The sequence below is a fragment of the Bacillus pumilus genome (assembly GCF_038738535.1).
Lineage (GTDB): Bacteria > Bacillota > Bacilli > Bacillales > Bacillaceae > Bacillus.
Map to the genome: position 1 here is coordinate 1,837,092 of NZ_CP046128.1, position 113,176 is coordinate 1,950,267.

Below are 113,176 nucleotides of genomic sequence, written 5' to 3' on the forward strand. Positions count from 1 at the left end.
GCATTCAATACGCCGCCATAGCCAGTATCCATATCGACCAAAAGCGGCAGCTGAGAAGCTCGAATGATTTCCTTCGCTTTTTCAGCCATTTCCGTTGAATGGATCATGCCGAGATCAGGCAGTCCTTTGCTGGCACAAAAAGCGGCGCCAGATAAATAGAGCCCTTGGAAGCCCATTTTTTTTGCATAAAGCGCAGACATTCCATCGTGAACGCCTGGGATTTGAAATAAAGCTGATTTGTGCATTTGTTCTTTAAAGGCTGCGGCTAAATCTGCTTGACTTGATTCATCATTCACGATCCACACACTAGTTCCCCCTTATATGACGAATAGGTCCATAAATGCTGGTACGGTTGTTGTTTTTAATTGATTTGGATTTTGACAGAGTGACACAATTTGATCCACTTGTTTTTGTGGAAATCTTGTCTTCAAATGATAGACCCATTTCTTTTCAAGCAGCGGAATGCCTTCCTGTCTTCTTCTGCGATGACCAAGCGGGTATTCAATTTCGATTCGGTCTGTCATCGTCCCGTCTTTAAAGAAGATCTGCACACAGTTTGCTATTGATCTCTTTTTCGGATCTAAATAATCTGCTGTATAACGTTTATCTTCTTTGACAACCATTTGATCCCGGAGACGATCAATGGCCGGATTTCGCGCCGTTTCTTCTTCATAATGGTCAGCTGTCAGCTCACCATAGATCAATCCAATCGCGGTAATATACTGCAAGCAATGATCGCGGTCTGCTGGGTTATACAGCGGCCCCTTCTTATCAATAATCCGAATCGCTGATTCATGTGTTGTAATCTCTACCCGGTCTATTTCATCTAATCGATCTTTTACAGCGTCATGCAGCATCATAGCGGCCTCTGCAGCCGTCTGGGCATGAAACTCAGCAGGATAAGCAATTTTGAAAAGCACATTTTCTATGACGTATGATCCTAGCGGCTGAGCGAGTGTGAGAGATTTTCCTTGCATAAGAACATCTTCAAAGCCCCACTTCTCAGCACTAAGCGGTGTTTGATAGCCCATTTCCCCTTTTAGTGTCATCATTGCCAGTCTTACCCCGCGGCTTGTTGCATCACCCGCTGCCCACGATTTCCTTGATCCTGTGTTTGGGGCGTGGCGATACGTCCTAAGCGGAGAATTATCAACAAACGCTTGCGATAAAACATGCTGCACGTCTTCCTTTGTTCCGCCAAGCAATGCACACACAACAGCACTTGTTGCCACTTTGACAAATAACACATGGTCCAAACCATTTCGATTCAGACAATTTTCTAAAGCGAGCACACCTTGAATTTCATGTGCCTTGACGATCGCATGCAGTACGTCATTCATCGAAAGCGGCTCTTCACCGTTTGCAAGCCGCGTTCTGCTGATGTAATCACTTACAGCTAATATTCCGCCTAAGTTATCTGACGGATGTCCCCACTCCTCTGCAAGCCACGTGTCATTATAATCTAACCAGCGAATCATACAGCCTATATCAAAAGCCGCTTGAACAGGATCTAGCACAAACGAAGTGCCTGGAACTCTTGCTCCGTTAGGCACAACGGTACCAGGTACGATGGGGCCAAGATGCTTCGTACATTCCGGAAAATTGAGCGCCAGCATTCCGCAGCCGAGTGTGTCTATCAGTACATACCGCGCTGTTTCAATGGCTTCTTTGCTCGTAATCTCCCCGTCTACTGCATAGGCTGCGATTTCTTCCAATAGCTGATCCGTTTGATTGGCGACTGCTGTTTTATTCATGTTCATTCCCCCGTTTTTCTATCATCATCTGAGACTTTTAATCCTCTTGGCCCTAAATACCGGACTCTCGGTCTAAAAATGCGATTATGCAAATGCTGTTCAATAACATGGGCTGCTAATCCACTAGCTCTAGCAGCAAAGAAAATCGGTGTATAAAGTGAAATTGGAATCCCGAGCACGTAATAAATAGGTGCGGCGTAATAATCAAGATTCGGATAGAGGTTTTTCTTCTCTTTCATGTATGCCTCGCCTGCTGCACACATGTCATAAAGCGTTGTATCTCCCTTTGATTCCGTAAGCGTTTTCAATGATCGTTTTAAAAGAGCGGCTCTTGGGTCCATTTTTCTCATGTATACCCTGTGGCCAAAGCCCATCATTTTTTCTTTTGCGGCTAATTTTCGTTCAATCAGCGCAAGGAATCCTTCCGTTGTTTTTCCTTCGAGAAGCATGTGCATGACAGCTTCATTCGCTCCCCCGTGCAAGTCACCTTTTAATGAAGAAATCGCTCCAGTAAAAGCACCATACATGTCAGAATGTGTGGATGCGATGACTCTGGCGGCAAACGTTGAATTAGGCAGTTCATGTTCACTATATAATGTGAGTGTTTGGTCAAAAGCGGTGATTTCGTCTTGTGTTGGAGTACGTCCTGTGAGCATGGCTAAAAAGGTTTCAGTGTAGGATTTGGTCTGATCTGGAGAAATAGCGGCGTCTTTTGTGAGAATATGATAGCTTCCAGCAACAATGGCCGGCAGCTGGCCGAGTAATCGAACAGCACGCCTTTGCTGGCACGCTTCTGATCGATCATGTAATGCATCATCGTACCCACTAAGAGCAGATATGCACGTTCTCATGGCATCCATAGGATGAGTGGTTTTTGGCAGCTTTGTTAAAATGGTTTGAATGGTTGGATGTAAGTTGGTTTGTGAGGAAATGTCTTGCTGAAATTGGTGATATTCCATGGTATCTGGTAATCTTCCATAAATAAGCAGATAGGCTGTTTCTAAATAGGTCTTTTTTTGTGCCAACTCGATGAGGTCATACCCGCGAATTACAATTTCTTCTTGCTGCACATCTAAGTATGAGATAGACGTTTCGCTTGCCACAATGTCTTCAAGCCCCGGTTTATAATGCAGTTGTTCAGTCATCATATAACCCCCGTTTCGTTCAATTGTTGTTCTCCAAACGAGCAAACGGCCAGAAATGATGTGAGTCTATAGATGGGAAGATACCGTGCAAGTCGGATACCCAATTCCCATTTTATCCAAAGCACTGCCTCTTGTAAATAAAAGAACGTATGTCCAGTTGGGCATACGTTAGCTGTAATATGGAGAAATCATCATATACACAATGACGCCAGTGAGACTGACATAAAGCCATAGCGGCATTGTCCAGCGGGCAATTTTACGGTGACGCTCGACTTGCATCTGTGCGCCTCTAAACAGAGTAATCAGGGCAAGCGGTACAATTACAGCTGATAAGACGATATGTGTGATTAAAATAAAGAAGTAAATTGGACGGATGATCCCTTCTCCTCCGAAATGGGTATCAGCTGCCATTGAATGATATGTCACATACGAAATTAAAAAGACAAGTGTCGTTGAAAATGCAGCAAAGATAAATCGTCTATGCGCTTTAATGTTCTTTTGTTTAATCATGATGAGTGCTGAAAGTAAAAAGATAAACGTAAAGCTGTTCATCACGGCATTAAGTAACGGCAAAAATGTAATATCCAGATGACTAAATTTATCTGATTTTGGCATTAAAAATAATAAAGCGATTAATCCGTTTATGGCAATTGTTAAAATGATCACAATACCAGTGAAATTTTTCGGTTTTTGATTCTGTTCGTTCATGTTTGAAAACCTCTCTTTATTAGTTCCGACTAAGAGTATGTTATTTAACTTTCTCTATAAAGTCAATGAATTCGCTGTCTTCGTCGAATTTTAGACAAACTTAAGGGTTGCAGGCGTTCTAACGGCTTGAAAGATCCATCCACTTCCTTTAGAATTGGAATTTATGTGATTTTTATCATTTCTGATATGAAAGGAGTAATGGACTTGTCAATCTTACAGGAAACAGCCAAAGATGTGAAGACGTTAGAGCAAGAATTACAGCAATTGCAGTTCCAAATGTATCGAATGCAAGAAAATATGAAAGATATTTCGAAAAAAGCAAAAATCATTGGCATCGATCAAGCGAAAGAAGATGAGTGGATGATCGTCTCTGCCATTGAAAGTGCAGATACATGTAAAATTATGTTGAGCGATTGTGAAAAAGCTTATCGCGGACAATCTGATTTTTCCTTAATTGCGGAATATCCTGAAGAAGGAAAGATTCATATTGCCGATATTAAAGGCCCGCCAGATAATGGGTACGGCTCCATCTGTATGAAGCATTTAAAAGAAATCGCAAGAGAGCAGAACATACCAGTGATTACTGGCGACCTCGTCAAAAGGGACTGGAATCACGTGGACCGCTTGATTCATTTTTATGAAAAACATCAATTTGATGTCCAAATCAATTGGAAAGAACAAAGCGGAGAAATTTATTGGGTGGACAGCTAACGACAAAAACCAGCGTGTATCATAAGATATGCGCTGGTTTTTGTCGAAAATGCAAACTTTTCAGAAAAATATGTGTATTTTTGACCAAAAAAAGGGTATAATAAAAGCATCAGGCCGCCACCTGATGCTTTCTTCCAAAAAACAATTGTTTACTAGTTAAGTACTTTTACTTTGACTGATTTTACGCCCCAATTTTGCGCTTGGGATTTGCTTGGTACATGTACATCAATTTTGTTACCTTTAATTGCGCCGCCAGTATCTGCTGCGATGGCTTCACCGTAGCCTTCAACATAAACCTTACTTCCTAGTGGAATGACATTAGGATCTACTGCAATGACTTTTGCGTTTGGGTTTTTGTTTAAGTTTACCCCTGTTGCAGTGATACCTGAAATGCCACCATCATTTGCTGTATAAGCCGTAGCCGTAACAGTCATTTCTTTTTGTACACTTTGACTAGCAGAAGATGATTCTACTTTAGCTGTTTCCTTTTTAGGAGCAGCTTTTTTCGTTGTTTGCTCTTTTTGGACAGGTTCCTGTTTTTGAACAGGTTCTGAGCTTACCGGAGCCGAGCTTTGACCAGCAACACTTAGTGTTGAACCAACCATAATTATATCTGAGTTTAAGTTATTCCAAGACTTAATATCGCTAATTGACACATTGAATTTTTGAGCGATTTTCCAGAGGCTGTCCCCCTTCTGGACTTTATACTGCTCCTGAGTTTTCTCTTTTGAAGAGATTGTCAATTTATCACCTACATAGATCATATCAGTAGATAAATTGTTCCAACCCTTTAGGTCTTTTAGAGACACATCATTTTTTTGAGAGATTCCCCAAAGTGTATCACCTTTCTTCACAGTGATTTCCTTTGCAGAAGCTTGCTGCGCTCCAAATGCTGTTGTTGAGATTGCTGCAACAGCAACCAAGGACATAATAGTCTTCTTCATAAAGTAAATCCTCCCTTGTTAGCTTTTTATGGCGGCTAACGAGTGCTATCGTAACATATGTAAATGTCATTTCAATAACAAAACGATATGTTTTAGATTACAGTTCCTTTACATGAAACATCTCTCTCCATTGGTAAATCAGCCCACAAAACGGCTTGATTCCCCGCCATATCAAGGTTTTAAAAGGATCGAAAACGACCTGATGAAAACGTGTCCAAGTGCAGCGAAAAAAATTTATTTTTCTTCTTTAAACACTTTATTTTTTCTCTTTTTCTATAAATAAACGAATTTCTTCTAAAAAAACATCTCCGTATTTCTCTCTTTTTTGAGCGCCAATCCCCTTAATTTGGAGTAATTCTTCATCTGTTTGAGGCTCTACAGCTGACATTTCCTTCAATGTTTGATCAGAAAAAACAACAAACGGCGGGACACCTTGCTCTCTGGCTAGCTTCATTCTCAGCGATCTCAATCGCTCAAATAATGCATCATTTTCTTGAATGGCCTCTGCTTTGATCGCCTGCTTTTTATACACTGTCTCTTGTCCAACTAACACTTTCTTCCCTTTATGGGTCACCTTAAGTGTTGGGTAAGCACCTTCAGACATGTGCAAATACTCTTCTGTAATTAAAAATTCAATGAAGTCACTGATTTGCTGAGCCGAATGTTGTTTCATTAAAGCATATGTAGGGAGACGGTCGAAACCTAGCTCAAGCACTTTTTTGTTTTTAGAGCCTGCCAGTACTTGGGCTATCATCATTTTACCGAATCGCTCATTCATCCTCACTGTACAAGATAACACCATCTGTGCTTCTCTTGTGACCTCTTCACGCTCTCTCTCATCAAGGCAGTTGCTGCATTTACCGCAAGGCGAACTAGCTGTTTGATCAAAATAGTCCATCACAAATTGCTGCAGACATTGCTCGGTATGACAGTAGTCCACCATTTGCCTTAATTTAAGCAGTTCATGCTGATAGCGCACCTCATCTTCTGTTGACTGCTCAATGAGAAAGCGCTGCACTCTTACGCCTTGTGGTGAAAACAGTAAAATGCACTCACTTTCAAGCCCGTCTCTGCCGGCACGCCCAGCTTCTTGATAGTAGCTTTCAATATCCCTTGGAATTTGATGATGGATCACAAAACGTACATTCGACTTATTGATTCCCATGCCAAATGCTGATGTAGCGACCATAACCTGGATGTCATCATTTAAAAACAGGTTTTGCTGCTCTTCTCTCGTATGGTCATCCAATCCGCCATGATAAACGCCAGCTTTGATCTTTTGTTTTTTTAGTCGATTATAAATGTTATCCGCTTCTTTACGAGTTGCTGTATAAATAATGCCAGACTCAAGACTGTTTTTCTTCATATATTGTGTGATAAAACGGTCACTATTTTCCCCTTTGATCACTTGAAAGGACAAATTTTCTCTAGCAAACCCAGTAAAGATGGTTTCTTCTCCGTTCATGCCAAGCTGTTCACATATATCTTGGTGAACCTTTTTCGTCGCTGTAGCTGTTAATGCGACAATCACCGGCCTTTTTGACATCTTGTTCAAGCATTCTTGAATGAAGCGATAACTTGGCCTAAAATCATGCCCCCACTCAGATATACAGTGCGCTTCATCAATCGCGATTAAAGGGATCGTTAACCGATCCAGCAGCTGAAAAAAACGTTCATTTTGTAAGCGTTCAGGTGTGATATAAAGCAGCTCATATTCCCCATTTTCGCATTTTTTCAGCCTTTCATTCATTTCAGCTGCGGAAAGTGTGCTGTTTAAAAAGGAAGAACGTATTCCCATCTCATTTAACGCATCGACCTGATCCTTCATTAAAGAAATAAGCGGAGATACAACGATCGTTGTACCTTCCATCATGAGGGCAGGGATCTGATAGCAAACTGACTTCCCACCGCCTGTCGGCATAATGCAGACAGTATCCTTTTGTTTATTTACAATCGCTTCAATGGCTTGTTTCTGTCCTTTTCTAAAGACATCAAAGCCATAGTATTGTTTCAGGAGTGCTTCTGCTTGTTCTAACATCCAATTCCCTCTCCGTCATTAGTTTTGTCCATTTTAACATATATTCTTGCCTCTACAGGCGATCTGTCCAATTTCGCATTTTCACAAAATAAAAAGCCATTTTCCGAAATGGAAAATGGCTTGAATCATCCTAGGAAAAGCTGCGGATGCCGTAATCTAAGTAAGAAAGTTTTAAACCACCACTCCTCAAAGTGGGTGTTTGCAGAAACGTTCCTGTCTTCCTCTCTAAGGAGGCATGACATTCCGGCTTCAATATAAAACTCCCTATTACAGCTTAAAGGTTAAAACTTAATTAACATTACGCGCATCGCAGCCTTTAAACTATATTACACGAAAGTTTATTAAATTTCAAGAGATCTTTTTTCTAAGAAATACTTATATATACAAGATATTTGTCCTTGCACACATAAGAAAACATTATTCTGAAAAAATGTAACTTCAACTTATTATCCTATTTTTCTTCGTCTATATCAACATCCTGCTCTTCCTCTAATCGTTCATACGTATCTGAATGCATCTGATCCATTGTTTCCCTATTTGTTAAATCACGCATTTGATCAGAGAAATTACGGTCAAACTCGTTTGGGTCTTGAGTCGTTTCTTCGTTTTTCTTCGCATCGATTGAATAACGTGTATAGGGGACTGCTTTTAAACGTTCATATGGAATGTCTTTCCCTGTTTTCTCACATATCCCATATGTTCCGTCTTCCATTCGTTTCAGTGCTGCATCAATTTCGTCTTCAAGCTCGCCATCAACTTGATCCAGCGTTTGTTCTGTCATGCGGTCTAAATAGATGCTCCCATGATCAGCGATATGGTTCCCAACACCATTTGAAATCTCGCTGGATTCACTTAGCATAGATTCTTCTTTCTTTTTTGATCCTTTTACATCTCCCTTTAATTGATTCAATCTTTCGTATAAATCAGCTTTTTGTTCTTTCGTTAAGCCCACGGTCAATCACTCCTTTCTCATTACCTTCCCGCTGCAAGGGAATTGAAAACATCAAAAAAGCCGCCGCCTTTTTGGCAGCAGCTTTCTTCTCTTACATGGTGCGAAGTGCTTCTTCTACTGGTTTATCCCCTTTAATCAAGTCAAAGGATTTATTTTTCACATTGGATTCCGTTAAGCTTTCCACAAGTACAGCGGCTACGTCCTCTCTTGAAATCTCAATGTTTTGATCATCTGGAATATGCTCCGCAGCTTCAATCTTTCCTGTCTTTTCCTCATGCAGCAAGGCACCTGGGCGGACGATGGTATAGGAAAGCCCAGACTGTTTTAAGTGTTCATCTGCTTTTCTTTTCGCCTCATAATAAATTTCCATACTTCCTTGCCCTTTTCCCTGGTTTGGATCATCGGCATTATAGGAACTCAGCATAACAAAATGCTGAATGTTTTCTTTTTTCGCTGTGTCGACAAGGCGTTTTGCACCTTCTTGATCCACTGCAATCGTCTTATCTGCACCTGTTTTTGAGCCTGAACCAGCTGCAAAGATGACAGCATCTGCTTGTTTCACAGCATCTGTCACATCCTTTTCAAGATCACCGATGACAGGCGCTGCACCAAGTTCCTTTAGCGCATCCGCTTGTTTTTCATCTCGAATGAGAGCAAGCGGCTCATGTCCTTTTTCTTTTAAATAACGAATGACGAGCCTGCCTGTATGTCCATTTGCTCCAGCAACTAATACTTTCATTGTTCATTCTCCTTTCTGTATCTGTTTCATCTTTATCCTTTTTTGCTATCATTCAAACACCTAAACAAAAAAAGCCCTTCCCAGAAAATATGGGTAAGGGCTCAGGCAATGTGCGATCTATTAAAATAAGTAGAATGAGAAAAGTGCATGATCTATGTAATCGCAAGGTTGATCAGCAAAGATGTTTTGTCAAAATGGCTTGCACATCACTCAAATCCGTCTCTTTCGAAAAATCGAGTTCAAATACTTTTGAGCTTGTGACAAGCAGCATACCTGTGTCCTGATCAAACACGCCAGCTTCTTGAATGGCAAAACTTTCAATTGATCGATACGGCAAGGAGACCCTGACTTTCTTCTTAGAAAATACGCGGTTATCGCCAAAGATCAGTCGTTTATTGGTGAAACAAATTTGGTCGTGACGCAGTCTGTAAACAGCCTCAATTCTTTCCCCTTCAATTAGTAAGGATTCGAATTTCTTATCATTTTGTTTACTGACAGAAAAAATACCCACGTAAACCCCCTCTTCCTCCATCAAATTCCTTTATGAAAAAACGGACGCACGCTCTGTGGGTACGTTTTATTCTCACTTATAGAATACGCTATAAATGGTCGTTATTCCATTACGAATAGATTAAATTTCATTTAACTTTTTCTTTTTGATTCGATGCTCTTTCCTCTACTTATTTAGACAGTTAAAGCAGGAAAAAAGTTTCAGTTCTTTTTGAGAAAAATTGCTGAATGTTACCAATAAAAAAACAGTGATTTTTTCAAATCACTGTCAGCGTGTAGACAAACCCTCGCATTCTTTGTCAGTCCTGCGCGCCGGTGCTCACGAATGTCAAATTCGCTCCGCTCCGGTACTCGTCCTTCCTAGACTGCAAAGGTTTTCATCACGCTGAAAAAGAAGACAAAGTGCTAAAATAAAGATCATGTTAGCACTTTGTCAACAATCTGGACTATTCGTCTTTTGGTGTATCAATGGTTCCCTCGGCATATACATCGGAAATCTGCTCAAGCGTAATCGCCATATCAGCATCTTCGTGATCATGCCAAGCATTTTGATTATTCTGCTCGTCTGTTTGCTTCTTTTTCATCATCATCACCCTTTACTGTTTTTCTTAGTATGAGTGATGATCACTAAAATCATTCAGCAGAAATGTCTTCGAAATACTCTTTATAATACCCGCCTACTTTACCTGTATTATCAACGACAAACAGGAATTCTTCTGTCTCATTTTTCACTTCATATGTGCTTCCAACCGTTAGTGCTCGATCGACCATATATTTTTTCGCATTCGTATGTATACATTTTACTTGCTTTAACGTTTGAGCCGTTTGCCAGTTTTGATGGATCATAATTTAAAAACTCCTTTTTTCATCTATACATTTATTGTAGCCAATTTTTCGTGAAATGCAATGAGTGTTATGGATTGCTTTCAAACATGTCGTGTAATATGATAAATGTATACGTTTACATATGTGTGCGTATACTGGTTCATTTGCTTCAGGTCCGCTTTTCCACCTAGAACTCGCAGAACAATCCATATCTTTAAGGAGGTTTGTTTATTTATGAGCTCTACAACACTTCAAATTAGTTCAAAACTCGAATCTTTTCTCCAAGGGACGAAAAAACTCTACATTAACGGTCAGTTTGTCACAAGTCACGATAACAAAACCTTTTCGACTCCTAACCCGGCCACAGGTGAAACCCTTATTGATGTATATGAAGCAGGTGCAAAAGACATTGATGAGGCAGTAAAAGCTGCAAAAAAAGCTTTTCATGGTCCTTGGCGCTCCATATCTGCCGCTGAACGCGCCCGCTTCATGTTCAAGCTTGCCGATCTAATGGAAGAAAACCAAGAAGAACTCGCACAGCTTGAAACATTAGATAACGGAAAACCAATTAATGAAACAACAAATGCAGATATCCCTCTCGCCATTGAGCATATGCGCTATTATGCGGGCTGGACGACCAAAATAAGCGGACAAACCATTCCTGTCAGTCAAGGGTACTTTAATTATACCCGTCATGAGCCTGTTGGCGTTGTAGGACAAATCATTCCTTGGAACTTCCCGCTGCTCATGGCCATGTGGAAAATGGGTGCTGCACTTGCAACTGGCTGCACCATCGTTTTAAAACCAGCAGAACAAACACCCCTCTCTGCTCTTTATTTAGCTGAATTAGTGGATAAAGCCGGCTTCCCAGAAGGTGTGATTAACATCGTTCCTGGATTTGGTGAAACTGCTGGGAACGCATTAACCGATCACCCTGATGTAAACAAGCTTGCCTTCACGGGGTCAACAAGTGTTGGGAAACTCATTATGGAGAAAGCAGCCAAATCCATTAAGAGGGTCACATTAGAACTTGGCGGAAAATCACCTAATATTATTTTGCCAGATGCCGATTTAAAGAAAGCCATTCCAGGTGCTCTAAATGGTGTCATGTTTAACCAAGGCCAGGTGTGCTCTGCAGGTTCTAGGGTCTTTGTTCACCGAAGCCAATATGATGAGGTTGTCGATCAAATGGCCAAATATGCGACATCACTCAAGCAAGGCGCCGGTCTTCATCAAGATACGCAAATCGGACCTCTTGTAAGTAAAGAACAGCACGAGCGCGTGTTAGGCTATATTGAAAAAGGTAAATCTGAAGGTGCAACAGCCGTTGTCGGTGGCGATTGCCCTTATGAGGCTGGCTATTTTGTCTCCCCTACTGTTTTTAAAGATGTAGAAGATGACATGACCATCGCAAAAGAAGAAATCTTCGGCCCTGTCTTATCTGCCATTCCATACGATTCCATTGATGAAGTGGTCGAAAGAGCCAACCAGTCTGATTATGGATTAGCCGCAGGACTTTGGACAGAAAACTTAAAGCATGCCCATGATATTGCTGCACGTCTTGAAGCAGGCACGATTTGGGTCAACTGCTATAATGTCTTTGATGCTGCATCCCCATTTGGAGGATACAAGCAATCAGGTCTTGGCAGAGAAATGGGATCATACGCCCTTAACAACTATACAGAAGTCAAAAGTGTGTGGATTAATCTCCAAGACTAATGACGCCTATAAAGCCGGTGACCATGTCATCGGCTTTTTTGTGATTGCATGTGACAGGCAGGCTCCTGAATATAGTAATAAAGGTAAGGAGCAAGGCCGAATATGCAAGATTTCAAAACGAAAGTAAACGAATTTATTGATGAATTACACATGCAAATGCAGCGCAGACAACGAGAAGATGGCGCTTTTGTCTTCTGCTTTGAAGGCCCAATGATGACAAATGCTTTTTTGATTATGCTGTTAAAGGCTGTTGGCGATTCGGATCAGGCGTTGGTTCATCAATTGGCAGAAGCGATTCGCGAAAAGCAAAATGAGGATGGTTCTTTTTCTTTGTATCATGATCAATCGGGACATGTAACAGCGACTGTGCAAGGCTATTGTGGAATGCTTGTTTCAGGCAGGTTTCAACAAGATGAGCCGCATATGGAAAAAGCAGCACACTTTATTCGATCAAAAGGCGGATTAAAAGACGTTCATATTATGACAAAGTGGATGCTTGCCGTCAATGGCATGCACCCTTGGCCATACTTCTATGCGCCACTTTCATTTTTACTCATCCCTACATACTTTCCGCTGCACTTCTATCATCTTAGTGCATATGCAAGAATTCATTTTGTCCCAATGATGATTGCACTCAACAAACGATATACCTCTCATGAAAAGTTTCCAAGCTTAGCACATCTTGATGCGAACATGTCTAAAAGTCCTTTTGACTGGTTTATGGCAAGAGAAGAACGTTCCACTCACCACTTTCTAGCGTACATGCGGTCGTATACAGCACTCGACAGCCGCCTCGACTTTTTCGGGTATGAGGCAGCGAAGCGGTATATGTTTGACCGACTTGAAAAAGATGGCACGCTGTACAGCTATTTAAGTGCCAGTATTTTTATGGTCTATGCACTCATGAGTCTTGGATACTCTCCTGGGCATCATCTCATTTTAAAAGCAGTTAAAGGGATGAAAAAGATAGTCACTGACTGTGGGGGCAGGAAATATGCTGAGAATTCTACATCCACAGTTTGGGATACAGCGCTTGTCAGTTATGCTTCTCAGCGAGCAGGCAGAACACAAGAAGATCCAGTTATCGAAAAGTCTTTTACGTACTTATTGAACCGGCAGCAAATGAAGAAAGCAGATTGGGCGGTTCATAACCGGCATGCGGCTCCGGGAGGCTTTGGTTTTTCAGATTTGAACACAAATAACCCTGATTGTGATGATACGCAAATTGTGTTAAAAGCCATTCCTCACATCTACGCACCCGTTCAGTGGAAACGAGGGTTTGATTGGCTTCTTTCCATGCAAAACCGTGATGGCGGCTTTTCTGCTTTTGAAAAAAATCAAGATCACTTCTTGCTTCGTCATCTTCCGCTCGAATCTGCTGAGGATGTGGCCATTGACCCATCTACTCCTGATATTACAGGTCGTGTGCTTCATCTCATCGGTCTTGAAGAGAACAACATGTCACCACTCATGCAAAGGCAAAAAGATCATTGCGTAAAATGGCTTCTTGATCATCAAGAGAACAACGGATCATGGTTTGGCAGATGGGGTGTTTGCTATATTTATGGAACCTGGGCTGCATTAACAGGACTAAAGGCTGCTGGCATCCCCTCATCGCATCCTGCTGTTCAAAAAGCGTGTCGATTTTTAAAAACAATTCAATTGGAAGATGGCAGCTTCGGAGAATCGTGTAAAAGTGCAGAGGTAAAAAGATATGTCCCGCTCCCATTTGGAACAGTGGTTCAAACGGCTTGGGCTGCTGAGGCACTTTTACAATATGAGAAGCCGGATCACACAACAATTTTAAAAGCCATCTCATTTTTGATTCATCATCAGCACTCGAGTGAAGCCTTGCACTATCCAGTAGGCATTGGTCTTCCAAAGCAATTTTACATCACCTATCATAGCTATCCATTTGTCTTTCCAATGATGGCTTGTTCCACATTTTTAGAAGAAATGAGGCGTAAAAATGAATAAGGAAGAATATCGCATGCAGCTTAAAGATTGGCTTAGCTCCATTCAAGGTGCAGTTCAAGATGACAACATCCGTCAGAAAACAGAACATTTATCGTTCATCATGAATGATGAATATTCCAGTGAAGAAGAGTGGTACGAATTGGCTGAAAGTATTGCAGAGGATATGAAATTACTAGAAGCAATGCGGGATGTGGCAGCTGGCGACCATAAATTACCTCCGCTCCCTTACCGGTATGATGCACTAGAACCGTTTATTTCAAAAGAGATTATGTATTTGCATCACCAGAAACATCATCAATCATATGTTGATGGTCTGAATCAAGCTGAGCTTGCCTTAAAAAGAGCGAGAAGAACCAATGATTTTAAAATGATCAAGCATTGGGAACGGGAGCTTGCCTTCAATGGTGCGGGACACTATTTACATTGCATTTTTTGGTTTTCTATGAGTCCTTCAGGAAAACGAAAGCCCACTGGACAAATGCTGCGTCTCATTGAACAATCATTTGAAAGCTATGATGCATTCAAATCCCAATTTTCAGCTGCAGCCAAACAAGTAGAAGGTGTTGGCTGGGCCATTCTTGTATGGGCACCAAGATCTCAACGATTAGAGATTTTACAAGCCGAACGCCATCAATTTCTATCACAATGGGATGTGATCCCTCTTCTAGCTCTTGACGTATGGGAACATGCCTACTATCTGCAATATCTGAATGAAAAAGCACAATATGTAGACCGTTGGTGGAATGTCGTTGACTGGCGTGAGCCAGAAGCACGACTAAAGCAAGCTCAGCAAGTGAAATGGACCCCTTTTTAAGACGATACTCCATATAGGCAAATGCTTATATGGGGGTTTTTAATTCAATTTAGTTTACATAATTTTATTATGATCGCCTTTATAAAGAATGGGTTGTTTTTTCAGAAAATTCGTTTAAAATAAAAAAGATATGTAAGGAAAGAGAGTTGAAACAATAAATGAAGATTCTTTTAACTATTAGTCACTTTGCAGGAAGGACCTTTGCGATTTGGGTCATTGTCTTTGCACTTCTTGGATTTGCCTTTCCTGCCGAATTCTCTAAGATTGGACCGTATATTCCTTTTTTACTCGGTATTATTATGTTTGGAATGGGGCTTACCTTGTCCGCTGAAGATTTTAAAGAACTGTTTCGAAAACCTCTTTATGTTCTGATCGGGGTGCTGACGCAGTACACACTCATGCCGCTTCTTGCCTTTTTGTTAGCTTACGGACTGCGGCTTCCGTCTGAAATCGCAGTAGGAGTTGTTCTCGTAGGCTGCTGCCCAGGTGGTACAGCATCGAACGTCATGACCTTTTTGGCGAAAGGAAATACAGCTTTATCTGTAGCTGTAACCACCATATCAACATTGCTTGCGCCGTTTTTAACCCCTGTTTTCATTTTAATTTTTGCAAGATCTTGGTTACCTGTATCACCAGAGGCTCTGTTTTTATCCATTGTACAAGTTGTCTTAATCCCTATTATTTTAGGTATTCTTGTGAAATTGTTTTTTAAAAAACAAGTATCGTATGCGGTTCAAGCACTGCCGCTTGTATCTGTTGCCGGAATTGTGGTGATCATTGCTGCGGTTGTCAGTGCAAATAAAGAGCAGATTCTTCAATCTGGACTGCTGATATTGGCCGTTGTTATATTACATAATGGACTTGGTCTTTTATTTGGTTACCTGATCGCAAAGTGGTGCAAAATGGATATCCCTTCTCGTAGAGCGATCTCGATCGAAGTTGGCATGCAAAACTCTGGACTCGGTGCAGCTCTAGCAACAGCGCACTTCTCGCCACTTGCAGCCGTTCCAAGTGCCATTTTTAGTGTGTGGCATAATTTATCTGGTTCCTGGCTTGCAACATATTGGTCAAAAAAAGGAAATCCTGAAAATGAAAAAGAAAAAAAGCTAGCACCTTAACGGGTGCTAGCTTTTCAAATTGGAGATTATCCTTCAAGCAATAGCTGCTCCGGATCTTCAAGCAAGTTTTTAATCGTGACAAGGAATCCAACTGCTTCTTTACCATCGACAATTCGGTGGTCGTAAGAAAGAGCTAAATACATCATCGGACGGTTTTCAAAACGTTCTTCATCAATTGCCACAGGACGAAGCTGAATTTTATGCATACCTAAAATTCCAACTTGAGGGCTGTTTAAAATTGGTGTTGAAAGCAGTGAACCGAATGTTCCACCGTTAGTGATCGTGAATGATCCACCTTGTAGCTCATTCAGAGACAATTTGTTATCTCTTGCTTTTTTCGCAAGATGACCAATTTCCTTTTCAATCCCTGCAAACGACAATCTGTCTGCATCACGGACAACCGGTACGACAAGTCCTTCGTTAGCAGCAACGGCGATGCCGATGTCATAGAATTTCTTCAAGACGAGCTCATCACCTTGAATTTCTGCGTTAAGCAGCGGATATTTCTTCAGTGCTGCTACAACTGCTTTTGTGAAGAAGGACATGAAGCCAAGCTTTACATCATTTTGTTCAAGGAAGGCATCTTTACGGCGCTTTCTTAAGTCCATCACGGCCGTCATATCCACTTCATTAAATGTCGTCAGCATCGCAGCCGTTTGCTGAACCTCAACTAAACGTTTTGCAATCGTTTGTCTGCGGCGTGACATTCTCTCACGTTCAACTGGCTTTCCTGGTTGCTCATTTTGCACCGCAGCATTTGCTTTTGGCGCGGCTTTCGGTGCACTTGCAGGTGCTTCATTCTTTTGATAAGAAGCGACATCCTGCTTTCGTACCCTGCCCAGCGGATCTACGGTTGGAATCTCAGATAAGTCTAGTCCCTTCTCTCTCGCCAGTTTTCTAGCTGCAGGAGAAGCGATGGTTCTGCCATTACCAGATTTCGGCTCTTCTTTCACTGCTTCTTCTTTTTGGGCAGCTGCCGGTTCTTCTTTCGAAGCTGGTGCAGACTCTTGCTCAGGTGCTGGAGCTGCGGACTCGCTTCCGCCAGCTTCACCTGCTGCAATTGTTCCAATGACTTCTCCAACTTGTACAGTGTCACCAGAATCTTTCAGCACTTCTTTCAGTACACCAGATTCTTCGGCTGTCAGTTCGACATTGACTTTATCTGTTTCAAGTTCTAACAGGTACTCTCCCTGCTCCACATAATCGCCCGGCTGCTTTAGCCATTGAGCAATCGTTCCTTCCGAGATCGATTCCGCTAATTCAGGTACTTTAATTTCCGCCATTTTTCATTTCCCCCTTAGTTTTTGCGAGTCAAGCTATCAGATACAATTCGTTCTTGTTCTTTTTTATGCACAGTTGGGTCACCCTCAGCCGTACTTGAACGTCTTCTTCGGCCGATGTAACGTACTTTTACTTTTTCAGGCGCAATCTCACGTAAATATGGCTCAATGTATCCCCAAGCCCCCATATTTTGTGGCTCTTCTTGCACCCATACGATTTCTTCTAAGTTTGTTAGTTTCGATAAAATCGCTTTAATATCTTTGGCTGGGAATGGATATAGTTGTTCCACTCTCGCAATGTGAAGCCAATTTTTCGTCTCTTCCATTTGAGTAAAACGATCACTAATATCGATTGATACCTTTCCGCTAGATAGCACGAGGCGCGATACTTTTTCGTGTTCATGCACAAGGCCTGGCTGTTCAAGAACTGGACGGAACTGTCCATCCGTTAATTCCTGGACTTCAGACAATGTGTTCGGATTACGAAGCAGACTCTTCGGTGTCATGATGACAAGCGGACGAATCTCTTCACGAAGCAGCATTTTCGCCTGTCTTCTAAGGATATGGAAGTATTGCGCTGCACTTGTCAGGTTCGCCACTGTCCAGTTATTCTCAGCAGCTGATTGCAGGAAACGCTCTGTTCTACCACTTGAATGTTCAGGTCCTTGTCCCTCATATCCATGCGGCAAGAGCATCACTAGACCTGATTTTTGTCCCCATTTTGCGCGGCCAGCTGAAATAAATTGATCGAAATACACTTGAGCCGCATTTGCGAAGTCTCCAAATTGAGCCTCCCAAATGACTAACGTTTCAGGAGAATAGACATTATAACCATATTCAAATCCGATCACTGAGCCCTCTGACAGTGGACTATTATGAACAGTAAATGATGCGTTTGCATCACTCAGCTCATGAAGAGCAATAAATTCATCTCCAGTTTGACTGTCGTGAAGAACAAGGTTTCTTTGAGCAAAAGTACCGCGCTCTGAATCCTGTCCGGTCATTCGAATTGGCGTACCGTCTTTTAATATAGATGCAAATGCAAGTGCTTCCCCAAGCGACCATTCTACTTTACGGTCATCTGTAAACACTTTTGCACGTTTTTCAAGGATCCGCTTGAGCTTACCAAATACTTGGAAATCCTCAGGCCAGCTGATCAATTCTTCATTCAGCTTTCGTAATACATCAAATTCTACTGATGTATCCACTGCTGGGAAGCCATTTGATACTGGTTCTGGCAGTTCAATTTCTTGAATCGTATGCTCTTTCTTTGAAGGCACCTTTTGATAGGCTTCTTCTATTTTCGTCGCTACAGCCTGCTCGATTTCTTCACGCTGCTCTTTCGTTAGAAGACCTTCTGTAACAAGTTTATCTGCAAAGATATTCTTGACCGTTTTGTGCTTTCTGACTGCATCGTACAGCATCGGCTGAGTCGTAGAAGGCTCATCCATTTCGTTATGACCGAATCTGCGATAACCGATCAAGTCAATTAAGAAATCCTTCTTAAAGCGTTTGCGGTATTCTACAGCTAGCTGAACAGCCGCTAAACATGCTTCTGGATCATCTGCATTGACGTGAACAATTGGAATCTCAAACCCTTTTGCAAGGTCACTTGCATATTTTGTTGAGCGAGATTCATTGCTTTCTGTTGTAAATCCGATCATATTGTTTGCAATGATATGGATTGTTCCGCCCACCTGATAGCCTACAAGTTGACTTAAATTTAATGTTTCTGCCACAATTCCTTCTCCAGGAAATGCCGCATCACCATGAATTAAGATGGCTAATGCCTTTTCAACGTCTAGAGCTGGATAACCTTTTTGAGTACGTGTTTCCTGAGCGGCACGTGTGCTTCCTTCAATGATTGGATCAATGAATTCCAAGTGACTTGGGTTATTGGCAAGCGTGACTCTCGCACTCTTTGTATCTTCGTCTTTAATTTGGCGATCTGCTCCAAGATGGTACTTTACATCACCTGTCCACCCGTAGCTGATGCCGATAGAGCCTTCTGATGGAACAAGCTCTTTATTTGGCGCATGCTGGAATTCTGAGAAAATAATCTCGTATGGTTTTCCTAACACATGTGCTAATACATTTAAACGGCCTCTGTGTGCCATTCCAATGTTAATATTTGAAGTCCCTTGTGTAACAGACTCTGAAATAATTTCATCAAGTACTGGGACAAGTGCGTCTAATCCTTCTATTGAGAAGCGCTTTTGCCCAACAAATGTTTTATGAAGAAACTGTTCGAACTGCTCAACTTCTGTTAATCTCTTGAAAACAGAAACTAGTTTATCCGCTGGTTTTTTCTTAAATAGTTCACCAGACTCAATCGATTTTGAGAGCCAGTTTCGTTCTTCGAAATCATGCACGTGATCAAACTCAAATGAAATGGTACGCTTATACGTATTTCTCAAATGGTTAATGGCTTCTATGCCGTTTGAAATGTGTTTTGGTGCGTCAGGACTAATAATAGATATTGGAATATTCTTGACGTCTTCTTCTGTTAAACCGTACTCCTTTAAAGGAAACAGCTCTTGTAATTCCTTTTCTTTGCGAAGAGGATTGACGGAAGCATTTAAATGGCCATACGTTCTGATGTCTTCTGCCAGTTTAACGACTGATGCTATCTTTTGGATTTGTTCAGAAGTAACTACGCTATTTTCTTTTTTCCCAATTTCCTCCTTCATTTCACTCGGTGGTGCACCAAGTTCATCAAATATGCCTCTTAGATCTTCATCAACACTAGTAGGATCCTGGACATACTGATCGTAGAGCTCGAGCACATAGCCGAGGTTCGGACCATGAAATTCTTCCCAACTCAACGGTTGTTTCACATCATTTTGAAACATTTTGAACACTACCCCCAACTTTGATCATCAAGTGATTGAACACTATCTCGATATAACTTCCAGAACACAATGACCAAATTTATGTAATAAAACGCTTCCAATAATATTCTACCACTGTTTCGGATTACTTTCTACATTCTTTGTTCAATTAAAGATAAAAAATTCACAGAAAAACAAAAAATTTAAATCATTCCGAAAAATATTTTGAAGAAAGGGGCAAAACCTTATGCCCCAATGCTTTTATGCAGTAATTTCTTCAGTAATGGATATAAGACATCCGGCAATGTATCGACATCTGGTACAAAAATGCTGAACTTGCCATACATATCTTGAATGGTTTTTATCTGTGCTTCTTCTATCGGCGAATTGGATAAAAACACATTGATCACCTCAATACCCTTTTTCCTCGCCTCAAGAACTGCTTCATGTGTATCGACGATCCCATTTTGTTCGTAGCTGAAGGCAGCTGGCTCTCCGTCTGAAAAGACAATGAGAAACTTTTGCTCTTCTCTTCGTTTTAAAATCATTTTTGTCATTTGGCGAATCGCATAGCCATCCCGGTTATCCTCTTCTGGTTCAAGGGACATAATGGAAGGACCTGCATCAAATAAAGAATCTTTGAACGACACGACCGTGTTGAAATAGTTCGGCTGACTTGTTTCGGTTGCGTCGTTTGTATCTTCCCAAAATCCTACAATTTGATGTGGGACTTGAACGGATTTTAACGCTTCATGAAATAGAACAATTCCTTTTTTCGTCTCGTCCATCTTGTCAAACATGCTGGCAGAACAGTCTACTAATAAAGTGAAAACAGCATCAATCTCCGAAGAAGGTGCCTGTTTTTTATAGAAAAGACGCGGGTTAGAATCTGTAAAATACCGAATCAGCTTTTTACTGAGGCGTCCTGCATGAAGGTCCGTTTTTGGCCATGATTTTTTGTGTTCGAGCGTTTTTTGAATCATCTGTTTTAAGCGTTTCTGATAAGGCTCAATCTCCTTAGCGTGCTGCTTGTATACATCGATTTGTTCTGGCGCGGGAGGATCAGGTGAAATCATGACTGGAAACGCATATTTGTTCTCTTTTCCATTCTCATGAGCATCCGCCCCGCTTTCTTCCCCTTCAGCCTCTTCCAGCGCCTCAAGCTTTGAATAATCTTTTCGGTATGTTTGCTTGGCAGAGCCTTGGACAGTGCCGAGTGCTTGATCTCCGTCATCGCCTTCTCTTGCTGCATCCTTCCCGAGATCACTTTTACCGCCGTGCTCTAAATCAAATTGAAGGAAGCTTTTTGACGGCGCTTCTGTTTCTCGATGCCACACTTCCATATACTCCTGGTGGATATCTTCATCGCCCTCTTTTTCGCGGTCGACTTTGATGTCCTCACTTAATTTAGGTTTTCTTTTCAAGTCATGAAACAGCGGTTCTTTTGCCGCTTTTTCATAGTCCAATTCCGGGAAGAAAAAGTACGTATTCAGCATATCCTTATCAAGAAGCTCATCAAAGCCTTCCATTAATTCTTTGACAATGACTGCGATATCTCCGGTTGAACCCGCTTCATATACACGCTCAAGACTTGATTCAACAAACGGAATCATTGGGTTGATCCGCTCGTGAAGAGGCGGAATCTCTTCCAGCGGCGAATCAGCTGTCAGCTTCACATACATTGCACAATAGAGTGCATCCGTTAGAATGCTTCGCTCTTGGTTAATTGTTAATTGAGTCTTAAAGTGTCGCCGGTACAGCTCTCTTCTTCGTTTAAATACCTTTTTTGTTCCTGGGCGATCGCGTTTAATCCGCTCTTCAATCCGGATATCTTCAAACAGCATAAACAATTGTTTACATAGATCAGGAATGGAAATTGTATGGGCATAGCGAATAATTTCCTGAAAGACAGTCAGATCACTATAAACAGTTCCTACTGCACGGAGGAACACATCACTTTTTAGCCCGGCTGTCATGTCTTCTTGTTTACGATCATCCCAAAAATGGCTGATGAAAATTTTCTTTTCAAAAGGCTCATAGTAAGAATGCACTCCGTATTCAAGCTCGACATCATCACTTTTTGCTAACGTTTTAGCTAAATCCGTTAATTCCATAAATAAAAATGAATCGATTCTGCTGTCATTAAATTTGATGAATTTCAAAAGTCAGAACCTCACTCGAATAATGTTTGGGCAATATTTCTTACCGCTGCTTTTTCCCGGTCATCTTCTAGCTTTTCAACAATCCCTCGTTCAACTGCACGAAGCGGCGGGATGTATTGCGCAAGATCACATGTGTCTAGGAGTGCGCGGATGGATGCCGCTTCTTCACTTACCTGCCCGTTGTGCGCCTGTGTAATGAGGTCTGATGAGAGCTGCACGAATTGATCGATTAACCGTTCATCCTTTAATACAGATTGAGATTGCAGTACATCCTTTAGGATACCGCCGCCGATATATGGAACGTCAATCACAACAAAACGGTTTTTTAACGCTTCATTTAGAGGCACTGTGCCGACATAGCCTTCATTGATTGCCGCAATCACGCCAAAGCCTTCATCTGCTCGAACGACCTCGCCTGTAAATGGGTTTGTCATCATTTTTCTGTAGTCGAGTACACCGTTTAAAATAGGCAGTGTTTCCGGCTTCGCCATGTTGATTTCATCAATATATAAAAGATGGCCTTTTTTCATCGCTTTCGTTACGGGTCCTTCAATAAATTCAATAGAAGCAACTTGACCATCATTGTGAATGGTTTTATAGCCAATCAAGCTTTCTGCATCAAGATCAACCGAGCAGTTCACACTATGCATCGGCTGCTGAAAGAAAGCAGATAAAGTTTCTGCTAGTTTTGTTTTACCTGAGCCGGTCGGCCCTTTTAAAAGAACATTTTTGCCGAGTGCTAGTGCAATCATCGCATCTTGTATGATAGACGTATCCTGTGATTCATAGCCGCCTGTTCCAATAAGCGGACGGAATTCTTCTTCTAGTCCTTTTGCTTTTGCTTCAATCATTGCTTGAATTTCTTCTGGGAGTGATTGTTCGTTAAACATATATGATTAATTCCTCTCTTCGATCATTTTCCTCACCAAGTATACTAAAAAAACCTTTATGCACTCAATACATAAAGGCTAGACATCTGTTATTTTACCATTTCTTTTGTAATCGCTCCGCAAGCGATGCGTTTCCCTGAGTTTCCAGAAGGGTTGCTTAAGTAATCATCTGCTTCTGCATGAATGATAAAGCTCCGTCCATTTTGATCGATTAATTGGTTTGGACCTCCCTTTAACGTCACATCTGGTACATTCACGACAACATCAATTTGTCCATCTGCCCCAACTTCTAAATTAGGCATATCTCCAGCGTGGTGGCCTTTTGGGTTATCAAATCCATGCTCCCGGTGTGTTGGATTAAAGTGAGCCCCTGCCGTTTCAAAATCTGGCGCTTCACATATTCCTGTTTCGTGAATATGGAAGCCATGAGGACCAGGAGGCAGATCTTTCGCTTTCACATGTAAATCCAGCCCATTTTCCGAGGAATCTCTTACTTCGATGCTGCCTATTTTTTGCCCGTTTTCATTGATGAGTGTCGTGGTAACTGGTGCTTGTTTAGGTGCTGCAACCTCGCTGATTTCTTCTGTCGTTTCTTTTTTCGGCGGTGCATGACATGCTGTTGCGACAAAGACCAGACACATCATGATCACCCACACTGACTTTTTCATATGACTGCCCCCTTTTGATATCAGTATGGACAATCTGAACAATAGGCAAACAAAAAAAGCCGAAAATCGGCTTTTTTTAGAAGAAACGTTTTGCACCTAAATAGGCTTTTTTCCAATATGGGTTGCTTAAGTTCGATATCCCAACTCCGCTGTCACTTGCATGAAGGAAATCTCCTCCGCCAAGGTATAGTCCCATATGAGATGGACCCGCTTTGTATGTTGTGAAATAAACAAAATCGCCAACCTGTGGTGTGCTCACAGGTTTCATCATACTCCAGTAGCCTGCTGTGCTTAATCTGGATACAGAGGAAACTTTATTAATGAGGTAATAAACAAAGCCGCTACAGTCAAAACCAGATGGTGTATTGCCGCCCCATCTGTAAGGAATGCCTGTCAGCTTTTTCCCTTCTTGGATCATCGTCGTGATTTTTGCATTCATCGGCACATCATTTTTGTTATTATTGACCGGAGTTGTCGAACCGTTAGACGTAGAACCATTCGACCCAGTTGAGCCTGAAGCTGCACCATTAATTTTTAGAACTTGTCCAATTCTAAGCACATCGCTTTTTAAGCTGTTTGCTGTGCGGATGGATTGAACCTGCACTTTAAATTGATTCGCAATTTTCCATAAGGAATCGCCTGATTTTACAGTATAAGATGTCGCTTTCCCGCTTGAAGGCGGGTTGCTTGGTTTAGCAGGTGCTTTCGGCTGACTTGGTTTTGATGCAGCCGTCCCTTTTACTTTCAATACTTGATTCGGATAAATCATATCAGATTTTATCCCATTCAATGTTTTGATTTCACCAATCGACATATTGAGCGAATTCGCAATTTTCCAGAGAGAATCCCCTAATTTAACCTTGTATGTACTTGATGAGGATGAACTATTTGAGTTCGTTGTCTTATTGTTTGAGCTGGAATTTGAAGAGGAGTTTGATGACTGGCCCCCGCTTGTCTTCGTACTTCCAGATACCTTTAGCTTTTGTCCAGGACGAATTAAGTCACTGTTTAAGCTGTTTAGACTTTTTAAGCTTGCGACTGACATTTTATGATTTTTTGCAATGAGCCATAAAGAATCTCCAAGCTTTACAGTGTAGCTTGATGTCGTTGAAGCATTTGATTTCGTTGCTTTTGATCCAGTTGACGAGCTGGATTTTTTGTTTTTTGCGCCAGGAATTTTCAAGCTTTGTCCTGCAAAAATCATCGTCGTTTTTAGTTGATTAAGAGATTGAAGTTCCGAAATACTTGTATTGTACTGTTCGGCAATCTTCCAAAGTGAGTCACCGCTTTTCACTTTGATCGTCTGTGCTTCTGCCGGTGCAGCAAACACAGCTGAGCCAGCGATCGCTGAAACTGTGAGGCCGGTTACTACTTTTTTCTTCATAGATGAATCTCCGCCTTTCATATTTCATTCAATAAGACTTATGTACTAGTTTTGAGTTTAGCATTTAATGGTTCTGCTTCTCTTGCACTATTTTATCTTTATTTCTATTATATTACTCGACATGTAGACGTTGGGCAATAACAAATAGGCTAAAGCAGCCAACTCAAAATGCTAAAACAAAGCCATATCGTTTCTATCGGCAGTTTGCTGTATTTATAAACATTTTTTAAGGAATTTTTAAGTTGACGTTTAGAAATTTGTCAAAACAAGCACGGTGCTAGTTTCATAGTTCTATTCTACATGACAAATTTTTCTGTATCAAATGACTTTTTACTCAATTGGCTGTTTTTTCTCCTCAAATGAAAAAAAGCATCCTTCCGAATGAAGAATGCAGCGATTCATTTTTATTTCCTTATTTCAGGTTCTTTTACAGTGAGCGGATAAAGGACTCCTTCTTTCGCAAACGACATTTTCCCCGTTTCTTCTGATACGACGAGAACAAGTGCATCGGTCATACCGGAGAGTCCGATCGCAGCCCTGTGTCTTGTCCCGAGAGAAGGACTAACTTTTTTTGAAGTAAGCGGGAGCACATTTGCAGCAGATACGAGTGTATTCTCTTTGACTAAAAGAGCACCATCATGAAGTGGATTTCCTGGGTAGAAAATGCTTTCTATTAATGAAGCACTAATTTTCGCATGAAGATTTGTCCCTTTTTGAATAAAATCCTCAACCTCATCACGCCTTTGAATCACAATAAGTGCCCCGTGTTTTTGTTTTGATAAGTTCTCAATGGCTAACGAAAATTGAGCAAATCCAGGTGTGAATTCTTCCATATACGATTGCAAATAAAACGAGGAAGCCTCTGCGTGCATTTCATTAAACTCATCATGTAATGACTCGAGATCACAAAGTAGACATTGCTCGATCTCATCAAGGGAATCAATAATGTCACTTGCATCCTTCATGATTTTCATCAAGTGTGTTCTCATGTCCACTTTAAATAGCGCTTCTTCATTCGTACGATTGATCATTTGACCTTTTCCCTCCTCCTTTTTGTTGTCATAAAATAACAAATTATGCGCATTCTATTGATATGGAGGTGACTTAATATGACCATTCAGAAAGTGATTCAATATGCTTGCAGCATTTTAGGTGTTGTCAGTCTTTCCTTTATTTATGCCCAAATGTTTAAAAAAACGAAGCCATCTAAGAAAAATAATCCGACGGGGAATTGATTTTTTTACATAGCATGATATAATCCTCTCGTTATTTCTGTTCAGAGAGGAACTTATGATGAGAGAAACAAATAGCATTCGAGCTAAGGTGACACTATTTTTAACCATTTTGATTCCGATTTTAATCACTCAAGCGGGTCTTTCGCTGATTACGTTTTTAGATACCGTAATGTCTGGAAAAGTGAGTGCAGAAGACCTTGCGGGTGTTGCGATCGGTTCTAGTATTTGGACACCCGTTTATACAGGACTTGCTGGTATATTAATGGCCGTTACGCCGATTGTCGCTCAGCTGATGGGCGCTGGGCATAAAAAAGATGTTCCCAAGGCTGTCTTTCAGGCGATTTATTTATCCTTTCTTTTAAGTATCGGTGTGATTGCGATTGGTACAATCAGCATCCCTTACGTATTAGGTGGACTTGGACTTGAGCAATCCGTAGAGGATATTGCGCGGCATTTTCTCAGTTTTCTTGCTTTTGGTATCATCCCGCTGTTTGGTTATTCGGTACTCAGGTCATTTATTGATGCATTAGGGAAAACACGTGTGACGATGTTCATCACGTTAACAGCACTTCCTATTAACTTTGCTTTAAACTATGTATTTATTTTTGGGAATTTTGGCTTTCCAAAGCTTGGCGGTGCGGGAGCTGGCCTTGCATCTGCGATGACGTATTGGGCCATTTTCATCATGAGTATTTGTATTGTCATGAAAGCAGAACCATTTGCCTCATTTCGTTTGTTTCAAAAACTGCCTCGAATCAATATCTCCCGTATGGGGCAAATACTGAAAATCGGTCTTCCTATTGGGTTTGCGATCTTTTTTGAAACGAGTATCTTTGCAGCTGTCACGCTGTTAATGGGTCACTTTGATACTGTGACGATTGCAAGTCACCAGGCTGCGATGAACTTTGCTTCTATCTTATATATTTTACCGCTCAGTATCTCAATGGCTTTAACAATTGTCGTTGGGTTTGAATCCGGTGCCAAGCGGTATAAAGACGCGCAAAACTACAGCTATATCGGAATTGGAACGGCGGTATTATTCTCATTGTGTACGGCGGCACTCATTTTGTTATTTAGACCAGAGATTGCTGGTTTATACACAGCTGAATCGGCTGTTTTACAGTTGACACAGCACTTTTTGATTTATGCGATCTTTTTCCAGCTGTCAGATGCAATTGCTGCACCCATTCAAGGGGCTCTGCGCGGCTATAAAGATGTGAACTATACGCTCATTGCCGCATTTGTTTCTTACTGGGTGATCGGTCTTCCTTCCGGCTATTTGATTGGCACCTATACCTCATTTGGGGCATTTGGCTATTGGATTGGTCTCATTGCAGGACTTGCCGCTGGTGCCGTCGTCCTCTTTATCCGCCTCAGATTGATTGAAAAACGCTTGCTTCAGCAAGCGCTCAATCACTAAATACGACACAAAAAAAAGCAGCTGATCGATGTCAGCTGCTTTTTTATTTAGTCATTCCATTGGTACGTCCAGAAAATTTCTTCATCGAACCATTTTTGGACGACAGGTTCTTTGTTTTTCAGCTTCTGTTCAAGCTCTCTCAGCATGCCTTCTGTTTGCGTTCTATGCGCTCTCAGTGCATTTAATTTGATATCTGCTACATCTGTAATGTCGATCATAATATCTGCATTTCCCAGCACTTCTTCTCTATTTCTTGTAATGGCCATGCAGTATGTGACAGGACGGTCTTCTTTTTTCTTACGGTAAAGAGCGCGAATAACCGCTTCTCCTGTCGCATCATGATCAGGATGTACACCGTGTCCTGGATAAAACGTGACAATCAGTGTAGGTTTGACTTCATCAATGATGTTTTCCATCACATCAGCTAAATACTCGTCGTCTTCAAATTCCAATGTTTTATCACGAAGTCCAAGCATACGTAAGTCTGTGATATTCATTTCTTTGCAGGCATTGATTAATTCCTGTTTTCTTAATTCAGGAAGTGTTTCGCGATTGGCATATGTTGGGCTGCCCATATTTCTGCCCATTTCCCCAAGTGTCCCGCATGCATACGTGACTGGGATTCCGCGTTTTCTGCTTTGTGCAATGAGACCTGCAACCCCAAAGGATTCATCATCTGGGTGAGGCAACATCACTAGTACATGTTCGTTCATGACTCGTCACCCTTTCTTCTACACCTGAAATGGTGTTTCACTAATTTGTAATGAGATCGCTAGTTTTCCGTCTGGCAAGTGCCCTGCTAACAGCAGGCGGCCATGGTCATCAAACACATAATCCGTTAATCCTTCTGCGTAAATCCAGCCATCTTCTGTTTTCATTCCAACACGGTACGGACCTTGTCCTTTTATTTTCGCCTGTGAATAGACGACTTTCGCATTTCGGATATAAGCCACGACCGTCATATTTTGTTCATTTACATGAGCTGAATAAGAACCAGTTGTCGTTTCAAGATGAACGAAAACTGGACGATTTAAAAACGATTCAAGATGTGTTGTGACATCTTCCGTTTGAATTGGTTTCATGAGTGGTTCCTTCCTTCATTTTGAATTAATTCTCGCAGCTTTTTTGTATGTAAGCTGATCAGCTGCAGCTGATGATCATGCTCAAGCTCACTTTCTAATATTCTCTCTACAGCGAGCACATATTTTTGATGGAATGATTTTCTCGCCCGCGGATGAGTGCGCGCATCGCTTAAATCATCACATATCGCCTCGAGTAAAGAAGACATATCATCGACATCAAGCTGACGATTTTTCCATAAAGATTGATAAGCGGCTGCAAGCTCATTGGCAGATGACATGTAATCACCTCTACAGTTTTGGTAACAACTTATTATGACATGATCCGCATTCAAAAAAAAGCAAACTGCTTGTTCCACTTAATGAGAATTCGCTGTTTTTTTCATGCGTAATTGAGAGGTAGTAAATAATAAAATCGCCACCCAGATACAAAGAAACGTCACGATTTTAGCTGAAGATAAATGCTCGTGATACACAAATAACCCCAAAAACAGCGTAATCGTCGGTGCAATGTATTGTAAAATGCCCACTTGATAAAGAGGAATTCTTTTTGCGCCTTCAGAGAATAAAAGAAGTGGCACCGCTGTAAAAACCCCTGCAAAGAATAAGAGACCAAGCGATCCGAAGCTGTTAGGATTCATTGTCACCACAGGTTCTTTTAAGAAGAACAATAAGTACACAAGGGCCGCCGGGGCTAAAAGCAGCGTTTCAATTGTCAATCCAATTGCACTCGTGAAGCTCATTCTTTTTTTAATCAATCCATAAAAACCGAAGCTAAAGGCAAGTAATATCGCAACGACAGGAAATGAACCGTACTGAATCGTGGAAAGAATCACCCCAGTGGCGGCAATTAGTATCGCAATGGTTTGTAATTTATTGAGCCGCTCTTTCAAGAAAATGATGCCTAGTAAAACAGAGACAAGCGGATTAATATAATACCCTAAACTAGCTTCTAGCATGAGATGGTGATTGACTGCCCAAATGTACACATACCAGTTAACCGAAATTAAAATAGCAGATAAAAGTAGTGAAAAAAGTGCTTTACCATCCAGCATGAGCCCCTTCACTGTCTGCATCGCCGGCCGGACTTGTTTTAAATACAGTAGAATACCGCACATAAAAACAAATGACCATAAAATTCTGTGCGCTAAAATTTCGCCTGACGAAATATGCTCCATCAGTTTCCAATATAAAGGGAATAGTCCCCATAATGTAAAAGATGCTGCCGTATAGAGAACACCTTTTGATTGTTGCTGATCGTTCAATCTAACCATTCCTTTCTAAACCTATCGTATATTATAGCACGCACTCAGGTGAATGGGCATATACTAATTCAGGGCATTTAGAAAGGATGATTTGCATGTTTGACTGGAACCGATTATTCCCTTTTCAAAAGCAATTTTCAAAAGAAGCCTTAAAGAATTCAGACCCTAAAGACGTTGAGCAGTATGTCAATCAAGTGATGGAAAGTGTATTCGGCTCCAATTATCCTGCTCAGTTCCCTTTTCAGGATCCACTCTCTCAACATCAAAAAACGAGAGAAACAGACGTCAAAAAAGAAAAAGAACCCGAAGTGGAAGTGTTCGAAACCACTGATCACGTGTTCGTTAAAATTGAGCTTGCTCGGCCGAACACAGAAAAAGTAAAAATCAAACATACAGCCAACCTGCTGTTTATTGATCATTTTCCTGAGGAAGGCACGCAGAAGAAAGTTGTCCTTCCTGCTGCTGTAAAAAGAAAAGGAACGAAGGCTTCGTATCAGGATGGTATTTTGGAGATTATGTTTTTAAAGCATGATGATCCGGGGATCTCTGAAATCGATATTCCATTATAAAAAGCCTGCTTTCATATAGAAGCAGGCTTACTCTTTTTTCTTAATAGTATGGTGGATATCCGCCGCCATAAGGTGGTGGAGCAGGCGGTGGTGGTGGGTAATATGGACGGGGATAATTAAAAATCGCACTTCCTAAAAATCCGCCAAGCAGTCCGCCGACTAAAGGAGCGCCAAAACCAAAAAACAAAGGGACTCTGGATTCATATGGCGGAATGCCAGGGGCGCCGCCTCGGAAATACGGAGTATGAGGGTACATGCATTTCTCCTCCTTTGTCATGTGCCTAACATCAGCATATTCATCAGGAGTCAAAACGTTTGGGCAAACCTGAAACTAGGCTTGCTCCTTTTTTTCATGAGATTCTGTATACTCCCCTGCCCACCTAGATACCTCATGAAACACATTATTTAGCGCATTTCCTTTTTCAGTTAAACAATAAATGACTTTAACAGGCGTCTCAGGCAGAACAGTTCGCTCTATAATCCTTTCTTGCTCAAGTTCTTTTAAACGCTCTGCGAGCATTTTTTGACTGATAGATGGGATAATGTCCGTCATGTCTTTAAAGCGCTTTGGACCATCAAGCAATACATGAATAATGAGACCATTCCACCTTTTGCCTAGCAGTAAAAAAGCTTGCTGAATGTGTGGACATAATTGAAATTCCATAAATTTCAGCCTTTCTTTTCATGATTGTTTGACAAACTAACGGTATACAATTTAAAATAGCTCTAGTTACAATAAGTAAGTTTCTCACTTTTTTAGTTATTGTACCATACTATTTGCAAAAACGGGAGGAAATATCCATATGGCGACTGATCAAAAAACAATTGACATTTTAAAACAAAGAGCTTCAGTAAAAGAGTATGATACAACTCATGAAATGACAAAAGAAGAGTTAACAGAGCTTCTTGATATCACAACTAAAGCACCATCTGCGTGGAACCTTCAGCATTGGCATTTCACTGTTTTCCATAGTGCTGAATCTAAAGCGAAGTTACTTCCAATCGCTTACAACCAAAAGCAAATCTCACAAGCATCAGCTGTTATTGCTGTACTAGGTGATCTTGAAGCCAATCAAAATGGTGAAAAAATCTACAGTGAGCTGGCAGAACAAGGCTTCATTACTGAAGACATCAAAGAAACATTGATGACTCAAATCAATGGCGCATACCAAAGCGAGCAGTATGCACGTGAAGCTGCGTATTCAAATGCTTCATTAGCTGCTATGCAATTAATGATTGCTGCAAAAGCAATGGGCTATGATACATGCGCAATGGGTGGTTTCAGTAAAGACGCCTTCATCAAAGAATTCAATGTAAGCGGCCGTTATGAGCCAGTCATGTTGATTTCAGTTGGTAAAGCAGCGAAAGAAGCTCATAAAAGCAATCGTTTCGACATCGAACAAGTATCTGATTTCCTTTAAAATTGGCAAGGCCTCAGCTTTCATGCTGAGGCTTTTTTTATTTGGTTTAAATATTATTCCTACATACTTTCTTTTCACTTTACCCCTTTTCACCTTCACCCTTTCTCCTTTTTAAGAATGAAAGCGTTATATTAGTATGATATTCGCCAAAATGATTGTTTTTTCTGAAAATGGTCTTGTGATCTAATCTGACAACTGCTATTATTATGAAATTACAAAAAATTCAGGAGGGAATCATGAATAAAAAATTGATACTGGCACTACTTATAGCGATTCCATTCATCGGACAGCTCGCACTGCTGCCCTTTGCAAATCGTATTCATCCATTTGTGATAGGGCTTCCTTTTTTCCACTTCTGGCTCTTACTATGGATTGTTCTCACACCAATCTGCACATTCATCATTTACCGGATGCAACATTCAAATGGAGGAACTGACTAATGCAAGGAAATTTAACAGCTTTATTGATTACTGCAAGTATTATTTTCATCGTCGTGGTCATCGGATTTGCCGCTGGCCGGGATAAATCATCGAGACAGTCAGTAGAGGAATGGTCTGTCGGCGGGAGAAAATTTGGCGGTCTGCTCGTCTGGTTCCTCGTAGGCGCAGATTTATATACCGCTTATACCTTTTTAGGGCTCACTAGTACAGCCTATACAGCTGGAAGTGTCGCTTTTTTCGCTATCCCCTATTCAGTTCTAGCGTATTTTATTGCTTATTTCTTCTTACCAAAGCTATGGACGGTTGCGAAAAATCACAACCTCACAACGCTCGCTGATTATGCACGTGAGCGGTTTGACAGCAAGCTGTTATCCAGTTTGATTGCGATTATTGGAGTACTTATGCTGATTCCTTATATTTGTCTTCAGCTGAGCGGGATTCAAGATACGTTAACTGTCGCTGGTACTAGTTATATTAATGTGAATGCAGTTGTTATTATTTCATTTATTTTAGTCGCACTTTATACATTTTTCAGTGGTATTAAAGGTCCTACATATACAGCCATTATTAAGGATATTCTCGTTTGGGTCATCATGCTGTTTATGGTGGTTTCACTGCCAATCATTCATTTTAACGGCTGGACCCCGATGATGAATACGTTAGCTAAGGAAGCGCCACAGCTTCTGACGATCCCTGACGGCGGTCCTAAAGGCATTTTATGGTTCATTACCGCTTCAGGCGTTTCTGCCCTTGCTTTGTTTATGTGGGCGCATGCGGCAACAGGGGTTTTTACAGCCAAAAGTGCAGATGCCATCCGTAAAAACAGTATGTTTTTGCCTCTTTATAACATCGTATTGATTTTGGTCATCTTCCTTGGATTTATTGCCTTTTTAGTCTTACCTGAAGATACAAATCCAAGATTTGCTCTTCTTCATTTAATTCAAACGTCATATGGTGGTGTGATGCAGGGCCTCGCTTATTCAACAATTGCACTGGCTTCCCTCATTCCATGCTCGATCATGGCCATTGGCGCATCGAATTTATTTGCCAATAATTTATACCGTGACTTAATTCATCCGAATGTATCACCAAAAAGATTGACCATCATTACACGTTCAATGGTGTTTATCGTCATCGGACTGGCCCTTTTATTTGGGATGCTCTTCCCAACAGCACTTGTAACGCTTCAGCTCATTGGCGTTTCAGGAATGGTTCAAATTTTCCCAGCCATTGCGATCAGCTTGTTCTGGAAAAAACAATCGAGAGAAGCAACGATTGCGGGGTTAGTTGTTGGCATCATCGTCACCTTTACAGCCAATATCTCACAAGTCACGTTCGGTCTTTATGAAGGTTTTCTCGGTTTACTAGCAAACGTTGTGGTCATCTTGATCTTGAATCCATTCTTCCAAAAGCATGTCACAGACAATTCTGTCATAAATGATCTTTTTGAAAAAGATAACGAAAAAACAGAAGCGACTGTAAACAACGCGTAAACATAAAAAGAGCAGTCCCCCTTATGAGGACTGCTCTTTCTTTATTTCATTTCTTTTTTCAAAACTTCAATGGCTTTTTTCATTTGTGTATCATTGTTCTTTAGCTTATCTTGGATCTTTGTCATCAGTAATGTCGTTGTATCTCCTGTCAGAATACCGTCTGTTTTCAGATCGTTGTCTGTTTGGAAGCGTTTGACGATAGACTGGAAAGCTTGATCGTACTCACCATTTGCTTTTGCTTTGTAGCCAAGCGCTTGGAACATTTTTTGAGCCGCTTTGACTTCATCTCCATTGTCATTCAGCTGATACGATTTTTTCGGACTTAAGTATGGCAGCTTTGCATAACTTGGGAGCGATGCTTTGACCTGTGGTTCAATTCCTTTTTTGTGAATCCAAGAACCATCCGGCGTCAGCCACTTGGCAATGGTTAACTTGACGCTAGAACCATCATTATAGCTTTGTGCATTTTGAACAGTTCCTTTACCAAATGTCTTTTCACCAATAATTTTGATACCTGAAGATTGGTGCAGAGCCGCCGCCATGATTTCAGCAGCGCTGGCTGAGCCGCCATTTACAAGAACAACTGCCGGCTGATGAACTTTACGTTCTTTTTCAGCCTTGTACTCTTCTTTCTTCCCTTTTTCTTCAACTTGCATGATGACTTTCCCTTTATCGATAAAGTCATTACTCATTTCAATCGCTTCTGTCATAATGCCGCCTGGATTATCTCTCAGGTCGATGACAAAGCCTTTTGCCCCTTTTTTCTCGAGGTCATCAATGGCTTTATCTAGCTCTTTCGTTGTTGTTTCAGCAAAGGACGTAATTTGGATTTCTCCTATTTTGTCTTTTGTGAGTTTTGCATACACCGTTTCAAGCGGAATGGTGTCTCTTGTGATCGTCACATCAACATTGCCCACTCCTTGGCGGTTAAGGTGCAGCTTGACATCCGTTCCTTTTTTCCCTCTAATAAGAGAAACTGCTTTATTGACCGACATGCCTTTTGTGCTTTTCCCATCCACCTTTAAAATACGATCATGAGGTTTCAAACCAGCTTTTTCAGCAGGAGAGCCTTTAATCGGCGCGACAATTAAAATTTGCCCATCCTTCTCTTCTACTTGTGCACCAATTCCTTCAAATGATGATGAAATGGTGTTGTTAAATCCTTCGGCTTCCTCCTGATCCATATATGTAGAGTATGGATCATCAAGTGATGCAATCATTCCTTGAATCGCACCATCTACTAGTTTTTGATCATCCGTTTTTTCGTAATACTCATCTTTTACCTTCGTATACGCCGCCATGAGTTTACTAAACTTCTCGTCTCCTGAGACACTGACAGCCCCTTGTTTTGTGATCACAAATGTAATCGCAGAGGACAGGGCCGCTGTCACCAGAATGGCGATCACGAACTTAAATTGTTTTTTCAAAAAAACACCACCTTTATCTCCTTTCATTATTATCAAGGACGATGCTTCATCCGTCAACCAAAGGATCGAAGTTCTCTTTGAAAAGATAAGCCATTTGACCTTGCATTGCATAATCTTTAAAGAGGAACTTGATAAGGAAAGAAGGGATTTTATGAGTGATTATGTAGAAATGCTTGCCTATTTTGGCGTATCCAGTGCCCATCCTGGCGGAATTGAGTTAACAAAAACGATGCTTGAGCATATAAAATTGACGCCGGATGCACGTATACTGGATGCGGGATGCGGGACAGGACAAACGGCGGCATATTTAGGAAATATCGGTTATCAGGTAGAGGCGATTGATACACACCCTTTGATGATTGAAAAGGCCAACTTGCGATTTGAGCGAGGAGAACTGCCGATCCGCGCATTGCAAGCATCGATTGAACAGCTGCCATTTCCAGATGAAGCGTTCACTCTTCTCATCAGTGAATCTGTTTTAAGCTTCACAAACCTTCCTGCTGCACTTGCTGAGATCAAACGAGTGCTTGCCCCTGGAAGTCAAATGATCGCAAATGAAGCTGTGTTAAAAGCACCACTTACACCAGAGGAGCTCGCCACCGTAAGAGATTTTTACGGGTTCCACTCACTCTTTTCACTTGAAGAATGGAAGGAGCAGCTAAAAGCAGCAGGATTCCATGACTTTCGCATTCTCTCATTTGATGAACACATGGTACAGGAGGAGCCGACAGAAATGGAATTATCTGAACACATCCCCCCTTCTCTTTACGAAACGCTGCAAACACACTACGATCTGATTCAAGCGCACCGGAAGCAGCTAAGCCACATTCTATTTGAATGTACCGTATAAAATGAGCGAATCTCCTATATGTTTTGTCCAAACTCTATGAGGTCTCTCGCATAGGATAAGAGTGAACAGAGTTTGTCATAAGGAGGAAAAATATGGAGCGCTATCAAAAGCTTTGTCAGCAGCACATGGGAAAAGTCGCTAGAATCACAGATCGTAATGGCAGAGTACATGTCGGACGCATTGAGCGGGTGACAAACCGTAAAGTGTATATTCGTCCAGTCGGCGGTTCTCGCGGCGGCTTTGGCTTTGGTTATTACGGAGGGTATTACGGCTGGGGTGCCGCTTATGGCATCGGGCTTGGTTTCATTACAGGTTTCGCATTAGCAGGATTGTTCTTTTTTTAAAAGAAGAATAAAGAAGGCCCCCCGAATAGCTGGGAGGCCTTTTTATTTGATTAGATTTTCTTCACTTTGTTCATGTACTCTTCAAATGTTAAATCGTGATCATGCATCGCTTTTGCTGCTTCTTTTCCAACATAGCGCAGATGCCACGGCTCATATTCATATTTTGTAATATCTTCTTTTCCTTTTGGATAACGAATGATAAAACCATATTTATAGGCGTTTTTAGCCACCCATTTGCCATCAGGTGTTTCACCAAACTTTTCAGAGATGTCAAAGCCGGCACTTTTTGAGGAAATGTCCATGGCAAGGCCTGTTTGATGTTCACTTTCGCCTGGTAAAGCTACTGCTTCCTGCGCTTTGTCTTTGCCTTTTAATTTGACTTCACTATCAAAAATGACTTTTTGACGGTCATAGGAGCGATAGCCAGATACTGCAGCCAGCTCGAAGTTTTTCTTTTTCGCATCTTTGAATAACTTCTCAAGTGCTTCCGCTGCTTCTTTACGAATATATCGTTTTTCAATATCCTCTGAAAAAGAGAATTCTACTTTTGGTACAACGAGATCAGAAGGTTTATAGGTTCCTGGTAATGCGTATTCTTTGTTGACAAGAGCTAGCACGTTTGCAGGATTTTGAATGGTTTTCAACCCACTTACCACCTTGATGTCATTGAAATATTCACTCTTTAATGTCAGCTCTTGATCCGATGAATCTGCTGTATTGTTTGAGTTTTGCTGGGTAGATGAATTTGTTGCGCTCTTTTGTTCGTTTGTTTTGTTCGATTCAGATGTACCGCTTTTTTGATCCAGCAACTGGCAGCCCGATAGTGCGGCTGTCAAACCAAGAATCGATGCGATTGAGAGTATTTTATAGCTTTTCTTCATGACATACCTTCCTTTTGCTCTTCTAAAAAAAATAAAGATGCGCTACATCGTAGCACACCCTTTATACTATTATAAAACGGAGTCTAGTGCAATTAAGATCATTTCGTCAAATGTCGTTTGACGCTCTTCAGCCGTTGTTTCTTCTCCTGTGAGAACATGATCACTCACTGTCAGAATGGATAACGCTTTTCGATCAAATTTTGCTGCAAGCGAATAAAGAGCTGTTGTCTCCATTTCAATCGCTAGGATACCGTATTGAGCCATGAGTTCAAGTGGTTTTTCATTGTAAAATTGGTCTGCGGTAAATACATTACCGACACGTACAGCGACATTTTTTGCTTCTGCTGTATCGTAGGCTTTCTTAAGCAGTCCAAAATCAGCGCAAGGTGCGTAATCAATCGGTCCAAACGCCACACGATTCATTTGTGAGTCTGTTGAAGATGTTTGAGCTAAAATGACATCACGCACGTTGACATCCCTTTTGATAGCCCCGCAAGATCCGACGCGGATTAAGTTTTGAACATCATAGCTTTGAATGAGTTCATTCACATAAATCGAAATAGAAGGTACGCCCATTCCGGTACCTTGTACAGAAACGCGCTTTCCTTTGTAGGTTCCAGTATAACCATACATTCCGCGCACTTCGTTATAGCATTCGACATCTTCTAAATATGTATCTGCAATATATTTCGCACGAAGCGGGTCGCCTGGCAGCAATACCGTTTCTGCAATTTGTCCTTTTTCTGCTCCAATATGTACACTCATTTTTTAGCCTCCACTTACGTTTACTATGTGATTTATCCTATTTAGTATAAACGATTGAGCCTAAAAAAGAAAATACCAGCTGAAGCTCAAGCTGGCATCGTCAATCATCTATTTAACTCATCGTCATCAGTCGTTCACTGCGTTTCCATCCTGCCGGAAAAAGCTGATAATAGCACTTTCCCTTCTTCTTATCATCAATCACAACAATATCACCTGTTGTCATAAACCGTGCATTGTAATCATTAGGGACTGTATCATGTACATTAAATGTCGAGAATGCTTTTTCCAGAACATCCAGGTGTGTTCTGCCGCCAATCTTTGTCCGGTACACAGGCTGATGCCCGCTTGCAGCGCCATATTCAGGTGTCTGATAAATGGTTAAGTGAAATGCTGAAGGTTTCTTTTGAAAAAATCTCAACGTCAATTGCATTCAAATCCCTCCCCTTTTATATAAAATTGGCTGGGGTCTGTCAATTTCCTTCTTCTATTTTTGTCGAATGACAGACAATTTTTCGTCAATCTTTTTACAAATGAGAAATAAAGCAAGTCCTATCGCAAAACCGCCTGCAACATCTGTCAAATAATGAACACCGATATACATTCGGCTGATCCCAATCAAAAGAACACAGAACCCCGTGATCAAGTAGACGATTTTTTGTCTTTCTTTCAGCCACGGAATCATTTCAACTAATAGATAAGCTATAAAAGGATAGATTGTGGCTGCATTCATCGAATGTCCGCTCGGAAAGCTGTAATACGTTTCATTGACAAGATGATCAAAGGCCGGTCGCTCTCTAGCAAACAGCCCCTTTAGTTCATGATTGATGGTTTTTTCTGTGAGATATAATAGAAAAAGCATCATGATAGAGTAATAGCGCTTATACATGAATAGTACGACACTAAAAATGAGCATGATTGGGACGAGCAGCGCACTAATGCCAAAGTCCGTCAAAGTCAGCATGACATTATTTAAAAAAGGGAGTCTGATGCTCTCAAACCATAAGATGATCTGGTTGTCCAATTCTTGACCCGCACCAGATACCATGAGCGCAGCAATGGCGCCAAATAAAATCAAAAGAAATAGGATATACACGCGAAAGATTCTCCTCCCTCTCTCTTCAGAATCTCTTCAAAGTATAGTGCCTACCACGCCTCTTCTTCAACTATCATTGCTTTTTTCAGCATATATTCAAACGTAATGTCAGCCAGCTCAAACGTTTCCAGCTCAGCAGGTATGTACCCTCTTTTGACCAGCTCCATGTAGAAGAATTCCGCAATTTCCTCTGTATCAATCACCAAATCTGCTTCTTTCATTACATTCCGCCTCCTTTTTTATGATGTATGAACGACGCCTGTTTTTTATTACAGTTTGTCATAATGGCTCATTCCATACATATAAATGCAGTAAACAAAAAGAAAAGGGGTTTGAGGCAATGAAATGGTTAAGCATATTAGATGGAGAAACGTTTGATCAGGTGATGGGCCGTATCTTGAGGGGATGGTTTTATGTGATTGTTTTTTTCTGTGTGCCTTATTTTTTATTCGTGTTAGGACAAGTCTTTCTTTAACCAAAATGTTCGTGTAAACTTTCCAATATAAAATCCATCATATCCTTGTATTCTGGATCTTCGAAAAATTCGTAGAGAATTTTATAGTCATTATATATATCAAGAAGCTCATCCACTATAGATACAGCGAGGAATTCTAGTGATGCTTCGCTTTCTTGTTTCTCTTCTAGTTGTAATAGAGCCGTTTGAACCATATCTTCTTCCATTTCTTTTGAGGTTTCACCGACGTAATGCACAAAAAGAAGCTGATGAACGAACTGGTCCATCTCATACTTCCTCAGGACAAGCGTTAAGTCTTCCTCTTCTGTTTCCAGCCACTCTCCGTCCTTTAGCCTCGTGAGTTCGTAAATGACATCTTCCCAGCCGTCATCAAGGTATCGCCATATTTCAGTCCGATGGCCAATAATTTTAAATAGCTCTTTTCCGTAATCTTTTACATATACAACATCGCCAATGAGGAACTCATATTCAATGTCCAGCTTTTCTGTATCCACAATCACCCCGTCGTACTCATCGTAAAGCTGAAGTGATGTTTCAAAATAAAGCACCTCATTATGATTGACCTCATACAAATAGTGCTGGTCAATTTGATGGACTTTTGTAATCGTTCCGACTGTGCCGTACATGACAACGACGACAATATCCCCTACTTGATATTTTGGTGCTTTCGCCTTCATTCTGTCTCCCCCTTGCCCGACTTTTGGTCTTAACGTATCGTATGCCGGCGCAAGGAATTCTGCATGGGCAACCACACCATGCAAAACGCCATTTTATTTCTCATAAAAAAACCGCTTCTCCCATCTGGAACAAGCGGTTGTTTGTTATTTTTTTTTGACTTCTACTTCATATTGCTCAAACGCTTCGTCAAATGTTGTCATTGAGCTCAAATAATCGCCATTTAATTCTAAATAGGCACACAGCTCATGATAATCAATGGACGCTTTCGGGAAGCTGTGATCCTCATAAGCAGCATTTGCAAAATGGCTGATTTCATCTTTCGGTTTTGGATGTCTGTACTTCATTAAATAATGGTAAAACGACTTCACCTGTTTTTCCCTCCGCGACACTCTATTTTGTTGTTATATTATACAGCAATTTGATGACTTGTATAGGCGGAGGTACAACTTATGATGAAAAGTCAAAGTAATTTCGCTTTAATAACCGCTCCATGCTCATTAATTCTTCGTATGAAATTTTTTCTGGAAGTTTTGTCTGATCCACTAAAATTAATTGATCTTCTATCTCTTTGACCGTCTCATCCTTTTGATATAACATGCCGCAGTGCGTGCAGGAAATGGACGGTGTTTCGATGATTTCAATTGATTGTGTGCCAGTGATCAGTTCCCAATAGACTGTTGTCTGCTCTGCGTTTGCTTTGTTTTCCTCACACCAATCACATGTCAGCAAGGTCATTTCTCCTCCTTTACAGTTTGATCTTTTTTGAGCTGTGCTTGATATTTTTTCTCTTTTAATTCATCTCGTTTTTCACGTTTGTTTTTGAGTGTGTCATGCTCAGGATTTGTCTCATATGCTTCTCTTCGTTTCATCCGGCTTAAATTCTCAGGCGTAAACGATTTCGCTTCATCCTGAAATAGTGCGGTAACACCAATTGCCGGTTCTTGTTTCTCTTCATAAATTTCATTAAAATACGCATCTGCCTGCCCTGCGACGTAATGCTCTGGTTCAGGGTAAGAGGTGATCACACCTTCAAAGTTACGAAGGACGACTTTGTCAGGGCTTTGCGATAATAAATAATTTGGCTGTAAGGCGATCTTTCCTCCGCCTCCTGGTGCATCTACAACAAAGCTTGGCACGGCATACCCGCTCGTATGCCCTCTTAAGCCTTCAATGATTTCAAGACCTTTTGATACTGGTGTTCTAAAGTGGCCAATCCCCTCAGATAAATCACATTGATAGATATAATAAGGTCTGACCCGTATCTTCACGAGATCGTGCATCAGCTTCTTCATAATCGGCACACTGTCGTTAATACCTGCAAGGATGACAGCCTGATTACCAACAGGGACGCCGGCATTCACAAGACGTTCGCACGCTTCTTTGGCTTCTTTCGTAATTTCAATGCTTGTATTGAAATGGGTATTCAGCCAAACCGGATGATATTTTTTCAAAATCTCGCACAGCTCATCTGTAATGCGCTGCGGAAAGACGACCGGCGCGCGGGTTCCTATCCGAATGATCTCAACGTGCGGAATGTCTCGTAAGTTTTTCAAAATGTATTCAAGCACTTGATCATTGATTAAGAGCCCATCTCCGCCGGAAATTAACACATCCCGCACCTCAGGTGTTTCTCTAATATATCCAATGGCAGCATCTAACTGCTTTTTTGGCACGCCCATACCGATCTGGCCGGAAAAACGTCTTCTCGTACAATAGCGGCAGTACATGGAGCACTGATTTGTTACAAGAAAGAGCACACGATCTGGGTACCGATGCGTTAACCCCGGGACAGGTGAGTCCTCATCTTCATGCAGCGGGTCTTCCAAGTCATATTTTGTTTTATGCAGCTCCTCAGCGATTGGCACAGATTGCATACGTACTGGGCATCTTGGATCGTCTGGATTCATCAGTGAGGCATAGTAGGGTGTAATGTTGAGTGGAATGGTTTTGGTGGAAATCTTCACCCCTTCTCTTTCCTCTTCTGTTAAGTTCACGATTTTCTCTAAATCTTCAAGCGTTTTCACGGTATGCGTCAGCTGCCAAATCCAGTCGTTCCACTTTTCCTCAGGTACATCCTTCCAAAGCTCAATGTCCTTCCAATGACGCGCCGGTTCATACAGTTTCTGATTCATATCCATTCCCCCTATCAGCATTCACCTTATACTATGCAAGTTATGTGCCAACATGGGAAAATGCCCCTATTCTTTACAAAAGGAGCTTTACCCGTGATATTCAATGGATGTTGGTGCCTATTTTTCGGCATCTGCATATTTCTTCAGTTTATACTGCAGCGTTTGTCGAGGGATTTTTAAGGCTGCGGCGGTTTTTTTAATATTGCCATGATGCTGATTTAAAGCTTCTTGAATCAATGTTTGTTCAAATGAAGAAACCTGACTTTTTAAGGAGGCGTCGGGTGTTTCTTCCTCGATCTTCTGCGTACGTAAATGAGCAGGAAGGTATGAAGGAGTGATGTCTTCCGCTTCCTTTGGCATCATCAATACGGCATGCTCAATGGTATGTTTTAATTCTCTGACGTTTCCCGGCCAGTGGTGAGCCATAAACAATTGTTCCGTTTCTTCAGAAAGGCGTTTGACGTTTTTTGAAAACTGCTGATGATAGGTTTGAATGAAATGGCGGGAAAGCAGCGGGATGTCTTGCTTTCTCTCACGAAGCGGCGGGATATGAAAAGATGACACATGCAGTCTATAAAATAAGTCTTCTCTTAAAATTTGCTTTTTCACCGCTTCAAATGGGTCCATATTGAGTGCAGTAATGAGTCTTACATCCACTTGAATCGCTTTTGCATCCCCAATACGGCGCACAACACCATCCTCTAACACACGTAATAATTTCGTCTGCAGCGTGAGCGGCATCGCTTGCAGTTCATCAAGAAAAAGCGTGCCTCCATCAGCCAATTCAAAGAGCCCCTTGCGATCAATTGCGCCCGTATAGCTCCCTTTGACAGATCCGAATAATAGGCTCTCAAGTAGCGATTCTGGAAGTGCTGCACAGTTTTGCGGAATGAACACTTGGTTTTTCCGGTCAGATTCATGAACAATGGCTTGAACGAGCACTTCTTTCCCTGTCCCTGTTTCCCCGTAGACAACAACTGATGACGGATAAGCAGCTGCTTTTTTTGCCTTTTCAAGCATTTCTTTTAAGAACGGATCATTTGTTAAAAATGAAGCAAAATCATGCATTTGTTCTGCCCCAGCCACATCGTGTATCCGTTTTTTTTGATCTAAACGATTTGAAAGGGCTGACAGCTTCGATACATCTTTTGCGACTTCGACCGCGCCTATTAACTTGCTTTCTTCAATAATGGGCAATGTCGTGTTGACGGTTTCAATTCTTTCTCCGTTTTTATTCAAATAGGTTTGCAGCGAATGATAAATGGGCTTCCCAGTTCTCAAAACATGCATAAGCGTACTTGTTTTTTCTGTTAAAGAGGGATACACCTCAAGGATGTACTTGCCAATCACCTCTTCTTTTTGTAAACAGTCAAACTTAGCGGCATTATGATTGTAAAAGATCGTCATGCCTTGATCATCTACAACATGAATGGCTTCATCAATGGCTTCTAAAATTAATTCAAACCAATCCGCTCTTTCGACAACTTTCCCCATTCTTTCCCCCTCACTTTCAGTGCCAAAAAACCGGCGTCTATTGCCGGATTTTCAGCGGCTTGATCATCTTCATCACACCTTCTCCTGTCCTTTCATGTTTCGCTTTTTCCTTGCAACTTCCTGCTTTTTTTGTCTATAGCGTCAAAAAAGCACCCCTCTTATGAGGAGTGCTTTCGCCCTGATGTTTGATAAAGAGACATATCGAATTCTTGCAGCGATTCCATATACAGCGGCACTATCGGCTTTCCTTCTTGAAATAACGTAAATTGGGAAGGGTATAAATTAATTGGCTGATGATAAAAAGCAAATCGCTTCACGACATCAGGATCAATACGGTAAAAGGTATGGTGCATCAGTAAATAGACATCTTGTTTCCATTTAAACAGCCGCCTGTTTGGCGGACTAAATACTGGAGAAACTTGAATCATGCCGCCATCTTCAAACATCTGAAGCCGTTCATTTGAAATCGTATAGATCTCCTTAGGGTGAAACTGAAAATATTGCACGTCACGTTTTGCAGCAAATCGCCTTTTTTTCTGTTCTTCAATATAATAGAACGTTTTTCCATGATCTGCCGTGACAACTGTATAATTTGGTACTGCCAGCATGTCTTTCATCTCATATTTCATCGCACATAACGATGGCACCCGAATCGCGCGCCTGTTTTTTTCGTTCACCCAGCACCTTTCAATTTCATGAAGATTGCCGCCTGCGATTTGGTAGTAATCCCCTTCCTTTTCAATCACCGTTCCGTCAATGAGATCATACGGCATACTCGAAAACAGATGATGAAAGGAATGAGGGGTTTTATACGTTGTATCAAGTACATCTCTTAATGGAAAAAACGCGGCAAATTGATTCAGCCTCATCCAAAAAACAGAATCTGCATGATGCCAGTGTTTCGGCCCATCATCCCAATATTGCCCGTATTTTTCATGAATTAGCGGAAGCAAACGCCTTCTGTGCATGACCGAACAATGATCCACTTGAAAGGACGCATGCTCCAAGATTTGGTCTGCTTCACGGACAAAGCTCATGGTCTCAACTAAATGCTTATCAACATGCACGACCCGCTGCGAGGAATACACGATATCGATATGAGGCTTCGACTGAAAAATATCCACCATTTTCTGCAAACGATCTTGATGATACACAGTATCATCTGTTAAATAACAAATGAGCTGACCTGTTATACGGGTTAGCGCTTCATTAATAAGCGTCGCATACCGAACGGTTAACAGCCGTTTTGCAGGATGAACCGTGCGTGAATACAGATGAATGCGTTCATCGTCTAAATAGGGCTGGATCTTTTGGAGGGTGCCTTGTTCTGAGCCATCATCCATAATCAGAAGCTCCCAATTTGAATACGTTTGTTCCACCATACTCTTTAGCACACGATCAATGAAATCAGGTTTATTGTAGCTTGTTAAAATTACCGATACTTTCATGATCATTATCCTTTTTAATTAGATTAAAAAGCCCCCCAGCTGACAATGTTCACGTAAGGAACATTCACTCTTAGCTGATTTGTCACGTTTTTAAAGACCGCTACTGTATCAAAGAGCTGCACAACAACTACGTTTTGAAGGACCTCTCCATTGACTAAATGAACACGTGGCAGCGGAATGCCAAGCTCAAGCCATGGACGAAGTAATTCTTTGATGTCTGACACACTCTCTTCCTCACTTTCTTCTAAAAGACGAAGAAGAAGTAAAATCAAGATGACTTCAAGTACTCCTTCTGCTTCTAGTAATTCTTCGTTCCAACCATTTAATAATTGTTCAAATTCCATTCATAATCCCTCTCTCTTCACATTTAATCTTTACTAGAGTATGAGAATCACTTCATTTAGCCTCAGCATTTGAAAACATTTTTAAAAATGTGTGAAGTAATTAAATGAAAAAAAGAACAAGGAATCAGCGTTCTGCTTATACCAAAAAAAGTGAACGGCATATACATAGGGGTGAGTTTGAATTGATGAAGAAAGGATGGGGAAAAAATGAGCGACAAGCGTGCCGAATTAAAAAAAGAACTATTGAAAGTGTTTTTCAAACCACTTACTCGTGCATTAACAGTTAATCTTGAAGAAGGAGGAGTTCAAATGGAAGAAAAATTGAACGATTTATTAAGTGAAGTGGCAGCTGAGGCATCACCTTCAGATTCTGCTACAACACTCGATGTATCTCAGCCAGCAAGATGGATTTTTGCAAGACTTGCACCAGGAACCGTCATCAGCATTGTCACTGACTCAGGAGACTTAATCGGGCCAGTTCAATTCGTAGCATTCAATGCTTTAACGGGTGTTGTATTTGTTACACAAGAAAGCTCAGTCACACCAACAGGCTCTGCAACGACTTTATTAGATGTAGATAAAGTTGAAAGTGTTACGTTCACATCTTAATGTGAGAGGGTCATGATGAAGCTTCTTTATATCAGCTCTGGCTACGGCGGAATCTATCACATGTTTGATCAATGGGTAGAAGAGAGCTTCATTGATTCCCCCTTTTCATGTGTAAAAATTGATCGAGAATCTCTACCCGCTCACATGCACAAAATCCGGACATTTTCTCCGGATTTTGTTTTGATGATGATCGGTGATCATGTTCCGAGCGAAGTGCTTCATCAATTCAAACAAGAAAAGATCCCGATCGTTTTGTGGATGACAGAAGATCCCTTTTATACAGATGTGTCAGCTGCTTGCACACGTGATGCGCGGCTCATATTAACGATTGATGAAGGAGCTTTGCCATTTTACAAACAATTGGGCATAGGTCACACCCACTACTTTCCCATTCCGGCAAATACACGTGTTTTTCAAAAAAACGAATCGCCTGAAGAGATGTGCAACTATGACATTGCACTCGCCGGCTACCCTTATCCCAACCGCATCATCGCCATTGATACACTCTTACAACAGAACAAATGGCGGATTCTCGTTGCAGGTAAGGAATGGCATCGTCATTTAAATAAGTCACGAAGACATTATCGAAATCTCACACTAGTGACCAATTGGCTGAGCCCTCAGCAAATGGCGGACATCTATCAGCAATCAGCGATTGTTCTTAACCCGCACAGGCCGGCTCAGTTTGCCTATAATAAAAACAAAGCCATGATTCAAAATGTAAGCCTGAACAACAGAGCGTTTGATATCGCTGCAGCTGGAAGCTTTCAATTGACGGATCTACAACCGCCGCAAGCTTTTTCAAGCTTCGTTTTTTATAAAGATGAGGACGATTTGCTGGAACAGGTTGAATATTATGGATCAAATGCCGAGAAAAGAAAAGCGATCGCACGAAACAATTACGAACAAGTCGTTTCCTGGAATACATTTGAGACATTTCCACACAGGCTTTATGAGATCGTAAAAAGCGCCCTATGACCGGGCGCTTTTCTCGTTGAAATTCATCTTATGCATAACCCTCCGCATCTCGGCGAGCCAATAAGACTTTCTCCGCTTTCTCAAGGTCTTCCTCCTGTTTCACCACGAGTGATTTTTGGCGATCCATGATATACGCTCCAACAGATCCTTCTAAAAAGGAATGAATGCATTCTTTTGCATATGGAACATAAAAAGCATACACTGCTCCATTTAAACGGCCATACGTATATGGCTGCTCATGCTTTGGTATGAAAAAGTAATGATTGTCCTTATATAAAGTTGCTTCATTATTCTCATGCAGTGTCCATGTTTCATTTGGGTTTTCTAGCGCCTCTGTAAAAGATGCCATGCAGTCATAATTCCCTTCTACTAGAAGCTGCAAGCACTTCTCAATATCTTCCGGCTCTCTTAAAGGAGACGATGGATGCAAATATAGAACAATATCAAAGGTCTTCCCCTCACGTTCTAAATAAGCAAGCGCATGCTTCACAGCTATGAGTGACGGTGTTTGTTCCGTTACATGCGTGTCTGGCAGTTCAATCACATGGGCTCCGTAGTGAGATGAAATGATTTGAGTATTGACATCCTCTGTAGAGACGATGACTTCATCTAACTCAATCATTTGCAGTAACGGCTGAATGGTCCAATAGATGAGCGGCCGCTCCGCCAATACGCGAATGTGTTCATCGTGCTGATCGCGCCTACTTCTAAAAGCTGGTATCAAGGCTAAAATACGATTTCCCCTATACATGTATTCCCTTCTCCCCTCGCGCAAAGCTCTCTTCATTTTTATCCGAGCTGATCGCAGTACTGAAGTGTTCAGGTCTCTCGTTTTTCTACTTGTTCTCTTATCTCTCCATATTCTATTAAGACGTCAAGCAGATGGTTATAATTTGTTCACCTAATTTATATAGAAAGTGGTTCTTTTCCTCAAACGGATACCGCTCTTTCACATATGATGCAAAGTAGAGAAATGAGAGTTGGGGGATTAGATATGTCCAAAAAGATAGAAACGAGTTTGAAGGCTTTTTTTCGTGACAAAACGATATTAGTCACAGGCGGTACGGGTTCGATCGGCCGTCAAATTGTGAAAAAATTAACATCATGCTCTCCAAAGAAGATTATCGTCTTCAGCAAAGATGACAGCAAACAATACATGATGAAAAATGAGTATGCAGATCATCCAGAAGTTGCATTCGCTTTAGGAGATGTACGAGATGCAAGCCGCGTGAGACAGCTCGTCAAAGGCGTTGATATCATCTTTCATGCAGCCGCCTTAAAACAAGTACCCACTTGTGAAGACAATCCGTTTGAAGCCGTGCAAACGAATATTATCGGAGGGCAGCACGTCATTGAAGCCGCAATCGAACATGAAGTCAGTCATGTTGTCAACATATCAACTGACAAAGCGGTTTCTCCGACAAATGCCATGGGTGCAACAAAATTAATTTCAGAAAAACTATTTTTCCAAGCAAACGAAAGTATTCCGAATCAAAAAACGATGTTTTGCTCTGTGCGTTTTGGCAATGTGCTTGGATCAAGAGGTTCAGTCATTCCCATCATGCTCCAGCAGCTGTTAAATGAAAAACCTTTGACCGTAACTGACCCTAATATGACACGTTTTTTTATGTCCATCGAAGAGGCTGTCTCCCTCACACTTCAAGCAGCAATCATGATGAAAGGCGGCGAAACGTTCATTCTCAAGATGGAGTCATTACAGCTTGCTGATCTCTTAAAAGCGTTTCATGAATATGCCACTCAAATCAATGTCGCACCCCCGGATATTCTCGTTGTTGGGAAAAGACCTGGAGAAAAGCTTCACGAAGAGCTCACATTTCAGCACGAAGCAGATGCACTATTTGAGCATGAACAATTTTATGCCATTTTACCAAGACCACAACTGCACGCTGACTTTCAAAAAGTCGACTTAACCAATTACACATCAAATGAAGCGCCTCTCATTACAAAAGAAAAGCTATTCCACATCATTGAACAATTACATCACACGCATCATAAAAAATAAAAAATCGTCACACGGAAGCAGATGCCTTCCATGTGACGATTTTTAAATAGATCAATCAAATAGATGTATCAAATCCCCATAGCCTTCTTTTTCAAGATCATCTTTTGGGATAAACTTCAAAGCGGCTGAGTTAATACAATACCGAAGACCATTTGGTCCTGGACCATCAGGAAAGACATGACCTAGATGAGAATCAGCTGTTTTGCTGCGCACCTCTGTCCGCACCATCCCATGGCTCGTATCCACCTTCTCCGCTACTTCCTCATCTTCAAGCGGCTTTGTGAAACTCGGCCAGCCGCAATGGGCATCAAACTTATCTAAAGATGAAAAAAGCGGCTTGCCTGAAATGATATCCACATAAATGCCTTCTTCTTTGTGATCCCAGAATTCATTTTGAAATGGCGGCTCAGTGCCATTATTTTGCGTGACTTCGAACTGCATTCGGTTTAATTCTTTCAGACGCTTTTCTTTTTCGTTTGTCATGATTTATCACTCCAATGGGACTCAATAAAACCCGCTCTGCCCGAACCGACATGATATCGTTCGTAGTGCATTTTGTTCTTTTTATAATAATGCTGATGATATTCCTCTGCGGGATAAAAAGGACCAGCATCTAAAATTTCTGTCACAATTGGCTTTTGGAAAGTGCCGCTTTCGTTCAGCTTCTCTTTCGATGCTTCTGCAAGCTTTCTCTGCTCGTCATGATGAACATAAATACCTGTGCGGTAGGACTCTCCTCTATCACCAAATTGCCCTCCATCATCTGTTGGGTCTATTTGCTGCCAATACAGTTCTAATAGCTTTTCATACGGGAAAACGTCTGGATCAAACGTGATTTGAACCGCTTCTCTATGTCCCGTTGTATTTGTACATACTTCCTCATAGGTCGGATTCACTGTATGTCCGCCAGTATACCCTGATTCAACTTTGATAATGCCCGGCTGTTCATCAAAAGGTTTAACCATACACCAGAAGCAGCCTCCTGCAAATGTGGCTAATTCTTGTTTTTCAGACATATTAGTGCCCCCTTCATTTAAAAAATGGTATCATCATATTATAACATGATGAAAAATAATGAAAATGATACGACTTGTATACCTAAAATAAAAGAAAGCATTCTGTCGTATCTTAAAATATAATGGGGGTTTAATGATTGGAACAAAGAAAACAAATGATGTATGAAATGGATTCTTTACTGAGAACCGTATTTAAGCAGATCCGTTATGAGATTAACAGCCTGCTCGAAAACGAATTATCTCGGAATGAATTTCTCATTTTAAATCTGCTTCGTGAGCAAGGTGCAAAAAAAGTAACGGAATTTGCGTCCATTCTAGGGGTGTCAGCAAGCCATATCACAGCTGTGACCGACACACTCGTAGAAAAGGGCTGGATTACCCGTATCCGTTCTAAAGAGGATCGCCGCATCATCAAAATCCACTTAACCGATAAGGGTAAGGAAATTACTGAGCATTTTGAGAAAAAGAAAACAGAATACTTTATGGAGCGATTTGAGTCATTCGACGACGAAGAACTGAAAACAATGATCAAATTATTTAAAAAGCTGGATAAAAGTCAAAAGGATTAAGCATAGATTTTAGCGCTCTGGACATGCTACGGATAAAAAGAGGTGGAATGAACCATGACAAGCCCTTATCTTTGTCCAAACTGTAAAACAAACAGAACTCGCTTTAATCTGATTGAGCAGCTTTCAGAACCTGTGAAGCTGGATCCTGCGACCGGAGCAGTTGTCGAAAGATACGAAGGAGAGCAGCTTTCTCCTTTTCACGTGAGCTATCAAGGTCCTCAAATAAAAGTCCAGTGCGGCGTTTGTGGTTTAATTGAGGATGAAAAAACGTTCATTAAGCTAGCCGAATATCATCAATATTCTTCTCCTTCTTAACTTGCGGGCCTGACGGAAAACGTCAGGCTTTTTTCTATGCTTCTTTTGCCTATACAGATCGCCTTTTTCATGCATACGCTACAAAAAACACCATCGCATAAGAAAGTAGGGATTGATGACATGCAGCAGCTCTCTTATCATGACTTTCCATACCGTCCACTCGCTGCGGGCTTCGAGCACCCTCAAAGCAGCCTTTCATCCAAAGCCTTTATTCGGCTCTTTCACGCTGCACCAGATCTTAGTGAGCTCGCTGTATATGTGAATCGGAATGAGGTCTTGAAAAAAATGCCTTACAGTCATTTGACAGCTTATATGGAGTGGGATGAGGGAATTTATGAGATAGAAGTGTTCAAGCTGGCTACAAAAGAAAGAGTTCTTCATTCTTGCATGATGATTAAACGTAGCGAGATTTACACCCTATGTATCACAGGTGCTCATGCAGGTTTTGCGCTGCTGACAGAGCGGCAAGACCCTGTGATTCAACACGAGGACCTGTCAGCCCTTACATTTGTCCATCTGTCTCCAGACCTTCCTTCCATTGATATATATGAACGTGATCAAGGGGTGTTATCAAAGGAGCTTCATTATGTAAACGGCACTCACATTCATCATTTCTCCCCGAATAAATATCATTTTGAATTGAAAGCTGCTGGCACTCAAAGTATACTGCTTGATATCCCCAAAGTTCATCTGCAAGCAAATCGCGCATACCTTATTCTGCTTCATGGCTTTGCTAACGGAGAGCCAGAGCTTATGGCGAAGGTGGTCTTGTCTCAGCAAATATAAAAAAGAGCCTTTCCTCAATGGAAAAGGCTCTTTACGAGACATCTTCAGCTTTTTCTTGCTTTTGAAAATCAAAAGCAAGAATCATGATACCTAGAAATAATGCACAATAGGCAATATTTAAGTAAAACTGATCGATATTTTCTGCTCTTAAATCAGTGGCAGCTGTAATGCCAAAGTACGCAGCAAATAAAAGCGACAGTAAACTAAAATATTGATAGACTCGCTTCATGATTTCACTCCTGACTCACTTTCTATTGCTTTGGATGATAATATGAGAACTCAATTTCATCGTTCTCTAGATCAATTTTGTTTGCTTTCACATACATATCATTCGTCAGTGGCATTTCTGAAAGGCGTACTTCAACCGTTTTTTGATCCGGTTTCACATGAACGAATTCTGGCAGTTCATAGAACTGGCCCATGTAGCTTAAAACAAAACTAATCGGAATGCTCAATTGTCCAATTGAAAGGCCATCCACTTTCAACAGCACATCACCATTATCTTCGACAGTTGGCGTAAAAGAGACGTTTGCATCAATAGTCGAAGAGAAAGCTTTAATTGCGCCTGTTACTTTCACATCTTGATCGATCGCCACATGAAAATCTGGCATATCACTTGATCCTTGATTTTTCAAGTAATCATTGATAAAGCTGGTGAGCGATTCCTTTGAGCTAGATATATTAAAAGAATACTCGCTTTTTAATTCTTTAGTTGAAGCGGATTGACCGCCTGGCAGCATCATCAAAATACCGCAGGCAAGAACAATCAATAGATTGATTGCAAGTAAAATAAAAAATAAGCTTTTCCACTTTTTCATACGTTCACCCTATTCCTTCGGCAGTCCTTCTTTTTTCACTTTGGAGAATAAACGATTTGCCATAAGAGAGTACCCCTTTTGGTTTGGGTGGAAATCATCATCTGCCAGTAATTTTTCATCAGAATCTTCCTCAAATAAATCTGCTACATTGATCATATCAGCGTTGCCGTCTTTTTTCAGTTCCTTTTTGGCAGCGGCATTCCAATCTTTGACGACTTCATCAATATCTCGCAGCTCAGACAAACTGAACTTAAAGGGATTGTACATGCTGACATACATGATCTTCGCATGATCATTGTGCTGTCTCAATTGAGCAAGAATGGTTTTAAAGCGCTCCTCAAAAGGACCCTGCTCTTTTTGAAAAGGAGCAAACGTCAAATTGAGCACATTTTGATGGACAACATGCATTAAGTCATTGCCGCCGATCGTAAAGAAAATATAGTCAGCGTCTTTCAGTCCGTCTTGCACCTTTTTTTCTTTTAATCTTTTTAATAAATCTACCGTTCTACTGCCTTTAATGGCATAATTTTTTAATGTGACAGATTGCACGCCGTCCACCGCTTCTAACTTGTCACGGGTCATGCCTGCATATCCTTTTTTATGTTGATCTCCGATTCCTTCTGTTAAGGAATCTCCAACCGCTGCGATCGTAATATGTTCTTTTACGTCTTGTGTGTCTTCTAGTTTATCCTTTATGCCAGCCTCTTGCGCGGAACATGCAGAAAGAACAAAAGCTAGAGACATCACAATCAAAATCAAACGAGCCTTCAAACGATGATGTCCCTCCTTTTTCTGATTAAAAAAGTGTATCATGTTTTCGCTCATTTGAACATCCTTATGCTAGCTTCGATTCAGCGTTTTGATGTCCTTGATAATTTCATCATAAGGTGTATTTTGTACGCCATCATAATTTTTCATCACTTTCCCTTCTTGATCAACTAGGAAAAACAATGACTGATGAATCACTTGGTCTTCATCTTCAGGTTTCTTCACAATGGTTTTAAAGCTCTTCATTGCGAATTTTTCGATTGCGGACTGTGAATAGCCAGTGAGAAAATCCCAATTTTTAAAGGACAATGGATATGCTTTTGCAAATTCTTTTAGCTTATTCGGTGAGTCTACCTCCGGGTCCACGCTAAAGGAAATGATATGCGCATCCAATTTTTCTTCTTTTAACCGTTTTTGCAGCTCTGTCATATGAGCAGTCATCGGCGGACAGATCGTTTCACAGCTTGTGAAAATAAAATCTGCAACCCATACTTTCCCCTTCAAATCATCCAATGACACCTTTTGACCATCCTGATTTTCATACTCAAACGGCTGTATTTGATAATTTAACGCATCTTTGATTTGTCCATTTGAACATGAGACTAAAAGAAGCACGCTTATGATAATAAGCGCACCAAGTGAGGCTCCCCTTTTTTTAAGCATGGTACGTCCATCCCCTTTTTCAATCAATCGGTATAAAAAGTAAAGCCTATTGCGCCTTTTCCAGTGTGACACGAAATAATCGGTGTTGTGTAGGCGATGTCAACAAGTGCTTCAGGTGTGTGATCAAGCAGCGCTGATTTGAGCTTTTCAGCGAGTTCTAATGCATCTGCATGCGCTATCCCAATGGCTTGAACTGTTTTTCCTTTCACGGCCTGTACATACTGTTTGGTCAAATAGCGGACAAGAGCAGAATAGCTTCTCACATTCGCTTCCGGCGTGTATACCCCATCCGTTAAGCTGGCAATTGGTTTGATATGAAGAAGTGAGCCGATCAGCGCCTTTCCTCTTCCAATTCTTCCACCTTTCACGAGATTTTCTAATGTATCGATTGTGACAAATAGCTTTGTTTTAAGACGGATTTTATCCATTTCTTTGATGATGTCTTCACGGCTTGCACCATTTTTTGCAAGCTCTGCTGCTTTGCTGACTTGAAAACCTAACCCATAGGAAATAAAATTTGAATCAATCACCGTGATGTTTCCGTCTACCATTTTCGAAGCGCTTTCAGCAGTTTGAACAGTACCACTCATCCCACCCGTTAAATGGATACTAATGACTTCGCTTCCATCTGCTGTGAGCTTTTCATATAATTCGACGAATTGACCGATCGCAGGTTGAGACGTTTTCGGCAATTCCTCAGCGGCCTCCATTTTTTCAATAAATTCATCTGGCTGTATATTCACTCGGTCAATATAATCAACCCCAGAAATGGAGATATTGAGCGGAATCACGTGAATGGATAGATCATTGATTTTTTCTTGCGGAAGGTCCACAGTTGAATCTGTTACAATTTTAATTTGTTTCACTATCGTCTCATCCTTGCTGTCTTAGTCTTTACTTATGATATTACCTTATTTCGTGCATACTTGAAAACAACTGTCATGACGTTTTTAAAATTGTCACATTTTCTTCTTTTTATGAAAAAAATCTTTGCCAAGCTGAGCAGCTGTCATTTCAAAACGGCCGCTCACTCCACTTGACAAAGATTTCTATTTACGCATTGTGTTTCAGTGTAGGCTCCTGATAGATCTGCTCATATGTGCTCCACTTGACGTTACGTTTCACATCCTCTCTGAAAGAGTATACAGCTCTCTTTCCTTTAGATACATAGACTTTTTTCAAGAAAGCTTCAAGTCTAAAGGTGAGCATGAAACCATACGTCTCATCTCCCTTTAGTACAGGGACTTCTGTTACCTTGATCTGAGCTCCATCCATCCGTCTAAAACATATTGTTTTGAGCAGCACAAACGATCAATCCTCTTTTCCAATGTTCTGTTAGGCCTAAATAAATAGGTGGAATAAATCTTGATCTTTATTCACTTCAACATAATGGAAGCCTTTTTTATTCATCCGTTCAATCAGTGCCGCATAGTCATCTCTTTCATTCAATTCGATGCCAACAAGCGCGGGGCCTTTGCTTCGGTTATTCTTTTTCGTATATTCAAAGCGTGAGATATCATCATTTGGACCTAATACTTCATCTAAAAATTCCCGAAGCGCTCCTGCTCTTTGCGGAAAATTGACAATGAAATAATGTTGAAGCCCTTCATAGATCATCGACCGTTCTTTGATTTCCTGCATTCTGCCAATGTCATTATTTCCTCCACTGACAATACAGACAACATTTTTCCCTTTAATCTCCTCGCGATGGGCATCCAGCGCTGCGATCGGCAGTGCGCCTGCCGGCTCTGCTACAATCGCACATTGATTATACAGCTCTAAAATGGTTGTACATACTTTTCCTTCAGGTACAAGACTGATTTTATCGACAACGGACTGAAGCGATGTAAACGTCTTTTCGCCAATCCGCTGAACCGCTGCTCCGTCTACAAACTTATCAATTGAATCAAGTGTCACAACCTTGCCCTTTTCATGGGAAGCATGGAGTGAAGCTGCGCCAAGTGGTTCGACTGCAATGATTTCGGTTTCTGGGGCGATATTTTTGATATATGTACCAACTCCAGATAACAGACCTCCACCTCCAACACTTGCAAATAAAAAGTGAGGCTCCACTTCGATATCATTTAATATTTCTACAGCAGTCGTTCCTTGTCCTGCCATCACATCCAAATCATCAAACGGATGGATAAACTCGCGCTTCTCTTCATCTCCGCATTTTACTGCTTCATGATATGAATCATCAAACGTATCTCCGGTTAAGATAATTTCAACATATTCTTTTCCGAAAAGCTCCACTTGAGATACTTTTTGCCTTGGTGTCGTGGCAGGCATAAAGATTTTCCCGTGGATCCCTAAATATTTACAAGAATAGGCAACACCCTGTGCGTGATTTCCTGCACTTGCACAGACAATGCCGTTTTCTAGTTTATCTTTTGGAAGCTGGCTCATTTTATTAAAAGCGCCTCTTAATTTAAAGGAACGAACTACTTGAAGATCCTCTCTTTTTAAGTAGACATTACATTCATATCGTTCAGAAAGTCGCTCATTTTTTTGAAGAGGTGTATGAATCACTACATCCTTCAAATTTTGATGGGCCTTTAAAATGTCTTTCACTTGAATTAGCGTGTTTTCTTTGAGCAACGGTTTCATGTACAAGATCCTTTCTCTTTAACCTTATTTAATTTGTCATTATAACATGAATATTCAAAAAATAAACCAATAGATCATGGATCAAGCATAAATTTCATAAACTTTTTCGTTTTTCTGTACATTTGGTTTTATTGGGTGTTACAATTGAACCAATTAGAACCACAAAGAAAGGAATCACCCGATGACCACACATTCGTTTACGTCTATATATGGAGAGCATCAATATATCAAGCGTGCCATTCATCTGGCAAAGCAATTCACAAAACACGAGCAGCCGGTCTTGATAACAGGAGAAATTGGCACAGGCAAAACACTATTTGCCCAGGAAATTGCAAATGCAGCTGCTCCAAACGCTTCACTGACACATCTATATTGCCCCGTCTTAGATGAAGATACCTTACAGAAAGCCTTCACGGAAAAGACCCGTCAAATTCTTTATTTAGACGAAATCGCCGCATTAAGTATTCCTATGCAGCATCAGGTCATTCGTTTTCTAGAAACATCTTTTGCAACAAAAATCATTGCCACTTCGTCTTTATCAATAGAGGCATTGAGGGTGTCATCTACCTTTTTACCTGAGCTGTTTTATCGTTTAAATGTTTTTCATTTGCCCCTGCCGTCATTAGCAGATCGAAAAACAGACATTCCTGTGTTAACAACTGCTTTCTTTCAGGAGCTGAGCATGACGCCTGATATTGATCCAAGTGTTTGGGAAACCTTGCAGGAGTATCCGTTTGAAGGAAACGTACAGGAACTCAAAAATATCGTTCATTATGCTGCAGTCATTCTCGAGGGGCAAACGGTATTTTTACACCACCTGCCGCCTTTTGTGTTAACACCTCTTTCGCCGGACGTAAAAGGAAAAAAGGAAGAACACCAGCTCACACTAATGGAAAAACAAGAGTTTGTTTTCCTGCTGGAAGCCATTAAGTCTCTCAATGAGAAAGGTGAAGCAGCCAGCAGACGCATCTTGTCTGAATTAAGCAAACAAGGCGACATTCCGCTGACCCCTCAGCAGGTGAGGAGCCGATTAGATGATCTTGAGAAAAAAGCTTACGTGACGAAAGGAAAAGGCAGGGCTGGCACGAAGATTACACTTGAAGGTCTTTCATTCCTGAAATCACTTGATGGTTATATACCGGTTCAATAAAAGGAGGCTATCCATTGTTTACTGTAAAAGAAGAAATTGCAAACGCCATTACACATGGCATTGGCGTTATTTTATCCATACCAGCCATTGTTTTTCTCGTTTTATTCGCTGTTCAATACGGCACTGTCACAGACATCATCAGCTTTTCGATATTTGGCGCATCCATGCTGCTGCTCTATTTAAGCTCAACCTTGCTTCATAGCATACGGCACAAAAAAACAAAAGATGTATTTGAAATCCTCGACCACTCGGCTATTTATGTATTGATTGCTGGTACATATACGCCCTTTTTACTAGGACCATTAAAAGGCGCACTAGGCTATACTCTTCTTGCGATTGTATGGGCTCTTGCTGCTGGCGGGATTGTCTTTAAAATCTTTTTCGTTAAACGGTTTATCATTGTGTCCACGCTCGTTTATTTATTAATGGGCTGGATGATTATCATTGCCATCAAACCACTTTACATTGGGTTAACGGGCGCAGGATTTGGCCTCTTACTGTTAGGCGGTCTATTGTATTCAGTCGGAACCATCTTTTATATTTGGCGGAAAATCCCCTATCATCATGCCATTTGGCACAGCTTTGTACTCGGCGGCAGTGCATCGATGTTCTTCTGCATTCTCTTCTATTGTGTGAACATTCCTGCTGCATGAAAAAAACCAGCATCCACTTTCGGATGCTGGTTTTTCTATGCGCGCTTTTGGGCGTAATCACTCATCATGACAGGTGCTTTAATATGAATATCAACATTAACAGGGCGCAGCCTTTTCACGACTTTCCCAGTTAATAGACGATCCGTTCCACTTGTTTCAATCGGTACAAGCGGACAATCACAATCTTCAGCAAGTGCCTCTGCCATGTGACGCTGTGCTTCTGAAAGCAATACGCTCTGCCCAGATAAGATTCTTTCCTTTGCTTCTTCTAATAAGGCATCATCAGATTGATTCTGATGAATAACCGCCATCTTCTTCAGCCATTGTTTTAAAATGGGATATCGAAAAAGATTCGGCTTTGCCATGAAAGCAAATGGCTTCTCAAGGTGACCAATCAATAATGTCGTCGTGACTGGATTCAGTGCCTGTGTGATATAAATAACGGGTCCATCTGGCAGCTTCTTTTGCTGGTGAATGGTCATGACTGATCCTGACTGATCAATACAGCCCCGGGCAAACCTTTTTGCATGCTCATGAATGAGATGCATTCGTTTCGTATAGGAAATGCGCGGATCAGTTAATTCATGAGCATGCAAATGCCTCATACTTTTAAAAATGGATAGGGCAACATAAATCGTTAAAAACCAATAACGAAACAACCGTACTCCTCCTACTCATTTATCCTTTTTTGTCATAAACGACAAATTCATAATTGTAGGGGTTCTTTTCGTCACGATGGCCTTTTTCGCGTGATACAACCGTCCATTCGTTTTCATTGTAATCAGGAAAGTAGCGGTCTCCTTCAAACGCATGGTGAATATGCGTGATATATAGACGATTCGCATATGGCATCATTTCTTCATACAGCTTAGACCCGCCGATGATAAATAACTCTGTCTCGTTCTCCCCGATTGCCAAAATATCAGCAATGGAATGGACAACCTCGCATCCTTCTGTTTCAAAAGAAGAACTTGTCGTCAAAACGATATTACGGCGGTTAGGAAGCGCTCGTCCGATTGATTCAAACGTTTTTCTGCCCATGACAATCGTATGGCCGCCTGTGACCTTCTTAAAATACGCTAAATCAGCTGGTAAATGCCAAGGCATTTGATTATCTTGACCAATGACTCTGTCTTTTCCTGTCGCCACAATCATTGAAATCATACACTGACTTCTCCTTTGATATGCGGATGTGGATCATAGTTCTCAAGTACAAAATCATCGAACGTGAAATCAAAAATGCTTTTCACATCTCTTGTGATGCGAAGCTGCGGAAGCGTGCGTTCCTCGCGCTCTAGCTGCATTTTCACCTGCGGAAGATGATTCTGATAAATATGAGCATCTCCTAGCGTATGAATAAACTCTCCTGGCTCAAGATTTGTAACTTTGGCAATCATCATCGTGAGAAGGGCATATGAAGCAATATTAAATGGCACGCCTAAAAAGATATCTGCCGATCTTTGATAAAGCTGGCAGGAAAGCTTCCCGTTTGATACGTAAAATTGAAACAGACAATGACATGGAGGCAGCGCCATTTGATCAATTTCACCCGGGTTCCAAGCGCTGACGATCAGTCTTCTTGAATTCGGATTATGCTCGATATCGTGGATCAGCTTTGTGATCTGATCCACAGTCTCACCGTCCCCACTAGCCCAAGATCGCCACTGCGCTCCGTACACACGGCCCAGTTCGCCATTATCATCTGCCCATTCGTTCCAAATCCGGACGCCATTTTCCTGAAGATATTTGACATTTGTATCACCTTTTAAAAACCACAGTAACTCATGAATAATTGATTTCAGGTGCAATTTCTTTGTTGTTAAAAGCGGAAATCCTTCCTGCAAATCAAATCTCATCTGGTAACCGAACGTGCTGATTGTACCTGTTCCCGTTCTGTCACCTTTTTCATCCCCGTGCTGTAATACATGACGGCATAACTCTTTGTATTGTTTCATTTTTTTCATCCTTTATTTATGTTCTTGTTGTAGTTTACCTTATTTCTGCTTTTGTTTAAACCAAAAAAACATGCCTGCATGATGAGCAGACATGTTTTTCTTTTTATACTTGATTCACTCGATCCTGCTCTTCGTCCTTAATATCTTGGTGTGAGTGAGCAATACGGCTAGCTGCTGCTGCGGCAAGCGCGGCGACAAGGTCATCAAGGAAGGTATGCACTTCACCTGGACGACCTTCATCTAATTCTCGAATAATACCAAATTTCTCTTTATCTAAATAACCGAAGTTGGTCAAACCGATTGATCCATATACATTGACAATGGAAAGCGGAATAATTTCATCAATACCATATAGCGGCTCGTCTGTTTCAACTAAGTGCTGCAATGGTTCTGGCAATAGCTTTTTTTCAGCCAGCTGATCAAGGGCAAGTCCTGTTAAAACCGCATGGACAATTTCCCTTTTATTCAACACTTTTTCAACATTTTCAATACAGACACTAAGTGGAAGGTTTGGATGATATTTTTCTTGAAGCTTTAGCACAATATGTGCAATATCTTCAATTTTCACTCCACGTTCGTTTAACATTTGTTTTGTAATCTGCACCATTTCGTTCATTGTATACTTTTTCAATTGGCATGACATCTCCTTCTAGTGGCTCATCCAGCTCGGCGGGGTGTTTTTGTCCCAGTAAATATTACCGAGTTCATGATGCGTCTGGAATCCATCTTCTGCTGTATGGTAGTGAAAGTTAAACCAATATCCGCTGTGTGGCGGCTGATCTCTTCTCACATGAAAACGGAGCAAATCTTCTCCAGTCTTCCGGTTGTAGATGTGGAAGATTTTTTCGCCATTTCCGCTTGAAGGCTGATCAGTTAACACAACATCTTGAAATTTTTCGTCATCTTTGAAATTTGTTAAAACATCAGTTAACACTTGTTCAATTTTCGGTTGAATCTCTTCTCTGTACTCGTCTTCAATGACAGGTGTGATTTTACGGCCGAATTTGAGAAAGGATTGATTTTCTGCACTTGATAGAACCTCCTCCTTATATTGCTCAAAGGGGTCTACCTGCTCTTTGTTGTCCTCTTGCGATAGTTCCCAGCTGCGCAATTCATCTGATGTATCATAAACCGCTGTATAAGGCGTTTTATCAGATGAAGAAAGTTCAGATAGCTTGTCTGTCATCAAAGCCGACGGAGGAGAGATCAAACCAAAAGTTGCAATTGTAAAGAGCGCAACAAGCGTTTTTCTCATCCACATCTTCATGATATCTAATTCCTTCCATAAGTTATCATACTGCTATTCTAGCATATAATGAATTTTCAGTCATTCAATTTGGTCACTGATTTGAGACTTTCTTTTTCATAATAAAACGTTTACAATGACAGTAATGACGACTAAAATTTGGGAGGAATGGGTATGCTTGAAGGGTTTTTCATCACAGCTTCCTTGCTGACACTGTTTTATTTTATCTATATGGAGATTACGGATTAAAAGCCCTTAAAAGGGCTTTTTCAGATTGTTGACAAAGGGCTAAAATAATCTTGATTTTAGCCCTTTGTCTTCTATTCAGCGTGATAGAAAACCTTTGAAGTCTAGGAAGGACGAGCACTGGAATGGAGCGAATTTGACATTCGTGAGTACCGGAGCGCAGGACTGACAACGAATGCAAGGGTTTGTCTACACGCTGTAAAAGCCCTTAGTGAGGGCTTTTTTCTTTCTCAATATAACCATAATGAAATTGGGCTGTTTTTCGTTTTATGACGTGAAATTGAAAGGATTCCGCTGTAAATCGTGTACTTTTCCAATGATCTTTTAAAACCACTCTTTTTCTTGCCACTCTTAACGCCTCTTGCACGGCTATTTCGTGATCAAAGTGGTGCTCTGCCGCATGACGCAGCGGCGCTATACTTGTAGATTCTTGAATCGTTTCCTCAAACATCGGATCAAAATAGACAATATCAAATGAACGGTCAGGACACTGCTTTAGCTGCTCGATACTGTCTCCACTGATCACAGATATCCGTTTCATCGCTTCATCTGCTTCTTCTATCCCTGTTTCCCATGTGTTCAGTCCTTCTCGCACTAGTAACGCCGTAATGGGATTCTTTTCTATACCGACGACCCTTCCATTCCTGCCTATCGCACAGCTTGCAGTAATAGCATCAGACCCTAAGCCAAGTGTGCAATCTAAAAGGGAATCTCCCGGCTTTAGCTGGGCTGCTTCGATTAAAGGATCCTTTTCTCCGCGCAAGAGCCGCTTCACCCTGAACATCGCTGAGCTTGGATGAAAAAAGAACTTTTCACCATTGGGCTGATACCATTCGAATCTTTCTTTCCCGACAACAAGTACATCTCCTCGTTTCATCGCAAGCTGCTTGACGGATTGTTTGCGTCTTTCTACATACTCACCATGTAAATCCTCTGCAAGAGCCTTCGCTGTTTCAATCGTTTGTTCATTTGCTCTAAAGCTTGTTGTAATGAGCATATTGTTCCTCCATCATGATCAAGAAAAAATGCCCTGATCTGATCACAGGGCATTTCAACACTTGTATTAGCAATGTTTTTCGAATGCAGTTAAGACATTTTTCATGATATCTTCCATTTCATGACCTTCAATTTCGTCACGCGGGATAAAATGAACGAGTTCATTTCCTTTTAAAAGGGCCATAGAAGGAGATGATGGCTCTTCACCCGTGAAGTATTCTCTCATTTTTGCCGTTGCTTCCCGATCCTGCCCAGCAAATACTGTGACGATTCTGTCTGGAGCTTTTTCTGCCTTCATCACAGCTTGAGTCGCTGCTGGGCGTGCTAATCCGGCAGCACATCCGCATACAGAATTAATGACAACAAATGTTGTTCCTTCAGCTTCTTGCATGGTTTGTTCTACTTCTTCTTCCGTCTTAAGTTCTTGAAATCCTGCACTTGTCAGCTCTTGGCGCATTGGCACAACGAGCTGGCGCATATATTCTTCATATGCCATTGACATAAAAAAGCCCCCTCTAAAAATCCTTATGTTGTGAATAAAGGATACTATAGAGAGAGCCAATTTTCAAATCTTCCATATCAGATTAAATTTTCATGATTCCGCCTGTATTGGCTGATGTCACAAGTTTTGAATATCTAGCAAGATAGCCAGTTTTCACTTTTGGCTCAAAGCCTTTCCAGTTTGCTTTTCTTTTTTTCCATTCTTCCTCTGGAACATCGACGCTTAAAATGCGTTGTTCAATATCAACCACGACATGGTCACCATTTTCAACAAAGGCGAGCGGGCCGCCTTCAGCTGCCTCTGGAGAGACGTGTCCAATGGACAAACCACGAGAAGCGCCGGAAAAACGTCCGTCAGTAATTAAAGCAACCTTTGGCCCAAGTCCCATGCCGACAATTTGTGAAGTTGGTGCAAGCATTTCTGGCATACCAGGTCCGCCTTTAGGTCCTTCATAGCGAATAATGACAACATGTCCTGCTTCTACTTTTCTATTAATGATGCCTTCAAGAGCTTCTTCTTGGGATTCAAATACGATCGCAGGTCCTTCGTGACGTGTGATCCCATCTTGTACCCCGCCCGTTTTAATGATGGCTCCATCTGGCGCAAGGTTTCCAAATAAAACGGCTAAGCCGCCCTTTTCAGTAAATGGCTTATCGATTGGATAAATGACGTTATAGTCTTTTACCTCATGTCCTGCAATGTTCTCACCAAGCGTTTTCGCTGTGACGGTCATTGTATCTAAATGAAGTGCGCCTTCTTTTTTGGACAATTCATTTAGCGCAGCTGTGACGCCGCCTGCTTCATGTAAATCCTCAATATAAACATCCGAAGCTGGAGCAAGTTTTGATAAATGAGGCACACGCTCAGCTACTTCATTGATACGTTCAAGTGAATATTCAACACCTGCTTCATTTGCGATCGCCAGTGTGTGAAGAACGGTATTGGTTGAACCACCAAGTGCCATATCTAATGCAAATGCGTTATCAATTGCTTTTTCAGTAACAATATCACGTGGTTTAATATCCTTTTTAATGAGCTCCATCAGTTGTTTTGCTGACTTTTTCGCAAATTCTCTTCGCTCTGGTGATGTAGCCAAAATCGTTCCATTTCCAGGAAGAGCAATTCCAAGCGCCTCTGCTAAACAGTTCATTGAGTTTGCTGTAAACATACCTGAACAAGAACCGCAGGTTGGACAGCCAAACTGTTCTAATTCATTTAATTCCTCTTCGTTAATTTTACCTGACTGGTATGCACCAACGCCTTCAAATACAGAAGAAAGAGAAATCTTTCTGCCATCACTTGTTCTACCCGCTTCCATCGGTCCACCGCTGACAAAGACAGTCGGAATATTGACACGCATCGCTGCCATCATCATCCCTGGTGTAATTTTATCGCAGTTAGGAATACAAACCATTCCATCAAACCAGTGAGCAGATACAACGGTTTCTACAGAGTCAGCAATGATTTCACGGCTTGGTAATGAATATCTCATCCCGATATGACCCATCGCAATTCCATCATCGACCCCAATCGTATTGAATTCAAATGGGACCCCGCCAGCTTCACGAATGGCTTCTTTCACAATTTTCCCGAATTCCTGAAGATGGACATGTCCTGGGACAATATCAATATAGGAATTACATACGGCAATAAATGGCTTGCCGAAGTCCTCATCCTTTACCCCCGCCGCTCTTAGTAAGCTTCGGTGAGGTGCTCTGTCAATTCCTTGTTTAATCATATTACTGCGTAGTTCTGCCATCTGTTTAAAAAGCCTCCTATACTACAAGTCTTGTTGACTGCATGATTTTGAGTTGATTTTATTTTACAAATTTTCTGTTTATTTAGCCACCGATGAATGACTGATGACCCATATGTCTGCTGAAACTAGCGCTCAGCAAGGTTCGTGTCATAAAATCTGACCTCCAATATTCTATATTGGTACTACTATATAGAGTTTTTTCGCATATTTCAACAATATTCAAAATAATTTTTCTAAAAAAATTTTTCTGTCTATCACTTTAAGAAAAACAAGCTGCCTTTCATTGGCAGCTTGCTCATATTTCTCATCATTCTGATGCATTTTTTCTACTTTCTGTCATTTGCTTCCATACAGAGCCTTTCGCTTCTTCTCCGTGCTCAATGCGCTCAATCGCCATTTTCACTTGAAGGCTGACTTCAAATTCAGGGTCTTGCTCAGCTTCTTTTAATGCGTCAAGTGCTGTTTCGTCACCTTCTTCATAGAGGAACATAGCTGCACGCCAGCGGACAAGTTTACTCGGATCCTTTAAAGCTTCGATCATTGCTTCCATAGCGCTAGGGTCACCAAGGTCTGAAATACAGTCTCCAGCGGTTCTGCGGACCGTCACAGTTTTGTCTTTAAGTCCCTTATATAATATAGGCAGTATAGCAGGATCTTCAATCATTCCAGCATTCACAACGGCTTGTCTGCGAATGGATGTTTTTGGGTCCTCCATCGCTTTCATTAAAACAGGTATATCCTTTTGCTCTGGCTGCATTTGCTCTAAATGGGCAAAACGCTTTTTCCAATCTTCCTCGCGCAGCATGTCTTCTGTTACATCATATGCCTTTCGGTTCACCTGTCTATCTACGGCTTCTTGCCCTTCTTTGACCGCCTCTGTTAAGCGGGCTAAACGCTCGTCATCATAGGCTGCTTGCAGCTCTTCTGTGACTTCCTGGCCGATATCAGCAAAGTCACCAAAACGAACGCCATGTTCTTTCCACACACGTTCAAATACGACATTGTCTGAACTGCTTCTGAGCTTTAAAATGGCTGCTTGGAAGCGTTCAGGCATTCCGAACCGCTCTTCTCTTTCACCGTCCGTTAATTTGACTTGCATCGGAATCCCATTAAACATTTGGACAAACACTTTGACTTCGCCAAATGTGTCACCGCCTGACTGCGGTCCTTCCTGAAGGCCTTCTGTTTCTTGACCAAAAGCTTCTCTCACCTGTTGTAAAATGCCCTGCCAGTCAAACTTTGCATTACGCTCGACCGCTAAGAAATCTGCGACATGATAAACACCTTTTACACCTTCAATGTTCAAAATGCGCTTGATCATCTCTGGCGCTTCGTCTTTTTGATCCTTTTTGTAGTTGTTGCTTTTACCGCCGGCAAGTGCTTCTGTCAAAATGACCTTCATGGTATTTGGACTTGGCGTCGGTTCTATCGCTGTTATTTTCATCTATACATCCTCCTTACACACATAAAGACCCTACTCATCTGTAAGGCCGCATTCTTCTTTCCACGTCTTGATAAATAAGCTCATCAATTCATGCCGCTCCTCAGCAAGCTGCTTTCCTGCAGAGGTGTTCATCAAGTCTTTTAATTTGAGCAATTTTTCTTCCATATGCTTTAGCACGGAGCCCTGCTGCATGTTCTTTGTATAGTGGGGCTCCCCTTTTGCGCCTGCATAAGTAAACACTCTTGCAATACCGCTTGCTCCTATCGCATCGAGTCTATCTGCGTCTTGAACAATGGCCCCTTCTAACGTCATAGGCCTATTCTGCTTATGTCGATGACGAAAAGACATCGTGGTAATGATATCCATGATATAACGAATATCCCGCGTATTAACTTCCCAAGAAAGGAGCTGATGCTCAAGTTGTTGCGGTGAAAGCTTCCATTCACTCGACAGCTTTTCATCAATGACATCATGAACAATCGCCGCCATTTCAATAATAAAAAGAGAGCCGCCTTCCTGATTAGCAATCTGGCGGGCAAGCTGGCGCACACGATCAATATGAGCCGCATCGTGTCCAGTCGGTTCATATTTCAGCTGATCTGAAACAAAGGAGGCAGCTGCCTCCAATTGTTTTTTCTGCATGACTGTGAGCACCTTATTTGTCCAAAAGAGCGATGATGGAGCTTTCTAATTCTTTTGGTGATGTTTTCGGAGAGAACCGCTCAGTGACTTCTCCGTTTTGATCCACGATAAATTTTGTGAAATTCCATTTCACTGTTTTCGTTCCAAGTACACCTTTTGCATGACTTGTTAAATGTTTGAAAAGCGGATGCGCATTGTCACCATTGACATCTACTTTCGCAAACATAGGGAAGGTTACGCCATAATTCAAAGAACAGAATTCCTGAATCGCTTCTTCCCCTTCTGGCTCCTGGTTCATAAATTGGTTGCACGGAAATCCTAAAATTTCAAGGCCCTTTTCATGATATTGATCATATAGCTCTTGCAATTGTTTGAATTGAGGAGTCAGTCCACATTTACTTGCTGTGTTGACAATAATGAGTACTTTTCCTTTGTAATCTGCCATTGATTGTTCCTGACCGTTAATGGTCTTGACCTGAATATCATAAATTGACATCTCATAGCCTCCTAGGATTCACTTTTTCCTATCGTAACATGCTTCTTTTATAAAATCGCTTTTTATGCCTCCTGTTAAAAGAGCCCTGTCACACTGCCGTCTTCTAATAAATCCATCTCGAGCGCCGCAGGTTTTTTAGGTAATCCAGGCATTGTCAGAATGCTTCCGGTTAAAGCAACAATAAAGCCTGCTCCTACAGATGGTTTTAACTCACGAATCGTAATGGTAAAGCCCTTAGGTCTCCCAATTAAAGCTGGATCATCCGAAAGTGAATATTGCGTTTTTGCCATACAAACCGGTAAATGACCCCAGTCGTTTTTCTCGATGGCTGCCAGCTGCTTTCTTGCTTTTGAAGTGAGTGTGACCCCGTCTGCTCCATAAACCACTTGGGCAACTTTAGATAACTTTTCTTCGATGGAATCATTTTCTTCATACAAATAGGAAAAGTGGTTCTTCTTCTTTTCAATAAGTGTCGCGAGTTCCTCGGCAAGTGCTGTTCCGCCTTCGCCTCCTTCTTCCCATACATTCACAGCTTTGACTGGATGGCCATGTGCGTGGCACCAATCTTCTATCGATTGAATCTCTTCTTTTGTATCAGTGATAAACCTGTTTACTGCGACGATGTATGGAAGACCGAAGGCTTGCACAGTTTCAATATGCTTTTCTAAATTATGTATACCTTCTAATACGGCATGTGCATTCTCTTCTTTGAGTTCAGTTTTCTTCATTCCGCCATGCATCTTTAATGCTCTGACAGTCGCCACAATGACAACTGCACCAGGCTTGAAATCACCAGCTCTTGTTTTAATGTGCAGGAACTTTTCTGCTCCAAGATCTGCTCCAAATCCAGCTTCTGTTACCACATAATCAGCTAATTTCGCCGCCATTTTGGTTGCAATTAAACTATTACATCCATGCGCAATATTGGCAAAAGGACCGCCATGTACTAGGGCCGGAGTTCCTTCAATCGTTTGAACAAGATTCGGTTTGAGCGCGTCTTTTAAAAGTAACGTAAGAACACCTTCATATCCAAGTGCTCCAACTGTGACTGGCTCGCCATCTTGATTATAGGCAACAACAATAGAAGAAAGACGTTTTTTTAAATCGGTTAAGTCTTCTGCTAAACAAAGGATGGCCATCATTTCGGAGGCAACTGTGATGTCAAATCCGTCTTCTCTAGGATACCCATTTAACTGACCGCCAAGTCCGACAACGACCTGTCTTAATGCACGATCGTTTAAATCAAGCACTCGCTTCCATACAATGCGGCGCGAGTCGATGCCGAGTTCATTTCCGTGATGGATATGGTTATCAATGAACGCAGATAAGGCATTATGTGCAGAAGTAATGGCATGAAAATCTCCTGTAAAATGAAGATTGATTTCTTCCATTGGCAGCACTTGTGAATATCCTCCACCCGCTGCACCGCCTTTTATGCCCATTGTAGGACCTAATGAAGGCTCGCGCATCGCAATGATTGCTTTTTTCCCAATTTTTTCGAAGGCTTGACCGAGGCCGACTGTTACGGTGGACTTCCCCTCACCTGCTGGCGTTGGATTGATCGATGTGACAAGAATCACATGTCCTTCTTTTTGTTCTTTTAAACGGTCAAAAATAGTCAAAGATATTTTCGCTTTTGTGAAACCATAGCATTCTAATTCTTCGTCATGTATTTGTAGCTTTGCTGCGATGTCTTGAATAGGTCTCAGCTTTGCCTTTTGGGCGATGTCAATATCTGATAAATGCTTTGTGATCATAAATAAACGGCCTCCTTTTTTTCCAGAAACAGCTTTGTTTTTGCTCTGTTTTTTATTGTAACATAATTGAAACATTGAAATATCGCCAGAAAGTTCCTATAATGAAATGAAATTAGCTTTGGTTCAGGGGGTGGCGAGTTGCCTATTAACATACCAGTTCATCTGCCGGCAAAACAAATACTAGAGAGCGAAAACATTTTCGTCATGGATGAGACAAGGGCATTCAAGCAAGATATCCGTCCTTTGAATATCGTGATCTTAAATTTAATGCCAAAAAAAATACAAACTGAAACGCAGCTGCTAAGAATGCTCGGAAATTCTCCTTTGCAAGTGTACTTTACGTTTTTGATTCCAAGTACGCATACACCGAAGAATACGTCGAGAGAGCATCTAGATGAATTTTATACGACCTTTGAATCGATTCGCCATAAGAAATTTGATGGAATGATCATCACCGGCGCACCAATTGAGCATTTAGCTTTTGAAGAAGTATCCTATTGGAAAGAGCTTCAGGACATCTTGGACTGGAGTAAAACCAATGTGACGTCTACCCTTCATATTTGCTGGGGTGCACAGGCAGGCCTATATCACCATTATGGGATTGAAAAAATCAAGCTTCCCGAGAAAAAATTTGGCGTATTTGAGCATCTTGTGAAAGAGAAAAAAGAAAGATTAGTCAGAGGTTTCGATGAAGTATACTATGTCCCACATTCGAGGCATACAGATATTAATACAGAACAATTAAAAAACACACCGAATTTGAAAGTATTGAGTATCTCTGAAGAAGCGGGTGTTTGTTTAATTGTTTCAGATGATGATAAACAAGTATTTTTAACTGGACATCCAGAATATGATACGGACACATTGAAGCAGGAATATGAAAGAGATTTGTTGAAGCATGATACAGTCCAAAAACCTGTCCACTATTTTATAGAAGATGGTGACACATTAGTCCCAGTGAATCGCTGGAAAGCCCATGCCACTTTACTGTTTATGAATTGGCTCAATTATTATGTTTATCAAGAAACACCATACGTTTGGGAATAAAATAGACTGTGGTCTGATGATAAATGGTCAAAATGTGTTAAAATACAAATGGCTCTGTCTTCCATTATCAATTTAGTCTCGTTGTTTTTTAAAATTAGTTTAATTCTTTCGTAACGAATGATATGCTCTGGCTGTTTATATGTTATCTTTATGTATATGTAGACCTATGAGATTAATAGTTTTCGTACGAAGTTTTGTTGTTGTTGATTACATTTGAGGTGAATATTCTTGAATACCAATAAAAAAATATTAATCTTGACCGCAAATTATGGAAATGGACATATGCAGGTGGCTAAAACACTGTATGATGAATGCAAATCCCAAGGGTTTGAACATGTTGTAGTTTCTAATTTGTATCAAGAATCAAATCCCATTGTGTCGGAAGTGACTCAATATTTATACTTGAAGAGCTTTTCCATTGGGAAACAATTTTATCGCTTGTTTTATTATGGTGTAGATAAAATTTACAATAAACGCAAATTTAACATTTATTTAAAAATGGGAAATAAGCGTCTTGATGAACTCATTCAATTACACAATCCGGATATCATTATTATTACATTCCCGATGATTGTTGTTCCAGAATACCGGAACAAAACAGGCAAAGTCATCCCGACATTTAATGTCATGACAGATTTCTGTCTTCATAAGATTTGGGTACATGAAAACATCGACCGGTACTATGTTGCAACCGATTATGTGAAACAAAAATTAGTGGAAATCGGCACACATCCAAGCGATGTCAAAGTGACAGGCATTCCTATTAGACCACAATTTGAAGCAGACGTGCCAAAATCGAAGATTTATAAAAAATATGGATTATCATCAAACAAAAAAGTTCTTCTGATTATGGCCGGTGCTCATGGTGTACTGAAAAATGTCAAGGAATTATGTGAAGCGCTGCTTCTAGACAGTGAAGTACAAATTGTTGTTGTATGCGGAAAGAACGAAGCGCTGAAACAATCACTGAGCGATCTTGAACAAGCACATCCAGATCAATTGAAGGCGCTTGGATATGTGGAACAAATTGATGAATTGTTCAGAGTAACAGATTGTATGATCACAAAACCAGGCGGCATTACTTTAACAGAAGCAACAGCAATCGGTGTTCCGGTCATTCTTTACAAGCCTGTCCCTGGACAAGAAAAGGAAAATGCACATTTCTTTGAAGATTATGGTGCGGCCATCGTCATCAACAGACATGAAGACATTTTAGAATCTGTGACCAACTTGCTGCAAGATGAAGAAAAGTTAGAAGTCATGAAACAAAACATTAAAAAACTGCACTTAAAGCATTCTTCTCAAACCATTTTGGAAGATATCGTTGAGCAATCAGATCTCATCACGAATAACAAAACGTATGCTCGTGCATTATCATAAAAAGGTGTCCGTCAATGACGGACACCTTTTTCTTTATCCTTGATTTCCATTTGTTGTGTACACTTCTTCAAACGGCTGCACGACAACAAAACCGCTTCCGCTAAATTTCATTTGAATAGACTCTCCGCTTCCTCTGCCAATAAAGGTTTTGAATGAAACATCTGTCACAAATTCAGTTTTTAAATCCCCTGACCATGCAACTGTCGCGTTCGGATCTGTATATACAGAGTCACCCGGCTGAACAATCAATGTGAGCGGCTCATAATGACTCGTAATCGCAACAAGGCCTGGTCCTTCTAATTTGACATTAAATAAACCGCCTGCAAGCATGCCCGACACTTTTTTCATCAATTTGATATCCCAGCGCACTGACGGTTCAAATGCGAGCAGATCATTCCCATTCACAAAAATGGAATCCCCTTGAGCCAAACGAAGAATTGAGATTTTTTTGCCTTGATCTGCCACATATAATTTCCCGTCACCTGTTGCCTTCATGAGTGAAGTGCCTTCTCCCGACAGCATTTTTTTGAACATCTTTGAGACGCCATGTTCAAAAACGCCCTCGCGTTCAAACTTGATTTTGCCTCGGTACGAAACCATGGAACCTGTTTTTGCCCAAATGGTATCAGTCAAATTAATTTCTAAAAGTCTTGATGTTTCAAGTTCGAAGACCCCTTCTCCTTTATCTTCCTGCTGCGTATTCTGAACAAATTCTTCAAGTGTATAACGATTCATGATAGCACCTCTTCCTGTATTTTTTTTATATACGGACAAGGTGTGCATAAAGTTTCAGAAAATGGGGACGTTTTAGCTATTATTGTTATTCGCCAAAAAAAATCAAATATTCTGCTCAAAATTTGGCTCTTCCGCTTGACGCTTTACTTTTGATGGTGTATAGTGGAACCATCATTTAACAACTGCAAAGTCGTTAGGTGATGAAAATTTTTTTTAGTATGCCAAAAGGTATGCTACAGTACTAGGAGGAAAAAGCAATATGCAAAACGGTAAAGTAAAATGGTTCAATAATGAAAAAGGTTTCGGCTTCATTGAAGTTGAAGGCGGAGACGATGTATTCGTTCACTTCACAGCTATCGAAGGTGACGGCTACAAGTCTTTAGAAGAAGGACAAGAAGTTTCTTTTGAAATCGTTGAAGGTAATCGTGGACCTCAAGCTGCAAACGTAACAAAAATCTAATCAACTAAATCAATGATGTAAAGACAAAATAAAGAGAGGCCTATGCCTCTCTTATTTGATTTTCAGCTGAATTTCAATCGCTAAAATATTTTGCTTCAGTCGTTGTTCAATTTCAGAGATATCTTTTTCGAGAAAAGGTCTTCCCTTCTTTGCTACATCTACTAGTTGCTCTAGATCGCTGTACACCTCTTGAAATGTTCGATGTAATACCGTTTCGAACTCCTGATTATTCATACCGGCCTTCCCCTTTTCCTCTAATATCCGTCACTTAGTCGAAAAGTAACTCAACCAAAACTTTCTATAGTTATATCGGCTCATTTTTCAGAATATGTTCTTTTTTTACACATTCTATTCGTTTTTTTTCATGAACGGATGTTTGAGCAGGGAAAACCGGTGCGTCCGCTTACTTTTTGAGCAGCGTCTGTCCATATTCTTTTATTTTCTCTCCAACGGTGCATTGCTGTATACAAAAGGAATGGGCATATTTTTTGCCAAATTCTTTCCGAAAATGCTTCTTAATCAAACAATCTGAACAATACGTGTCTTGAAGATCGGTCAATTCTTGTACTGCTGTTTTTTTATCCACATTATTCAGCTCCGTCTGCTTCTAATTTCAATGTACTTTCGATTGGGACGTCTGCAAGAATCTGTCTTGCAAGCTGATCCGCTTCTGCATTTTGTTTCCGATCGATGACTTCATAGGTTGGCGTCAGCTTCAGCTCTTTTAAAGCCGCTTCAATTCGGTCAAGCCATTTGTTATGTACATCATCATAACAAGGCCATTCTCCTTTTAACTGATTCATGACAACAAGTGAATCTCCTCTAATCGTGACAGAATTTCTGCTTGCCCCTAGGTCTTTTAAAGCTTTTACTGCCTCAAATAAAGCCGCATACTCTGCTTCATTATTGGTGCTCCCTTGGAAAGGCTGATTTTTTCTCAATCGATAAGCGTCTTTTCCCAGCTTATAGTAGACGACAACTCCAAGACCAGAGTCGCCAGTTTCTTTATGAAAACTTGCATCAAAATAGACTTGAAGCTGATCAGGTTCAAGCTTTAGTTCTTCATTTAGCTTTTCAAGCTCTTTTATGGACCACATGGCCCCTTTTTCATCTTCAAATGACAGGAGTGACTGTGGTTCTTTTTTGTCGATATATTTTGCTAACCTCAAGGCCTCATTTAGCTCCATCCAATCTTCTTGGAAAAAAGCAATGGACCCAATTGATTTCACTTTCATTGTGTAGTGTGCTCTTAATTTCATTGATCACATCGCCTTCCCGTGCTTTTAAGGTAAACATACGTTATGCTATAATCAAAAAGTTACATTTTACAATGAGAAAGGAAGTTCATGTCACTTGTTTAATGAAGGTATTTGGATCTTATTTGCGATCATTAATTTTATCATTGTTCTTCTATTTTATAAAGGATTTGGCAAGATGGGCCTTTTTGTCTGGATTGGCTTTGCGACAGTTGCCGCAAATTTACAAGTTGTCAAAACCGTTGAATTATTTGGCTTAACGGCAACACTTGGAAATATTTTATATGGCAGTGTGTTCTTTGCAACGGACGTATTAAATGAAAAATATGGACAAAATGAAGCGAGAAAAGCTGTCTGGATTGGCTTTGCCACCCTTTTAACACTAACTGTTGTCATGCAGGAGGCTTTGCTTTTCCATCCCGCTCCATCTGATATCTCACAATCATCGCTGGAAACGATATTTGGCTTTATGCCAAGGGTTGCACTTGGCAGTCTTGCTGCTTATATCATCAGTCAAATGCTAGATGTTTATGTATATTCGTTTATTCGCCGGATATTTCCTTCCGATGGTGCGCTCTGGGTGCGCAACGCCGGAAGTACGATGATTAGCCAGCTTCTTGATACACTGATTTTCACGACCATTGCCTTTCTTGGCACGTATCCATTTCATGTATGGATTGAAATCTTCATCACGACATATGTCATTAAATTTATCGTAGCTGCGATTGCGACACCTTACGCGTATGCAGCGAAAAAAATGGTTCCGCTTGATGAAAGGGTGAAATAATGTGCCAGCTGAAATATACATTGATGGTGCAAGTGCAGGTAATCCAGGTCCCTCTGGCATCGGCATTTTCATTAAATATGATGGAAAGGCTGAATCCTTCTCCATTCCTCTTAGATCAATGAGCAATCACGAAGCAGAATTTTCCGCTCTGATCGAGGGAATGAAAATATGCGCGGAAAAAGGATTGCGTACCGTTTCATTTCGAACAGATTCACAAGTAGTTGACCGCGCAGCCAATGCAGGATTTGCTAAAAATCCAGCCTTTCAGCATTTTATCAAAGAGATGATCGAACTTCAAAGCCAGTTTGATTTATTTTTCATTAAATGGATTCCGAGTAAGGAAAATCAAATAGCGGATCAGCTCGCTAGAAAAGCGATTCACCTTTCTAAAGGATGAATCGCTTTTTTTCGGTTATGCTAATGTGTGTGAGGTGATACTGATTGGATAAAGAAAATAAAGGTCGTGTCACAAATGGGACAACCCCACAAGGTGATGCGCAAACAAAAGATAAACAGCCACTTTCTCAGCTGGAAAATAGAGCGAAGAAAAGCAATACAAAAAGATGAACCTGAGAGATCGGCTTTAGCTGATCTCTATTGTACTTAAACGATTCATCATCGGTTCGATTCCTTTGATTTGATGGTACCTCAGCATAGCAGCAGCACGTTCTTGATTGATGTTCATTTTCGTCTCATCAATTGGACAGCTGAGCGGGACATCACATTTGATCTCTGCCAATAGACGAGAAAGCTTCAGATCTTCTAATCCTGCTTGCATTTTCTTTTGCTGTGCAGCCGTTAGTTCATGGACATTTTCTAACAAACCGTCAATCGTTTCATATGTTTGGATAAATTTTAATGCGGTTTTTTCTCCGATTCCTTTGACACCTGGATAATTATCACTTGCATCACCCATGAGCGCTTTCATATCGATCAGCGCCTTTGGAGAGATTCCCATTTCCTCTTCGAATAAGACTTTTGTATAATGCTTATAATTGCCAATTCCTTTTTGCATCAAGGCAACAGTGACTTTTTCATTCAAAATTTGCAGCAAATCTTTGTCTCCAGTTAGGACAGTCACCCGTGCTTCTTTTTGGTAGAGCGCAGCAAGAGTACCGATACAATCATCTGCTTCAAAGCCCTTTAAACCAATGTTTACAATTCCCAGTTCTTCTGTAGCTTCTTTTGCTAAATCGAATTGCGGAATGAGCTCGACAGGCGCCTCTCCCCGATTTGCTTTATAATCTTGAAACAATTCGTTTCGGTATGTTTGGCTTCCCATATCCCAGCAGCAAACAATATGCGTTGGCTCAAATGTCTGTACAGCCGTTAATAAGTGCTTCAAATAGCCATTGACTCCATTTGTCGGCACACCGTGATCATTTATCATAAAATTGCGATGTACAGCCGTTGCATAAAACGATCTGAACAAAAGCGCCATTCCATCTACAAGCAGTACGTGTTTATTCATTCTTATAAACTCCCTTTTTCAAAACAATACTCCTATTCTATCACAGAACACAAAACTCGACATAAAAAAGGCGCCTTCTTCTTTTAGAAAAGAAGAGGCACCCTGTTTACTTTTGACCGTATTGCATTTTTTTCGACTCTGCTTCTGCATAGGACGGCATGTCTTTTTGTTTAGGGTCACGCTCATCCTGCTGCTTTGTCTGTTGCTTTTTTTTCATGATCATTCCCCTTTCTCGGTACATTCATTAAGATGACCAAAAAAGAGAAAGTTACTCTTTACTTCTGTTTCCGCTTGACATACTCCCTGACCATATCATTCGTCACATGCTTACGCAGCGGAACAATACCGCCTCGTGCAAGCTCATTCATCTTCGACGTAATGGCATTGATGTCATCTGTTGTAAATGGCTCGTTTTGCTCACATTTGAATACAGCAGTCTCTATTGCTTGTTCTCTTTTCTGTTCAAGCTCAAGAAAGGACTGAATATGAGCATGCTGCTTTTGTGAGTGTGCGGAAATCTCTTCGTGTACGCTCGTCATTTTCTATCAACTGCTTTCTTTTTTATTTAGTCTACCATGAATCAAATGGTTTTCAACTGGTTCTTCCATTCGTTTGTTTGTTCATATACTTGTTCAATAATCGCCTGTTCTTTGGCATCTGTCGTTAGGCTCGTGATAAATGTTTGTTTTTGTTCACTTAGCTGCTCGAGCGCTTCTGTTTCATATCTTTCAGTAAAGGTCTTCACCATTGTGTCGTACCTGCTCAGTAATTCTTCTTTTTCTTTATCTGCCCATTTCGTGGTTAACTGATGAAGAATATCTCGAATCGCTTCAATGAACGCAGCCTTTCCATTCTGTTCAAAGAAAACTTTCGCTGATTTTTGCTTCTTTAAGAGCGGTTCGAATGGTGTCAGTTCAGCTTCGACTTCAATTTGTTTCAGCTCAGCATTTTTCTCTTCTGGCGGCGAGAGTGTGAGAGAAAAGTAGGGGTCTTCTGCACTTGCCGCCTGCAATCCTTTCTCCCACTCCTCTTGGAAATATTGATGAATAAACGATTCCATTCGGATATCAAGCGCCTTTAACTCCTGTACAAATTCAAATTCATAATCCTTCAGTGCCTGTTCAAGCGCTTTTTTCAACTGCTGCCTGAAGTCTCCTTGAGATCTTCCAGGGTAAAAGGCTGTCTTTAACAGATCATTCGCAAATAGTGATAGGCGCTGCACAATATGATAGAGCTGTTCATGTAAGTCCTTTTTCACACTTTCTGTCACTAGCTTAGATTGTTTGATATGGCTCATTTGATCAAGAATCGCTTCATAGGATGTGTCTATCTTTTTCTTTTCCGCTTGCTTCTCATCTTCTGACTGATGCAGTGTCGCATGCAGCTTGTCGACTGTGCTACATAACCTGCCGGCTTCAAAATACAAAAGCTCGATCGCATCTTTCGTTAATTCTTCCTCAATAAAATAGTCGAGCTGTTTTCTAAGCTTTGCATATTGATTATAGGCTGTCTCTCCCTTTCCTTCGATTTCTTCCTTACTGGACACATGATGAAGGTTTGGGTTTCGGATGCCTTCTTTTGTGAGCTCATTTTTCACATAGTCAAAGACGGTGTCAAGCTCTGCTTGATCCTTTGCGAGGTCAGCTGCATTGATAATAAAGAACATTTTATCCATGCTAAATGAATCTTTTACAAGCCCAAGCTTACGTAAAAATGACCGATCTGCCTTCGAGAAAGAGTGCTGGTAGTAAGTTAAATAAAGAAGAGCATCTGCGTCCTTCATATATTGAAAGGCAATCTCTGTATGGCGCTTATTCATACTGCTGGCGCCTGGCGTATCAACAATAGTCAGCCCTTTATCTGTTAAAGGTGTACTCAAATACACCGTCACTTCCTTCACCACACAAGAAACAGCTTCTTCTGCCACATATGGCCTCAGTTCTTGAAGAGTGACATGAAGCGGCGTTTGCTTCGTAATGTGATGAAGGAAACGTGTATGCGCTTGTAAAAAATGTTCAACAATGATGCGGTGATCTTGTTCAAGCTGTCTTTTTTTCAGCGTTCGTTCAAGCTTGGATGTAAACGTCTCTCCCTTTTCTTCTGAGATTGAAAATCCGAGGATCTGATTGAGCTCCTCTAATATATCCTGTTCTGTTTTGAACACCACTTTTACACTTTCATGCGGGTGATCTTCCGTCGGTCGCGTCAGCTTATTAATCGTTGCCGTTGTTGGCGTGGGAGAGGATGGCAGTACCTTTTTCCCAACAAGGGCATTTGCAAAGGAAGATTTCCCCGAACTAAAAGCCCCAAATAAAGCGAGTGTGAATTCTTTCGCTTGCAGCCGTTTTGTTCGTTTTTCAAAGGACTTTCTTTGAGATTTGAGAGCGTCTAATGGCAATAAAATCTGAGAAAGCTGTTCAAACTGGTCAATTGACTGTGCCGTCGTGACATGCTGTGACTGACGCATTTGATGTTGCTCTATCTGCTTGTGCGGTTTTTCTTGCTCGCTCTCTTCGGGATGAATGGTCGCGTGATCCTGCTTTAGCTGGTGATGCTGCATTCGCTGCTTTTTCGCATAAAACCAATCTTCTTCGATCTGTTCATCCGTTCCATTTTGCCATATATCCCATACATGTTGAATATCTCGTTTCATTTGTTCATTTTTTTCGATGCACTGCTCGAGCGTTTGGAGTTCTTTTGCAGCCTGAGCCCATTTTTCTTGATGTTTTGCTTTATCTTTCATAACCTGGGCTTTCAGCGACTCAGACATTTGTTCAATCAGTGTCATCGCTTTCTGTTTTGCCTGTCTTCTCAAGGCTTCGCCAGCATCTTTTGCATATTGCAGTACGTATTCATTGGAGAACGTCGCACCATGATGAATCACACTTTCAAGGAGTGCTTCTTGCACAGGTGTTTCAAATGCCATCACTTGATTTAATAACTCTTCACCAAGCTGATGCTTCTTGACTTCTTTTTTAAGCAGCTCAGCAATATGCCAGTCCACTTCAGCTTTCATCCTCGCTTTGACATCTGTTAAGAAGTCGGTTGCCCGTTTTTCTTTTTCTTGCTCAGTTTTATTTTTAGCAAAAAGCAGTCCCACTTTAAAGCCAGGTGCTTTTGATTCAATATAGTCGCTTGCGAGTTCCCTCATTTTAAATGGAGTGAGGTTGGCATTCTTTAAAATGCTCTCGACTTCAGAAGATACTTCATCTTCTAACTGTTTGGCTCCATTTTCAATGAAGTAGTTTTTCGCTTCAAACTCCTTTACTTCTTTTCTTTTTTCTTGAAGCTGTGAATCAAGCTCTTCACCTTGCAGCTCTTCTTTTAACGAGTCAATGTGTTCTTTTAAAACATGCTCAATTTTCTGCTCCGTATAAGCCCGAAGTGATGCTTTCGGCAACGTCTGTAATTCTTGTAGTTTTTCGATTAAACGAATCATTTCATTTCTTGGGTGCGTCTCATCGGTTACAGATGTAAAGTATAGATGATCTTCTTCAATGCCCTCTTTAAGGAGCATGTCTACCACTTGATTTTTGTAGTCTTCAAATGCTGTCTCATGCTCATCATGCCGGTCCACTTGATTCACGATGAAATAAAGATTTGGCACTTTTTCTTTAATGGAACGAATGAAACGAATGTTTTCTTCAGAATGAACATGGTTGTAGTGAACGACATAAAAAAGAGCATCTGCTTGATGAAGAATAGAGGCAGCAGACAAAAAGTGGGCATGATCCGTTGAATCAATTCCTGGCGTATCAATCAGTGCCACCTTTTCTTCCAGTCCTCTATAGTCACCGCTAATTTCCACCATCTCAATCTGTTCTCCATCCTTACAAAAACGCTGTACTGCTTCTTTATCATAAGAACCGCTCATTTTTACAAAACGGTCATCAGAGGTGTGAAGCTGCACTTCACTTTCCCCTTTCCTCACGACGACCAAGTTTGCACTTGTTGGGATTGGGCTCGTTGGCAAAATGTGATCATGAAGCAGATGATTCACAAGTGATGACTTTCCAGCAGAATAGTGGCCGGTAAATGCGATATACACTTCTTCTTCTGCTTCCTTTTTGATAATCGATGCAAGTTTGGCTGCGCGCTCATGATCATCCCTTTTGAGAAAGCTTTGATATAAAGCTCCTGTAGTTTGAACGAGCGAATCTCGAATAGACAAGTCTTTCATGACGATAAACCCCTTTGTTTTTAGAAAAGTCAGTTATGTATGTGATACCATTTTACACAAAATAAAGAGATTTTTCTTCTGATCTGAGGAAATAAAAAAAATCTGCTGCCCGATCAGTCGCAATTGACTGAGATCAGGAAGCAGATTTTTTGGAGACACCTTTTAATACGAAGCCAATTAATAGGCTGTATACACACACCGTACCGAGTAAGAAAATCATTGTCATGTGATCACCGTCCATCCTTCATGATTGAGAATGTTTATCATTAATGAAAGTGTAGCACAATTGATAATGATTTTCAATATTAATTTAGCAAATACTGATTTAACGCTTTCTCCTCTGTTTGAATTCTTACAGCCATCATCCATGCATTTAAACACGTAAACAAAATGGCAGTGACATACGCCTCAAACAATAGCGGGATCAGCAAAAGTTCAATCGCCACGACTACATAGTTAGGGTGTTTCAACCAACGATACGGCCCTTTTTTTACAATCATTGCGTTTGGCACGACTAAAATCTTTGTATTCCAGTACGTCCCAAGGGAGCATAATGCCCAGTATCGAATGACCTGTGTAGCCATCAGGAAAAGGAGCAGCACAAGAAAATACCGGGACGGCCCCTTATGTAAAAGCCCTATCTCAACTATGAGTGAGAGAAAAAAGGCCGTATGCATAGCGACCATATAGGGATAATGACTAGCACCAAATTCAATGGCACCTATCGCTTTTACTTTTCTTTCATTTCTTTTGGCCACAATCATTTCAATGAGCCGCTGACAAACGAAGAAACCGATAACAAGCCAAATGATCATGACAAGACATCCTCCCATTTCATAAGCAGCAGTTCTGAGGAAAAGCCTGGACCAAGCGCCCCGCAAAGGCCAATATCCCCCGCTTCAATTGATTGATGTTCAAGGAAATGCTTGATGACATACAAAACTGTGGCAGAGGACATATTTCCGTGTTGTTTGAGTACTTCTTTTGAAGAAAATAGCTGATCCTCTCGTAAAGATAGACTTTCAACATAGGCATCAATCACTTTTTTTCCTCCAGGATGGGCAAGAAAAACGGATAAGTCTTTAGTTGAACATCCAAGCTCCTCTAAAAATTGATCCACCTGCTCTTTTAACCAGCCTGAAATCATAGACGGAATGTCACGGGAGAAAATAACCCGAAAGCCGTCACTTGTAAATTCCCAGCCCATCACATCCTCAGAATCCTTCATCGTGACGGATTGTGTACTTAGTACTTTAGGGACTGTTTTTAAATGGGCATATTCTAGTGCAGCCGTTTCTCCAGCTAAAAGAGCCGCAGCCGTCCCGTCTCCAAATAAGGAGGTGCCGATTAAATTGCTTTTTGATTGATCTTGCGGCTGAAAGGTTAAACTGCACAGCTCACAGGCAACGACGAGCACCTTTGCTTCTGGATATGCCCTTATGTATTCATAAGCCCGAGACAGCCCTGCCGCACCACCCCCGCACCCTAGCCCCCAGATCGGTATTCGTTTCGTATAAGGAGAAAAAGGAAGTACGTTCATCAGCTTTGCATCAAGACTTGGGGTCGATAAGCCGGTACTTGAAATAAAAAACAGTGCATCGATCTCTTCAACCGGGATCGGCTTTTTCAGAAACGCCTTCTCTTGAAGACAATGTAAGATTGCTTCTTTTGCATGAGCCAGTGCCTTCTCCAAATAGATATTGTTTTTCTCTTCAAAAGAGTGGTGCGTCTGATACCATTCAATGGGCTGTACAAATTGCCTGCTCTGAATTTCTCCATTTTGAAAAGCTCTCAGCAGCCGATCAATATCTTTAAACGATCGTTTAAATTGAGACCTAGCAAATTCAGCAGCTGTTTTCTGATCCACGTGATGCTTCGGGTGACTCGTTCCAATTGAAAGAATGTACGTCATCGGCTTCACCTCTTTTTTCGGTTAATATCCCCTATCGAAAAAAGGATATACATGCCAAATCGTCACAATTCAGTCAAAACATTTTCCTCCGTCTAACTTTTTGTCTTGACGACAATTGATAAATATTGGATAATATAGTTGAAAACATGATGTAGTTTTCCTCCTTCACAGGTTCGTTCCAAGCCAAGCGAACCTGCTTTTTTTATGCAAAAAAAACACCTCTTAATGAGAGGTGTTTACATAACAGATTGCTTAGGTTCTTCTATCAGGTCCTGCCCTGTTTCTTTTTTAAATGGAATCATGTGATAAATAATATGAAGCAAAATAGCGGTAAAGCTACCGGCCACGATTCCGTTACTTGTTAATAATTTCATTGATTCTGGCAAATGCTCAAACATTTGCGGCACGACGGTGACACCTAAGCCGATCCCAACTGAGCAAGCAACAATTAGTAGGTTTTCCTGTTTGGCAAAATCCACGCGCGAGAGCATTTTAATACCGTAGGCAATGACCATCCCAAACATGGCGACCATTGCGCCGCCAAGAACTGATTTTGGAATAATCGTCGTAAATGCAGCAATTTTAGGAAAAAGTCCAAATAACATGAGCAATGCTCCTGTCACAACGATGACTTGATTTTTCTTGACTCCTGTCAACTGGATCAACCCAACGTTTTGCGAGTAGGCTGTGTAAGGAAATGCATTGAAAATACCACCTAATAAAACAGCAATCCCCTCTGCGCGATAGCCTTTCGCTAAATCCTTCTCTTTTAATGACCGGTTTGTTAAATCACCTAATGCGAAATAAACACCTGTTGATTCGACTAATGACACAATCGCAACTAACGTCATCGTCATAATGGGTGCAAATTCAAAGGTAGGCATGCCGAAATAAAATGGTTCAATTATACGAAAAACTTGAGCGTTCGCCACCTCAGCTGTTTCCACTTTCCCCATAAATGCAGCGACTGCTGTCCCAAGGAGAATACCAATTAAAATGGCGATCGCCTTCATAAAGCCTTTTGTGAATCGATAGAGCAGCACAATGATAAACAGCACAAGGAAAGCGAGGCCTAGATTTTCAAAAGAACCATAATCTGCACTTCCTTCTCCACCTGCCATATTGTTCATCGCTACCGGAATAAGGGTAATGCCAATAATGGTGACGACAGACCCAGTCACAACAGGCGGGAAAAATTTCACAAGCTTCCCAAAGAAAAAGGAAAGAAGAATGATGATACACCCAGAAGCGATAATACTTCCATAGATAGACGAAATCCCGTATTTAGAGCCAATCGCAATCATAGGAGAAACCGCAGTAAATGTACAGCCTAATACAACAGGCAGACCGATACCAAAGAAACGGTTTTTCCATACTTGAAGAAGTGTGGCAGCCCCGCACATGAAAATATCTGCCGAGATTAAGTAAGTCAGCTGTGCAGGGGTGAGGCCGAGCGCATCTCCCACAATGAGCGGCACAAGAACGGCACCTGCATACATCGCCAGCACATGCTGAATCCCTAGCGAGAGCGTTTTGGCTTTTTTAGCGGCACTCATGATTGTACCTCCCGTACAAACGTGACTTTCCCTTCCTCAAGTGATTCAATACGTGCAAGGGACTCGACGCGGTAGCCCATTTGAACAAGCGCATTCCTTCCGGGCTGAAATGACTTTTCAATGACAATGCCAAATCCGGCTACTTTCACCTTCGCCTGCTTTGCGATTGCAGCAAGCCCTTTAGCGGCTTCACCGTTCGCTAAAAAGTCATCAATGATTAATACACAATCTTTTTCACTGAGATGCGTATTTGAAACAGCGATCGTGCTTTCTACTTTTTTCGTAAAAGAGTACACACTCGCTGTTAATAGGTTATCTGTTAGTGTTAGTGATTGACGTTTTCGAGCAAAGACAACTGGTACTTGAAGAGCTAGTCCAGCCATCACAGCAGGTGCAATGCCAGAAGATTCGATTGTGACAATTTTTGTAATGCCATCATGCTTGAATAATCTAGCAAACTCTTGCCCGATCTCATGCATTAACACAGGATCAATTTGATGATTTAAAAAGGCATCTACCTTTAACACTTGATTTGACAGAACGATTCCTTCGTTCTCAATTTTTTGACGTAACAATTCCATCATTCTTCCTCCCAGCATATTGGCAAACATTTTAATTTTTTGCATAAAAAAAGCATTGCTGTCCATGAGGAGCAAGCAATGCGAAAACGATCCACGGATCTTCAGCTCAAACAAGAGCTGTTTCATTTTGCTCACTCATAGTCGGACCGTATCGGTGTCCGGTAGAAACTTGCGTGCCATCATCACGCGATTATATGAGTGTTATAGTGTTCAAATTATAACAAGATTTCAGACGCTTGGAAAGCACTTTTCCAGAAAAATACCGAACTTAAATAATAGATCAGATCAAAATGTTCGTTTTTAGAATATTCAAGCATCAAAAAAGCACCCTTCTGAGCAAAGGGTGCCTTTTATTTAAGATAAATACAATTTCGTATATTTATCTGTTAAATAATCGATTAAATATTGCACATTTAATTCCTCACCAGTCGCATCTTGAATGATTTCAGATGGTTTTTTGCGTTTTCCATGCTGGTGGACATGTTCTGTGAGCCATTCTTTTATCGGTGCAAAAGACCCATTTTGAATCAGCTCATCAAAATTCGGTAAATCTTTGATCATTTGGTGCTTTAGTTGCGCCGCATACATATAACCAAGCGCATATGAAGGGAAATATCCAAAGCTTCCATCAGACCAGTGAACATCCTGCAAAATGCCGAGTGCATCATTAGGAGGCGTAATGCCAAGATACGCTTTATATTTTTCATTCCACAGTGTAGGCAGGTCTTCAACTGCTACTTCTTCATTAAAAATCGCTTTTTCAATTTCATAGCGGATGATAATGTGAAGCGGATACGTCAGTTCATCTGCCTCAATTCGAATGTAAGTCGGCTTCGATTCATTCACTGCATGCACAAAGTCTTCTAAAGAGACATCTTTAAATTGCTCAGGAGACGCTTCTTGCAGCTTATGATAATACGTTTTCCAGAAATCTTCATGTCTGCCGATAAAATTCTCAAAGAAAAGAGACTGTGATTCATGGATCCCCATTGATGTGCCATCACATAATAGCGTTCCGCTCAGTGCCTCATCAATGTTTTGCTCGTAGATGGCATGACCACACTCATGAATCGTGCCAAAGATCGCCATCCGAAAATCATGCTCATCATAACGGGTCGTCACACGAACGTCCCCTCTGCTCAATGTCACAGCAAACGGATGAACCGTTGTATCCAGACGTCCTGCGTCAAAGTCATACCCCAATTCTTTTAAGAAGAAGAGACTCAGTTCCTTTTGTTTGTCGATCGGAAAACTTTTCGATAAAAATGAAGTATCCGGCTTATGAGGAGAGGCTTCGATTTTTTTCACGAGAGGAACAATGGCATCACGAAGTGCACCAAACTTTTGATCGAGCTGTTCAACTGTCATATCTGGCTCATAGTTATTGAGCAGCACATCGTATGGCGTTTGTTTCACGCCCCAATATTGAATAAAGCGCTTGTTAAAATCAATGAGCTGTTTTAAGTATGGTGCAAAGAGTGAAAAGTCTGATTTCTCCCTTGCTTCTACCCAGACATGCTCTGCTTTTGATTGCAAAATCGAGTATTCTTTAAATTCTTCTTTCGGAATTTTGCTGTTTTCATCATACTCTTTTTGTGATAATTCGAGCGCCTTTTGTGTATCTTTTGACAGCTCATCTCGATGTTTGTTTAATGCGTGAAGAAGATCTCTCATTTCATCAGAAGTCTTCATATTAAAAATATCACTTGATAATTGACCGATGGTTTCAGCTCTGAAATCGGCGCTTTTTTTAGGCGCCTGTGTTCTAGAGTCCCAATAAAGTAAATGGAGCGCCTCCGTATAATGGGCGATTTTTCCTAGTAATTGATAAAACGCTTTCTCTTTTGCTTCAAGACTCATACGTTTGTTCCCCCAATCAATAAAATATGTATGTACGTTTCAAGGCTACTTCAAGGAATGTTCTTTTGTCAATGAAAAAGGAGGATACTCAGATGGTATCCTCCTCTTTTCCTCGTTCGGGCGTTATTTAGATGATTGGCTTGACTGGCAGAACGGATTCAATTTTACTTTGAAGCTCTGTATCTTCCTTACGGTCAAAATAAATATGAATGGTTCCTGCATCTTGGCTTGTCCGAATCAGCCTTCCAATACCTTGTCGCAAGCGCAGCAGCATATACGGAAGGTCAACTTCAGCACGAGCATCCTTTGCTTCATTCCGTTTTGCCTCAAATACCGGATCATGAGGCGGGTAAGGAAGTCCCCAGATGATCACATTTGTTAGTGATTGCCCTGGAATATCCAGCCCTTCCCAAAGGTGAACAGAGCATAACACGGATGTCTCATCTGCTTGGAACTTTTGAACAATCGTGCTGATTTCCTCGTCTCCCTCAAAATACACGTGGAAAGGCAGTGATTCATCCGATGCCTCAAGCTGCTTTCTAAAGAAATGAAGTTCATCAAATGAAGGGAACAAAATCAGAGATCGTCCTCCGTTTTCTTTCAGCTGAGTGATCACTTGCTGTCCTTTTGCCTCTTGCTCTTGAAGCTGCTGAATCCCGTGGAAATAAATCTTCATTTGCTCATCGTAATCATACGGAGAAGCGACACTCATTGATAAATAATCTTTGATCCCAAGACTTTCAGCTAAATAATCAAAGGATTGATTTTCAGACAATGTAGCAGAAGAGAAAATGTATGGTCTTTTTTGCGAGAATACTTTTTCACCAAGCACCTCTGCGACTGTCTTTGGCATCACAACAAATGTCGTATCTAACTCCTGCTTTTCAAGCCAGCTAATCGCATTTTTTTGATATAGCGACAGAGAATACGCCATTTGTTCAATGTACTCTTCCACAACAGACAATTCGTATTGATCGATTGTATACATCTCTGATTCAAACACAAGTGCTTCTCCGATTTTTTCAAGCAAATCACATAATTCACTTGCAGACCGCTTCACTTCATCCACACGTCCAATTTCAAGTCGATGCGAGCCCTTGATTTCTTTGGCATGTGTTTTTAAGAGATAGAAGAACTCATCGTTTGTGGCAAGTGCATCTTCAACGAGCTCGGCAAACTCTTCACGTATATCGTTTTGCAACAGGCGCTCTAAAAATGTTTCGAGCATTGATTGCTTCACTCGGTACGTCAGTGCTTTTTGTGCGGCGAATTCAAGAAGGTGCCCTTCATCAAATACGACGGAGCTATGTTCTGGAAGCAGCGGAAGCTGGCCCTCGCGTTTGCGGGATTCCTTCGTCCACACATGCTCCATGTAAAAATCATGAGAACAGATGATGAGATCGGTTGCTTTCCGGTAATGATCTCTTGATAAATTCAGACCGCAGCGATGACGCATATCGCACGTCAAGCAGTCTTGAAACGAATCATAGCCAATGCGTGACCATTCATCATTTGATAGTTCTGGATACTCTTTTCGATCACCATACGGATAAAAGTTTTGCATGCCATGTGATTCATGAACAAATGAAGGAAGCGATTCATAAATATCGAGCCACTTCTCATCATCTTCACGCTGCATGGTTTTCTCTAGTTTCTTTAAGCATAAATATTGGTCATGCGACTTACTTAATCTCGCATCTATTTGAATATCAAGGTGATTGGCAATTTTATAGATATCACCCTCTTGTTTCACCAGCTGTTCAATTAACGTTTCGTCTGCACATGCAATAATCGCAGGTTTCCCTGTATACCTTGCATATGTGACCGCAAATAATAGATAGACGATGGTTTTGCCTGTGCCTACCCCAGCTTCGGCAAACATCACACTTTTTTCTTTAAAGGCTCTTTCTAGTTGAAAAGCCATAAATATTTGTTCATCTCGAAGATCAAAGCCCTTTTCTGGCAAAATGTCATAGAACACATCACCAATCCAGTTGCCCAGTTCTTCGTAAAAATTATGTTCTTTTGATAATGAAAAAGGCAAACGAGATGCTGTCACCTGCTTCAACCCCCAACTTTTGAATCATTCAGACATTCAATAGTAACATTTATGCTGGGGAATGACAATCTTTTTTACGACCGCAAACGATGTTGATAGGTTTCTTTCATTAAAAATGCATGCTCTGAACGCTCTATGTAAGCCTGAGCAAGTGCTAAATCTTCGATGGCTGCTGTCAACTGAGCAGATTGTCCACCTTCTTGCCCTTCAATTTTTTGAGCAGTCGAAGCGAGTGCTTTTTGGATTAACTGAAATTGATCATATTGTATCATGGAGACACCTCTTTTTTTAAAATCAAGTTCAGTTTATTCCGTCCCGTGAAGGTTTATACCTTTCTGCGATAAAAAAAGCCACACCTTCTGTAGGTGTGACCATTTTTTATGATTCAGTTGTCTGTTTTCTAGGCGGGCGTTTTCCCCAATATTGGTAATAGTCTGTTTTAATATAACCATTAAACAGTTTTCTCTTTTTCGTTGCTTTTCTGCCGAAGCACTCTTCGAACTTTTCGTGTGACGTTAAGATGTAAATGGACCAAGTATCTAGGCTCTTAAATGCTTCGCCCATTCCTTGATACATTTTTTCAACAGCTGGTTTATCACTGAGTCGTTCTCCGTAAGGCGGATTTCCGACAATCACACCATACTCTTCTTTCGTTTGAAAGTCTTTCACTTGCATTTGTTTAAATTGAATCAATTCACTTAGACCAGCTTCTTCAGCATTCATTTGTGCAATGTCTACCATCCGATGGTCGATATCACTTGCAATAATGTGGAGCGGCTGATCATACTTTGCTTTTTCTTCCACTTCGTGACGCGCTTTGTTCCAAACGTCTTCACCAATCCATTCCCATGACTCGGACGCAAATTCCCGGTTAAATCCTGGGGCAATGTTTTGTCCTATCATGGCCGCTTCAATAGCGATTGTTCCTGACCCGCAGAAAGGGTCAACAAACGGACGGTCAGGTGTCCAGTTTGTTAATAGCACGAGTGCAGCCGCAAGGGTTTCTTTAATAGGTGCTCCGCCTTGATCCGTACGGTACCCTCGTTTATGAAGACCCACACCAGATGTATCAAGCGTGAGCACAGCTTTATCTTTTAAAAGGGCAACCTCAATTTTATACTCAGGTCCTGTTTCTTCAAGCCATTCAGACTGTATGTTGTAAGAGGATATGAGCTTTTGCGCGATCGCCTTTTTGACGATACGCTGACAATCCGGCACACTGGCAAGCTGTGATTTCACAGATTTACCGATGACAGGGAACGTGCTGTTTTTCGGTAAAAAAGAGGACCAGTCAATCGCCTTCGTCCGTTCAAACAGCTCATCGAATGTTTTTGCCGAAAATTCAGCTACTTGTACCTTAATCCGGTCTGCTGTACGCAGCCAAAGGTTCGCACGGCAAATCGCAAGAGCATCCCCCTCGAAAATCACTTTTCCATTGTCTACTGTGCAGTCATAGCCAAGGTCTCTTACTTCTTTTGCAACAATCGCTTCAATTCCCATTGGAGCTGTTGCGATGAGTGTATAGGTTTTCATTGTTTTATCACCTGTTTTCTCGTCCTTTTATGTATTCAAGATAAAAGCTCTCCATATGTTGAAATAGGAGAGCTTTGTTTTCATCATGTTTATAATAACGGATATAACGTTCTGTAAGCCATGTTTTGTTCCATCGTACTGCAAACGGCAAATGCCTCGTACTCAGGTGGTAATCATCTATCTACAGAATACTCTGTCCTTCTCTCCGTTTGGTTCCTTTGAGAAAGTTCCCCTACCAAGTTTGGGTTTCTCGCTCGAGGGGTTTACCGCGTTCCACTCTCACCATTTCTAGTGAGACTTCGTCACTGTGGCACTTTCAAGGATACTTTGCCATATCCTAAAAGGACGTAGGCATTTTTCCTGCCGTCAGCCTTTCCCAGGCTGCCCTGGCTTATTTTTTCGCCAGGCACGAACACTACGGGCATCTCAGCACCGTGCGAGCATGGACTTTCCTCTGCAATGTCTAAAAGCATTGCAGCGATTACCCGAACGTTAATCAATAATCGTTATTATAAACGACAATGACATCAGGCACAAGCTTTTTTCAGCAAGGCTCAATCATAAAGTTTGCTGCCGAAAACGTGTTTCTCAAGGTTAGATAGTCTTTTTAAAATATCAAAGTTTGTTGTATTAGACTGTGCAGGCTGTCTTTTTCCTTGCTCAACGGCTTCTTCAAGCTGTTTAGACAAATGGAGGTTTTCTTGTTGAAGCTTTTCGATTTCTTGGTTGAATGTCTCATAGTCTTTAATGACCATATCTAAAAATTTATCGACTTCTTCTTGTTTGTATCCTCTGACACCTGTTTTAAATTCTTTTTCTAAAATTTCTTTCGCAGAAAGCTTTACTTTATCAGCAAGCATCTTTTTCACCTCATATCGTGAATTCATAGTATATTTTTTCAGAAATACGTGACGTTGTCAAATTTTCTCTTGCTTTTAGTCAAAAAACGGATCTTCTGCCTCAACTTGCGCTCTCAAATCATCCATTGTGATGTACATAATGGGGTAATCGGTATAGGTTTCCGCTTCTTTGATCATGTACTTTGGCGAGCCATCATGCTCAGGATCATAAAGGGCGAGAAGGCCATCTGTTTTTTCAATAAAAAAACGGTTCTTTTGTTTAAATTGTGCCGGACTTTCATACGGTCTATGCGTGACACTTTCTACAAAATCGGCCTGTGCAAGAATCCCCTCATACAACTCTTTGTTTTGTTCATTCCAGCGCTCTTCCTGTTCATAAAATGGTGTAATGACGGCCAGTTTTAACGCTGGATACTCCTCTTGAAGCTCAAATACCACTTCGGCAGTCCAGATTTCTGCCCCAAGCTGGCCTGATATGAGAACCCATTCCAGGCCTTCTTCAATCAGGGCTGTCAGCCTTTTTTGAAGCTCTGCTTTTATGTATTGAAGTGCAGGCTCGTCTTGTTTGAATATCCCAAGCTCAAATGGCTTGTACCCTGTGACAGCAATAATTTTCATTTTTTCACCTGCTTTTAAAAAAAGGGACTTCTAAAAGTCCCATTTCACTTTATCTGTTACAGCAAGGTCCACCGCAGTTAAAGTGTTGATGTGTTGCCGGGTCCACCTGAGAAAACGTATGCGGGAAATAGTGAACATGTTTGAAATTTTGATGGTGAACATTTGTCACATGCTGCGGATGGATATGCGGCACAATTGTTGTTGAATCGCTGTGTGTACAGCAATGATTCGTCGGATGAACAATTGGCTGTGTAACATTCGGCTGGCAATGATGATGATGATGGTACATGTAGCATTCCCCTCTCCTTAATTTTCTTACATTAACAATGTATGAATTAAGAGGTGTACATGTACTAATGCATTAACCTATTTTAAAAGTTTGCAAGAAAAACATCCTTATAGTTTGAAAACACAAAAGCGACCAAAATGACAACAAGAAAAAACAAGTAGAAAAGACCCTTATACATGCTCTACGCTCCTCATTCAATATCTAACGTTATTTTACAGGATTCGTGACTTTTCTACAATAAAAGTGCTAAACAATTTTTATTTTCGGCCGAGAGCCGAACGTTGTCATGTTTTGCGCTTTCCCGGGCAATAATGTTCATTGCCCAGCTTTTCTCAAGAGCCGTTTTTTTCGCTTCTCAAGTTCTTCCGTGTCTCGCTGACTTAACGATGAGAAAGATAATAACGATTCAGTGATGGATAGAGCTGACCTTGCATTTTTTTGACGATGCTCTTTACACTTCGCAAGCTCTATACCCGCTTTTAATGCTAAATGGACATCACTTGATTTAAATAATTTTTCCCATATTTGAACCGCTTCATCCCACTCGTTTTGTCGTTTATATTGTAAGGAAAGATCATAAGACGCCTGATTCGCATGCTCAAAATCAGCATCCGTTAATTTTTGCAAATGCTTCGTTGCTTCCTGTACATCACGATGAGCAAGATGCCACCTGGCGAGCGCATACTTCTCATTGTGTTCCTTTACCGCATCCTCAGATAGTATTTTTTTGGATAGATGAATGTAGAGGCTGATTAACGATAAGACGTCTAGTTCATTATGAGTCAAGATCCCTTCAATCAGCTTCGGATTTTGTTCCTTTAAAAAATGAAAATAAATCATCGGTGCCAAAAACCCCGGCGTGTCGTTTTCACGATGCACGTGCAGCTCTTCTTTTTCCACAACGGATAGCGCCATTCGTTCATATTTATGCTTCCACAATCGTCTAGATCCGTGCAGAAGATCAAAATGTCCGAATTCAGGAAGTGCAGGGATTTGATCTCGTAAGAGCGTATGTCTCGTTTTCACTTGCGGCCAGTCGAACGATTTACCATTATAAGTAACCAATGATTCTACGTTCACTTCATCGAGAAAGCTTTTGTACAGAGCCGCTTCATTTCCTGGATTGGTGAGCAGGTGCTGTTTCACCACCACTTTGTCGGAAAAGACACGTGCATGTCCAAGCAAGAAAATCATATTTCCCGTACCGCCAGATAATCCTGTTGTTTCTGTATCAAAGAAAAACAGCTCGTGCGGCTCGTACCCTTTAGCCGATAGCGAATGCTTGATGCCGCTTTCGTTCCATGCCTCGATGATCTTCGGCAGTTCCGCAAACGAATAGCGCCCATGCTGATCTTCTAATGAATAGGTGACTTCCCGAATCAGACAAAAGGAATCCTCAAAGTGATAAGGAGATACACCTAATGTTTCCCATTCTTTTAAAAATGGGATATTGTCTGAAGTCACAGGCTGTGGTTGTCCTTCTAAAGTTTTCTGCCGGTTTTCATGTGTCTGATTGTGCGATAGGTGCTTCTTCATTCTGTTTAATTTCCCTTTTAAAGACATGAGCAGGTGTCCCCCTCCTTTCCCTTAAAATACGGACATCAATTCAACGATGCTGCTTTTTCCGCTCACCTCTTTCATTTCCATGCCAATGCAGGATGGACAGCCATTTTCACAGCGGCACCGCTCAATCAGCTGAATGGCTGCGCCTGCTATTTCATCGAAACGAGCTTGTACTTCCTTGCTTAAGCCGATTCCGCCAGGGTAGTGGTCATATAAAAAGACCGTCGGTTTTCCGGTATGTGCCGCTTTAATTTGTGAAACAACATGAATATCAGAACGGTCACACATCACAAAAGCAGGTACAATGTGCTGAAGAACATTTGCGATGCCAAGCAGCAGCTGTTCAAGTGTTTTCTCTTCAAATCTCCGCTCTGCTTCATGTAATTCAAACCAAGCAGCACTCGTATGAATTTCTTCTTCCGGCAAGTGAATCGGTCCAGAGCCGATATTTTCACCGGTACTTAGCCGGATTTTTTTAAAAATCGTCGGCATTGCGTTGACAGTCACATCACCGTAGTGAACAGATACGGCTTCCTTCTCTGTCGTCTGATCGATTTCAAGCACCTTAAGTTGAACAGCTAAATTCGCGTCTGTATAGTATTCTACATCTACTTGTTTCACATAAGCCTTGAGATGCTCGTAATCTAGCTTTTCCACTTGATACTGAACCCCTTCATGTAAATAAATGGCTTCATCATGAAGCAGCGTCATCGCACTGAACCGATCCATCTCTCCAATAATCCGAACATTCGCTACATCTGATTGATCCACAATCACCACATTTTCCTGGCTTGCAGACCGGAGGCTGATGCCATGCGCTGGGAACGATTGATCTGACCAATAATACCGGTTCCCGCTAAAATGAAGAACACCTTCCTCATGTAAGTATTGCAAAATCTCTTCTACCTCCATGCCGCCAAACTGTTCATCCTCCCGAAACGGAAGCTCGTAGGATGCACATTTTAAATGATCCACTAAGATAATGAGGTTTTCAGGGTTGATTCTGGCAGCTTCAGGCGGCCTGTTAAAGAAATATTCAGGGTGTCTGACAATATATTGATCAAGAGGTGAGGAGCTTGCCACCATAATTATGAGTGCTTCCTCATGACGCCTTCCAGCTCGTCCTGCCTGCTGCCATGTACTCGCTACACTGCCAGGATACCCTGTCATGATACAGACCTTTAGCTGACCTATATCCACTCCTAATTCTAGTGCGTTTGTGCTGACGACACCTAGAATGTCTCCTTCTCTCAATCCTTTTTCAATCACTCGCCGCTCTTTTGGTAAATAGCCTCCGCGATATCCACGAATCGATTTTGGACCGATCTCTTTTTTCACTAGCTCTTGAATATGGCTTAAAATCACTTCAACTCTTACTCTGCTTCTAGCAAAAACAATCGTTTGGATTTTTTCTTTCAAAAAAGTTTTTGCCAATTGATTGACGACAGTGGCGGCACTTTGTCTAATATTTAATGGTTTATTCACAACTGGCGGGTTGTAAAACACAAAATTCTTTTTACCGCTAGGTGCCCCGTTTCGTTCAATCAGATGCACCTTGCTCCCCGTTAGCTGCTGCGCTAGCTCTTTTGGATTCGCAATCGTTGCGGAAGTACAAATAAAAACCGGTTCACTTCCATAAAATGCACAAATTCGTTTTAACCTGCGAATCACATTGGCCACATGACTGCCAAATACACCTCGATATGTATGAAGCTCATCAATGACAATATACTTCAAATTCTCAAACAAGCTGACCCATTTCGTATGATGAGGCAAAATGGCTGAATGCAGCATATCCGGGTTTGTGATGACAATATGTCCTGCTTGTCTGACTCGCTGCCGAATGGCCGGAGAGGTGTCTCCGTCATATGTTTCACTATGAATCGGAACATCCATCTCGTGGATGATCTCGTTAAGTTCACTTTTTTGATCTTGTGCGAGCGCTTTTGTTGGGAATAAATAAAGGGAGCGGCTTGTCTGATCTTCTGCGATCGACTGAAGGATAGGCAAATTGTAGCAAAGCGTTTTACCTGAAGCTGTTGGTGTGACAGTTACCACATGATCTCCATCCATCACACGTTCAAAGGCTTCCTTTTGATGAATGTAGAGTTCGCTCACGCCTCGTTTCTCAAGCGCCTTTTTCAGCCTGTCGTTCACTCTTTCAGGAACCGGAGAGGTTTGTGCAGGCTTCGCATCAATTTCATGCCAATGTTCTACCTGTTCGTCTTTCTTTAATTCTTCTATGAGTTCGTTCATTGTTTTCTTTTTCATATCGCATCACCTCTCTTACATAGTGTACCGAATATTTGTTTGCATGACTAGGCGGCAATTTTTTGATGCGCAGCCTATGAGCAAATACTTTGAAGTGTTGTAACAGTATCTATTACACTTCTATAGTGAAATGATTTTATCAAGGAAGAAGATGATGAGAGTGAAAAACGAATTTAAGCCTTTATTTGAACCATTTACGTTTCCAGGAGGTGCGTCTATTGATGGCCGGTTAGTCGTTGCGCCAATGACACACTTCGGTTCTCACGAGGATGGCACCATTTCTAAAGAGGAAATTGATTTCATTACAGCTAGATCAAGTGATATGGGCATGGTGATCACAGCATGTGCAAACGTGACTCCAGATGGTAAGGCATTTGAAGGACAGCCTTCTATTGCAAGAGATGAAGATATACCTGGCCTGAAAAAACTTGCTTCTGCGATTCAGGCAAAGGGAACAAAAGCCATCATTCAAATTCATCACGGCGGCTCTCAGGCTCTCCCTCACTTAGTTCCAAACGGTGATGTGGTTGCGCCAAGTGATGTGTTTAAAGATGGAAAGCAGATTGCACGCGCTTTAAAAGAAGAGGAAATTGTCCATATCATTGACGCTTTTAAAGAAGCGGCAAGACGAGCGGTTCAAGCAGGGTTTGATGGCGTGGAAATCCACGGTGCAAATGGTTATCTATTACAGCAATTTTACTCTCCGCATAGCAATCAGCGGACAGATCAGTGGGGAGGAAATGAAGAAAAGCGTCTAGCCTTCCCTATCGCTATTGTGGATGCAGTCAAAGAGGCAATCGAAAAGCATGCAACAAAACCGTTTATCTTTGGATATCGATTATCCCCAGAAGAACCAGAAACACCTGGTTTAACAATGACAGAGACGTTTACCTTAGTGGATGTTCTCAAAACAAAAAACCTCGATTATTTGCATATCTCTTTAATGGAGATTGACTCTAAAGCAAGACGTGGTGCAGATACTCATAAGACACGTATGGAGCTGCTAAAAGAACGCTGCGGCGATACCCTTCCGCTCATCGGTGTGGGCAGCGTCATTACAGCCGAAGATGCACTAAGTGCTTATAATCAAGGAATTCCGCTTATCGCTGTCGCACGAGAGCTGATCGTCGACCCAGATTGGGCAAAGAAGATTAAAGAAGGCAGAGAAAGCGAGATTGAAACTGTCATTAAACGCAGCCAAAAAGATAAGTATTTGATTCCAGAAGGATTGTGGTCTGTCATGGAAGCGAGTCAAGGCTGGGTTCCGATGGAAGATTAATGTCATCAAAAAAACTACCCTCATACGATTGGGTAGTTTTTTTTTGTGTCCTGATTATTTTAGTTTAACGGTAAAAAGCTTAGAAGTCTGTTTTTCCACAGGTCCCTTTGGTTCTTTATCAAGATGCTCGATCAAGTCACCATTCATAATGACAATCGGAGTCACTGTACTTGCCGCTTTCTCTTCAATCAGTTCTAAATCACACGTAATGAGAGGGTCACCGATCTTCACTTTATCCCCTTCTTTTATGTGCGCTTCAAATCCTTCACCATTTAATCCCACTGTTTCAAGCCCGATATGAATCAGAAGCTCAAGCCCTGAGAGTGTTCGAATGCCAATTGCATGTTTTGTATGGAAGAGCTGGATGATTTCACCCTCTACTGGTGACACAATCGTGCCACTTTTTGGTTTTACTGCTACGCCGTCTCCCATCATCTTTTGAGAAAAAACAGGGTCTGGTACATCCGTCATATCCATTAACTCTCCATCAGCTGGAGAATAAATGATTTCTTCCTTTACATCATCTTGGTTTTTTCCGAAACCGAATAATTTTTTCAGCAATGTCAATTGCTCCCTTCAAGCTTTGCTTCTAGTTCTATTCCGCGTATGAAACGCTGCGCTCATACACCTTGCTTCATTCAACACTATTTAATCATAATTTTTTCCTCTCATCAATTGATAACCGCCTGAGCCCTTTCTGCATAGGCTGTAGATGAGAGGTGATTCAAATGAAACATGAAGGCGAAAAGAAACATGAATTGCTGGCAAATGAAGATATTCTCAATGAAGCGATTGAACAATTTTTCGCATCCTCCCCGTTTCACGAGATAATAAATAGTGCGGAGGCGCTCATGACCACATCACATTCACTTGCATCGATTACGACCGATGTGACAGAGGATGAGCAGTTTGTGTATATCGAGATCCAATTTCCCGACCATTTTGTCGAAGGGGATATCGCGCTAGAAGTAAAAGCCCAATATTTACACTTATCCGTGCAGGAAACAATCAAAACAGATACAACTTCCTCGTATTCGAGCTTTACCAAGAACATTTTAATGCCGGCAAAAATAGATGAAACGAACATGAAGAGCGTGTGGAAAGATCAAACGCTTCGTGTGACGGCACCAAAGCAAACTACCCAATAGGTCCATCTATTGGGTTTTAACTATGCTTTAAAAATGCTTGTAAATCCTTTCGCTAATGAACCTACTTGATTCATCGTACTCATCATTTGCCCAGCTGTATCAAACATTTTGTTAAAGTCGTATTGTCCATTCGTTTTTTTGAATTGTGACAGTACACTTTTAAATTGAGATGATTGCTGTTTTTGCGGTCTTGGCAAAGGATAAGGGTTCATAGGCTGCTGCATGGGCATCATGCCTGGTGGCGGCATCTGGGGTTGATTGATCGCTTCAGGCGGATGAAAAGGCGGCACATTTTCTTGGTATCCATAAGGCGGCTGATAGACAGCAGATGGTGCCTGGCTCATTCCACCTTGATGTGGCGGCATAAAATATTCTGGAGGCTGCGGAGGCTGCTGCTGCATATCTGGATACGGAAAAGGCCCTCGATTGAATGGATTGAATTCATAAGGCTGCTGGTTTGAATAAGGGATCATATATCTCGCTCCTCTCGCTCTCAACACATAGTGATGTCACTCATATATTATGATCAAGAACAGAAGATGTGCCTAAAGCAGCCATAAGAAAAACGCAGCATATGTCTTCAGCTGCGCTTGTTGATTTCTTCTATTAAAAGGTTCAGTGTGTAAATCACTGACTCAACTAAATTTTTCACACGGGGTGCATGCTGTTTGCCAAAATAAGATTGCAGGACAACCTCTTTTCCATTTTCTTTGACGGCTTCAAGCTGTTCTTGGTGTAAATATCTAGGTTTGACCAGATGAATAAACGAGATCGCAGCAGTGAGCCACTCTTCCATTTTCTGATCAAATGTCTCAACGGCCGGCTGAATGTCCGTGTGAAAATCATATACGGGGTATTCCTCTTCAGCCTTTCCCTTTTGGTACTGCTCATACGCCTCTTCGGTCCATATTCTCAGATCTTGTGTATGTTCAAGTAATGTTTGATTATCCAAAATGTTCACCTCTATGAACCATCCTATCAAACGTTTACTTATTGCTCAAATAGAAAAGCTATCCGGCGTGATATGCCGGTCTTGCCGCCAGTTTATACTCAGCCGCGTGAATCTTCACTTCACAGTCCTTTACTTCTGATTCAAGCCGGTCTATCATTTGTTCTTGCTCCTCTATGGTTGCACGTTTTGTTTGGTTCACAGCAAGAGACAGTTCTTCTTCCACCGCATCAATTTTCCGCTCAATTTCCTCTAATAACTGCATAATGGATTCTTTTGATACAAATTCGCTCATCATCAGATTCCTCCTTTATCGTCTCTCGTTACATTCTCTTTTCTTTCTCACCCTCCTTCACACATGACAAAACTAGAAGCAAATCGCCAATCTAAGTGTAGATGAGCGCTATTTCTTCCTTTTCGACATATGCTTGTCCTTCTTTGTATGATTGCGTCCGATTGTGTAAATTCTAAGGACAAAGGAGGTAGATTTCATGAAAAAGCAGCCAGCACCAAAAGAGCAAAAGCCAAAAGGGAAAGAAAACAGTACAGATCAGCTTGATAAAAAGCTTGGCGGTCCTAATCGACCATCCACGTAAAAAAAGCAGGTACCCCCTGCTTTTTATTTATGCAAAAAATAGTGCTCTAATGAGAAAAGAAAACGAAGCTGTCTTTTTTTATGAAAATACCAGTCGGTCAGCTCAATTTGTTTTGGTAACGTCTCTGCATCAAATAAGGATGGGCTCAATTTCTTTTGAAACCAATCGTCCCTTTGATCGTCTAATGAATGTGTCATCACCGGATAAACTGTTCGAAGAAAAGGTGTTGACCTCCTAGCGATCCCTAAAAACGGCTCAAAATCAAACCGTGATCCGGTATGCGGAACAGTATGCAAAAAATGATAAAAATCCGAAAATAAATCGGCTCGAAATAATAGTTTCGCTAGTTTTTTTCCTAATGTAATACGCTCCTTTACGCGGGAAAACTTCCGTATGGTTAACCCGTACAAATGCCCGTCCACCGTGGGAAAAACAACGGTTTGAAAATGTCCCCACTCGCTGAACAGATATTGAATCGAGTGAAAAACATTCTTTTTCAGAAGAGGATTTTGTATAATAGGAGATTGTATAGTATATTGTTCATTTATGATGAGTGCATAAAGCAGGCGCTCTGTGTCACGCTTTAGCCAAAAACGTTCCCACTCAGTGCTCATAAAACGAGAAACAGAAAAATATGGAAGCAGATGGAACAAGGGTTTGCTGCACCGCTTAGACCATTCATACAAAAGAAGCTGAGGGTAAGCATCCGAAAAGATCAGCCAATTCGCTCTTTCATATGCTGTGAAAAAAAGGTGCCCCTGCTGATCTGTTAAACCTGGATGAAAGAGCTCGCCCTTTAGATCCGTCATAGACCATCCAGCATTTCTCGAGACAAAGGAAGCAAGCAGCGACCATTTCATCTCTGGATGGCGGTCATAAAAGCGTTTGTAAGCATTTGTCCTCGTCAGGTTGTCTTTATTTTTCGATTTCGTTTCACGCAATATATACTGAGTGATGATGTGCTCTTCTTGTGACAACATAGTAATCTCTCCAATACAAAATGCATTAAAAGGAGGCTGAAACTTGATGATTCGGTATCCAAACGGAAAATCGTATCAGCCCATTCAACAAATTGGGACAAAAAAAAGATTCAGCGGCGAATCCTCTTATAGTAACCGCGGGATGACGCTTGAGGCTGACTTAAATGAAACCAACCAGTACTATTTGGTCAACGGGATCGCAGTCATTCATAAAAAGCCTACCCCCGTTCAAATTGTGAATGTGGATTATCCAAAAAGAAGCGCTGCTGTTATCAAAGAAGCCTATTTTAAACAATCATCCACAACAGACTATAATGGAGTGTACAAAGGGCGCTATATCGATTTTGAAGCAAAAGAAACCAAAAGCACCACCTCGTTTCCACTCAAAAATTTTCACGATCATCAAATTGAGCATATGAAACAGGTAGAAAAGCAAGGCGGTATTTGTTTCGTTATTATATCCGCATTTGGCTCCGTTTATTATTTGTCCGCTTCAGATCTCTTTTTCTTCTGGGAGCGGCAGCAGCAAAACGGCCGGAAATCCATTAGCAAAGACGAATTAATGGAAGCTGGCCACTTAATGACACTTGGATATTCGCCAAGAATTGATTATATTAAAGTAGTGGAGACACTTCATTTTTCGGATGAAAGTGAGTAGCAATGACGTTCGAAAAAGGTTTAACACGAAAGGTTGAGATGTGATGTCTGATCAATTTACAAGTCGTGAACAGCGACGTAAAGCAAGTCAAGAAAACAATAAGAAGCAAAAGAACAAAAAAGGCAAAAAGAAAGCAGGTCTATTTAAAAAAATATTTTTATCTTTACTCGTGATCGGTCTTCTTTGTGTAGTTGCCGGAATCACAACTTTTGCCGTTTTTGCATCAAGCGCTCCTTCTATTGATGATAGTAAGCTCAAAACACCGTATTCTTCAAAGCTTTATGACAAAGACAAGAAAGTGTTTGCAGAAGTAGGTGCGGAAAAAAGAACGTATGTCTCGATTAAAGATATACCCGATGTGGTAAAAGAAGCATTTATTGCAACTGAAGATGCACGTTTTTATAAACACCACGGGATTGATCCAATCCGTATCGGCGGTGCCCTTGTCGCAAACGTCGAGGACGGCTTTGGAGCTGAAGGTGGAAGTACGATTACACAGCAAGTTGTGAAAAACTCTCTACTTAACAATCAGAAAACGTTAAAACGTAAAGTACAGGAAGTATGGCTCTCGATTCAGCTTGAGCAAAAATACTCTAAAGATGAAATTTTAGAAATGTATTTAAACCGCATTTTCTTCTCACCTTATGCTTACGGTGTTGGGAAAGCGGCTGAACAATTTTTCGGCGTTACAGATTTAAATAAACTAACCGTTGCACAGGCTGCCACACTTGCAGGTATGCCGCAAAGTCCTTCTGCCTATAACCCAGTGAAACATCCTGAAGCAGCGGAAAAACGCCGTAATATCGTTTTAAGCCTCATGAAAAAACAAGGCTACATTTCAGAAAAAGACTATGACGTTGCAAAAGCAACCCCTGTCAGCAAGACAGTTGTTTCAGCTGATAAATATAAGAGCCAAAACTCAAGTAAGTACTCTGCTTATATTGAAGAAGTCATGGAAGAAGTACAGAAAAAAGCCAAAGTGGATGTATCAACCGATGGACTAAAAATCTATACATCACTTGATCGAAAAGCACAGGATCACCTAGATGATATCATTAATGGAGATGCAGCTGGATTTACGAAAGGCATGCAGGCTGGTGTGACATTGCTTGATACGAAAAATGGTGAAATTCGCGCCATTGGCGGTGGACGTGATGTACCAGCCGGCGGCTTTAACTATGCGACTGATGCAAAACGCCAGCCAGGATCTACAATCAAACCAATCTTAGATTACGGTCCTGTCATTGAAAACAAAAAATGGTCAACATATCAGCAAATTGATGATGCACCGTATACGTACTCAGACGGTACACCGATTAATAACTTTGACAGAAGACATTTAGGGAAAATGTCGATGAGAAGTGCTTTGGCACAATCACGAAACATCCCTGCCTTAAAAGCTTTCCAAGAAGCTGGCACAGACAATGCCGTTCAATTCGCCAATAACTTAGGTATGGACTTACCGTCTGACATTCCAGAGTCATACTCAATCGGTGGATTTGACGATGGTGTCTCCTCCCTGAAGATGGCTGGAGCATTTAGTGCATTCGGTAATAACGGGTACTATAATGAACCGCATGCTGTCACGTCTGTTGAGTTTAATGACGGAACAAAGCTTGACCTTACGCCAGATTCTAAAGCGGCAATGAGTGATTACACAGCATTTATGATCACTGATATGCTGAAAACAGCTGTACAATCTGGAACAGGTACACTTGCACAAGTACCGAACGTTCAAGTAGCTGGTAAAACAGGTACAACCAACTTTACACAAGATGATATGAATAAATACAATATCCCTTCTGGCGGTGCGAAAGATTCGTGGTTTGTTGGTTATACGCCGCAATATACAGCAGCCGTTTGGACCGGAATCGGTAATTCAAAAGATGCGGACGGCAAAATGTGGCTCACAGATTACGAGCAGCGCGTTGCCAAAATCGTCTTCCAGCGATTAATTTCTCAAATTGATGATGGAAGCGGCTCATTTGAAAAACCAGACAGTGTCTTGGAAGCTACGGTTGAAAAAGGATCAGATCCAGCAAGATTAGCCGGACCAAATACACCAAGTGAGAAGAAGACAACAGAATACTTTGTAAAAGGAACTGTTCCGACAAAAGTGTCTGACACATATGAGAAAAAAGAAGCCGATAAGCCTTCTGACTTAAAAGCGGTGTATGATGAAGAGAAAAAATCCATCACACTGTCTTGGGGCTATGATGACGACGCAGATGCTACATTTAATGTAAAACAAGCGGTTGATAACGGCGGCTATAAAGAGATTCAAAACAGTTCTGCTAAAGAAGCGGTCATCTCTGATGTGAAGCCTGGCTCTACTTATAAATTCCAAGTAACAGCCACTGTAGAGGATGTCACAAGTAAAGCAGCTTCTACCTTCCTCACCATCAAGGATGATGAAGATGAGGAAGAAAAAGCAGATGATGAGAACAAAGAAGAAGAAGAACCGCAGCAGCCTGACGACGAGCAGACAGACCAGACTGACGATAACAAAAATCAACCCCCAGGCACTGACGAGCAAAAGCCAGATGATAAAAAAGATCAAGATAAGGATAAGGATCAGGATCAAGGCGGAAATACGGAAAATGGAAATAATGGTTCTTCCGATGATGGCTCAGACAGTACAAATGGGAACTCACAAACTGACAATAAAGATAAAAAGAAAGATGATGCGAAAACAAACTCTCAAAGCTCAAATTCGCAATCAAATTCTCCTAGTCGAAAAGAAAATGAATAATGAAAAAGCACTTGCCCATATGGCAAGTGCTTTTTTTAACGGTTTTGTCTGATCTTTTTAAGTGCTTCATGTTTTCCATACTGCTTTTTTAGTTCCGTGTATAGCTCGTCCAGTTGAATAAAGCAATGATATTGAGTTGGTTTTAGCAAAATGAACTCTAAACGTTCCGTCCAGTTAATCGGAGCTACAGGAAAAGTCTCTTGCTTGATATGTTCCCATTCAAGCGTTTGAAGTCTCTCCCCTTTGATCCAGTAAAACATCGCAATCATACTGACAATACCTTGCAGCATATCATCTTCTTCACACCGGGACTTTCTTGTTTGAAAACGAGGAAGCATTTTTTCTTTTAATTCATTCCACAGTTCGAACATCACAGGAACAAATTCTTCTGTTTTCTGCCATGGAAGCTCATCTGTTAAAAGTTCTGATGATAGATCATATGCGAGTGGATTATCTCTAAGTATGTCTACTCGATCGCCTTTCATCTCTACCTTTTTCCCTTTTAGCTTTTCGACATATGAGGTAAAAACAGCTGCCCCGCTCATGCCAGCTTCACCAATCCTTTTTTCAGCCTCTTCTGCCCTTCTCTACACATATCAAGAAGCGGACAAGACTCGCACTGCGGCCGCTGCGCCTTGCAGTGATATCTGCCAAAAAAGATTAGGCGGTGATGCGTCACAGACCAATCTTCTTCTGGCACCTTTTTCATTAAGGTTTGCTCTACTTCAAGAACAGAATCCTTCCACCGGCAAATCCCAAGACGCTTACTGACTCGTTCTACGTGTGTATCGACAGCAATGGCCGGCACTCCAAAAGCGACAGATACGACGACATTTGCTGTTTTCCGGCCCACCCCAGGAAGCTTCACAAGCTCGTCCCAATCCTTTGGCACTTCACCGCCATATTCTTCAATCAGCATTTTGCTCAACTTTTGAATGTTTTTGGCTTTATTTCGATAAAGGCCAATCGAACGAATATCTTGCTGCAATTCTTCAAGCGGTACACTTAAATAGTCTTCTGGTGTTTGATATTTTTGAAATAACGTTTTGGTGACTTTGTTGACAAGCACGTCTGTACACTGCGCAGAGAGTGCCACAGCGATCACAAGTTCAAATGGATTGGAATGAACAAGCTCACACTCAGCCTCTGGAAACATATCTCCTATAATATCTAAACATTCATTGATTTGTTTTTTTGATAACATGACTTCTCCTTTATTGGTTATTGTTCCAGCCAATTATAAAAAGGAACTTGTCGTTTATATGTTGACGTCTCTTCTTTTGAAGGTGGCGCTTTTTGCTGAGAACGGAAGTGCTGGCTATGCTCTTTTGCTTCTTCCGCTGTTTTCAGCCCTTTCTTTTTCCACTCAAACAGAATTCGGTCGATATAACGGAAATTTAATTTTCCTGATAAAACCGCTTCTCTTAACGCTAGGCGAATCATTTCAGCATCATGATGGTCTTGATCCATCCAGATCGAGAGTGTTTCTCCTTCAAGAGGAGACAGCGGTCTGCCAAATTCATCTTCAAATAGAGCATATAAAGACTTTTCAGCCTGCACATGAAGTTTTTGACCTTCCTTCGCTTGTTTTGCTTCTAAAAAGTCATACAGTACGCCCCATAAAGGCTCAACTGAGTATCGGTCATGCTGAATACCAGACCCGTCCTCAAACGGCTGAATCGAAATAAATCCCTTTTGAATTAAATGCTGAACCATATACGCACACTCTTCAGCTGAAATGGTCATGCCATGGGACAGCTCTTCAAATGTTTGAAAGAAAACACCTTGTTCTTCATTCATTTTAATCTTGAGCATCACCATCATTTGTGATTCATTCAGTCCTAACTGCTCATAATGAGCAATCAGCAAATTAGGCAAACTGGTCGAACCCATTTGCTGCATATTTATAAATTGCTGCCTATTCATCGGATACACCTCTTCACTTTAAGTATATCACGTTTTATTTCACGTGCCCCTCCAAAAAACGTTTGAAAAAGCCTCCATATGTTGGAGGCTTTCATGTCTTAAGGATATAAACGGTTTAATAATCTTGGGAAAGGAATGGTTTCACGCACATGCGGCGCTCCACTAATCCAAGCAACTGTACGTTCAAGTCCAAGACCAAAACCTGAATGCGGTACAGAACCATATTGTCTTAATTCTGTGTACCATTTGTAAGTTTCTTGATCTAGCCCATGTTCTTTCAATCTTGCTTCAAGCAGCTCTAGATCATGCACACGCTCAGAACCGCCAATGATCTCTCCGTAGCCTTCTGGTGCAATCAAGTCTGCACAAAGGACGACATCATCACGATCCGGTGCAGGCTGCATGTAAAATGGTTTTAATGATGTTGGGTAATGAGTGATAAACACTGGTTTATCGTAGCTTTCAGCGATCGCTGTTTCGTGAGGCGCACCGAAGTCATCTCCCCATTCAATATCGTCAAAGCCTTTTTCCTGCAAGAATTTAATCGCTTCATCGTAAGTGATGCGCGGGAATGGTGCTTTGATGTTTTCTAATTTTGCTGTATCACGGCCAAGTGTATGCAGTTCAACTTTACAGTTTTCAAGTACACTTTGAACAACATGAGTCACATAATGTTCTTGATACTCAAGGTTTTCATTAAATTCGACAAAAGCCATCTCAGGCTCGATCATCCAAAACTCAATTAAATGACGTTTTGTTTTAGATTTTTCAGCTCTAAATGTTGGGCCAAATGAGAATACTTTTCCGAGTGCCATTGCCGCAGCTTCCATGTAAAGCTGTCCACTTTGAGAAAGGTACGCATCTTCATCAAAATATTTCGTCGCAAACAGCTCCGTTGTGCCCTCAGGTGCACTTCCAGTTAAAATTGGCGGATCTACTTTCACGAAACCTTCTTGATGGAAGAATTCATATGTAGCACGAATAATTTCGTTACGAATTTTCATAATGGCATGCTGCTTTTTAGAACGAAGCCATAAATGACGGTGATCCATTAAGAATTCTGTTCCATGCTCTTTTGGTGTAATTGGATAGTCAGTTGCTTCGTGAATCACTTCAATGGATTTCACTTGCAATTCAAAACCAAGAGGTGAACGCTCGTCTTTTGTCACTTGTCCTGTCACATAGACAGATGTTTCTTGAGTGACTGATTTCGCAAGCTTAAAGACTTCCTCTTCCACTTCTGCTTTTACTACGACTCCTTGAATAAAGCCTGTCCCGTCACGCAGCTGCAAGAATGCAATTTTACCGCTTGAACGTTTATTGGCAATCCATGCGCCGATGGTTACATCTTCATCGACATGTTTGAACACTTGATTAATCGTTGTTTTCAACATAATTCCCTCCAAAGCCAGAAAGAAACTCACCTTTTCGACAGGTGTGAATCTTTTTTCATACATTTTATTATAACCGTTCTAAATCAGCATGGTCAACGCAAGACAGGAGAAACTATGGCGTTACATTTTTTTCCACGTGTCCTGTCGAGAAGTCGACATAGCTGAAGCTGTATTGATTGTTCTCATTTAAGTACGTCACTTCCCAAAGGAGTACGTCACCTTCTCTTGCTAATTGAACGTCCTTTAGCTTAGATACAGTGTTCTCCTTTTGAACGGCTTGTACTGCTTGATTTGAGGTAATGCCTTCTTTTGCTTTTTTTGCGATCACTTTTTCTTTATTGCTGGCAGGTACCCAAACATAGGTTGTTTCATTTTGTTTGTTTTTTCCTTCAACAATAAATTGTTTTTCTTTCCCGACAAAGGTTTCCACTTGCTCCACTTGTACGATGTTTGCTTGTTTTTTTGCTCGTTCAATCGCCGCCTCATGACCTTGTTCTTTTTGTCCCATGGCAATCTGATAAATCCACGTAAAACTGATGATGCCAATGAGCAAAACGAGAGCTACAACGGATGAAATGATCCAGACTATTTTTTTCATGTCAAGCTTCCCCTATGTGCGATATATCGTAAATATCGCTTGATTTTGATCTTCTTGATCTAATGCTAATCCAAACATGAGATCTTCTCTTTTAAGCGTTCTGTTCAATAAGTCAACAATTTTATACAGGTCCTCTGAATGCTTAATTTGAACAGTTGAAAGTACCTCTATTTTACTTTCCACTTCTAATTCCTCCTCGGTACGTAAATATTGTTAGTCATACTTTTCGGCGCGGGAACCGATACTATTTTTACAACGGAACACAAAAAGCCGTTACGATAAATTAACTCCAAACCCACACCAGCTAAAGGCCGCTTATGACAGCGGCTTTTCGTTGTTGAGCTTCTCTATATACGCCTCAAGTGATTCTTTTGACATCTCGTGGACTGGCGCATGAGGGAGTGATTCTAAAAATAGCTTTCCATATGAAGCGGTTTTCACTCGGCGGTCTAAAATGAGCAATGTACCTATGTCTTTTTCAGAGCGCAGCAAGCGTCCTGCACCTTGTTTAAAGGTTAGCACAGCTTCTGGGAGAGCAACGGCTTTAAACGGATTCTTCCCCTGTTTTTTAGCGGCGTCACATTTTGCTTCAATGAGCGGTGAATCAGGCGGCCTGAACGGGAGACGTGCCATAATGACTGTTGTCAGTTCTGATCCAGGAAAATCGACACCTTCCCAAAAACTACCCGTACCAAGTAAAATCGCATGTTTTGCTAATTTGAACATTTTCGTTAATTTAACAGGGCTCCCGCCCGTCAGACCTTGAGCAAAAAGGGCGGCTTGCATCCCTTCTGTTTTCAGCTCTTCATACACTGCTTTTAACATCTCATGTGAATTAAACAACACCAATATCTTCGCTTGATGCTGCTTTTCCATCACCTTAATGTACCGTGCTGCTTGCTCTACATAGTCGTGCTCATCACGGTTCGTAATCGGCGGCATATCAGCTGGTACAATCACCTTGAGCTGTTTTTCAAGTTCAAACGGTGACTCAATCTGTACAAGATGCGGATAAAAATCCTGCAGACCAAATCGTTCTAAGCAATAATCAAAGCGCCCATTGATTGTGAGTGTTCCTGATGTGAGAACAACACTTTTTTTGTTCATAAAAAAACGATCAGCTAAAAGCTCTCCTGTATCTAGCGGCTGTGCATGCATAAAGACAGCATTTTTGGCACCCTTTGCATCAATCTCAATCCAAACCGTTTCATCATTTTTCGGTTCAAAAATAAACCGGTACAGCGTACTGCAAAATGTATGCATAAACGACATCACTTGATCGTATTCCTCTGCTTCAAAGGCAAAGTGTTCTGTCAGCTGATCACTTTTTTGAAGAAGCTCGCTTTTTTGCTGCTCATACAGCTTTTCACAAGCAATTAACAAGGAACAAAGCTTACTTGCCGTCTCTTTAATCCGTTTCCACTGCGCATGCTTCGAATGATGACGTACTCTATGAATGAGACGATTGATGTCTGCTTTTGGTTTTGTCCTTTTGACAAAAGAATGAACGGTACTAAAGAAGGCGTCACTTTCCATTTGAAGCTGATGAAGATACTCATCCATTTCGATAAAGGTGTCCGTCTGTAAACCTGCACCGTGAAATCTCTTTTTCAGCTTGTTTAAAAGACCGCCCTGTAAGGAGCCAAGCTGAGTTAATTTCGCATGAAGCTGGATATACGACGCACTATCTCCTAGTGTTTCATTGGCTGTTTTCTCAAATTGATGAGCCTCGTCAATCACATATACGTCTGCATGCTGAAAGATAGACGATGCTTCCGTTTGTGATAAGAGCAGGCGATGATTTGTTAAAATTAAATTGGCTGTTTTGGCTCTTTTTTTGGCGCGTTCATAAAAGCAGTATTCTTTAAAGCGGCGCTTTTTCGATGTAAACGGCATGTGCACACACGAAATACGGTCTTTTATATTGGCAGCTCCTGACGGTAAATTCAGTTCAGATAAATCACCCGTTTCTGTGACAAGGAGCCACATTAATATTTGCGCCTTCGTTAAGACCACATCATAGTTATCATCTTCCTCATGCAGCACATGCTCAAACTTATCTAAGCAAATATAATGCGCCCGTCCTTTGAATACACAGGCAGCTGGCTCAAACGGAAGCAATTGATTTAAAATCGGCACATCGCGCTGAAGCATTTGCTGCTGCAAAAGAATGGAATATGTACTAATAATGACAGGTTTTCCTGATTTCTTTGCCTCTAGTGCAGCTGGTATGAGGTATGCCAGCGTTTTTCCAATACCTGGTGCCGCTTCAATTAAAGCATAGGCCCTTTCATGAAACACATCTCTCACTTTATTCATCATCGTGAGCTGGCCTTCTCTTACTTCATAGCCTTCCACTGTTTGGGGAAGCTTCTTTTTGATCTCCTCAAACAGCTGTTCATCGTCTTCCCCTACTGAATCTGTCGTATCCGTTTCAGGATTGGTGACATCTTTTACAGCAAAAGAGCCCACTTCTACCAAAGAATCTTCACGGCTAGCACGACTCGTTTCAAGCTGCTGTATTAAAAGTCCTATATCGCTTAAGAGATAAGAGGATAATCTGCGCAGCTGCTTTAGAACATTTGGCGGTGTATGTGTTAATTGATGTAATAAGGTTAAAAATAACATGGCAGTAACTTCCGCATCACTATCCGCCCGGTGCGGGTGGTCATGTGGAAGCATGAGCTCTTCACTTAATTCAGTGAGCTTATAACCTTCAAGCTCTGGATAAAGAATTCTAGAAATCTCAACTGTATCAATCGCTAGCACATCCAGCTCATTTTTCCCGCATGCTTTTAGTTCATCATTTAAAAAATTCAAGTCAAAATGAACATTGTGCGCAACAAAATAAGCGCCTTGAATAAGATCATACACCTCTTGGGCAATGTCCTCAAAAAACACTGCATCGTTAACCATGTGCTGCTGAATACCTGTCAGCTGTTCAATAAATCCAGGGATCGCTTTTCCCGGGTTCACATATTTTGAATACCGTTCGACAATTTGTCCATTTTCAATGACCACCGCAGCAATTTGAATGATTTTATCACCCTTTTTGGGTGAATTTCCGGTGGTTTCAATATCAACGACAACAAACCTTTGATCGGCCATAAAATGGACACCTCAATTCCTCGTTTCACTCGAAGTGAAACACGCTCTGGGCAAAATAGCTGAAACAGAACAGCTTCTTTTCTTAAAACTGTTCTGTTTCCTTGCAGCATGCGTTATAAAATCGTTCTCGCAGGCTCTTGCCCAATCATTTGTTCAATTTGATTTTGTTTATTTAATACGACCACTTTTGGTGTATGTGTCTTTGCTTCTTCTTCTGAGAGCATCCCATAAGCGATAATAATCACTTCATCCCCCGGTTGAACCAATCTTGCTGCCGCGCCATTTAGACAAATGACACCGCTCTTTCTTTCACCAGGAATAATATATGTTTCAAGTCTCGCGCCATTGTGATTATTGACAATCTGTACTTTCTCATTTGCCATCATGCCTGCCGCATCAAGTAAATCTTCGTCAATGGTGATACTTCCTACATAATGTAAGTTTGCTTCTGTTACCGTCGCTTTATGAAGTTTAGAGGTCATAAAGGTTCTATACATGTTTTTCACCGCTTTCAGGAACATGGAATATCACATTATCAATCAGTCTTGCCCGTGAGAATTTCACCGCAATCGCAATGATGACCTGACCTGCCAACTGCTGAAGCGGCTCAAGCTCTGGATAGGAGTAGATCTCAATATAATCGATTTCCCCGCTCGTTTGAAGAATTTCCTCTTCTACCAACTGATAAATACGACTGACGTCACGTTCACCTTTTTCAACCGCTGACTGTCCTTTTTTCAATGCGCGGTACAAAGCAGGTGCTTCTTGTCTTTCTTTTTCAGATAAGTACACATTTCTTGAACTTTTCGCTAAACCGTTTTCTTCTCTAACTGTCGGCACAGATACAAGGTGAAGATCAAAGAAGAAATCCTTGATCATCGCATCGATCACAGCGACTTGCTGTGCATCCTTTAGACCAAAATATACATTTGTTGGTGCTACAAGATGAAATAGCTTTGTAAGCACAGTAACAACGCCGTCGAAATGTCCTGGACGTTTTTTCCCGCATAAGACATCAGTCCGCTTTTGAACTGTCATCGTGATAGATGGTTCATTTGGGTACATTTCTTTCACATCAGGTGTAAATAAAATATCCACACCTGCTTCTTCTGCAAGGCGCTGATCTCTTTTCATATCCCTTGGATAGGATTCAAAGTCCTCGTTCGGTCCAAATTGCAAAGGATTGACAAAAATGCTCATTACCACAATGTCATTTTGATCCCTTGCCTCTTTCGCGAGCGTCAGATGTCCTTCATGAAGAAAGCCCATCGTTGGGACAAAGCCGATGGAATGCTGTTTTTCTTGATGCTGCTTGATCCATTCTTTCAGCTCGTGAATATGGGTGAC

The 113,176-nt window shown here is 41.2% G+C and carries 127 protein-coding genes, 2 other RNA genes and 1 riboswitch (2 of these 130 only partly in view); of the genes, 33 read left to right on the forward strand and 96 right to left on the reverse strand.

What is annotated here, in order from left to right; translation table 11 throughout:
- The 4 genes from prpB to GKC25_RS09065 all read right to left on the reverse strand — a co-directional run.
- On the reverse strand, positions 1 to 305 hold the 5' end (the start) of the coding sequence (prpB, locus tag GKC25_RS09050; RefSeq protein ID WP_034660913.1) for a methylisocitrate lyase. The gene continues 613 nt to the left of window position 1, outside the view; 305 of the gene's 918 nt are visible here — the first part of the coding sequence; the start codon lies at positions 303 to 305; its stop codon lies beyond the left edge, outside the window.
- 12 nt (positions 306 to 317) lie between these two features.
- Entirely contained in the window at positions 318 to 1,754 is a 1,437-nt protein-coding gene (locus GKC25_RS09055; RefSeq protein ID WP_106031095.1) for a bifunctional 2-methylcitrate dehydratase/aconitate hydratase, read from the reverse strand.
- A 2-nt stretch (positions 1,755 to 1,756) separates the two neighbouring features.
- Positions 1,757 to 2,899: a citrate synthase gene (mmgD, locus tag GKC25_RS09060; RefSeq protein ID WP_034660915.1), complete on the reverse strand. Its 1,143-nt coding sequence runs from the start codon at positions 2,897 to 2,899 to the stop codon at positions 1,757 to 1,759.
- Between the two features lie 168 nt (positions 2,900 to 3,067).
- A complete protein-coding gene (locus GKC25_RS09065) occupies positions 3,068 to 3,607 on the reverse strand; it encodes a DUF420 domain-containing protein (RefSeq protein ID WP_003215636.1) in 540 nt (179 codons plus the stop codon).
- Positions 3,608 to 3,805: 198 nt separating this feature from the next.
- Here GKC25_RS09065 and GKC25_RS09070 point away from each other — a divergent pair, with 198 nt between their 5' ends.
- Entirely contained in the window at positions 3,806 to 4,318 is a 513-nt protein-coding gene (locus tag GKC25_RS09070) for a GNAT family N-acetyltransferase (protein WP_034661967.1), read from the forward strand.
- 152 nt (positions 4,319 to 4,470) lie between these two features.
- Here the strand turns inward: GKC25_RS09070 and GKC25_RS09075 are convergent, their stop codons facing one another.
- From GKC25_RS09075 to GKC25_RS09110, 8 genes are all read right to left on the reverse strand, one after another.
- On the reverse strand, positions 4,471 to 5,262 hold the full coding sequence (locus GKC25_RS09075; protein ID WP_187703915.1) for a LysM peptidoglycan-binding and 3D domain-containing protein: 792 nt from the start codon (positions 5,260 to 5,262) through the stop codon (positions 4,471 to 4,473).
- A 256-nt stretch (positions 5,263 to 5,518) separates the two neighbouring features.
- Complete coding sequence (gene recQ, locus GKC25_RS09080; protein ID WP_187703916.1) at positions 5,519 to 7,300, reverse strand: DNA helicase RecQ; 1,782 nt, start codon at positions 7,298 to 7,300, stop codon at positions 5,519 to 5,521.
- Between the two features lie 133 nt (positions 7,301 to 7,433).
- Positions 7,434 to 7,619: non-coding RNA, 6S RNA (ssrS, locus tag GKC25_RS09085), on the reverse strand.
- A gap of 132 nt (positions 7,620 to 7,751) precedes the next feature.
- Entirely contained in the window at positions 7,752 to 8,252 is a 501-nt protein-coding gene (locus GKC25_RS09090) for a TraR/DksA family transcriptional regulator (RefSeq protein WP_034660918.1), read from the reverse strand.
- A gap of 91 nt (positions 8,253 to 8,343) precedes the next feature.
- On the reverse strand, positions 8,344 to 8,991 hold the full coding sequence (locus GKC25_RS09095; RefSeq protein WP_034660919.1) for an SDR family oxidoreductase: 648 nt from the start codon (positions 8,989 to 8,991) through the stop codon (positions 8,344 to 8,346).
- 172 nt (positions 8,992 to 9,163) lie between these two features.
- The gene (locus tag GKC25_RS09100; protein ID WP_024422682.1) at positions 9,164 to 9,502 is read right to left on the reverse strand and encodes a PH domain-containing protein; all 339 of its coding nucleotides are present in this window, start codon (positions 9,500 to 9,502) and stop codon (positions 9,164 to 9,166) included.
- Positions 9,503 to 9,947: 445 nt separating this feature from the next.
- On the reverse strand, positions 9,948 to 10,085 hold the full coding sequence (locus tag GKC25_RS09105; protein ID WP_223249850.1) for a DUF4025 domain-containing protein: 138 nt from the start codon (positions 10,083 to 10,085) through the stop codon (positions 9,948 to 9,950).
- A gap of 49 nt (positions 10,086 to 10,134) precedes the next feature.
- Positions 10,135 to 10,347, reverse strand: a complete 213-nt coding sequence (locus tag GKC25_RS09110) for a DUF6501 family protein (protein ID WP_012010250.1) — start codon at positions 10,345 to 10,347, stop codon at positions 10,135 to 10,137.
- A 213-nt stretch (positions 10,348 to 10,560) separates the two neighbouring features.
- Here GKC25_RS09110 and GKC25_RS09115 point away from each other — a divergent pair, with 213 nt between their 5' ends.
- From GKC25_RS09115 to GKC25_RS09130, 4 genes are all read left to right on the forward strand, one after another.
- On the forward strand, positions 10,561 to 12,045 hold the full coding sequence (locus GKC25_RS09115) for an aldehyde dehydrogenase family protein (RefSeq protein ID WP_034660920.1): 1,485 nt from the start codon (positions 10,561 to 10,563) through the stop codon (positions 12,043 to 12,045).
- Between the two features lie 102 nt (positions 12,046 to 12,147).
- Positions 12,148 to 14,022, forward strand: coding sequence for a terpene cyclase/mutase family protein (locus GKC25_RS09120; RefSeq protein WP_187703917.1), 1,875 nt, complete (start codon positions 12,148 to 12,150; stop codon positions 14,020 to 14,022).
- A complete protein-coding gene (locus tag GKC25_RS09125) occupies positions 14,015 to 14,836 on the forward strand; it encodes a superoxide dismutase (RefSeq protein ID WP_034660922.1) in 822 nt (273 codons plus the stop codon). The genes GKC25_RS09120 and GKC25_RS09125 overlap by 8 nt, the downstream gene beginning before the upstream one ends.
- A gap of 158 nt (positions 14,837 to 14,994) precedes the next feature.
- Entirely contained in the window at positions 14,995 to 15,954 is a 960-nt protein-coding gene (locus tag GKC25_RS09130) for a bile acid:sodium symporter family protein (RefSeq protein ID WP_060596548.1), read from the forward strand.
- A 26-nt stretch (positions 15,955 to 15,980) separates the two neighbouring features.
- Here GKC25_RS09130 and odhB read toward each other — a convergent pair whose 3' ends face one another.
- The 7 genes from odhB to cdaS all read right to left on the reverse strand — a co-directional run bounded on the left by odhB (position 15,981) and on the right by cdaS (position 26,200).
- A complete protein-coding gene (gene odhB / locus GKC25_RS09135) occupies positions 15,981 to 17,237 on the reverse strand; it encodes a 2-oxoglutarate dehydrogenase complex dihydrolipoyllysine-residue succinyltransferase (protein WP_034660924.1) in 1,257 nt (418 codons plus the stop codon).
- Positions 17,238 to 17,251: 14 nt separating this feature from the next.
- Complete coding sequence (gene sucA / locus GKC25_RS09140) at positions 17,252 to 20,086, reverse strand: 2-oxoglutarate dehydrogenase E1 component (RefSeq protein ID WP_034660925.1); 2,835 nt, start codon at positions 20,084 to 20,086, stop codon at positions 17,252 to 17,254.
- A gap of 224 nt (positions 20,087 to 20,310) precedes the next feature.
- On the reverse strand, positions 20,311 to 22,227 hold the full coding sequence (locus GKC25_RS09145) for a vWA domain-containing protein (RefSeq protein WP_034660927.1): 1,917 nt from the start codon (positions 22,225 to 22,227) through the stop codon (positions 20,311 to 20,313).
- Positions 22,228 to 22,238: 11 nt separating this feature from the next.
- On the reverse strand, positions 22,239 to 23,117 hold the full coding sequence (locus GKC25_RS09150; RefSeq protein WP_003215912.1) for an ATP-binding protein: 879 nt from the start codon (positions 23,115 to 23,117) through the stop codon (positions 22,239 to 22,241).
- An 89-nt stretch (positions 23,118 to 23,206) separates the two neighbouring features.
- On the reverse strand, positions 23,207 to 23,785 hold the full coding sequence (locus tag GKC25_RS09155; RefSeq protein ID WP_034660928.1) for a superoxide dismutase family protein: 579 nt from the start codon (positions 23,783 to 23,785) through the stop codon (positions 23,207 to 23,209).
- A 76-nt stretch (positions 23,786 to 23,861) separates the two neighbouring features.
- Positions 23,862 to 25,169 (reverse strand): LysM peptidoglycan-binding domain-containing protein, encoded by a 1,308-nt coding sequence (locus tag GKC25_RS09160; RefSeq protein ID WP_034660929.1) that lies wholly within the window; start codon positions 25,167 to 25,169, stop codon positions 23,862 to 23,864.
- A gap of 404 nt (positions 25,170 to 25,573) precedes the next feature.
- Positions 25,574 to 26,200 (reverse strand): sporulation-specific diadenylate cyclase CdaS, encoded by a 627-nt coding sequence (gene cdaS, locus GKC25_RS09165; protein WP_034660930.1) that lies wholly within the window; start codon positions 26,198 to 26,200, stop codon positions 25,574 to 25,576.
- Between the two features lie 78 nt (positions 26,201 to 26,278).
- Between cdaS and GKC25_RS09170 the strand changes: the two genes are divergently transcribed.
- Both GKC25_RS09170 and GKC25_RS09175 read left to right on the forward strand, forming a co-directional pair.
- Positions 26,279 to 26,404 carry a hypothetical protein gene (locus tag GKC25_RS09170; protein ID WP_262416988.1) on the forward strand — a complete coding sequence of 42 codons (126 nt, stop codon included), beginning with the start codon at positions 26,279 to 26,281 and terminating at the stop codon, positions 26,402 to 26,404.
- A 58-nt stretch (positions 26,405 to 26,462) separates the two neighbouring features.
- Positions 26,463 to 27,824 carry an MATE family efflux transporter gene (locus GKC25_RS09175; RefSeq protein ID WP_034660931.1) on the forward strand — a complete coding sequence of 454 codons (1,362 nt, stop codon included), beginning with the start codon at positions 26,463 to 26,465 and terminating at the stop codon, positions 27,822 to 27,824.
- Positions 27,825 to 27,871: 47 nt separating this feature from the next.
- Here the strand turns inward: GKC25_RS09175 and bshB2 are convergent, their stop codons facing one another.
- From bshB2 to rarD, 4 genes are all read right to left on the reverse strand, one after another.
- The gene (gene bshB2 / locus GKC25_RS09180) at positions 27,872 to 28,537 is read right to left on the reverse strand and encodes a bacillithiol biosynthesis deacetylase BshB2 (RefSeq protein WP_187703918.1); all 666 of its coding nucleotides are present in this window, start codon (positions 28,535 to 28,537) and stop codon (positions 27,872 to 27,874) included.
- A gap of 18 nt (positions 28,538 to 28,555) precedes the next feature.
- Positions 28,556 to 28,906, reverse strand: a complete 351-nt coding sequence (locus tag GKC25_RS09185; protein WP_034660934.1) for a YojF family protein — start codon at positions 28,904 to 28,906, stop codon at positions 28,556 to 28,558.
- Complete coding sequence (locus tag GKC25_RS09190) at positions 28,903 to 29,184, reverse strand: hypothetical protein (RefSeq protein ID WP_034660935.1); 282 nt, start codon at positions 29,182 to 29,184, stop codon at positions 28,903 to 28,905. Before GKC25_RS09190 ends, GKC25_RS09185 begins: the two co-directional genes overlap by 4 nt.
- 78 nt (positions 29,185 to 29,262) lie before the next feature.
- Positions 29,263 to 30,168, reverse strand: coding sequence for an EamA family transporter RarD (rarD, locus tag GKC25_RS09195; protein WP_095285293.1), 906 nt, complete (start codon positions 30,166 to 30,168; stop codon positions 29,263 to 29,265).
- Between the two features lie 95 nt (positions 30,169 to 30,263).
- Between rarD and GKC25_RS09200 the strand changes: the two genes are divergently transcribed.
- A complete protein-coding gene (locus tag GKC25_RS09200) occupies positions 30,264 to 30,737 on the forward strand; it encodes an Hsp20/alpha crystallin family protein (protein WP_034660938.1) in 474 nt (157 codons plus the stop codon).
- 40 nt (positions 30,738 to 30,777) lie between these two features.
- On the opposite strand, the gene GKC25_RS09205 is transcribed toward GKC25_RS09200, so the two are convergent.
- On the reverse strand, positions 30,778 to 30,993 hold the full coding sequence (locus GKC25_RS09205) for a hypothetical protein (protein ID WP_034660939.1): 216 nt from the start codon (positions 30,991 to 30,993) through the stop codon (positions 30,778 to 30,780).
- A gap of 75 nt (positions 30,994 to 31,068) precedes the next feature.
- A complete protein-coding gene (locus GKC25_RS09210; protein ID WP_034660940.1) occupies positions 31,069 to 31,401 on the reverse strand; it encodes a winged helix-turn-helix transcriptional regulator in 333 nt (110 codons plus the stop codon).
- A 139-nt stretch (positions 31,402 to 31,540) separates the two neighbouring features.
- Here GKC25_RS09210 and GKC25_RS09215 point away from each other — a divergent pair, with 139 nt between their 5' ends.
- The 3 genes from GKC25_RS09215 (at position 31,541) to GKC25_RS09225 (ending at position 34,091) form a co-directional block, all read left to right on the forward strand.
- Positions 31,541 to 32,158: a nitroreductase family protein gene (locus GKC25_RS09215; protein ID WP_034660941.1), complete on the forward strand. Its 618-nt coding sequence runs from the start codon at positions 31,541 to 31,543 to the stop codon at positions 32,156 to 32,158.
- Positions 32,159 to 32,394: 236 nt separating this feature from the next.
- Positions 32,395 to 32,598: a DUF3311 domain-containing protein gene (locus GKC25_RS09220; RefSeq protein WP_034660942.1), complete on the forward strand. Its 204-nt coding sequence runs from the start codon at positions 32,395 to 32,397 to the stop codon at positions 32,596 to 32,598.
- Positions 32,598 to 34,091 carry a sodium:solute symporter family protein gene (locus GKC25_RS09225; protein ID WP_034660944.1) on the forward strand — a complete coding sequence of 498 codons (1,494 nt, stop codon included), beginning with the start codon at positions 32,598 to 32,600 and terminating at the stop codon, positions 34,089 to 34,091. The genes GKC25_RS09220 and GKC25_RS09225 overlap by 1 nt, the downstream gene beginning before the upstream one ends.
- A gap of 41 nt (positions 34,092 to 34,132) precedes the next feature.
- On the opposite strand, the gene GKC25_RS09230 is transcribed toward GKC25_RS09225, so the two are convergent.
- Positions 34,133 to 35,518 (reverse strand): S41 family peptidase, encoded by a 1,386-nt coding sequence (locus GKC25_RS09230; RefSeq protein ID WP_275718166.1) that lies wholly within the window; start codon positions 35,516 to 35,518, stop codon positions 34,133 to 34,135.
- A 151-nt stretch (positions 35,519 to 35,669) separates the two neighbouring features.
- On the opposite strand from GKC25_RS09230, the gene GKC25_RS09235 reads away from it, so the two are divergent.
- Positions 35,670 to 36,368 carry a class I SAM-dependent methyltransferase gene (locus GKC25_RS09235; RefSeq protein WP_342689766.1) on the forward strand — a complete coding sequence of 233 codons (699 nt, stop codon included), beginning with the start codon at positions 35,670 to 35,672 and terminating at the stop codon, positions 36,366 to 36,368.
- Positions 36,369 to 36,460: 92 nt separating this feature from the next.
- Positions 36,461 to 36,712, forward strand: a complete 252-nt coding sequence (locus GKC25_RS09240) for a hypothetical protein (RefSeq protein WP_003216113.1) — start codon at positions 36,461 to 36,463, stop codon at positions 36,710 to 36,712.
- A gap of 50 nt (positions 36,713 to 36,762) precedes the next feature.
- On the opposite strand, the gene GKC25_RS09245 is transcribed toward GKC25_RS09240, so the two are convergent.
- The 5 genes from GKC25_RS09245 to GKC25_RS09265 form a co-directional block, all read right to left on the reverse strand.
- Positions 36,763 to 37,593, reverse strand: coding sequence for a M15 family metallopeptidase (locus tag GKC25_RS09245; protein WP_342689767.1), 831 nt, complete (start codon positions 37,591 to 37,593; stop codon positions 36,763 to 36,765).
- 69 nt (positions 37,594 to 37,662) lie between these two features.
- The gene (deoD, locus tag GKC25_RS09250; protein WP_012010274.1) at positions 37,663 to 38,358 is read right to left on the reverse strand and encodes a purine-nucleoside phosphorylase; all 696 of its coding nucleotides are present in this window, start codon (positions 38,356 to 38,358) and stop codon (positions 37,663 to 37,665) included.
- Between the two features lie 112 nt (positions 38,359 to 38,470).
- A complete protein-coding gene (locus tag GKC25_RS09255; RefSeq protein WP_095285295.1) occupies positions 38,471 to 38,788 on the reverse strand; it encodes a YodL domain-containing protein in 318 nt (105 codons plus the stop codon).
- A gap of 54 nt (positions 38,789 to 38,842) precedes the next feature.
- Positions 38,843 to 39,451 (reverse strand): phosphatase PAP2 family protein, encoded by a 609-nt coding sequence (locus GKC25_RS09260; protein ID WP_187703919.1) that lies wholly within the window; start codon positions 39,449 to 39,451, stop codon positions 38,843 to 38,845.
- Between the two features lie 50 nt (positions 39,452 to 39,501).
- Positions 39,502 to 39,672 carry a YozD family protein gene (locus tag GKC25_RS09265; protein ID WP_066030762.1) on the reverse strand — a complete coding sequence of 57 codons (171 nt, stop codon included), beginning with the start codon at positions 39,670 to 39,672 and terminating at the stop codon, positions 39,502 to 39,504.
- A gap of 119 nt (positions 39,673 to 39,791) precedes the next feature.
- Between GKC25_RS09265 and GKC25_RS09270 the strand changes: the two genes are divergently transcribed.
- Entirely contained in the window at positions 39,792 to 39,926 is a 135-nt protein-coding gene (locus GKC25_RS09270) for a hypothetical protein (protein ID WP_258182067.1), read from the forward strand.
- Here the strand turns inward: GKC25_RS09270 and GKC25_RS09275 are convergent.
- From GKC25_RS09275 to cgeC, 7 genes are all read right to left on the reverse strand, one after another.
- Positions 39,923 to 40,603 carry a hypothetical protein gene (locus tag GKC25_RS09275; protein WP_012010279.1) on the reverse strand — a complete coding sequence of 227 codons (681 nt, stop codon included), beginning with the start codon at positions 40,601 to 40,603 and terminating at the stop codon, positions 39,923 to 39,925. The genes GKC25_RS09270 and GKC25_RS09275 overlap by 4 nt on opposite strands.
- 144 nt (positions 40,604 to 40,747) lie before the next feature.
- Positions 40,748 to 40,972 carry a YozE family protein gene (locus GKC25_RS09280; protein ID WP_034660951.1) on the reverse strand — a complete coding sequence of 75 codons (225 nt, stop codon included), beginning with the start codon at positions 40,970 to 40,972 and terminating at the stop codon, positions 40,748 to 40,750.
- A 79-nt stretch (positions 40,973 to 41,051) separates the two neighbouring features.
- Positions 41,052 to 41,333, reverse strand: a complete 282-nt coding sequence (locus GKC25_RS09285; protein WP_080869528.1) for a YokU family protein — start codon at positions 41,331 to 41,333, stop codon at positions 41,052 to 41,054.
- Between the two features lie 2 nt (positions 41,334 to 41,335).
- Positions 41,336 to 42,736, reverse strand: coding sequence for a lysine 2,3-aminomutase (gene ablA, locus GKC25_RS09290; RefSeq protein ID WP_034660953.1), 1,401 nt, complete (start codon positions 42,734 to 42,736; stop codon positions 41,336 to 41,338).
- A 117-nt stretch (positions 42,737 to 42,853) separates the two neighbouring features.
- A complete protein-coding gene (locus GKC25_RS09295) occupies positions 42,854 to 44,230 on the reverse strand; it encodes a sigma-54 interaction domain-containing protein (RefSeq protein ID WP_034660954.1) in 1,377 nt (458 codons plus the stop codon).
- 158 nt (positions 44,231 to 44,388) lie between these two features.
- On the reverse strand, positions 44,389 to 45,684 hold the full coding sequence (locus GKC25_RS09300; protein ID WP_034660956.1) for a glycosyltransferase family 2 protein: 1,296 nt from the start codon (positions 45,682 to 45,684) through the stop codon (positions 44,389 to 44,391).
- A 17-nt stretch (positions 45,685 to 45,701) separates the two neighbouring features.
- On the reverse strand, positions 45,702 to 46,022 hold the full coding sequence (gene cgeC, locus GKC25_RS09305; RefSeq protein ID WP_034660957.1) for a spore maturation protein CgeC: 321 nt from the start codon (positions 46,020 to 46,022) through the stop codon (positions 45,702 to 45,704).
- Between the two features lie 207 nt (positions 46,023 to 46,229).
- Here cgeC and GKC25_RS09310 point away from each other — a divergent pair, with 207 nt between their 5' ends.
- Both GKC25_RS09310 and GKC25_RS09315 read left to right on the forward strand, forming a co-directional pair.
- Complete coding sequence (locus GKC25_RS09310; protein ID WP_034660958.1) at positions 46,230 to 46,631, forward strand: hypothetical protein; 402 nt, start codon at positions 46,230 to 46,232, stop codon at positions 46,629 to 46,631.
- Between the two features lie 15 nt (positions 46,632 to 46,646).
- Positions 46,647 to 47,609 (forward strand): CgeB family protein, encoded by a 963-nt coding sequence (locus GKC25_RS09315; protein ID WP_095285298.1) that lies wholly within the window; start codon positions 46,647 to 46,649, stop codon positions 47,607 to 47,609.
- A 28-nt stretch (positions 47,610 to 47,637) separates the two neighbouring features.
- Here the strand turns inward: GKC25_RS09315 and GKC25_RS09320 are convergent, their stop codons facing one another.
- Complete coding sequence (locus GKC25_RS09320) at positions 47,638 to 48,360, reverse strand: cytidylyltransferase domain-containing protein (protein WP_106037669.1); 723 nt, start codon at positions 48,358 to 48,360, stop codon at positions 47,638 to 47,640.
- A gap of 243 nt (positions 48,361 to 48,603) precedes the next feature.
- Between GKC25_RS09320 and GKC25_RS09325 the strand changes: the two genes are divergently transcribed.
- The gene (locus tag GKC25_RS09325; RefSeq protein WP_034660963.1) at positions 48,604 to 49,632 is read left to right on the forward strand and encodes an SDR family NAD(P)-dependent oxidoreductase; all 1,029 of its coding nucleotides are present in this window, start codon (positions 48,604 to 48,606) and stop codon (positions 49,630 to 49,632) included.
- 51 nt (positions 49,633 to 49,683) lie between these two features.
- Here the strand turns inward: GKC25_RS09325 and msrB are convergent, their stop codons facing one another.
- Together msrB and msrA are read right to left on the reverse strand one after the other, a co-directional pair.
- Positions 49,684 to 50,115 carry a peptide-methionine (R)-S-oxide reductase MsrB gene (msrB, locus tag GKC25_RS09330; RefSeq protein WP_095285300.1) on the reverse strand — a complete coding sequence of 144 codons (432 nt, stop codon included), beginning with the start codon at positions 50,113 to 50,115 and terminating at the stop codon, positions 49,684 to 49,686.
- A complete protein-coding gene (msrA, locus tag GKC25_RS09335; protein WP_034660967.1) occupies positions 50,112 to 50,648 on the reverse strand; it encodes a peptide-methionine (S)-S-oxide reductase MsrA in 537 nt (178 codons plus the stop codon). The genes msrB and msrA overlap by 4 nt, the downstream gene beginning before the upstream one ends.
- Before the next feature lie 137 nt (positions 50,649 to 50,785).
- Between msrA and GKC25_RS09340 the strand changes: the two genes are divergently transcribed.
- From GKC25_RS09340 to GKC25_RS09350, 3 genes are all read left to right on the forward strand, one after another.
- Positions 50,786 to 51,217 carry a MarR family transcriptional regulator gene (locus tag GKC25_RS09340; protein WP_034660968.1) on the forward strand — a complete coding sequence of 144 codons (432 nt, stop codon included), beginning with the start codon at positions 50,786 to 50,788 and terminating at the stop codon, positions 51,215 to 51,217.
- Positions 51,218 to 51,271: 54 nt separating this feature from the next.
- Positions 51,272 to 51,532 (forward strand): hypothetical protein, encoded by a 261-nt coding sequence (locus tag GKC25_RS09345; RefSeq protein ID WP_034660970.1) that lies wholly within the window; start codon positions 51,272 to 51,274, stop codon positions 51,530 to 51,532.
- 69 nt (positions 51,533 to 51,601) lie between these two features.
- Positions 51,602 to 52,318 carry a DUF4397 domain-containing protein gene (locus tag GKC25_RS09350; RefSeq protein WP_252067779.1) on the forward strand — a complete coding sequence of 239 codons (717 nt, stop codon included), beginning with the start codon at positions 51,602 to 51,604 and terminating at the stop codon, positions 52,316 to 52,318.
- 31 nt (positions 52,319 to 52,349) lie between these two features.
- Here the strand turns inward: GKC25_RS09350 and ypmT are convergent, their stop codons facing one another.
- The 7 genes from ypmT to ilvA all read right to left on the reverse strand — a co-directional run bounded on the left by ypmT (position 52,350) and on the right by ilvA (position 57,177).
- A complete protein-coding gene (ypmT, locus tag GKC25_RS09355; RefSeq protein WP_034660972.1) occupies positions 52,350 to 52,547 on the reverse strand; it encodes a protein YpmT in 198 nt (65 codons plus the stop codon).
- Positions 52,548 to 52,569: 22 nt separating this feature from the next.
- Positions 52,570 to 53,136, reverse strand: a complete 567-nt coding sequence (locus GKC25_RS09360) for a YpmS family protein (protein WP_034660973.1) — start codon at positions 53,134 to 53,136, stop codon at positions 52,570 to 52,572.
- Between the two features lie 9 nt (positions 53,137 to 53,145).
- Positions 53,146 to 53,907: an SGNH/GDSL hydrolase family protein gene (locus tag GKC25_RS09365; RefSeq protein ID WP_034660974.1), complete on the reverse strand. Its 762-nt coding sequence runs from the start codon at positions 53,905 to 53,907 to the stop codon at positions 53,146 to 53,148.
- Between the two features lie 69 nt (positions 53,908 to 53,976).
- On the reverse strand, positions 53,977 to 54,567 hold the full coding sequence (locus GKC25_RS09370) for an SCO family protein (protein ID WP_034661968.1): 591 nt from the start codon (positions 54,565 to 54,567) through the stop codon (positions 53,977 to 53,979).
- Positions 54,568 to 54,590: 23 nt separating this feature from the next.
- Complete coding sequence (locus tag GKC25_RS09375) at positions 54,591 to 55,433, reverse strand: DegV family protein (RefSeq protein ID WP_034660975.1); 843 nt, start codon at positions 55,431 to 55,433, stop codon at positions 54,591 to 54,593.
- Positions 55,434 to 55,620: 187 nt separating this feature from the next.
- Positions 55,621 to 55,872 carry a YpmP family protein gene (locus GKC25_RS09380; protein ID WP_034660976.1) on the reverse strand — a complete coding sequence of 84 codons (252 nt, stop codon included), beginning with the start codon at positions 55,870 to 55,872 and terminating at the stop codon, positions 55,621 to 55,623.
- Between the two features lie 36 nt (positions 55,873 to 55,908).
- Positions 55,909 to 57,177, reverse strand: a complete 1,269-nt coding sequence (gene ilvA, locus GKC25_RS09385; RefSeq protein ID WP_034661970.1) for a threonine ammonia-lyase IlvA — start codon at positions 57,175 to 57,177, stop codon at positions 55,909 to 55,911.
- Positions 57,178 to 57,358: 181 nt separating this feature from the next.
- Here ilvA and GKC25_RS09390 point away from each other — a divergent pair, with 181 nt between their 5' ends.
- Positions 57,359 to 58,327 (forward strand): sigma 54-interacting transcriptional regulator, encoded by a 969-nt coding sequence (locus tag GKC25_RS09390; protein WP_106037667.1) that lies wholly within the window; start codon positions 57,359 to 57,361, stop codon positions 58,325 to 58,327.
- 14 nt (positions 58,328 to 58,341) lie between these two features.
- Complete coding sequence (gene trhA / locus GKC25_RS09395) at positions 58,342 to 58,980, forward strand: PAQR family membrane homeostasis protein TrhA (RefSeq protein ID WP_095285302.1); 639 nt, start codon at positions 58,342 to 58,344, stop codon at positions 58,978 to 58,980.
- A gap of 35 nt (positions 58,981 to 59,015) precedes the next feature.
- Here trhA and GKC25_RS09400 read toward each other — a convergent pair whose 3' ends face one another.
- The 12 genes from GKC25_RS09400 to GKC25_RS09455 all read right to left on the reverse strand — a co-directional run bounded on the left by GKC25_RS09400 (position 59,016) and on the right by GKC25_RS09455 (position 70,023).
- Complete coding sequence (locus GKC25_RS09400; RefSeq protein ID WP_034660980.1) at positions 59,016 to 59,639, reverse strand: lysophospholipid acyltransferase family protein; 624 nt, start codon at positions 59,637 to 59,639, stop codon at positions 59,016 to 59,018.
- Between the two features lie 19 nt (positions 59,640 to 59,658).
- Entirely contained in the window at positions 59,659 to 60,144 is a 486-nt protein-coding gene (folA, locus tag GKC25_RS09405) for a type 3 dihydrofolate reductase (protein WP_342689768.1), read from the reverse strand.
- Positions 60,141 to 60,935 carry a thymidylate synthase gene (locus GKC25_RS09410; protein WP_034660982.1) on the reverse strand — a complete coding sequence of 265 codons (795 nt, stop codon included), beginning with the start codon at positions 60,933 to 60,935 and terminating at the stop codon, positions 60,141 to 60,143. The genes folA and GKC25_RS09410 overlap by 4 nt, the downstream gene beginning before the upstream one ends.
- Before the next feature lie 103 nt (positions 60,936 to 61,038).
- Entirely contained in the window at positions 61,039 to 61,566 is a 528-nt protein-coding gene (locus tag GKC25_RS09415; protein ID WP_034660983.1) for a phosphatidylglycerophosphatase A family protein, read from the reverse strand.
- A gap of 18 nt (positions 61,567 to 61,584) precedes the next feature.
- Entirely contained in the window at positions 61,585 to 62,202 is a 618-nt protein-coding gene (locus GKC25_RS09420; protein ID WP_342689769.1) for a YpjP family protein, read from the reverse strand.
- Between the two features lie 433 nt (positions 62,203 to 62,635).
- Positions 62,636 to 63,424 (reverse strand): class I SAM-dependent methyltransferase, encoded by a 789-nt coding sequence (locus GKC25_RS09425; RefSeq protein WP_342689770.1) that lies wholly within the window; start codon positions 63,422 to 63,424, stop codon positions 62,636 to 62,638.
- A 66-nt stretch (positions 63,425 to 63,490) separates the two neighbouring features.
- Positions 63,491 to 63,925 carry a BrxA/BrxB family bacilliredoxin gene (locus GKC25_RS09430; protein ID WP_034660988.1) on the reverse strand — a complete coding sequence of 145 codons (435 nt, stop codon included), beginning with the start codon at positions 63,923 to 63,925 and terminating at the stop codon, positions 63,491 to 63,493.
- A gap of 82 nt (positions 63,926 to 64,007) precedes the next feature.
- Entirely contained in the window at positions 64,008 to 65,684 is a 1,677-nt protein-coding gene (gene ilvD, locus GKC25_RS09435) for a dihydroxy-acid dehydratase (RefSeq protein WP_106037921.1), read from the reverse strand.
- A gap of 307 nt (positions 65,685 to 65,991) precedes the next feature.
- Positions 65,992 to 67,128, reverse strand: coding sequence for a conserved virulence factor C family protein (locus GKC25_RS09440; protein WP_034660989.1), 1,137 nt, complete (start codon positions 67,126 to 67,128; stop codon positions 65,992 to 65,994).
- A gap of 30 nt (positions 67,129 to 67,158) precedes the next feature.
- Positions 67,159 to 67,770 (reverse strand): HD domain-containing protein, encoded by a 612-nt coding sequence (locus GKC25_RS09445; protein ID WP_034660990.1) that lies wholly within the window; start codon positions 67,768 to 67,770, stop codon positions 67,159 to 67,161.
- A gap of 13 nt (positions 67,771 to 67,783) precedes the next feature.
- Positions 67,784 to 68,266 carry a glutathione peroxidase gene (locus GKC25_RS09450; protein WP_034660991.1) on the reverse strand — a complete coding sequence of 161 codons (483 nt, stop codon included), beginning with the start codon at positions 68,264 to 68,266 and terminating at the stop codon, positions 67,784 to 67,786.
- Between the two features lie 74 nt (positions 68,267 to 68,340).
- Complete coding sequence (locus GKC25_RS09455) at positions 68,341 to 70,023, reverse strand: formate--tetrahydrofolate ligase (RefSeq protein ID WP_034660993.1); 1,683 nt, start codon at positions 70,021 to 70,023, stop codon at positions 68,341 to 68,343.
- Between the two features lie 138 nt (positions 70,024 to 70,161).
- On the opposite strand from GKC25_RS09455, the gene metA reads away from it, so the two are divergent.
- On the forward strand, positions 70,162 to 71,070 hold the full coding sequence (metA, locus tag GKC25_RS09460) for a homoserine O-acetyltransferase MetA (protein WP_034660994.1): 909 nt from the start codon (positions 70,162 to 70,164) through the stop codon (positions 71,068 to 71,070).
- 228 nt (positions 71,071 to 71,298) lie between these two features.
- A complete protein-coding gene (locus GKC25_RS09465; RefSeq protein WP_034660995.1) occupies positions 71,299 to 72,450 on the forward strand; it encodes a diglucosyl diacylglycerol synthase in 1,152 nt (383 codons plus the stop codon).
- A 33-nt stretch (positions 72,451 to 72,483) separates the two neighbouring features.
- On the opposite strand, the gene GKC25_RS09470 is transcribed toward GKC25_RS09465, so the two are convergent.
- On the reverse strand, positions 72,484 to 73,185 hold the full coding sequence (locus GKC25_RS09470) for an AIM24 family protein (protein ID WP_034660996.1): 702 nt from the start codon (positions 73,183 to 73,185) through the stop codon (positions 72,484 to 72,486).
- Positions 73,186 to 73,444: 259 nt separating this feature from the next.
- On the opposite strand from GKC25_RS09470, the gene cspD reads away from it, so the two are divergent.
- Complete coding sequence (gene cspD, locus GKC25_RS09475; protein WP_003215784.1) at positions 73,445 to 73,645, forward strand: cold-shock protein CspD; 201 nt, start codon at positions 73,445 to 73,447, stop codon at positions 73,643 to 73,645.
- A gap of 51 nt (positions 73,646 to 73,696) precedes the next feature.
- Here the strand turns inward: cspD and GKC25_RS09480 are convergent, their stop codons facing one another.
- The 3 genes from GKC25_RS09480 to GKC25_RS09490 all read right to left on the reverse strand — a co-directional run bounded on the left by GKC25_RS09480 (position 73,697) and on the right by GKC25_RS09490 (position 74,904).
- Positions 73,697 to 73,879: a hypothetical protein gene (locus GKC25_RS09480; RefSeq protein ID WP_034660997.1), complete on the reverse strand. Its 183-nt coding sequence runs from the start codon at positions 73,877 to 73,879 to the stop codon at positions 73,697 to 73,699.
- A 169-nt stretch (positions 73,880 to 74,048) separates the two neighbouring features.
- On the reverse strand, positions 74,049 to 74,231 hold the full coding sequence (locus tag GKC25_RS09485) for a zinc-finger domain-containing protein (protein WP_003215998.1): 183 nt from the start codon (positions 74,229 to 74,231) through the stop codon (positions 74,049 to 74,051).
- A gap of 1 nt (position 74,232) precedes the next feature.
- A complete protein-coding gene (locus GKC25_RS09490; protein ID WP_034660998.1) occupies positions 74,233 to 74,904 on the reverse strand; it encodes a ribonuclease H family protein in 672 nt (223 codons plus the stop codon).
- Positions 74,905 to 74,998: 94 nt separating this feature from the next.
- Between GKC25_RS09490 and GKC25_RS09495 the strand changes: the two genes are divergently transcribed.
- The 3 genes from GKC25_RS09495 to GKC25_RS09505 are packed head-to-tail and all read left to right on the forward strand — an operon-like array spanning position 74,999 to position 76,255.
- Positions 74,999 to 75,688: a queuosine precursor transporter gene (locus GKC25_RS09495; RefSeq protein ID WP_003215661.1), complete on the forward strand. Its 690-nt coding sequence runs from the start codon at positions 74,999 to 75,001 to the stop codon at positions 75,686 to 75,688.
- A 1-nt stretch (position 75,689) separates the two neighbouring features.
- Positions 75,690 to 76,085 carry a reverse transcriptase-like protein gene (locus GKC25_RS09500; protein WP_034660999.1) on the forward strand — a complete coding sequence of 132 codons (396 nt, stop codon included), beginning with the start codon at positions 75,690 to 75,692 and terminating at the stop codon, positions 76,083 to 76,085.
- Positions 76,086 to 76,129: 44 nt separating this feature from the next.
- Positions 76,130 to 76,255 carry a hypothetical protein gene (locus GKC25_RS09505; RefSeq protein WP_003215584.1) on the forward strand — a complete coding sequence of 42 codons (126 nt, stop codon included), beginning with the start codon at positions 76,130 to 76,132 and terminating at the stop codon, positions 76,253 to 76,255.
- Between the two features lie 16 nt (positions 76,256 to 76,271).
- Here GKC25_RS09505 and GKC25_RS09510 read toward each other — a convergent pair whose 3' ends face one another.
- The 18 genes from GKC25_RS09510 to GKC25_RS09595 form a co-directional block, all read right to left on the reverse strand.
- Positions 76,272 to 77,159 (reverse strand): 5'-3' exonuclease, encoded by an 888-nt coding sequence (locus GKC25_RS09510; protein WP_034661001.1) that lies wholly within the window; start codon positions 77,157 to 77,159, stop codon positions 76,272 to 76,274.
- A gap of 275 nt (positions 77,160 to 77,434) precedes the next feature.
- On the reverse strand, positions 77,435 to 77,698 hold the full coding sequence (locus tag GKC25_RS09515) for a YpbS family protein (protein ID WP_034661003.1): 264 nt from the start codon (positions 77,696 to 77,698) through the stop codon (positions 77,435 to 77,437).
- Positions 77,699 to 77,739: 41 nt separating this feature from the next.
- The gene (locus GKC25_RS09520) at positions 77,740 to 81,339 is read right to left on the reverse strand and encodes a dynamin family protein (RefSeq protein ID WP_342689771.1); all 3,600 of its coding nucleotides are present in this window, start codon (positions 81,337 to 81,339) and stop codon (positions 77,740 to 77,742) included.
- Positions 81,340 to 81,472: 133 nt separating this feature from the next.
- The gene (fbpC, locus tag GKC25_RS09525; RefSeq protein WP_306172627.1) at positions 81,473 to 81,580 is read right to left on the reverse strand and encodes a Fur-regulated basic protein FbpC; all 108 of its coding nucleotides are present in this window, start codon (positions 81,578 to 81,580) and stop codon (positions 81,473 to 81,475) included.
- 64 nt (positions 81,581 to 81,644) lie between these two features.
- Entirely contained in the window at positions 81,645 to 82,154 is a 510-nt protein-coding gene (locus GKC25_RS09530) for an isoprenylcysteine carboxyl methyltransferase family protein (protein WP_034661005.1), read from the reverse strand.
- The gene (locus tag GKC25_RS09535; RefSeq protein ID WP_342689772.1) at positions 82,151 to 83,251 is read right to left on the reverse strand and encodes a type III polyketide synthase; all 1,101 of its coding nucleotides are present in this window, start codon (positions 83,249 to 83,251) and stop codon (positions 82,151 to 82,153) included. Before GKC25_RS09535 ends, GKC25_RS09530 begins: the two co-directional genes overlap by 4 nt.
- Before the next feature lie 236 nt (positions 83,252 to 83,487).
- Positions 83,488 to 84,807: a xanthine permease PbuX gene (gene pbuX / locus GKC25_RS09540; RefSeq protein ID WP_095285315.1), complete on the reverse strand. Its 1,320-nt coding sequence runs from the start codon at positions 84,805 to 84,807 to the stop codon at positions 83,488 to 83,490.
- Positions 84,804 to 85,388: a xanthine phosphoribosyltransferase gene (gene xpt / locus GKC25_RS09545; protein WP_342689773.1), complete on the reverse strand. Its 585-nt coding sequence runs from the start codon at positions 85,386 to 85,388 to the stop codon at positions 84,804 to 84,806. Before xpt ends, pbuX begins: the two co-directional genes overlap by 4 nt.
- A gap of 118 nt (positions 85,389 to 85,506) precedes the next feature.
- Positions 85,507 to 85,606, reverse strand: a riboswitch (purine riboswitch).
- A gap of 136 nt (positions 85,607 to 85,742) precedes the next feature.
- The gene (locus GKC25_RS09550; RefSeq protein ID WP_095285316.1) at positions 85,743 to 87,248 is read right to left on the reverse strand and encodes a carboxypeptidase M32; all 1,506 of its coding nucleotides are present in this window, start codon (positions 87,246 to 87,248) and stop codon (positions 85,743 to 85,745) included.
- A gap of 127 nt (positions 87,249 to 87,375) precedes the next feature.
- The gene (locus GKC25_RS09555; RefSeq protein WP_034661009.1) at positions 87,376 to 89,307 is read right to left on the reverse strand and encodes an ATP-dependent DNA helicase; all 1,932 of its coding nucleotides are present in this window, start codon (positions 89,305 to 89,307) and stop codon (positions 87,376 to 87,378) included.
- 74 nt (positions 89,308 to 89,381) lie between these two features.
- Positions 89,382 to 89,579 carry a hypothetical protein gene (locus GKC25_RS09560; protein ID WP_034661010.1) on the reverse strand — a complete coding sequence of 66 codons (198 nt, stop codon included), beginning with the start codon at positions 89,577 to 89,579 and terminating at the stop codon, positions 89,382 to 89,384.
- 106 nt (positions 89,580 to 89,685) lie between these two features.
- Positions 89,686 to 90,840, reverse strand: coding sequence for a class I SAM-dependent RNA methyltransferase (locus GKC25_RS09565; RefSeq protein WP_342689774.1), 1,155 nt, complete (start codon positions 90,838 to 90,840; stop codon positions 89,686 to 89,688).
- Between the two features lie 109 nt (positions 90,841 to 90,949).
- Positions 90,950 to 91,333, reverse strand: an RNA gene (gene rnpB / locus GKC25_RS09570) — RNase P RNA component class B.
- Between the two features lie 61 nt (positions 91,334 to 91,394).
- A complete protein-coding gene (gene gpsB, locus GKC25_RS09575) occupies positions 91,395 to 91,700 on the reverse strand; it encodes a cell division regulator GpsB (RefSeq protein WP_012010336.1) in 306 nt (101 codons plus the stop codon).
- A gap of 75 nt (positions 91,701 to 91,775) precedes the next feature.
- Entirely contained in the window at positions 91,776 to 92,318 is a 543-nt protein-coding gene (locus tag GKC25_RS09580; protein WP_060596714.1) for a DUF1273 domain-containing protein, read from the reverse strand.
- A 49-nt stretch (positions 92,319 to 92,367) separates the two neighbouring features.
- The gene (gene cotD / locus GKC25_RS09585; protein ID WP_034661015.1) at positions 92,368 to 92,607 is read right to left on the reverse strand and encodes a spore coat protein CotD; all 240 of its coding nucleotides are present in this window, start codon (positions 92,605 to 92,607) and stop codon (positions 92,368 to 92,370) included.
- Between the two features lie 315 nt (positions 92,608 to 92,922).
- On the reverse strand, positions 92,923 to 94,170 hold the full coding sequence (locus GKC25_RS09590; RefSeq protein ID WP_187703929.1) for a ribonuclease H-like domain-containing protein: 1,248 nt from the start codon (positions 94,168 to 94,170) through the stop codon (positions 92,923 to 92,925).
- A gap of 24 nt (positions 94,171 to 94,194) precedes the next feature.
- Entirely contained in the window at positions 94,195 to 96,441 is a 2,247-nt protein-coding gene (locus GKC25_RS09595; protein ID WP_342689775.1) for a DEAD/DEAH box helicase, read from the reverse strand.
- A 160-nt stretch (positions 96,442 to 96,601) separates the two neighbouring features.
- Here GKC25_RS09595 and GKC25_RS09600 point away from each other — a divergent pair, with 160 nt between their 5' ends.
- Complete coding sequence (locus tag GKC25_RS09600; RefSeq protein ID WP_223249900.1) at positions 96,602 to 97,720, forward strand: NADH-dependent flavin oxidoreductase; 1,119 nt, start codon at positions 96,602 to 96,604, stop codon at positions 97,718 to 97,720.
- Between the two features lie 54 nt (positions 97,721 to 97,774).
- Here the strand turns inward: GKC25_RS09600 and GKC25_RS09605 are convergent, their stop codons facing one another.
- Entirely contained in the window at positions 97,775 to 98,281 is a 507-nt protein-coding gene (locus GKC25_RS09605) for a PTS sugar transporter subunit IIA (protein ID WP_060596718.1), read from the reverse strand.
- Positions 98,282 to 98,448: 167 nt separating this feature from the next.
- Between GKC25_RS09605 and GKC25_RS09610 the strand changes: the two genes are divergently transcribed.
- Entirely contained in the window at positions 98,449 to 98,868 is a 420-nt protein-coding gene (locus GKC25_RS09610; protein WP_342689776.1) for an Hsp20/alpha crystallin family protein, read from the forward strand.
- Positions 98,869 to 98,888: 20 nt separating this feature from the next.
- On the opposite strand, the gene GKC25_RS09615 is transcribed toward GKC25_RS09610, so the two are convergent.
- The 3 genes from GKC25_RS09615 to GKC25_RS09625 all read right to left on the reverse strand — a co-directional run bounded on the left by GKC25_RS09615 (position 98,889) and on the right by GKC25_RS09625 (position 100,112).
- Entirely contained in the window at positions 98,889 to 99,341 is a 453-nt protein-coding gene (locus tag GKC25_RS09615; protein ID WP_060596720.1) for a YppG family protein, read from the reverse strand.
- A gap of 107 nt (positions 99,342 to 99,448) precedes the next feature.
- Positions 99,449 to 99,820: a YppE family protein gene (locus GKC25_RS09620; RefSeq protein ID WP_106071648.1), complete on the reverse strand. Its 372-nt coding sequence runs from the start codon at positions 99,818 to 99,820 to the stop codon at positions 99,449 to 99,451.
- 58 nt (positions 99,821 to 99,878) lie between these two features.
- Positions 99,879 to 100,112 (reverse strand): DUF5446 family protein, encoded by a 234-nt coding sequence (locus tag GKC25_RS09625; protein ID WP_223249885.1) that lies wholly within the window; start codon positions 100,110 to 100,112, stop codon positions 99,879 to 99,881.
- A gap of 196 nt (positions 100,113 to 100,308) precedes the next feature.
- Here GKC25_RS09625 and sspM point away from each other — a divergent pair, with 196 nt between their 5' ends.
- Complete coding sequence (gene sspM, locus GKC25_RS09630) at positions 100,309 to 100,413, forward strand: acid-soluble spore protein SspM (RefSeq protein ID WP_012010346.1); 105 nt, start codon at positions 100,309 to 100,311, stop codon at positions 100,411 to 100,413.
- A 23-nt stretch (positions 100,414 to 100,436) separates the two neighbouring features.
- Here the strand turns inward: sspM and GKC25_RS09635 are convergent, their stop codons facing one another.
- Positions 100,437 to 101,393: a DUF2515 domain-containing protein gene (locus GKC25_RS09635; RefSeq protein ID WP_106037934.1), complete on the reverse strand. Its 957-nt coding sequence runs from the start codon at positions 101,391 to 101,393 to the stop codon at positions 100,437 to 100,439.
- Between the two features lie 46 nt (positions 101,394 to 101,439).
- Between GKC25_RS09635 and recU the strand changes: the two genes are divergently transcribed.
- Entirely contained in the window at positions 101,440 to 102,051 is a 612-nt protein-coding gene (recU, locus tag GKC25_RS09640) for a Holliday junction resolvase RecU (RefSeq protein ID WP_034661029.1), read from the forward strand.
- A 43-nt stretch (positions 102,052 to 102,094) separates the two neighbouring features.
- Positions 102,095 to 104,803, forward strand: coding sequence for a PBP1A family penicillin-binding protein (locus tag GKC25_RS09645; protein ID WP_187703930.1), 2,709 nt, complete (start codon positions 102,095 to 102,097; stop codon positions 104,801 to 104,803).
- 35 nt (positions 104,804 to 104,838) lie between these two features.
- Here the strand turns inward: GKC25_RS09645 and GKC25_RS09650 are convergent, their stop codons facing one another.
- The 9 genes from GKC25_RS09650 to panC all read right to left on the reverse strand — a co-directional run.
- Complete coding sequence (locus GKC25_RS09650) at positions 104,839 to 105,348, reverse strand: YpoC family protein (RefSeq protein ID WP_034661033.1); 510 nt, start codon at positions 105,346 to 105,348, stop codon at positions 104,839 to 104,841.
- Positions 105,345 to 106,007: an endonuclease III gene (gene nth, locus GKC25_RS09655; RefSeq protein WP_342689777.1), complete on the reverse strand. Its 663-nt coding sequence runs from the start codon at positions 106,005 to 106,007 to the stop codon at positions 105,345 to 105,347. Before nth ends, GKC25_RS09650 begins: the two co-directional genes overlap by 4 nt.
- Positions 106,008 to 106,024: 17 nt before the next feature.
- Entirely contained in the window at positions 106,025 to 106,729 is a 705-nt protein-coding gene (locus tag GKC25_RS09660; RefSeq protein WP_034661036.1) for a DnaD domain-containing protein, read from the reverse strand.
- A gap of 98 nt (positions 106,730 to 106,827) precedes the next feature.
- Positions 106,828 to 108,120 (reverse strand): asparagine--tRNA ligase, encoded by a 1,293-nt coding sequence (gene asnS / locus GKC25_RS09665; RefSeq protein WP_095285348.1) that lies wholly within the window; start codon positions 108,118 to 108,120, stop codon positions 106,828 to 106,830.
- Between the two features lie 115 nt (positions 108,121 to 108,235).
- Positions 108,236 to 108,721, reverse strand: a complete 486-nt coding sequence (gene tseB, locus GKC25_RS09670) for a cell wall elongation/penicillin-binding protein regulator TseB (protein ID WP_060596725.1) — start codon at positions 108,719 to 108,721, stop codon at positions 108,236 to 108,238.
- 12 nt (positions 108,722 to 108,733) lie between these two features.
- Positions 108,734 to 108,904 (reverse strand): YpmA family protein, encoded by a 171-nt coding sequence (locus tag GKC25_RS09675; RefSeq protein ID WP_008344594.1) that lies wholly within the window; start codon positions 108,902 to 108,904, stop codon positions 108,734 to 108,736.
- Between the two features lie 132 nt (positions 108,905 to 109,036).
- Positions 109,037 to 111,829, reverse strand: a complete 2,793-nt coding sequence (gene dinG / locus GKC25_RS09680; RefSeq protein ID WP_034661040.1) for an ATP-dependent DNA helicase DinG — start codon at positions 111,827 to 111,829, stop codon at positions 109,037 to 109,039.
- A gap of 113 nt (positions 111,830 to 111,942) precedes the next feature.
- A complete protein-coding gene (gene panD / locus GKC25_RS09685; RefSeq protein WP_024422780.1) occupies positions 111,943 to 112,326 on the reverse strand; it encodes an aspartate 1-decarboxylase in 384 nt (127 codons plus the stop codon).
- A protein-coding gene (panC, locus tag GKC25_RS09690) for a pantoate--beta-alanine ligase (RefSeq protein WP_106037936.1) crosses the window boundary here: on the reverse strand, positions 112,319 to 113,176 show its 3' portion. The gene runs 9 nt beyond the window's last position; only the last 858 of its 867 coding nucleotides appear in the window; the start codon falls outside the window, past its right edge; its stop codon occupies positions 112,319 to 112,321. Before panC ends, panD begins: the two co-directional genes overlap by 8 nt.

What these genes read in the sequence shown, in the direction of transcription:
- GKC25_RS09295 (WP_034660954.1), bottom strand. Translation starts at nt 44,230, where the DNA reads ATGGGGAAAGTTGTCGAAAGAGCGGATTGGTTTGAATTAATTTTAGAA.
- GKC25_RS09565 (WP_342689774.1), bottom strand. Translation starts at nt 90,840, where the DNA reads ATGAAAACCTATACACTCATCGCAACAGCTCCAATGGGAATTGAAGCG.
- GKC25_RS09065 (WP_003215636.1), bottom strand. Translation starts at nt 3,607, where the DNA reads ATGAACGAACAGAATCAAAAACCGAAAAATTTCACTGGTATTGTGATC.
- recQ (WP_187703916.1), bottom strand. Translation starts at nt 7,300, where the DNA reads ATGTTAGAACAAGCAGAAGCACTCCTGAAACAATACTATGGCTTTGAT.
- panD (WP_024422780.1), bottom strand. Translation starts at nt 112,326, where the DNA reads ATGTATAGAACCTTTATGACCTCTAAACTTCATAAAGCGACGGTAACA.
- GKC25_RS09130 (WP_060596548.1), top strand. Translation starts at nt 14,995, where the DNA reads ATGAAGATTCTTTTAACTATTAGTCACTTTGCAGGAAGGACCTTTGCG.
- GKC25_RS09310 (WP_034660958.1), top strand. Translation starts at nt 46,230, where the DNA reads ATGAGCGACAAGCGTGCCGAATTAAAAAAAGAACTATTGAAAGTGTTT.
- GKC25_RS09370 (WP_034661968.1), bottom strand. Translation starts at nt 54,567, where the DNA reads ATGCTTAAAAAAAGGGGAGCCTCACTTGGTGCGCTTATTATCATAAGC.
- GKC25_RS09175 (WP_034660931.1), top strand. Translation starts at nt 26,463, where the DNA reads ATGAGAGAAACAAATAGCATTCGAGCTAAGGTGACACTATTTTTAACC.
- GKC25_RS09265 (WP_066030762.1), bottom strand. Translation starts at nt 39,672, where the DNA reads ATGAAAGAAGCAGATTTGGTGATTGATACAGAGGAAATTGCGGAATTC.
- GKC25_RS09190 (WP_034660935.1), bottom strand. Translation starts at nt 29,184, where the DNA reads ATGTCATCTGCCAATGAGCTTGCAGCCGCTTATCAATCTTTATGGAAA.
- GKC25_RS09490 (WP_034660998.1), bottom strand. Translation starts at nt 74,904, where the DNA reads ATGAAATTAAGAGCACACTACACAATGAAAGTGAAATCAATTGGGTCC.
- GKC25_RS09625 (WP_223249885.1), bottom strand. Translation starts at nt 100,112, where the DNA reads ATGAGCGAATTTGTATCAAAAGAATCCATTATGCAGTTATTAGAGGAA.
- GKC25_RS09095 (WP_034660919.1), bottom strand. Translation starts at nt 8,991, where the DNA reads ATGAAAGTATTAGTTGCTGGAGCAAATGGACATACAGGCAGGCTCGTC.
- GKC25_RS09535 (WP_342689772.1), bottom strand. Translation starts at nt 83,251, where the DNA reads ATGACGTACATTCTTTCAATTGGAACGAGTCACCCGAAGCATCACGTG.
- ilvD (WP_106037921.1), bottom strand. Translation starts at nt 65,684, where the DNA reads ATGGCAGAACTACGCAGTAATATGATTAAACAAGGAATTGACAGAGCA.
- xpt (WP_342689773.1), bottom strand. Translation starts at nt 85,388, where the DNA reads ATGGAATTGTTACGTCAAAAAATTGAGAACGAAGGAATCGTTCTGTCA.
- GKC25_RS09170 (WP_262416988.1), top strand. Translation starts at nt 26,279, where the DNA reads ATGACCATTCAGAAAGTGATTCAATATGCTTGCAGCATTTTAGGTGTT.
- GKC25_RS09155 (WP_034660928.1), bottom strand. Translation starts at nt 23,785, where the DNA reads ATGAAAAAGTCAGTGTGGGTGATCATGATGTGTCTGGTCTTTGTCGCA.
- GKC25_RS09125 (WP_034660922.1), top strand. Translation starts at nt 14,015, where the DNA reads ATGAATAAGGAAGAATATCGCATGCAGCTTAAAGATTGGCTTAGCTCC.
- GKC25_RS09240 (WP_003216113.1), top strand. Translation starts at nt 36,461, where the DNA reads ATGGAGCGCTATCAAAAGCTTTGTCAGCAGCACATGGGAAAAGTCGCT.
- pbuX (WP_095285315.1), bottom strand. Translation starts at nt 84,807, where the DNA reads ATGAGTGCCGCTAAAAAAGCCAAAACGCTCTCGCTAGGGATTCAGCAT.
- GKC25_RS09420 (WP_342689769.1), bottom strand. Translation starts at nt 62,202, where the DNA reads ATGAAGATGTGGATGAGAAAAACGCTTGTTGCGCTCTTTACAATTGCA.
- GKC25_RS09590 (WP_187703929.1), bottom strand. Translation starts at nt 94,170, where the DNA reads ATGTCTTTAAAAGGGAAATTAAACAGAATGAAGAAGCACCTATCGCAC.
- GKC25_RS09515 (WP_034661003.1), bottom strand. Translation starts at nt 77,698, where the DNA reads ATGACGAGCGTACACGAAGAGATTTCCGCACACTCACAAAAGCAGCAT.
- GKC25_RS09215 (WP_034660941.1), top strand. Translation starts at nt 31,541, where the DNA reads ATGGCGACTGATCAAAAAACAATTGACATTTTAAAACAAAGAGCTTCA.
- GKC25_RS09320 (WP_106037669.1), bottom strand. Translation starts at nt 48,360, where the DNA reads ATGTATAGGGGAAATCGTATTTTAGCCTTGATACCAGCTTTTAGAAGT.
- sucA (WP_034660925.1), bottom strand. Translation starts at nt 20,086, where the DNA reads ATGTTTCAAAATGATGTGAAACAACCGTTGAGTTGGGAAGAATTTCAT.
- GKC25_RS09510 (WP_034661001.1), bottom strand. Translation starts at nt 77,159, where the DNA reads ATGAATAAACACGTACTGCTTGTAGATGGAATGGCGCTTTTGTTCAGA.
- GKC25_RS09110 (WP_012010250.1), bottom strand. Translation starts at nt 10,347, where the DNA reads ATGATCCATCAAAACTGGCAAACGGCTCAAACGTTAAAGCAAGTAAAA.
- cspD (WP_003215784.1), top strand. Translation starts at nt 73,445, where the DNA reads ATGCAAAACGGTAAAGTAAAATGGTTCAATAATGAAAAAGGTTTCGGC.
- mmgD (WP_034660915.1), bottom strand. Translation starts at nt 2,899, where the DNA reads ATGACTGAACAACTGCATTATAAACCGGGGCTTGAAGACATTGTGGCA.
- GKC25_RS09660 (WP_034661036.1), bottom strand. Translation starts at nt 106,729, where the DNA reads ATGAATAGGCAGCAATTTATAAATATGCAGCAAATGGGTTCGACCAGT.
- GKC25_RS09185 (WP_034660934.1), bottom strand. Translation starts at nt 28,906, where the DNA reads ATGAAACCAATTCAAACGGAAGATGTCACAACACATCTTGAATCGTTT.
- folA (WP_342689768.1), bottom strand. Translation starts at nt 60,144, where the DNA reads ATGATTTCAATGATTGTGGCGACAGGAAAAGACAGAGTCATTGGTCAA.
- GKC25_RS09070 (WP_034661967.1), top strand. Translation starts at nt 3,806, where the DNA reads ATGGACTTGTCAATCTTACAGGAAACAGCCAAAGATGTGAAGACGTTA.
- GKC25_RS09325 (WP_034660963.1), top strand. Translation starts at nt 48,604, where the DNA reads ATGTCCAAAAAGATAGAAACGAGTTTGAAGGCTTTTTTTCGTGACAAA.
- ablA (WP_034660953.1), bottom strand. Translation starts at nt 42,736, where the DNA reads ATGAATCAGAAACTGTATGAACCGGCGCGTCATTGGAAGGACATTGAG.
- GKC25_RS09315 (WP_095285298.1), top strand. Translation starts at nt 46,647, where the DNA reads ATGAAGCTTCTTTATATCAGCTCTGGCTACGGCGGAATCTATCACATG.
- GKC25_RS09390 (WP_106037667.1), top strand. Translation starts at nt 57,359, where the DNA reads ATGACCACACATTCGTTTACGTCTATATATGGAGAGCATCAATATATC.
- msrA (WP_034660967.1), bottom strand. Translation starts at nt 50,648, where the DNA reads ATGTCTGAAAAACAAGAATTAGCCACATTTGCAGGAGGCTGCTTCTGG.
- cdaS (WP_034660930.1), bottom strand. Translation starts at nt 26,200, where the DNA reads ATGATCAATCGTACGAATGAAGAAGCGCTATTTAAAGTGGACATGAGA.
- bshB2 (WP_187703918.1), bottom strand. Translation starts at nt 28,537, where the DNA reads ATGAACGAACATGTACTAGTGATGTTGCCTCACCCAGATGATGAATCC.
- GKC25_RS09580 (WP_060596714.1), bottom strand. Translation starts at nt 92,318, where the DNA reads ATGAAAATTATTGCTGTCACAGGGTACAAGCCATTTGAGCTTGGGATA.
- GKC25_RS09200 (WP_034660938.1), top strand. Translation starts at nt 30,264, where the DNA reads ATGTTTGACTGGAACCGATTATTCCCTTTTCAAAAGCAATTTTCAAAA.
- GKC25_RS09480 (WP_034660997.1), bottom strand. Translation starts at nt 73,879, where the DNA reads ATGAATAATCAGGAGTTCGAAACGGTATTACATCGAACATTTCAAGAG.
- GKC25_RS09450 (WP_034660991.1), bottom strand. Translation starts at nt 68,266, where the DNA reads ATGTCAATTTATGATATTCAGGTCAAGACCATTAACGGTCAGGAACAA.
- tseB (WP_060596725.1), bottom strand. Translation starts at nt 108,721, where the DNA reads ATGAAAAAAATAGTCTGGATCATTTCATCCGTTGTAGCTCTCGTTTTG.
- ilvA (WP_034661970.1), bottom strand. Translation starts at nt 57,177, where the DNA reads ATGAAACCGTTGCTCAAAGAAAACACGCTAATTCAAGTGAAAGACATT.
- deoD (WP_012010274.1), bottom strand. Translation starts at nt 38,358, where the DNA reads ATGAGTGTACATATTGGAGCAGAAAAAGGACAAATTGCAGAAACGGTA.
- dinG (WP_034661040.1), bottom strand. Translation starts at nt 111,829, where the DNA reads ATGGCCGATCAAAGGTTTGTTGTCGTTGATATTGAAACCACCGGAAAT.
- GKC25_RS09115 (WP_034660920.1), top strand. Translation starts at nt 10,561, where the DNA reads ATGAGCTCTACAACACTTCAAATTAGTTCAAAACTCGAATCTTTTCTC.
- GKC25_RS09610 (WP_342689776.1), top strand. Translation starts at nt 98,449, where the DNA reads ATGAAACATGAAGGCGAAAAGAAACATGAATTGCTGGCAAATGAAGAT.
- GKC25_RS09560 (WP_034661010.1), bottom strand. Translation starts at nt 89,579, where the DNA reads ATGATACAATATGATCAATTTCAGTTAATCCAAAAAGCACTCGCTTCG.
- gpsB (WP_012010336.1), bottom strand. Translation starts at nt 91,700, where the DNA reads ATGCTTGCTGATAAAGTAAAGCTTTCTGCGAAAGAAATTTTAGAAAAA.
- odhB (WP_034660924.1), bottom strand. Translation starts at nt 17,237, where the DNA reads ATGGCGGAAATTAAAGTACCTGAATTAGCGGAATCGATCTCGGAAGGA.
- GKC25_RS09645 (WP_187703930.1), top strand. Translation starts at nt 102,095, where the DNA reads ATGTCTGATCAATTTACAAGTCGTGAACAGCGACGTAAAGCAAGTCAA.
- GKC25_RS09470 (WP_034660996.1), bottom strand. Translation starts at nt 73,185, where the DNA reads ATGAATCGTTATACACTTGAAGAATTTGTTCAGAATACGCAGCAGGAA.
- fbpC (WP_306172627.1), bottom strand. Translation starts at nt 81,580, where the DNA reads ATGGACGGTGATCACATGACAATGATTTTCTTACTCGGTACGGTGTGT.
- GKC25_RS09205 (WP_034660939.1), bottom strand. Translation starts at nt 30,993, where the DNA reads ATGTACCCTCATACTCCGTATTTCCGAGGCGGCGCCCCTGGCATTCCG.
- GKC25_RS09210 (WP_034660940.1), bottom strand. Translation starts at nt 31,401, where the DNA reads ATGGAATTTCAATTATGTCCACACATTCAGCAAGCTTTTTTACTGCTA.
- GKC25_RS09410 (WP_034660982.1), bottom strand. Translation starts at nt 60,935, where the DNA reads ATGAAACAATACAAAGAGTTATGCCGTCATGTATTACAGCACGGGGAT.
- GKC25_RS09455 (WP_034660993.1), bottom strand. Translation starts at nt 70,023, where the DNA reads ATGATCACAAAGCATTTATCAGATATTGACATCGCCCAAAAGGCAAAG.
- GKC25_RS09120 (WP_187703917.1), top strand. Translation starts at nt 12,148, where the DNA reads ATGCAAGATTTCAAAACGAAAGTAAACGAATTTATTGATGAATTACAC.
- GKC25_RS09300 (WP_034660956.1), bottom strand. Translation starts at nt 45,684, where the DNA reads ATGATCATGAAAGTATCGGTAATTTTAACAAGCTACAATAAACCTGAT.
- GKC25_RS09345 (WP_034660970.1), top strand. Translation starts at nt 51,272, where the DNA reads ATGACAAGCCCTTATCTTTGTCCAAACTGTAAAACAAACAGAACTCGC.
- GKC25_RS09245 (WP_342689767.1), bottom strand. Translation starts at nt 37,593, where the DNA reads ATGAAGAAAAGCTATAAAATACTCTCAATCGCATCGATTCTTGGTTTG.
- GKC25_RS09075 (WP_187703915.1), bottom strand. Translation starts at nt 5,262, where the DNA reads ATGAAGAAGACTATTATGTCCTTGGTTGCTGTTGCAGCAATCTCAACA.
- GKC25_RS09270 (WP_258182067.1), top strand. Translation starts at nt 39,792, where the DNA reads ATGAAATGGTTAAGCATATTAGATGGAGAAACGTTTGATCAGGTGATG.
- GKC25_RS09055 (WP_106031095.1), bottom strand. Translation starts at nt 1,754, where the DNA reads ATGAATAAAACAGCAGTCGCCAATCAAACGGATCAGCTATTGGAAGAA.
- GKC25_RS09520 (WP_342689771.1), bottom strand. Translation starts at nt 81,339, where the DNA reads ATGAAAGACTTGTCTATTCGAGATTCGCTCGTTCAAACTACAGGAGCT.
- GKC25_RS09255 (WP_095285295.1), bottom strand. Translation starts at nt 38,788, where the DNA reads ATGCAATTGACGTTGAGATTTTTTCAAAAGAAACCTTCAGCATTTCAC.
- GKC25_RS09445 (WP_034660990.1), bottom strand. Translation starts at nt 67,770, where the DNA reads ATGCAGAAAAAACAATTGGAGGCAGCTGCCTCCTTTGTTTCAGATCAG.
- GKC25_RS09530 (WP_034661005.1), bottom strand. Translation starts at nt 82,154, where the DNA reads ATGATCATTTGGCTTGTTATCGGTTTCTTCGTTTGTCAGCGGCTCATT.
- recU (WP_034661029.1), top strand. Translation starts at nt 101,440, where the DNA reads ATGATTCGGTATCCAAACGGAAAATCGTATCAGCCCATTCAACAAATT.
- nth (WP_342689777.1), bottom strand. Translation starts at nt 106,007, where the DNA reads ATGTTATCAAAAAAACAAATCAATGAATGTTTAGATATTATAGGAGAT.
- GKC25_RS09350 (WP_252067779.1), top strand. Translation starts at nt 51,602, where the DNA reads ATGCATACGCTACAAAAAACACCATCGCATAAGAAAGTAGGGATTGAT.
- GKC25_RS09225 (WP_034660944.1), top strand. Translation starts at nt 32,598, where the DNA reads ATGCAAGGAAATTTAACAGCTTTATTGATTACTGCAAGTATTATTTTC.
- GKC25_RS09220 (WP_034660942.1), top strand. Translation starts at nt 32,395, where the DNA reads ATGAATAAAAAATTGATACTGGCACTACTTATAGCGATTCCATTCATC.
- GKC25_RS09650 (WP_034661033.1), bottom strand. Translation starts at nt 105,348, where the DNA reads ATGAGCGGGGCAGCTGTTTTTACCTCATATGTCGAAAAGCTAAAAGGG.
- cgeC (WP_034660957.1), bottom strand. Translation starts at nt 46,022, where the DNA reads ATGGAATTTGAACAATTATTAAATGGTTGGAACGAAGAATTACTAGAA.
- GKC25_RS09430 (WP_034660988.1), bottom strand. Translation starts at nt 63,925, where the DNA reads ATGTCAATGGCATATGAAGAATATATGCGCCAGCTCGTTGTGCCAATG.
- GKC25_RS09425 (WP_342689770.1), bottom strand. Translation starts at nt 63,424, where the DNA reads ATGCTCATTACAACAAGCTTTAGAGCAAATGAACAAACGATTGAAACA.
- GKC25_RS09595 (WP_342689775.1), bottom strand. Translation starts at nt 96,441, where the DNA reads ATGAAAAAGAAAACAATGAACGAACTCATAGAAGAATTAAAGAAAGAC.
- GKC25_RS09275 (WP_012010279.1), bottom strand. Translation starts at nt 40,603, where the DNA reads ATGAAGGCGAAAGCACCAAAATATCAAGTAGGGGATATTGTCGTCGTT.
- GKC25_RS09150 (WP_003215912.1), bottom strand. Translation starts at nt 23,117, where the DNA reads ATGTTTAACGAACAATCACTCCCAGAAGAAATTCAAGCAATGATTGAA.
- GKC25_RS09635 (WP_106037934.1), bottom strand. Translation starts at nt 101,393, where the DNA reads ATGTTGTCACAAGAAGAGCACATCATCACTCAGTATATATTGCGTGAA.
- GKC25_RS09615 (WP_060596720.1), bottom strand. Translation starts at nt 99,341, where the DNA reads ATGATCCCTTATTCAAACCAGCAGCCTTATGAATTCAATCCATTCAAT.
- GKC25_RS09160 (WP_034660929.1), bottom strand. Translation starts at nt 25,169, where the DNA reads ATGAAGAAAAAAGTAGTAACCGGCCTCACAGTTTCAGCGATCGCTGGC.
- GKC25_RS09360 (WP_034660973.1), bottom strand. Translation starts at nt 53,136, where the DNA reads ATGAAAAAGTGGAAAAGCTTATTTTTTATTTTACTTGCAATCAATCTA.
- GKC25_RS09440 (WP_034660989.1), bottom strand. Translation starts at nt 67,128, where the DNA reads ATGAAAATAACAGCGATAGAACCGACGCCAAGTCCAAATACCATGAAG.
- ypmT (WP_034660972.1), bottom strand. Translation starts at nt 52,547, where the DNA reads ATGAAGCGAGTCTATCAATATTTTAGTTTACTGTCGCTTTTATTTGCT.
- GKC25_RS09550 (WP_095285316.1), bottom strand. Translation starts at nt 87,248, where the DNA reads ATGAGTCTTGAAGCAAAAGAGAAAGCGTTTTATCAATTACTAGGAAAA.
- msrB (WP_095285300.1), bottom strand. Translation starts at nt 50,115, where the DNA reads ATGACAAACGAAAAAGAAAAGCGTCTGAAAGAATTAAACCGAATGCAG.
- cotD (WP_034661015.1), bottom strand. Translation starts at nt 92,607, where the DNA reads ATGTACCATCATCATCATCATTGCCAGCCGAATGTTACACAGCCAATT.
- GKC25_RS09235 (WP_342689766.1), top strand. Translation starts at nt 35,670, where the DNA reads ATGAGTGATTATGTAGAAATGCTTGCCTATTTTGGCGTATCCAGTGCC.
- sspM (WP_012010346.1), top strand. Translation starts at nt 100,309, where the DNA reads ATGAAAAAGCAGCCAGCACCAAAAGAGCAAAAGCCAAAAGGGAAAGAA.
- GKC25_RS09105 (WP_223249850.1), bottom strand. Translation starts at nt 10,085, where the DNA reads ATGAAAAAGAAGCAAACAGACGAGCAGAATAATCAAAATGCTTGGCAT.